Source organism: Shinella fusca, from assembly GCF_014203155.1.
Lineage (GTDB): Bacteria > Pseudomonadota > Alphaproteobacteria > Rhizobiales > Rhizobiaceae > Shinella > Shinella fusca.
Genome location: NZ_JACHIK010000003.1, coordinates 110,562 through 223,011 on the forward strand (window position 1 = coordinate 110,562; position 112,450 = coordinate 223,011).

A 112,450-nucleotide genomic window follows, 5' to 3' on the forward strand; every position below is an offset into this window, starting at 1 on the left:
CGATGTCGGGAGATCGCCGTGGGCGCGGCGCGTGATAACGTAGCTTCAACAGACACAGCATAGCCTGCCGCGGCAAGGAGAAGTCCGGAAATGTTTCTTTCGGTGTTTGACGTCTTCAAGATCGGGATCGGGCCGTCCAGCTCCCACACGATGGGGCCGATGTCGGCGGCGAACCGTTTCCTCGATCTCATCCTCTCCGACGACTGGCCGCGCCCCTCCGGCGCCCATGTCGCCGCGGTCCGCATGAGCCTGCACGGCTCGCTCGCCTATACCGGCATCGGCCATGGCTCGGACCGTGCCGTCATCCTCGGCCTGATGGGCGAGCGGCCCGATTCGGTCGACCCGGACCGGATGGACGCCATCGTCGCCGAAGTCGAGCGCACGGGGCGCATCACGCCGCCCGGCCATCCGGGCTATGCCTTCCAGCCGAAGACCGACCTTATCTTCGACAAGAAGAACCCGCTGCCGGGCCATGCCAACGGCATGACCTTCTCCGCCTACGACCGCGACGACCGGCTGCTCCTGAAGCGCATCTACTATTCCGTCGGCGGCGGCTTCGTCGTCACCGATACGGAACTGGAGCAGATGCGCACCAGCAAGGCGCGCGCCAGCGACAAGAAGGTGCCGTTCCCCTTCGCCTCGGCAAAGCAGATGCTGGAGATGGCCGAGCGCTCGGGCATGACGATCGCGCAGATGAAGCGCGCGAACGAGGAAGCCACCATGTCGCGCGACGAGCTGAATGCCGGCCTCGACCGCATCTGGGAGGCGATGAAGACCTGTATCGACCGGGGCCTTCGCAACGAGGGCATCATGCCGGGCGGCCTGAAGGTGCGCCGCCGCGCCCGCTCGATCCACGACAAGCTGCAGGAGGAGTGGCGCTCCAACAAGGCGAACCCGCTGCTCGCCAACGACTGGCTCTCCGTCTATGCGATGGCCGTCAACGAGGAGAACGCCGCCGGCGGGCGCGTCGTCACCTCGCCGACCAATGGGGCGGCGGGCGTCGTGCCCGCCACGATCCGCTACTACCAGCATTTCCATGAGGATGCCGACCAGGACGGCATCCGCGACTATCTGCTGACGGCCGCGGCCGTTGGCGGCATCATCAAGCACAATGCCTCGATCTCGGGCGCCGAGGTTGGCTGTCAGGGGGAGGTGGGCTCCGCCTCGGCCATGGCCGCCGCCGGCCTTGCCGCCGTCATGGGCGGCACGCCGGAACAGGTGGAGAATGCCGCCGAGATCGCGCTGGAACACCATCTCGGCATGACCTGCGACCCCATTGCCGGCCTCGTGCAGGTGCCCTGCATCGAGCGCAACGCGCTCGGCGCGGTGAAGGCCGTGACGGCCGCTTCGCTCGCCATCAAGGGCGACGGCAAGCATTTCGTGCCGCTCGACGCGTGCATCGAGACGATGCGCCAGACGGGCGTCGACATGAACGAGAAGTACAAGGAAACCTCGACAGGCGGCCTTGCCGTCAACGTGGTGGAGTGCTGAGGCTTTATCTCTTCCTTGTGGAGTGCGACACGGCGGCCTCTTGACCCGGCCGCCGGCAAGGCGTTGAAAGGGGCATGGCCCTTCATCTCATCAAACTCTGTGTCGGCGCGGACTCGATCGAGGACCTGCGCGAATGGGTATCCGAACGCTCGCTGATCGCGATGGCGGCGGGCATGGAGCCGCATTCCAGCCACATCACGCGGATGATCCCGAAACGGGACCGGGAGCTGCTCGACGGCGGCTCGCTCTACTGGGTGATCAAGGGGCAGGTGCAGGCCCGCCAGCAGCTTCTCGACATCAAGACCTTCACCGATGCGAACGGCATTTCCCGCTGCGAGCTGGTGCTCGGGCCGGAGGTCGTCGAGACGGAATTCCAGCCGCGCCGCGCCTTCCAGGGCTGGCGCTACCTGACGGAAGACGATGCGCCGCGCGACCTGAAGAACATGGGCGAGGGCGCCGCGGACCTGCCGCTGGAGCTTCGGCGGGAACTCGCCGAGCTCGGTCTTCTCTAAAAGTCTGAAAATCAGCGCAGGCGCAGGCGAACCGGATAACGGTGCTCGCTGATGCCGACATGGAGATGGATCCCGGCGGCCGGCTGGCCCGAGCGCCAGGCTCTTGCGCCGTGGGCGAGCAGCATGCCGACGAGATCCTTCGTCCGGTTGCGGGAACGGCCGAGCCCGATATCGGCGATGCGCATCGCCGCCTCGTGCAGCGGATGAAGCGTGCCCTTCAGCGACTTGCGCTTGGCGTCGCGCGCCGCGGGCTCAACATCGAACAGGTTCTCGTTCATCGCCATGATCTGCCTCGTACGCTATACCCAATCGAGGATGGCAGAGCCGCAAGCGGCCTCCGCCGGCCTTCCCCCGCGGCCTCCGGTACGCAATACCTTCCGGCGGCCGTTGCGGGTGCAAGGCGGAAATCAGGGACCGCGCCGGAGCGCGATCCGGTACTGTTACTGCTGGCTGGCCCAGCAGGCGAAGCCCTTGCGCTTCAGCGCCTTGCAGGCGGCGGCTGCGCGGTCCTGGTCGCCGAAGCCGCCGAAGCGGGCGCGGTAGAGCTGGCCGTTGTCGCTGGCGACGGCCACGGTGAACGGGGTTGCGCGGGAGAGCGCCTTGCCGCCCTGGTCCTGTGCCTTGGCGAGAAGCTTCTGCGCCTGGTCGCGGTCCGGCGTCGCGCCGATCTGGATCACCCAGCCGGAAGGGGTGGGGTCGGCCTTGACGGCCGAGGTGGTCAGTTCGTCCACGTCGGCATCGCCTTCGCCGGTGACTTCCTCCTGCGGCACGGCGGCTTCGCGCTGCAGCTTCAGCGTGGCGGCGAGTGCGCGCTTGCCGACGATCTCCGCCTTGCTTTCCGTCGCAGCGTAAGCAGTCTCGATGCGGGCTTCGTTGTAGCGGTAGGTCGGGATCGGGCCGCTTTCCGGCAGGTCGATGCTGGCGACGGCGGCTGCGCTGTCGGCGCTCAGCGTCGGGGCGTCCCTGGTCTCGGCGATCAGATCACCGCTGCCGCGGCGCGAGGCCTTCGGCATATAGGCGGCAAGGAGCTTGCGCATCTGCTGGTCGCGTGCCGCGCCCGAGCGGCCGCCCATGACGACGCCGACCACGCTGCGGCCATCGGCGACGGCGGAGCTGACGAGATTGTAGCCGGAAGCGCGGGTGTAGCCGGTCTTGATGCCGTCCACGCCCCGCACCGAGCCGAGCAGGCGGTTGTGCCCGCGGATGACCTGCTTGCCGAGGCGGAAGCTGGTCACGGAGAAATAGTGGTAATACTGCGGGAAGTGCTGGCGCAGCGCGATGCCGAGGCGGGCCTGGTCACGCGCGGTCGTCACCTGCGCGGTGTTCGGCAGGCCGTTGGCGTTGCGGTAGACGGTGCGCGTCATGCCGAGCGCGCGGGCCTTCTGCGTCATGATGCGCGTGAAGCGTTCTTCCGAGCCGCCGAGCAGTTCGCCGAGGGCCGTCGCGGCGTCGTTCGCCGAGCGGGTGATGAGGCCGAGGATCGCCTGTTCCACGGTGATCGACTTGCCTGCGCCGACGCCGAGCTTGGTCGGCGGTTCGCTGGCGGCGTTCTTGGAGAAGGGCACGCGCGAATCGAGGCGGATCTTGCCGGCTTCCAGCGCTTCGAAGGTGAGGTAGAGCGTCATCATCTTCGTCAGCGACGCCGGATAGCGCAACGCGTCCGCGTCCTCGCTGTAGAGCACCTTGCCCGTTTTGGCATCGACGACGATGCCGGCATATTGCGCTGCTGCCGCCGGCGCGGCGAAGGCAAGGGTGGCGACCATTCCGATCATTGCAAGGCTTTTCGCCGCATTGGCGACTGCCCGGCAGGAGCGGGGGAGGAAGTCGAGGAATACGGAACGGGGCACTACGCTACTCTTCATTCTCGGATTGCACATGTTGTCCGGGCGGGATTTCCCGGGGCGACCGTTGGCAGCACAGTAGCGGCACAGCGTTACCAATCGGTTTATGATGAATCATTGGTTTCTGAGATCGGTGGTGTTTTACGGCTTGAGGGCGGTGGAGACGGAGCGGCCGTTTTCGACAAAGGATCGGCCGAGATAGTCGCGCACGCGCGCCTCCATGGCGCGCCACTGCGGCAAAAGTCTGCTCGAAAAGCGATAAAGCACAGAAAGATCGCGGCCGATGTGGATATCGCGCTGGCAATCCGCGCTGGTCGATTGCGATTCGTTTTCCGGCATCATGCAGCGCACGGCATAGTCCGAGCCGTCCGGCAGGATGCCCGTGAAGAAGACCTCGTCGCCGTAGCCGGAATTCTCCTTGAGCCGCTGCAGGGTGAGGCCGGCGGGGCCGGGCTCCGGCCGGTCGTCGAAGAGGTGGCTGTAGATCGGCTCCAGCCTTCCGGACATGTCCCGCGACATGGTGCTTTGCGAAAGGTTGAGGAAAATCAAGCCTTCCGGACGTGTGGCATCGTTGAAGCGGGTGCGTTCCCCGTTGCTGTAGCCGTTCATCTCCGGCCAGGTGAGGTAGAGGTCCACATGCTCGGCGCGGCTGGTCAGGCGCTGCTCCTCGAAGCGGATCGTGTTGGCCGGCAGGCGGATCTGGTCCTGGCCGATGACGATGTCGACGGGTTCGGTGCTTTCCGTGTGGCCGGCAAGGGCGATGCGCTCGCCCAGCATGCGCCCGCCGGCGCTGATCGCCACTGTGAGGCCGGCGAGCATCGCGACGCCGATCGTCAGCCGCGTCAGGAAACGGTTGGAGATCAGCGGGGCATGTTCTTCGTTGCCGGTGGTTACCGCAGCCATCTTCCCCTCGCGGATGCTCGTTCGCCGTTGCGGAACGATTGGGCGAAGCGTCTGCGAACAGGGTTAATTTTTGGTTGAGATGGCATTGCGGCGGATGGCTGAAAAAGGAAGCGGCCGGTTCCGGGACAATAGAACCGGCCGCAGGGCCATGGTCGGGGACGGGGATTGGGGGACTGACCGGGCCCTTTCTTTCGCCCGGCATTGCTGCCGGGCAGTCTCTTCATGCGGCGCCGCAGACTACCGGACGCTACCGACGGCGTCGGCACGACCGTCTTGCAGCTTCACCCACTTGCCGGCATTCGCCGAGGACTGGCGCTTGAGGAAGCGGTATTCCGTCTCCGACCAGAGCAGGACCTTGTTGCGCATGTTGTCGAGCACGAAGTCGCCGCGGTCGGTGCGAACCGTCAGCACGGCATGGCCTTCGCCGTTCGGCTGGAGCACGACGGTGATGAGGAGGTTGGCGGGCGAGATGCCGGCCTGGATCAGCTTCTTGCGCTTGAGGAGCACATAGTCCTCGCAGTCGCCGGCAAGATCCGGATACGCCCATTCCTCCTCGACGCCGTAGATCTCCATGTCGGTCATCGGCTGGATGTCGGTGTTGACCGTGTAGTTGACGTTGAGGATGGTCTTCCAGTTTTCCTGCGTCAGCACGAGCGGGCCGGCATCCTTGCCGTTCGGGCCGCACTCGTCGCTGTAGCGCTTGCAGAATTCGTAATGGCCGATCGGCTGGTTGGTCGCGCCCGCCAGCGGAATGTTCGCCGGAAGGGCCATCGCTGCCTGTGCTGCGGCCAGAGAGAAGAGGAATGCAAACGTCCCTGTCTTGATGGCTTTTGTCATTGTGTCGTCCCCGTTTGATGAGGTCACAATGACAGCTATGTTTTGAGCTTGCGCGAAAAGCCGAAGTATAACTTAGTTCAAATCAAGATCGCATAAGTATAAAACAAGAATAAATTTCGAAATACATTTTATCTGTATTTGAGGCGCTTTTGATTAAATTTTGAACGGTTTTCGCGTCGGCGCGAACGCTGGCGAAATCGGCAAGCGTTTGATTTGGAAGCGATAATTGCGGATTTTCAGGAGCGGTGCTTCAGTCTGTGGCCGCAAAACGGCCGCTTCCCCGGATTCTCTGATAGGGCTGCGAGCGGGAGAATTCCGCTTCCGGGTCGCCGATTCTCTCCGTCCCGGCGCGGACGGCCGATTTCGACGAAAAAAAATTTTCGGGATTCTTGCCGGGGCGATGTGCCGGGCTGAAACAGCAGAAGGGGCCGATGGCCCCTTCCGGACAGTGCCGACGATGAGCTGTGCCGATTCGCTACAGGAACGCGGTCAGGGCTTCCTTCGACTGGACGGAGGAGAACTCGATGGCGACGCCCTCCTGGAAGTGGCGCACCACGCGGCCCTTCATGTGGCCGAGCTGGACCGGCGTGCCGAGCGCCGGGCGCACGTCGATGTCGACCGCCGCGCCCGAGAGCGAGAGGTCGATGATGCGGCAGGGATAGCGCCGGCCGTCGTCGAGCGTCAGGTCGGTGCTGGTGTTGCGCGGCGTCAGGCGGTTGTGCCGGCGGTCTTCCGGCAGGCCGAGCTCGTGCTTGTTGGCGATCCAGGTGAGCTGGGCGGCCAGCTTTTCCCGCTTGCGGTCCGTCGCGTTGAGCAGGATGGCGAAGCCCGTGTCGTTGACGATGGCGACCGTGCCCTCGATGCGGCCGAGATGGTCGACATAGGCGATGATCCGCTCGCCGATGCGCGGGCGGGCGGCGCACTGGAAGGCGGCATCGCCCGGCGACATGTCGAGGACCGTGCAATCGTATTCGTCGTGGCTTGCCACCATCAGGCGACCGGGCAGATTCACCGAGACGCGCTGGAAGCTGCGCTGCTCGGGCTGCGGCTTCTTGGCGGCAGGCGATGATTGCTGGAATGAATACATGAGCGCGGGGGCCTGATGATCCTATCTATTTCCAACTCTTAACCTTTCGAGGTTAACAGAAGGTTTGCCGGACGGATGGAATGCCATCTGGCGTTGGCGAAAAGACAACTTTCAGGCGTTTCGGGTTGTATCGTCAGCGCTCGCGCGGCTCGCCGGCGTTCCTCCCGCCTTCGAATATCCGCAGATGCATGACCCGGCTGAAGGCCTGGCCGAGGGTGGACGGACGCACGGCCATGACGGAAACCGGCATGGGTACGGCCGGCCGGCTGCCGGCAAGGGTGCGCATGCGCGCCGGATCGATGACCGATACGGACCCGAGCGTCGCATAGCGGAAGGCCGAGAGCGGCTGGCGCTGGCCGGGCAGGGGCGCGAATGCCCCGATGATGCGATCCGCCGTCCTGCCCTTGGAGGCGAGCGGCAGCAGGACGATCTCCGCGTCCGTCGTCTCCAGCGCGCCGTCGACGAGCTGGACGGTCATGAGCGCCGGCGTCGCATGGGCCATCACGTTCTCCGTGATGCGCGCGACGCGGCTGCGCAGGTCCGGCGAGAACAGCGCGTCGAAATCCGTCTCCTTCAGCTCGCGGCCGAACTGCGCGCAGAAGCGCGTGCCGGCCAGCCGGAAGCGCGGATTGCGCAGGCGGCTCTGCTCGAGGATGAAGACGTCCGGCAGGATGGCGGCGATGTCGGCGGGCTCGATGGCGGCGCGCAGCGGCGCGGGCCGCTCGCCGCGCTGGCGTGTCCAGTAATCGTAAAGAGCCGTCGCGGCCTTCGTCTGCATGCGTATCATCCGATCGATTCCGTGCCGTTCCGGCACATGAGAGAGGCCGGATCGGGCATTTTCCGATGGCGATGCGAGTTTCATGCCAGCGTGATGTTAAGGTTAATGTTTGGTTTACGTTGCGTCGGGCGCCCATCCCGTGGAACATCCGGCCATCCCTCCACGAGGGAATGGTTTACTGCACATCAGATTATTGTCCCGGGGATTGGGGGCGCCGGCCGTTCAGCGAAAGCTGCACGGCCTTTCTTTTCTCTGTATAAGCGCGATTCTGTTTCGAGAGCGGATGGATTGTCATGAGTAACGACGGGGTCGAAATCGAGGGCGGGGCGGCGGAGACGCGCAAGCGGGAGCCGGCCTTCAACCTGCCGCAGGGCCTCGTGCTGGCGCTCGCGCTTCTGACGCTGGTCCATCTCGTGCGCACCTATCTGCTTTCGCCGGAGGCCGACAGCTTCGTGCTCCTGCACTTCGCCTTCGTGCCGGGCTGCTATGCGGTCGCCTGCCCGGAGCAGGGCATGGGCTGGCTGTGGAGCCCCGTCACCTATTCGCTGCTGCACGGCAGCTGGGAGCACCTGATCTTCAATGCCTTCTGGATGGTCGCCTTCGGCGCGCCGGTGGTGCGGCGCATCGGCCCGGGCCGCTTCTTCCTCTTCTGGTGCCTTTCGTCCGCGGCGGCCGTCGCCTTCCATACCGCGCTGCACTGGGGCGAGATGATCCTCGTCGTCGGCGCCTCCGGCGTCGTTTCCGGCCTCATGGGGGCGGCGGCGCGCTTCGTCTTCTCGCCGAGCGGGCGCATCAGCCGGCAGTTCGCCCATCTCAACCGGCGCCTGACGATCCCCGAGGCGCTTTCCAACCGCTCGGTCCTAGTCTTCTCCGGCATCTGGTTCCTCACCAACTTCCTGATCGGCTTCGGCCAGATCTTCGGGCCGGTCGCCGGCGGCGCCGTCGCCTGGGAGGCGCATATCGGCGGCTTCCTCTTCGGCTTCCTCTTTTTCCCGGTTTTCGACGTCGTCGTCGCCGAGACCCGGCGGGATTAACGATAGTCCATTAGCGGTCTTGCAATCGCCTTTTTCGTGGCGCACCATGCATGCGTTCCGGTTCGCACATGCCACCGGAACGGCGCGGCATCCGCAAGGAGGAAGGGATGCCGCCCACGTACTGGCAGGGCATTCCTGCACGGGTTGCCCCGCCTCTCTGCGTCATGATGCACACGGGAGGTACGCATGTATGTAAAGGCAATACTGGACGAAAAAGGCCGCAATGTCGTAACCGGCGGTCCGCAGCTCACCGTCAGGCAGGCTGCCGTCTATCTGCATGAAAACCACATCGGCGCCATCGTCATCGTCGACCGCAACGACCGCATCGCGGGCATTGCGACCGAGCGCGACATCGTGGCCGCCGTTGCCCGCAACGGGGCCGAGTGCCTCGACAAGCCCATTTCCTCCATCATGTGGGGCAATGTCTATCGTTGCGGCGAGAACCAGAGCGTCAACGACCTCATGGAAATGATGAGCAAGCTGCGCGCCCGCCATATCCCTGTGGAAAAGGAAGGGCGGCTCGTCGGCATCGTCTCGATCGGCGACGTGGTGAAATCCCACATCCGCGCGATCCAGCACGAGGCCGAGGCGATCAAGGCCTATATCTCAAGCTGATCCCGGCGCCTTATACGGTTTCGGGCGGAACGATCCCATCGCTCCGCCCGCCGTCTCTTTCATGATACCCGCCTGCGGCGCGCCTCAGCGCATCAGCACGACTTCCTGCATGCGCTTGATCTCGAAGATCCGGGCCTTGGTTTCCAGGTATCCGCGCTCGATGGATTCGCCGGCGCGGTGGAATTCCGACAGGCCGATATCCGACAGTTTGGGATGCAGCGCGAGGTCCGGCGGATCGCCGGCGAGGCGCGCGCGCGAAATGCGGTCCTGGATGATGTTGAAGGACTGCACCATCACGCCCGTCAGGCCGAGCCGGGCGGCGCTGTCTTCCTGGCGCGGCTCCTCGATCTTCTGCTGGCTGGCGCTGTGCTTGATCACCGCCGAGCGGCCGTAGAGGTCGTAATTGAGGTTGACGGCGACGACCAGCGGTTCCTCGTAGGCGCGGCAGACGGAGACCGGTACCGGATTGACCAGTGCGCCGTCGACCAGCGTGCGGTTGTTGCACTTGATCGGCTCGAAGATGCCGGGCAGCGCATAGGAGGCGCGCAGCGCCGTGATGAGGGAGCCGCCGTTGATCCACACCTCATGGCCGCTGTTGACTTCCGTCGCCACGGCGACGAAGGGGCGGTCGAGGTCCTCGATCGAGAGGTTTTCGAGATGCTCCTGCATGCGCTTGGTCAGCCGCATGCCGCCGAAGAGGCCGGAGCCGCGAATGGTGAAATCGAGCAGGCTGGCGATGCGGCGCATGGTGAGCGAGCGGGCGAAGGCCTCCAGCTCGTCGAGCTTGCCGGCGAGATAACAGCCGCCGACGAGCGCGCCGATGGAGGTGCCGGCGATCATGCCCACCTCGATGCCTTCCTCCTCCAGCGCCCTCAAGACACCGATATGGGCCCAGCCGCGGGCGGCGCCGCCGCCGAGCGCGAGTGCGATCTTGGATTTGCGCGGCAGGGCCGGCTGGGGAATATGGGACATGTCGTTCATGGAAGGTCCGCCCGGATCCGATGCATCCGCCGTTACGAGGCTACGATTGAAACTCCAGTTCAGCATTGCGGACCTCCGTTCCCAAGAGGAATTCGCGGCGATGAAAACAGTTCCGGTTTCCCGGTGCTCACGGCAACACGATAGATGACAGGATAGTCGCAGTCTGTGACGCGAGGAACTTCGGGCGCGAAACGGCGCTCGAAACGGGTTCCCGGTGCATCCGGTCCAGGCTGAAGGAGAAGGAGTGGCCGCAGGATCGTCTTCCCCGGAGGGGTGGCTTTGGAAACCGGCCGTGACGCACGCGAGCGATGGTGTTCCATGTCCTGATCCACATGGCGGGGATAAAGGCCGCCATAGGAGCGATTAGGCGTCCGCACCCGTTGCCAAAGGATGAATCCGTGCCGGAACGGAGCGGAAAACGCCTGGATGCTTAATTTTTCCTGTACACCGCCGCCGGATCGAACTGCGGCGCGCCGCCGGTGATCGCAAGCGTCGCACCGTCCGGCCCGTTCGAAACGGTGCGGTAGAAGCAGGAGCGCCGGCCGGTGTGGCAGGTGGCGTCGTGGCCGGCGACGGAGACCTTCAGCCAGACGGCATCCTGGTCGCAGTCCGTGCGCATCTCCACGACGGTCTGGAGGTTGCCGGAGGTCTCGCCCTTCTTCCACAGCGCCTTGCGCGAGCGGCTCCAGTAGTGGGCAATGCCCGTCTCGACGGTGAGCGCCAGCGCCTCGGCGTTCATGTGCGCGACCATCAGCAGTTCGCCGTCCTTCGCGTCCGTCACCACCGCCGTCACGAGGCCGTGCTCGTCGAAACGGGGCGTGAAGGCCGAACCCGTTTCGAGCTCGGCCTTGTCCGCGGAGGGGGCTTTGAAGGTGATCGTCATGGCTCTCGGCTTCCTTGGCGAAGCCGGTCCTCGCCTAGCTCCGGATCATCGTCATGAACCGGACCTGTTCGGCCGGCTCGGTCTTGAACGTACCCGTAAATGTGGTGGTGAGGGTTGTCGAGCCCTGTTTCTGGATGCCGCGCATCGCCATGCACATATGCTCGGCCTCGATCATCACGGCGACGCCGCGCGGGTTCAGCGTCTCGTCGATCGCCTTGGCGATCTGCGCCGTCATGGTCTCCTGCGTCTGCAGGCGGCGGCCGTAGATCTCGACGACACGGGCGATCTTGGAAAGACCCAGGACACGGCCGTTCGGAAGATAGGCGACATGCGCCTTGCCGATGATCGGCACCATATGGTGCTCGCAATGCGAGAAGAACGGGATGTCCTTCACCAGCACCATGTCGTCATAGCCGGCGACCTCCTCGAAGGTGCGGCCAAGCACGTCCTCGGCGGCAAGGTCATAGCCGGAGAAGAGCTCGCGATAAGCTTTTGCGACGCGGGCCGGCGTATCGAGCAGGCCTTCGCGTTCCGGGTCGTCGCCGGCCCAGCGGAGCAGGACGCGCACGGCGTCCTCGGCTTCCTTCTGCGTGGGGCGGCCCGACTGTTCGTCGATACGCGGAAAATTGGTGACGATGGCGTCCATGGACCCATTGACCTTTCTGCAGGTTACCTGACGTGTTTATCGGACTCGCCACTGGCCATTCGCCTAACCCTGCAGGCTTGGGTTCCGTTGGCGGGCTCCGGGGCTTTCGGGTCTTCGCTCAGCAGTGCGTCGACCGTCCGGCACGGTTTCCCAAACAACAGGTGATGGCCCCGCATCTTGCAAAACCCTCACCCCAATACGAGTTATCATATAGTATCGATGACGGAGTGCGAAAGAGGCCGAGGGCGACACGCCGTGCTTTTTTCCCGACCGCGCCGGAATAATCTCCCCGAATCCTTGAAGATTCGGCTAAAAAGGCGGAAAACGTGGCCATGATGGACGATATCTACAACAGCCGTATCCTGGAGTTCGCCGGCAACATTCCGCGCATCGGCACGCTCCCCGACGCAGACGCAGAAGCGGGCGCCCATTCCAAGCTCTGCGGCTCTCGCGTGAAGGTCTATCTCAAGCTCGACGGCGACCGTGTCAGCGATTTCGCCCATGAGGTGAAGGCCTGCGCGCTCGGCCAGGCGTCCTCCTCCATCATGGCACGCCATGTCGTCGGCGCGACGGTGGACGAAATCCGCAAGGCGCGCGAGGACATGCTTGCCATGCTGAAGGCGGACGGCGAAGGCCCTTCCGGCCGGTTCGAGGACATGCGTTTCCTGAAGCCCGTGAAAGACTACAAGGCCCGCCACGCCTCCACCATGCTGACCTTCGACGCCGTGGTGGATGCCATCGGCCAGATCGAGGCGAAGCGGCTGGAAACGGCCGGGTGAGGGTGATGAACTCCGCATTGTCGGAAGGCTTCTTGCACAAGGAAATGTCGCTGTTGCGGTCGCACCCCCCTCTGGCCTGCCGGCCATCTCCCCCTCAAGGGGGGAGATTGGATGGAGCACTGTTTCGTCTCTCTTCAACGCTGCAATTTGGGCAAAGGTCTGGCGTCTTGCCGATCTCCCCCCTTGAGGGGGAGATGGCCGGCAGGCCAGAGGGGGGTAACACGGGCGCAGTTCTCGCGAGGCGCGCCGATGTGTAACGCTCCCGACTGCAACCATCCTCCCGAACGCCTCCGCTACCGCGGCCGCAACTGGAATGGCCCGTTTCGCAAGACGCCGGGGCGGCTGTTCGGCATGGGCTTCATCCGCCTCTACCAGCTCACGCTGTCAGGCTTCATCGGCAATTCCTGCCGTCACCTGCCGACCTGCTCGGAATACGGTTACGAGGCCGTTGCGCGCCATGGCCTCTGGCGCGGCGGGTTCATGGCGCTGTTCCGCTTCGCCCGCTGCGGGCCGGGCGGCACGCATGGTTTCGATCCCGTGCCGGAGGCGCTGGAGCCCCGCCTTGCCTGGTGGGCGCCGTGGCGGCTGTGGCGTGTTTCGAAGGCGGAGCGCGGCTGTTGACGACGAAGAAATTCCGCATCGGCACGCTCCGCAATACCGTCAACGGCCTTGCCGCAATACCTGGATGATGGGGGATCGAAATGGCCGTTCTGCAGACCATGCGACTGACGCTCACCCCGTGCCGCCCCGGCGACTTGGCCGATTTCATCGCCCTCGAGCGCGATCCCGAGGTCATGCTCTTTCTCAACGGCGGGCGCGCCGTCGACAGGGAGGAGGCCGATCCGGATGCGACGTACCTCATGCCGCGGGGAACGGAGCCCTATGTCTGGACGGCGCGGCGGACGGACGGCAATGCGTTCGTCGGCTGGTTCTGCCTGTGGCCGGAAAAGGAAGGAGAAGCCGAGCTTGGCTATCGCCTGCGCCGGATGGACTGGGGGCAGGGGCTCGCTTCGGAAGGCGCTTCGGCCCTCATCGACTGGGGGTTCGGCAACGAAGGTTATGACCGGATCGTGGCCTGCACCATGGCGGTGAACCGCGCCTCGCGCCGCGTGATGGAAAAGGTCGGCATGACCCATATCCGCACGGACCATATCGAGTGGTCCGATCCCATTCCGGGCGCGGAGGAGGGCGAAGTATGGTACGCGGTGACGCGTTCTGAGTGGCGCGGTGGCTAGCCGCCTCTTCCAATCCCCCGGTTTTCCCCGTATACCGCGCGACGCAACGCGCCGGAATCCCCGGCTTTTCCCTCGCATACCACCCGCATTCGTTGGCGGGACTGGATAGGAGATTTTTGAATGTCTGCACCTGTTTCCCTGACTTTTCCCGACGGCTCCGTCCGTGAATATCCCGCGGGCTCGACGGGCCGTGACGTCGCCGAGGCGATTTCCAAGTCGCTTGCCAAGAAGGCGGTCGCGATTGCGCTCGACGGCGAGCTGCGCGATCTCTCCGACCCCGTTTCCAACGGGCGGATCGAGATCGTCACCCGCGAGGACGACCGCGCGCTGGAGCTCATCCGCCACGATGCGGCCCATGTGATGGCCGAGGCCGTGCAGGAACTGTGGCCGGGAACGCAGGTGACCATCGGCCCGGTCATCGACAACGGCTTCTACTACGACTTCGCCAAGAACGAGCCCTTCACGCCGGACGATCTGCCCAAGATCGAAAAGCGCATGAAGGAGATCATCCAGCGCAACAAGCCCTTCACCAAGGAAGTCTGGCCGCGCGCCAAGGCGAAGGACGTCTTCGCCGCCAAGGGCGAGAACTACAAGGTCGAGCTGGTCGATGCGATCCCCGAGGGGCAGGACCTCAAGATCTACTATCAGGGCGACTGGTTCGACCTCTGCCGCGGGCCGCACATGGCCTCGACCGGCCAGATCGGCACGGCCTTCAAGCTGATGAAGGTCGCGGGCGCTTACTGGCGCGGCGATTCGAACAATCCGATGCTGACGCGCATCTACGGCACCGCCTGGCGCACGCAGGAGGAGCTCGACACCTATCTCAACATCCTCGCCGAGGCCGAAAAGCGTGATCATCGCCGGCTCGGGCGCGAAATGGATCTCTTCCATTTCCAGGAGGAAGGGCCGGGCGTCGTCTTCTGGCACGGCAAGGGCTGGCGCATGTTCCAGACACTTGTCGCCTACATGCGCCGCCGCCTTGCCGGCACCTATGAGGAGGTGAACGCCCCGCAGGTGCTCGACAAGTCGCTGTGGGAGACCTCCGGCCACTGGACCTGGTATCGCGACAACATGTTCAAGGTGACCGTCGCGGGTGACGAGACTGACGACGAGCGCGTCTTCGCGCTGAAGCCGATGAACTGCCCGGGCCATGTGCAGATCTTCAAGCACGGCTTGAAGTCTTACCGGGAACTGCCTGTCCGCCTTGCGGAATTCGGCAACGTTCATCGCTACGAGCCGTCCGGCGCGCTGCACGGGCTGATGCGCGTGCGCGGCTTCACGCAAGACGACGCGCATGTCTTCTGCACCGACGAGCAGATGGCGGCGGAATGCCTGCGCATCAACGACCTCATCCTCTCGGTCTACAAGGACTTCGGCTTCGACGAGGTCACGATCAAGCTCTCGACCCGGCCGGAAAAGCGCGTCGGCTCGGATGATCTCTGGGACCGTGCGGAAAGCGTGATGAAGGGCGTTCTGGAGACGATCCAGCAGCAGTCGAACAACATCAAGACCGGCATCCTGCCGGGCGAGGGCGCGTTCTACGGGCCGAAGTTCGAGTATACGCTGAAGGACGCCATCGGCCGCGAATGGCAGTGCGGCACCACGCAGGTCGACTTTAACCTGCCGGAACGCTTCGGCGCCTTCTACATCGACCAGGCGTCGGAAAAGCGTCAGCCGGTGATGATCCACCGCGCCATCTGCGGCTCGATGGAACGCTTCCTCGGCATCCTCATCGAGAACTTCGCCGGCCACATGCCGCTGTGGATCGCGCCGCTGCAGGTGGTGGTCGCGACGATCACCTCGGAAGCGGACGACTATGCCCGCGAGGTGGCTGAGAAGCTGCGCGATGCGGGCCTCACCGTCGAGACCGATCTTCGCAACGAGAAGATCAACTACAAGGTCCGCGAGCATTCGGTGACCAAGGTCCCCGTCATCATCGTCTGCGGCAAGCGCGAGGCGGAAGAACGCTCCGTCAACGTCCGCCGCCTCGGTTCGCAGAACCAGACGGCCATGCCGCTCTCCGAGGCCATCGAGGCGCTCTCCCTTGAAGCCATGCCGCCGGACCTGAAGCGCAAGCTCGGCAAGGCGTAAGCCGCCGGCCTGTCGGAAAACTGCAATGATCCCGTGCTATCCGGCACGGGATCGGCCGTTTCTGGCGCCCGCCTCTCCGTCGTCATCCTCGGGCCTGACCCGAGGATCCACCTGCGCCCGCGGCATGGATTCTCGGCTCAAGGCCGAGAATGACGGATACGGGGATGGCGCGACTTACAGCACCGATGCGGCAGTTATGGGGACCACCGTGCGGTTCAGCGAACTTACCTACGCCAACGAGAACGATCCGCGCCTCAAACGATGGTTCATCCGCTCCATGGAGGGGCTTTCCGGGCGGGACCATTATGCCCGGCTCTACGAGACCTGGCGCACCTCGGTGGTGGGGCGAAGCGCGCGCGTCTTTGGCGACATGCTCGATCTCATCGACGTGCGGCTGCGTGTCGAAGGCGCCTGGCCGCCGGCGGGCCTGCCGGAGGGGCCGGTCGTCATCGTCGCCAACCATCCCTTCGGCATCGGCGACGGGATCGCGGTGCTGGCGCTTGCCGAGCAACTCGGGCGGCCGTTCAGGGTGATGATCCACAACGACCTCCTCAAGGTGCCGGAGATGCGGCCCTATGCGCTGCCGGTCTCCTTCGAGGAGACGAAGGAGGCGCTGGCGCTCAACATGAAGACCCGCGCCGAGGCGGTGCGGCTCCTGAAGGAGGGCACGACGGTCGTCGTCTTCCCGGCGGGCGGCGTCGCGACGGCAAGGAAGGTTTTCGGCCGGGCGCAGGACCTGCCGTGGAAGATGTTCCCGGCAAAGCTCATCCGGGCGGCGCAGGCGAGCGTCATCCCGGTCTATTTCGAGGGGCAGAACGGGCGGCTCTTCCACCTTGCCAGCAAGGTCTCGCTGACGCTGCGGCTGTCGCTGCTGATCCGCGAATTCCGCCGCCTCTCCGGCACGACCATCGCCGCACGCATCGGTGACGTGCTTTCATGGCCGGAGCTTGAGGCGGGCGACCGCAAGACGCTGACGGCGCGGCTTTATGATGCGGTGTTCGCCATGGCGCCGGTGCGAAAGCCGTTCCTGCGCCGGGCAGGCTAGTCCACCACGTCCTCGGCGGCGGCCTTCTGCTCGTTGGCCTTCTCGTCGAGCAGCACTTCGACATCGGTGTTGACGCCGGCCTGCACGGAGAAATCGCGCTGGTAGATCTTGTTCTTGTTGCGGGCGACGGCGATGTAGCTGCCTTCGGCAAGGACGAGCGTGGGGAAGGCGCCGACGCTTTCGCTGACCGTATCGCCCGAGGCGGTGAGGATCGACCAGGCCGTATCGGCGATCGCCTCGCCGCCCGGCTCGGAGACGAGCTTGAGCGTGAGCTTGGCCGCGCGGTGCTGGATCGTCGCGCGCGTCAGCTTGCCGGCTTCCACCTGGATATCGGCGCGGATCACCGCGTTCACCGTGCCGTAGTCGGAAACGACATGGTAGGTGCCGGCGTTGAGGCGCACGACGGAATTCGGCTTCACGTCGTCGACGACGAGGTTGCGTTCGCCGTCCTCGCGCACTTCCGCGGCGTAGATGGCAAAGCTCAGCTCCTTCGGGGGGATGCGCACGTCGGCGCCGGACACGGCGTTCAGCATGATGCCGCCGGCATCGAGCACCATGACCTGCTTGTCGACGCCGCCGGATTCGGGAACCACCAGCTTCTTCGTCGCGCCGGCGCGCCCGAACGCGACGTTGACGAAATATTCCCCCGGCACGAGCTGGAAGGCGGCCGAGCCGCCCTCGGAGGTCGCCAGCAGCGGCAGCTTGCCGTCGGCGGCCGGGATGGGCGAGAAGACGCGCCAGGTCAGGCCATGCTGCATCGGCTGGCCGTCCTTGGTCAGGAGCGCCTCGCAGGTGATGTCCTTGAGGTTCTTGGCCGTCGCCTCGCCGGTGACGATGGGGTTGAACGAGGTGAGCTTGCCGCCCTTCAGCGGCGTCTGGATCTGCGAGAAGCTCTCCAGCGGATCCTGCGCGCGCGCCGGCGCGAACGCTAGGGCGAGGCTCGCCACGGCGAAGCTCACGGCAACGGCGGATCGAATCGGCATGCGCATGGGAACGGTTGACTTCCTGACGGTATGGGGCCACTTGAAGACCCGGCTAATGACATTTTCAAGGCCGCGTTCGCGGGCCAAGATATTGGAACTCCCTCCCGATGAAAACCGAAATCAAGCTGATCGATTATCTTTCGACCCGCCGGTCGATCCCCGCCTTCCAGATGAGCGGGCCGGGCCCGTCGAAGGGCGAGGTCGAGGATATCCTGAAACTCGCCTCGCGCGTGCCGGACCACGGCAAGCTCGCCCCCTGGCGCTTCATCGTCTATCGCGGCGCCGAGCGCCAGCGCATCAGCGAGGCGCTTGCAAAGATCGCCGTGGCCGACAAGCCGGACCTTTCGGAAGAGATGGTGAAGGTGGAGAACACCCGGCTCACCCGCGCGCCGGTGGTGATCGCCGTCGTCAGCCGCGCGGCGCCGCATGTGAAAATCCCCGAATGGGAGCAGCTGATGTCGGCAGGCGCCGTCTGCCTCAACCTCGTCATGGCGGCCAATGCCCACGGCTATGCCTCCAACTGGCTGACGGAATGGTACGCCTACGACAAGCGCGCCTATCCCATCCTCGGCGTGAACGAGGGTGAGCGGATCGCCGGTTTCGTCCATATCGGCACGCCGACCGTGCCGCCGACGGAGCGGCCCCGGCCCGAACTCTCGGAGATCGTCGCATGGGTGGGCGATGACGCCTGACGCCCTGTTCTACGGGACGGCGGAGAACGCCCACGGCCTCCGGCACGATCCCTTCAAGGCGATCGTCGCGCCGCGGCCGATCGGCTGGATCGGCACGAAGGCGGCGGACGGGCGGCTGAACCTTTCGCCCTATTCCTTCTTCAACGCCGTCAGCGACACGCCGAAGCTGGTGATGTTCTCCTCCTCGGGGCACAAGGACAGCGTGACGAACATCGAGGAGACCGGCGTCTTCACCTGCTCGCTGGCAAGCCGCGACCTTGCGGAGAAGATGAATGCGAGTTCGATCGCCGTGCCGCGCGGGGTGGACGAGTTCGCCATCGCGGCGCTGACGCCCGTGCCCGGCTGCCTCGTCGATGCGCCCTATGTGGGCGAGGCCCATGCCGCGCTCGAATGCCGGATGACGCAGATCCTGCGGCCGCTCGGCCTCGACGGGCGCGAATCGGACAACTGGGTGGTGTTCGGCGAGGTCGTCGGCATCCATATCGGTACGGAAATCCTCAACGACGGCATGATCGACATGGCCGCCGCCCGCCCGCTGGGCCGCATGGGCTACATGGATTATTGCGACGGCGGCAGCGACGTCTTCGCCATGATGCGGCCGAAGGCCGGGTGAGGAGCCATCGTCCGGCCGATGGACGGTTAACGGACATGGTGAACCAATCTTAAACACTTTGCCGCTAGCCTCGCTCCCATAGTCGTCGTGCAGGCGTTTGGGGCTTCCGTTGATCGTTCATGCATTTCTTCGTTGGGTGGAAACCGCCAGGGCAGCGGACAGGGCCAAGGCGGCGAGCGTGCTGGCGCGGGCCTATGCGCGCTCCCGGATCGCGCCCGACGACCGCCGCGCCGCCGAAATGGCGATGATCTTCCTGCTCGACGATCCCACCCCCAAGGTGCGGCTTGCCCTTGCCGAGGCGCTCGCCGACTGCGAGGATGCGCCGCGCGCCGTCATCCTGCCGCTTGCCGAGGACCAGCCGGAAATCGCCGCCCACATCATCCTGCGCTCGCAGCTCCTGACGGACGGCGACCTCGTCGACCTTGCGGCCAAGGGCAGCGATGTGACGCGCATGCTGATCGCCCACCGCGCCACCGTCTCGCGGCCCGTCTCGGCGGCGCTTGTTGAAGTAGGCGACGTGCCGGACGTGCTGGCGCTCCTCGAAAACGAAGGCGCGGCCTTCTCGCGCCGCAGCTTGTCGCGCATTGCCGACCGTCTCGGCCACGATGCGGAAATCCGCGCGCTGCTCCTCGACCGGGAAGACCTGCCGAGCGATGCGCGCCAGGCACTGGTCGAGAAGATCGGCACGGCGCTTGCCGGCTTCGGGCTCATCCAGGCCGCCGTCGGCACAGGCCGCGTCGAGCGCATCACGCGGGAAGCCTGCGACGTTGCCACGATCGGCATGGCGGGCGATGTCACGGCGGCGGAAATGCCGGCGCTCGTCGAGCACCTGCGCCTTGCCGGGCGGCTGACGCCGGTCTTCCTGCTGCATGCGCTCTGCACCGGCCGGGTGGAATTCTTCGCCGCGGCAATCACCGATCTTTCCGGCCAGGCGGAGCGGCGCGTGCGCTCCATCCTCTCGCATGGCCGCGAGGCGGCCGTGCGCGCGCTCTACGAGACCGCCGGCCTCGGCCGCGATATCAGCGCGCTCTTCGCCGAGGCGACGATGCTCTGGCGCAGCGAAGCGAAGGAGGAGGGCGGTATGCTCTCCGTTTCCGAACGCCTCCTGTCACGCGCCCGCGCGGCGGGCAATGCCTCCTGCCAGTCGATGCTGGAACTCGTCGAACGCCTCGTCATCGCCGAGCAGCGCCAGACGGCGCGCAGCTATGCGCTGATCGCCACGCGGGAGGCGGCGTGAGGGAACGTGAACCGTCTGCGGGTGTCGCGTGGATCCTCGGGTCTAGCCCGAGGATGACGGCGGAAGGAAAGGATGACGGACTGACGCAACGGCACTATATGCCGCGCCGTTCAATATACGGGCAATTTCTCCTCCCCTCCGTCATCCTCGGGCTAGACCCGAGGATCCACGCGGCGAGTGCGGATTTTCCCGGTCAATCGGCGAAGCGCTTCACCACCCAGCTATAACCGTCCTCGGCGTAGCGCACCGGCGTGGTGACGGCTTTCTTGAGGGCGGCGGCGTCGGGGATGGCGCGCTTGACGAAGCCGAGCGTGCGGGCGGCGAGGCTCTGCCGGGCTTCGGCGGTTTCCTGCGGAACGGGCACTTCGGCCTCCGCGGCCTTCGTCTCGGGAGCGGGATCGGCCTCTTCCGCCGTCATGCGGTTGCCGGCCGTCTCGCAGACCGCGACGATCACCGGGTAGTTCTTGTCCTGGTTCTTGTTGATCCAGGTCTCTGCCTGCGCGTCGCAGAGCGCCACGGTCTGCCAGTTCCGGTCGACCGTCTCGATATAGTGGCACTGGGTCGCGCTGTCGTCGCAGCCCATGATCGTCATGACGATGAGCGCAGCTTTCATGGCCGTCCTTTCCGCCTTCGTTGGAGCCGGTTACAGGCCGGCATTGCCGCGAAAATAAGGCGCGGAAACCTCAGATGTCGAGGTTCTCGGCGAAGACCGCGCGGTCCTGGATGAAGCGGAAGCGGGCTTCCGGCTTGGTGCCCATCAGGTCGTCGACCGCCGTGCGCGTGCCCTCGAAGTCGATGTCGTCGATCTCCACCTTGAGGAGCGTGCGCTTGGCGGGGTCCATCGTCGTTTCCTTGAGCTGTGCCGGCAGCATCTCGCCGAGGCCCTTGAAGCGGCCGATCTCCACCTTGCCGCGGCCGTTGAACTCGGTGCGCATCAACTCCTCGCGGTGCAGGTCGTCGCGCGCATAGAGCGTCTTGCCGCCCTGGCTGATGCGGTAGAGCGGCGGCACGGCGAGGTAGAGATGCCCGCCGCGTATGAGGTCCGGCATCTCCTGGTAGAAGAAGGTGATGAGCAGCGAGGCGATATGCGCGCCGTCGACGTCGGCGTCGGTCATGACGATGACGCGCTCGTAGCGAAGGTCCTCCTCGCGGTATTTCGAGCGCGTGCCGCAGCCGAGCGCCTGCACCAGATCGGAAATCTGCTGGTTGGCGCCGAGCTTTTCACGACCGGCGCTGGCGACGTTGAGGATCTTTCCGCGCAACGGGAGAATGGCCTGATTGGCGCGGTTGCGCGCCTGCTTGGCCGATCCGCCGGCCGAATCGCCCTCGACGATGAAGAGCTCGGCGCCCTCGGCGGAATTCTGCGAGCAATCGGCGAGCTTGCCGGGCAAGCGGAGCTTGCGCACGGCGGTTTTGCGGGAAACTTCCTTTTCCTTGCGGCGGCGCAGGCGCTCCTCGGCGCGCTCGATCACCCAGTCGAGCAGCTTGGCCGCTTCCGCCGGATTGTCGGCGAGATAATGGTCGAACGGGTCGCGCAACGCGTTCTCGACGATGCGCTGGGCCTCGACGGTCGCGAGCTTGTCCTTGGTCTGGCCGACGAATTCCGGCTCGCGGATGAAGACGGAGAGCATGCCGACCGCCGAGATCATCACGTCGTCGGTGGTGATCGCCGCCGCGCGCTTGTTCTGCGTCAGCTCGGCATAGTTCTTTAGGCCCTTGGTGAGGGCGATCCTGAGGCCCGCCTCATGCGTGCCGCCGTCGGCTGTCGGGATGGTGTTGCAATAGGAATGGATCAGCGAATCGCCGCCGTACCAGGTGACGGCCCATTCCAGCGAGCCGTGACCGCCGGATTTCTCGCTCTTGCCGGCGAAGATCTCGCGGGTGACGGTGTATTCCTTGCCGAGCGTCGCCTGCAGATAGTCCTTGAGGCCGCCGGGGAAATGGAAGACCGCCTTTTCCGGCGTATCGGAGCCTTCCGGCAGGAGGGAGGGATCGCAGCTCCAGCGGATTTCCACGCCGCCGAAGAGATAGGCCTTCGAGCGGGCCATGCGGAAGACGCGGCCGGGATCGAAACGGGCATGGGCACCGAAGATCTCCGGGTCCGGATGGAAGCGCACTTTCGTGCCGCGGCGATTGTGCACGTCGCCGAGCTCTTCCAGCGGGGCGACCGGCTTGCCGCGCGAAAAGCGCTGGCGGTAGAGCTTGCGGTTGCGTGCGACCTCGACCTCGAGATGGTCGGAGAGGGCGTTGACGACCGAGACGCCGACGCCGTGCAGGCCGCCGGAAGTCTCGTAGGCCTTGCCGTCGAACTTGCCGCCGGCGTGAAGGACCGTGAGGATGACTTCGAGCGTGGACTTGCCCGGCATCTGCGGATGGTTCTCCACCGGGATGCCGCGGCCGTTGTCGGTGACGGTGAGGAAGCCTTCGGCGTCGAGGTTTACCTCGATGAAGTTCGCATGGCCCGCGACGGCCTCGTCCATCGAGTTGTCGATGACTTCGGCGAAGAGATGGTGCAGCGCCTTCTCGTCCGTGCCGCCGATATACATGCCGGGGCGCATGCGCACCGGCTCCAGCCCTTCCAGAACGCGGATCGCCGAGGCGTCGTAGCCGCCGGAGCCTTCCCCGGATGCCGCGGGGGGCGCCGCGCGGGCAGGGACCGGCGCTTCGTCCGGCGCCGGGCGTTCGGCCGCGGGCTGGGAGGGGAGGGTGGCGAAGAGGTCGTTGCTGTCGTCTTGCATGGGCCGTTCAGAGTTTGTTCCGTTTGCCACTTCGTTCCTGCCGGCATGGCGGATCGGGGAGCGGCATGAGGGAGGTCGTCAGCGAATCACCGGCGATCCTGCCAGATTCCGCGGATTTTCGCGATGCCGGCATGGCCGGCCGTCGAGCGAGGATTGCTTTGCGCACGGGCGAATGGCAAGTATCGCCAGCCCAAGGGAGCGCCTGTTCATGCCTCAGTCCACAGTTCATTGCCTTTACCGGCTGGTTTTCGCCGTGTTCCTCGCCGCTTTCTCCGTCCATGACGCCGCGGCGCTGACGCTGAAACCCTGGAAGGACGACCTGTTCGGCTACGGCACCGTGGTGGAGACGGCGGACGACGGGACGCTGCGCGTCGTCGATTACCAGGAGATGCGCGACATCAACGGGCGCGACCAGATCCCGGAGCGGCGCGTGAAATCCGCCTATGTCTCGACCGCCGTGAAGAAGGCGCAGAAGAACCTGACGCTCGACACGCCGGCCGGTCCCCTCGACGTCGCCATGACTGGCAAAAGCGAGGGTGCGACCTTCACGGTGATCTTCATCCACGGGCGCGGCGGCGACCGGCGGCTCGGCAACAACGACTGGAATTTCGGCGGCAATTTCAACCGCATCAAGAACCTCGCGGTGCAGAACGGCGGCGTCTACTATGCGCCGAGCGTGCCGTCTTTCGACGAGAAGGGGGCTGCCCGCATTTCGGGCCTCGTCCTGCGCGCCAAGGCGCTCTCGCCGGACGCGCCGGTCATCCTCGCCTGCGCCTCGATGGGTAGCTTCATCTGCGCGCGGGTCGTGCGCGACCCGATTGCGGTAAAGAGCCTTTCCGGCATGGTGCTGATGGGCGGGGCGGCGGACGGCGACTATGCGAAGACGCCGGCCTTCAAGGCGAAGCTGCCGGTCTTCTTCACCCATGGCGACAGCGATCCCGTCTATGCCGCCAACGACCAGATCGCCGTCTTCCGCAAGCTGCGCAAGGCGGGCATCCCGACGCGCTTCGTGCTGTTCCAGACCGGCGGCCACGGCACGCCCGTGCGCATGACCGACTGGCGCGAGACGCTCAACTGGCTCTTCGCCCAGAAGGGCTGATCAGGCCGAGCGCAGCAGGACCTTGGTGGAGCCGAGCGCGACGGCGATCCGCCGGTAGTGGCTCGCGCGCCTGTCCGAGTTCTCCGTCGCACGCAGAAGCTGGGTCTCGGCTTCCGCGATGACCTTTACCGCTTCGGCCATCGCCCGCTTCAGGTTCTGGCGCTTGACGGCGCCGTAGGTATGCGCCGTCTTCAGCCGCGAGTTGACGCGCGAGCGCTGGCGCTTGGCCGTGCGGTCGGCATTGTTCGCCTGGATGCGGGCAAGGTTGCCGGAGGCACGCCCGAGAATCTCCCGCACCCGGCCATAGGCAGGGCCCGAGGGGATGCGAACGGTGATGTCGTGCAGGCGCTGGCTCAGACAGTCGATGCGATAGACGGGATCGTAGCCCGCGCATTCGGCGCGCATCGCCTGGATGTTCTTGACGATCGAGTTGGTCACGTAGTCGCTCGGGCCGGAAACGTTCGGGTCGAGGCTGCGGGTGCCGTGCGGCGTGCTGCCGCCGGTCGTCGTTCCGCCGCCGCCGGTAGTGCCGCCGCCTGTTGTGCCCCCACCACCCGCCGGACCGCCCGCGGCCTGACTGTAGGCGTCCCGGGCGCCGCCGAGCGCAAGGGTTGCGGCGAGAAGCGCGACGCCCAGCGACCGCGCGACTGTGGATATGGGCATCATCCTCTCCCTTCGTTCCGTCACTCCGCCCGGCCGAAGGCAAGGCGCATGCTGCGCTGCGTGCCGGCGCCGATATCCCCGTCGATGGCGCCGGCGTAGAAATCGTTGCGGCGCAATTCGGCCTGGAGCGCGCGGCGGGTCTCCGGCTTGAACATGGCCGGGCGGCTCGTCAGTTGCTCCAGCACGTCGTCGACGCCGGAGCGCAGCGCCTGGTAGAGGTAGGCCGCGGCGTCTTCGGGCGTCTTGCCCGGCACGAGGCCGTCGTCGATGAGGGCGGCGACGTTGAACATCGCCTGCGGATGGCGCAGGTCCGCCGCCCGCACGAAAAGCTCGACCGCCTTCTTCGGGTCGCGCGGCAGGCCCTCGGTGCCCTGGTAGTAGAGGAAGCCGAGATCGTTGATGGCGTCGGCAAAACCGAGATCGGCGGCCTGCTGGTAGAGCTTCAGCGCTTCGGCCGTGTCCTGCGCGGTGCCGATGCCCTTCTCGTAGAGCTTGCCGAGCTCGAACATCGCCTCGGCATCGCCCGCATCCGCGGCCTTGCGGAAGAGGTCGAAGGCCTTTTCCGGCCGGTATTTCCGCGAATCGGGCGTCAGCGCCATGTAGCCGAGGCCGAGCATGGCGCGCGTATCGCCTTCGCCCGCAAGCGCCGCGAGCTGGACTTCCTGATCGGGCTTCAAGGCCTGCCATTGCGAGGCCTTGTCGGCGTTCCCGGCCATGGCGGCGTCCCCGCCGGCGAGGAAATAGGGCGCGCCCGAGAGCGAGCCGTAGAAATGCGGCTGCTGGCGGTTGGCCGTTAGCGCCATGACACGGTCGCGGACCTGACGGAAGACGAGGCCGATCTCGACATTCGGGCGGGGCAGGTCCTCGAGGATCGCCGTGGCGAAGGGGCTGTGCTCGCCGTCGCCGTCGAGCGCCACCTTGCCGCTCTCGGCGGCATAGACGACGAGCATGCCCTGGGACGCATCCGGCGCGGCAAGCCCGCCGCCGGCTGCCGCCGCGCCATCGGCGGCGGCAGCGCTCACGAGGGTGGGGAAGGGGTTGTTGCGGCAGGAATCGAGGATGACGATGCGCAGCTTGCGGGCATGCTCCACGCTGGCGAAGACCGTGGAAAGGCTGATCGCCTGCTGCGGGATCCTCGACGGGTCCTTGACGTCGATATCCACCGGCACGAGGTAGTTTTCGCCGGCCGCCTCCACGCCGTGGCCGGCATAGTAGACGAGGGCGATGTCGGCGGTCTCGGTCCGGCGCGAGAAGGCGGCGACCGTCTCCTGCATCTGCGCGAGCGGAATATCGATGGCGAGGTCGACGGCAAAGCCGAGCCTTTGCAGCATGTCGCCGACGGCGCGGGCATCGGACGCCGTGTTCTTGAGGGGCGGGATGGACGTATAGGCGGACATGCCGATGACCAGCGCCATGCGCTTTGCCGCAGCGGCGGGCGCCGCCGGCGTATCGCCGGATACGGTCGTCTCGACCCGGGTCTTGATGCCCATCAGGCCGCGCGTCTCCTGCGCCGCCGTGCTGCCGGCGGTCAGCAATGTCGTCAAAATCAGGACGATGCCCAGTCGTGAGGCAAGCATGAGCCCGTTCCAGCCGTCCCCCGGCGCCTTTTGCGTCGATCCTAATACGGGCGAGCGCTCCCGCCTATTCGGATTTACCGGATCGAAGACCGCTTTTCTTGAGCGTTCCGATTTGCTACGCCGCATGCGACCGATGCTTCAGGACCTGGGAGGCCCCATGACACCCGACGTTACCCCGCTCGTCGCCGGAAACTGGAAGATGAACGGCACGCGCACCTCGCTCGGCGAGATCAAGGCGATGGCCGAGGGCGTGAAGGGGCCGCTGTCGCAGAAGGTGGAGACGCTGATCTGCCCGCCGGCGACGCTCCTCTATGTCGCGACCGCGCTCTGCGACGACAGCCCGCTGCAGATCGGCGCGCAGGACTGCCACGAAAAGGCCTCCGGCGCCCATACCGGCGATATCTCCGCCGAGATGATCGCCGACTGCTTCGGCACCCATGTCATCGTCGGCCATTCCGAGCGCCGCACGGACCATGAGGAAAGCGACGCGCTGGTGCGCGCCAAGGCGGAGATCGCCCACCAGAACGACCTTGTCGCCATCGTCTGCATCGGCGAGACGGGCGACGAGCGCAAGGCCGGCAAGACGCTCGACGTCCTGAAGAGCCAGCTTGCCGCGTCCGTGCCGGACGGCGCGACGGCGCAAAACACCGTCATCGCCTACGAGCCCGTCTGGGCGATCGGCACGGGGCTGACGCCGACGGCGGCGGACGTGGAGGAGGCGCATGCCTTCATGCGCGCCGAGCTTGCCGCACGCTTTGCCGGGGAGGGCGCGAAGATGCGCATCCTCTACGGCGGTTCGGTCAAGCCCGGCAATGCGAAGGAACTGATGGGCGTTGCGAATGTCGACGGCGCGCTGATCGGCGGCGCGAGCTTGAAATCCGACGACTTCCTTGCCATCTACCGCGCATACGAAGCGCTGACGGCCTGAGCCCGCGCTCCTGCCGCGATTGCCTTTGGCAAAAGGCGGGTAAGGGCTTGGAATGGCGCACGGCTTGGTATATTGAGCCGCAAACATAGAATTTGGGCCGTCTGGCCGGGACCTTTGAAAACATGCAGACCATCTTGCTCGTCATCTATCTCATGGTCGTAGTCGCGCTGATCGGCGTCGTGCTGATCCAGCGGTCCGAAGGCGGCGGCCTCGGCATCGGCGGCGGTTCCGGCTTCATGTCGGCCCGCGGCACGGCCAATGCCCTGACGCGCACGACGGCGATCCTCGCCACGCTGTTCTTCGTCCTGGCGCTCGGCATGGGCATCCTCGCCCGCTACCAGACGAGCCCGATCGACATTCTCGACCGCATTCCGGGCACGACCGGCACGGGCGGCGTTCTCGACGCCATCGGCGGCGGCGACCAGAACAAGGGCACTCAGGAAAATCAGGGCACCCAGAACAGCACGACCAGCCAGACGCCTGCCACGACCGGCACCGAGGCCGTTCCGACCGAGGGCAGTGCCGGCACGGGCAGCGCGACCACGACGACGGAAAGCGGCGCGGGCGCCGCGACGGGCACGGGCGGCAACGCCGGCGTGCCGAGCGGCCAGTAAGCCGCAAAACCCGAACAAACCGGCCGGTTGGCGCAAACCAACCGGCCTTCTTCTGTGTAAAACGCCGATTGCGACTTCCGAAATCACGCCCAAGGTGATTTTTCGGTGGCGGAATCGATTTTGAAAAGGTATCCGGTGACTCCCATGGCGCGATATGTATTCATCACTGGCGGCGTGGTTTCTTCCCTCGGAAAAGGCATCGCGGCCGCTGCACTCGGAGCGCTTCTTCAGGCCCGCGGCTATCGCGTGCGCCTCCGGAAGCTGGACCCCTATCTCAATGTCGACCCGGGCACGATGAGCCCGACGCAGCACGGCGAGGTGTTCGTCACCGACGACGGCGCGGAAACCGACCTCGACCTCGGCCACTACGAGCGCTTCACCGGCCGCTCCGCCACCAAGACCGACAACATCACCACTGGCCGCATCTACAAGAACATCATCGACAAGGAACGGCGCGGCGACTATCTCGGCGCGACGGTGCAGGTCATCCCGCACGTCACCAACGAGATCAAGAACTTCGTTACCGAGGGCAATGACGACTACGACTTCGTCATCTGCGAGATCGGCGGCACGGTGGGCGATATCGAGGCCATGCCCTTCATGGAGGCGATCCGCCAGCTCGGCAACGACCTGCCGCGCGGCACGGCCGTCTATGTCCACCTGACGCTGATGCCCTATATCCCGGCGGCCGGCGAGCTCAAGACCAAGCCGACGCAGCATTCCGTCAAGGAGCTGCAGGCCCTCGGCATCCATCCCGACATCCTGCTCGTGCGCGCCGACCGGGAAATCCCGGAGGCCGAGCGCAAGAAGCTCTCGCTCTTCTGCAACGTTCGTCCCTCCGCCGTCATCCAGGCGCTCGACGTCTCGTCGATCTACGATGTGCCACTCGCCTATCACAAGGAAGGCCTCGACGACGAGGTTCTGGCCGCCTTCGGCATCGAGCCGGCGCCCAAGCCCCGCCTTGAAGCCTGGCAGGACGTTTCCGAGCGCATCAAGACGCCGGAAGGCGAGGTGACGATCGCCATCGTCGGCAAGTACACCGGCCTCAAGGACGCCTACAAGTCGCTGATCGAGGCGCTTTACCACGGCGGCATCGCCAACCACGTCAAGGTCAAGCTCGAATGGATCGAGTCGGAGGTCTTCGAGAAGGAAGACCCGGCACCGTATCTGGAGAAGGTGCACGGCATCCTCGTGCCGGGCGGCTTCGGCGAGCGCGGCTCGGAAGGCAAGATCAACGCGGCGCGCTTCGCCCGCGAGCGCAAGGTGCCGTATTTCGGCATCTGCTTCGGCATGCAGATGGCCGTCGTGGAAGCGGCGCGCAACCTCGCCGGCATCGACAAGGCCTCCTCGACGGAGTTCGGCAAGACCGCCGAGCCGGTCGTCGGCCTCATGACCGAATGGGTCAAGGGCAACGAACTGGAGAAGCGCTCCGCCTCGGGCGATCTCGGCGGCACGATGCGCCTCGGCGCCTATCGCGCGGCGCTGAAGGGCGGCACGAAGATCGCCGACATCTACGGCTCGACCGACATTTCCGAGCGCCACCGCCACCGCTACGAGGTGAATGTCGACTACAAGGACAGGCTGGAGAGCTGCGGCCTCGTCTTCTCCGGCATGTCGCCGGACGGTATTCTGCCCGAGACGGTGGAATATGCCGATCACCCGTGGTTCATCGGCGTGCAGTACCACCCGGAACTCAAGAGCCGCCCGCTCGACCCGCACCCGCTCTTCGCGAGCTTCGTGGAAGCGGCGCTGGAACAGAGCCGGCTCGTCTGAGGCGTGGCCTCGGGATCGTGAAGGGAAGGGCGGCCATCGGCCGCCTTTTTTCTTTCAGGCGGAGAGATAGTCGAGGAGTTCGGTCATGGCCGTTGCGGCGGCCGGGCCGTCGCCATTGCGAATGGCGCGAATGACCTTCACATGCCGCTCGACCGAGCCGTCCATGTGCCGGTTGTCGGCGCGGGTGAACCAGAGGCGGCGCGAATGGGTCTGGAGCGGCGCCAACGCCGCCGTCAGGAAGCGGTTGGGGCAGGCCTCCTCCATGATCTCGTCGAAATCCTTGTCGGCGGCAAGAAACCCCTCGACATCGGAGCGGATGGAGCAGGCGGTCATCGTCTGCGCGCAGGCGACGAGCCGCTCGCGGTGACTGTCCTGCGCGTGGCGCGCGACGAGGTCGGCCGCCATCGGCTCCAACTGGCGGCGCGTCGCCATCACCTCGGCATGGTCCTGCGGGCGGATGGCCGTGACCTGCAGGCCGGCGCGCGGGCGCACGGCCATGAGGCCCTGCCATTCGAGCTTCTGGATCGCCTCGCGCACCGGCGTGCGGCCGAGGCCCGCCAGATCGATGAGCTGGCGCTCGGTGACGAGCGCGCCCGGCTTCAGCTTCAGCGTGACGATCAGCCCTTCGAGGGCGAGATAGGCGAGGTGGGCCTGCGAGCCCGCGGTTTCCATCATTCCGTCGTCCCGATTGATATATCACATGGTGGCATGTCGCAAATCGGATGGCAAGCTGCGTGATATATCAGAGGCGGCTTGTGGCGCGGCGCCTTGCTGTAAACCAGCCTGCCCGATCGCCCCCCGCAACGGTTTCCGCCCGGCGGAACGCCGGCAGGAAGGCAAAACCGGCGCTCCTCTTATGTGCTTCGTTCCGTTGTCATATTAGGGATTCGCCGGACTTTTCGGGCCCGTTCCCGAATGCACCCGAATAAAGCCGCCGGCCCGCCCGTCGATAGGAGGATTGCGGTTGACGAATGTCATGGGCCTTGCCAGCATGCCCGCATTCCGGACCGTTGGTTGCACTTGTGGGGGGCATACGTTGACTGCGGGTTCCATTGTCGCGACCGTCCTGATCGCCCTTGCCGGCCTGCTGGCCGTGCCGGCCGTCAGTCACACCAATGCCGGCACCACCTTTTCCCTGATGGCCTCGTCCATGGCTTTCGTCGCCATGGGCATCGCGCAGTTCATGGCGACGCGCCCGCCCTTCATCGAAAAGCTCTTCGGCGGGCTCGACCGCATCTACCAGTTCCACCGCAAGATCGGCATCGCGGTGCTCTGTCTTATCCTCGTGCACTACTTCGTGACGCCGGATTTCCAGGGCCTGTCGCTCACCAGCGGCTCTAACAGGCTCGCCAAGACGGCCGGCGAATGGGCCTTCTACGGCTTCGTCTTCCTGCTCATCCTCTCCATCGTGAAGGTCATCCCGAAGACGCGCTTCCAGATCCCCTATCAGTACTGGCGCGTCACGCACCGCTTCATCGGCCTTCTCTTCGTTCTCGTCGCCTTCCACCAGATGTTCATCAAGCGGCCCTATGACAGCACGGCGCTGCTGGCGACCTATCTCAACCTCTTCGCGCTCCTCGGCGTCGCCAGCTACGCCTACACGCAGCTTCTGCCCTGGCTGCGCACGCGAAAATACGAGGTGGCGGACGTGGTGCGACACGACGGCGCGACGATCATCACGGCCAAGCCCACCGGCCGCAAGCTGAAAGCGCTGCCCGGCCAGTTCGGTTTCTTCCGCGTCAACAAGTCCGGCCTTCGCGAGCCGCATCCCTTCACCATCGCCGGCATCGAGGACGACGGCACCGTGCGCTTCGCCATCAAGCCGCTCGGCGACTACACGAAGGCGCTGCGCGAGGGCGTGGCGGTCGGCGATCCGCTGACGCTCGAAGGCGGCTACGGCCATTTCAACCACAGGCGCGGCGGCAACAAGCAGATCTGGCTTGCCGGCGGCATCGGCGTCACGCCGTTCCTCGCCATGGCGAGCCGGCTCAAGGGCGACGAGGGGCAGGATATCCATATGGTCTATTGCGTGCGCGACGGCGCCGAGGCGATCGGCCTCGACACGTTCCGCAAGCAGGCCGAAAAGCTCGGGAATTTCAGCTTCGTGTTGCACAATTCGGCGACGGACGGCCGCTTCGATGCGAGCAAGCTCGTCTCCGGTACGGCGATGAACCCGGCCGAGGCCGACCTCTGGTTCTGCGGGCCCCCGCCGCTGCGGCTCGCCATCGAGAAGGGATTGAAGGACCTCGGCAAGGCGCCGCGCCGCGTCGAGTTCGAGCGTTTCGAATTTCGGTAGGCAGGTCCGGCGACGCTTTCGGGCCTGCATGAGGACAATCAGGATTTTCGCGCCGGTGCGCCGGCCTCTTGGAGCGAGGAACAAGCCATGCGCATGTTCAAGACAGCATTTCTCCGCCCCGGCGCCCGCCTTGCCGCGCTGGTGGGCCTTGCCGTGGCGGCGACCTGTCCCGCCGGCGCCTTCGCCCTCGACCAGTTCGCGCCCGATGCCTTCGGCACCTACCAGCCGAACGCGGAGAACGGCAAGGTGATGTTCAACGCCGCCGGCTGCGGCGCCTGTCACGGCTCGGGCGACAATACCGAGCTGCTTTCGGGCGGCATGGAGATGGAGACGGCGATCGGGAAATTCTTCGCGCCGAACATTTCCGCCCATCCGAACGGCATCGGCGGCTGGTCGAACGCGGATTTCCTCAACGCCGTGATGGTCGGCCTCGACCGGGAGGGCGACAACCTCTACCCCGTCATGCCCTATACGTCCTACGGCGGCATGAAGCCGGAGGACGTGCTGGACATCAAGGCCTATATCGAGACGCTGCCGCAGTCCGATACCGCCTCGAAGGAACACGAGATCGCCTTCCCCTTCAGCCGCCAGACGACGATCACGCTCTGGAAGCGCAGCCATTTCACCGTGCAGGCCTACCAGCCGCGCGAGGAGACGCAGATGGAGCGGGGCCGCTACCTCGTGGAGAATGTCGGCGCCTGCGGCGATTGCCACACGCCGCGCACCACGACCTACGGCCTCGACCAGACGCGCGCCTATGAGGGCGAGAAGGGGCTGACCGGCGCCGTCGCGCCGGATATCACCAAGGCGCGCATGGGCGGGCTCGCCTCGCACGAGGTCTTCACCAAGGGGCTGATCGAGGACGGCAAGAAACTCTCCGGCTCGCCGCTCTCCGACCCGGTCATGCGCCGCATCGCGCACGGCCTTGCCGCACTGTCCGACGAGGACCGGCAGGCCATGTACGCCTTCCTTGCCGACCGCGAGGTGAAGGTGACGCCGGTGGAAACGAGCGCGACGCCCGTCTGCAGCGAGGCGACGGCGGAAACGGCGCTCGGTGCGGGCGGCGGCAGCGCGGAGGCCGCCTCGGCGGCCGATGCCTTCATCGGCAAGTATTGCCGCAACTGCCACGGCCCGGGCGAGAGCTCGCAGGGCTCCTTCCCCTCGGGCGATCTCGCTTCGATCGCCGCCAACCCGGCCTTCGTGACGCCGGGCGACGCCTCCAAGTCGCTGCTCTATACGAGCGTCACCAACGGCCGCATGCCGCTCGGCAAGCGGCCGAGCGATGCGGAAGTGCAGGGCCTTGCCGCCTGGATCAACTCGCTGAACCAGTCGGCCATCCCGACGGCCGTCTCCGCGACGAAGACCGAGCGCGCGCGCCCCATGCTGCAATATCTCGATTTCGTCGAGCTGGCGCTGCGCGACATCTCGAAGGTGGACGAGCACGACCAGCCGTTCATGCGTTATTTCAGCTATCGCGACCAGTATAACGGCATGATGAGCTGCGAGACGCACGAGACCTTCCTGAAGCGCATGAAGGTGCTCGCCGGCGGCTTCAAGAAGCTGCTCAACTCGCTCTCCTACGGGCCGGAACTGGTGATCCCCGAAGAGGTGGAAGGATCCGACGGCCTCCTCGTGCGCGTCGATATCCGCGACCTCGAATGGAGCCAGGACGACTACGACTTCCTGATCAACGAATATTTCTACGGGGTCGACCCGGACAGCGATGCCTCGCTGCATGCGCTCGCCAAGGCGACGCAGACCCAGCTTCCGATCATGCGCATCGACTGGTTCATGAGCAACGGCGCGCGGCCGAAGGTCTATAACCGCCTCATGAAGCTGCCGACCAACATCATCGGGCTGGAGCAGCGCTTCGGCGTCAATGTCGCGCAGAACATCGAGCGCCGCCGCATCGTGCGCGCCGCCTTCGCCGACGGCTCGTCGGGCGTCTCCGACCACAACCGCATGATCGAGCGCCACGACATGCCCTTCGGCGGCTACTACTGGAAGTCCTACGACTTCGGCGGCGATGTCGGCCGCCAGGTGCTGAAGCGCTTCCCCGCAGGCCCCGACGGCGTCCGCCTGAAGGCCGGGCTGCTGCCCTTCGAGCACGACGGCGGCGAAATGATCTTCTCGCTGCCGAACGGCCTGCAGGGCTACTACCTTTCGACCAACAAGGGCGACCAGCTCGAGGTCGGCCCGACGACGATCGTCTCCTTCCGCAAGCGGCCGATCGGCAAGGGCGTCGAGATCATCAATGCGCGCTCCTGCTTCGACTGCCATTTCGACGGCATCCTGTCGAAGCGCGACCAGTTGCGCGAGCATATCGAGACCTCCACGCTGTTTTCCAAGGACCAGCAGGACGAGCTGCTCGCCATCTACGTACCGCAGGAGGAGCTGAACGAGGTCTACAAGCGCGACACCGACCGCTTCGTCGCCGCGCTCGACCGCCTCGGCATCACCGAGCCGACCTCCGGCGGCGGCAAGACCAGCCTGAAGGCGCCGGGCGGGGCGGAGATCTTCACCTACTTCGCCGACAAGTACGAGGACGAATTGAACTTCGAGCAGCTTGCCGCCGAGTTCGACATGACGCCGGAAGAGTTCGCCTCCGATATCCGCCGCCTTACCGACGTCAATGCGCTGCGCATCGGGCTTGACTGGGTGGCGACGCTGGAGGCGGGCGCGACGATCCCGCGCGTCGAGGTGGAGGAGCAATATGCCTTCATGCTGGAGCCGCTGCGCCAGCTTCGGCCGCTGCATCGCGGCGCCAACCCCGATGCGGTGGCGCACGATGCCGGCTACAGCCAGCCGGCGGCTGATACCGCCAACTACCAGCAGCCGGCCGACGACAACGGCTACCAGCAGCAGCAGACCGGCCAGGCCGCCGGCGGCGACCAGTATGCCGCGCCGGCCGAGACCGCCTATGCCGTTCCCGCCTACAAGCAGGACGACAAGGCGCAGGCCGACAAGGTGAAGCTCGCGCTCCAGGTGCCTTCGACCTCCGCGAAGGTGGGCGATTACCTGAGCTTCGAGCTCAGCACGAACCATGCCTGCGAGCTTCAGGTGGTCTATGTCGAGGATACCGGCAATGTCGAGATCATTCCGGACGTGATGATCGGCAACACGACGCTGAATCCCGGCGAGAAGCGCCTCATCCCGCAGCCGGGCTCGGGCAACCTCACCTTCGATTCGCCCTCCGCCGGCGAGACGATGATCGCCTTCTGCCGCATCGGCGGGCTCGGCGACCAGAAGCTGACGGCGGAAAAGGCCAGGCAACTGGTGGCGAGCTCCAGGCAGCCGCCGACCCGGGGCCTTGCCGTCAACCTTGCCAGGCAGGCCGAGCAGGACAACGGCGCAAGCGGCTTGCAGATGGTGACGTTCGAGATCAGATAGGAAAAGGGCAGGGGCCGGAACGCCCCTGCCGTTCGTTTCGGAAGGACAGGGGGCACGACCGACAATGCTGATGCGATCTCTAGCGGCGACACTCTTCGTACTGGCCGGAGCCGCGCCCGCGGCCGCCGCCTGCGAGGCCTTCACCGGCGTCATAGAAGCGTTCAACGCCGGTGACGAGCAGAAGGCGCGCGCCGTCGCCGAGACGGCCGGCACGGCCAATTGCAGCGCCAACGAGCGCACGCTGGTCGGCCGCGTCGCCGCGCTCGCCGCTTTCAACCGCATCTCCACCGCCGTCGGCAACGGCGGCAGGCTCGCCGATCACCGGCAGGAGCTGGAAGGCCTGCAGAAGCAGTATGGCGGGCCCTGGCAGGTGTTCGACGCGCTCGGCGACCTCGCCCGCGAGCGCAAGGACTACGAGCAGGCCGCGCGTCTCTACCAGCTCGCGCTCGAGGACGGCTCGAACGAGACGCTGACGCCGGACTGGATGGCGCCCGACGAGCAATACATCCTGCGCCTCGACAGGCTGGCGAGCGAGATGCGCCTTGCCGCGCCCCGGCCGGTGCAGCTTTCCATGCGCGGCGGCTGCAAGGTCTCCTTCCGCGGCGTGACGATCAAGAAGAAGTCGACGCCGGTGCGCTACGTCTTCGGCACGGCGGATTTCACGCCCGAGGGCGAAGAGGCGGCGAAGGATCTCGCCGGATGCCTCAAGGCCGTCAAGCCGGCCACGATCAAGCTCATCGGCCATACCGATCCGGTCGGCTCGGCGGAGGCGAACTACAAGCTCTCGCTCGCCCGCGCCGAAACGCTGAAGGCCTATCTCTACCAGGCCGGCTTTGCCGGCACGATCACCACCGAGGGCAAGGGCGAGGACGAGCCCTTCAAGCCGGACGACGCCACGGCCTATGACACGGAGACGCTACACCAGCTCGACCGGCGCGTGGAAGTGGACGTCGACGGATGAAGACGCTGCCCCGGCTTCTCGCTGCCTGCATTGCCGCCGCGCTTCCCATGCCCGCGCTCGCGGCGCAGACCTATGCCCTCGTCGTCGGCGTCGACCATTATCCCAACGACGTCAGCCTCGACGGCGCGGTGCAGGATGCCGAGGACGTCTACCGCTCGATGAACGAAGCGGGCTTCAAGGCGATCAAGTTCACCAACGAAGAGGCTCGCAAGGACGATATCCGCAAGGCCTGGACGGACATGGTGACTGAAGCCGCACCCGGCGACACGATCATCTTCACCTATGCCGGGCACGGCGCGCAGATGCCCGAGCTCATCCCCGGCGACGAGGCGGACGGGCTGGACGAATTCCTCCAGCTTCCCGGCTTCGACCGCAACCGCTACGAGGAGACCTCGAAGGAGATCATCGTCGACAACGAGATGAACGCCTGGTTCGCCGAAGCCGAGGGCAAGGGCGTGCATGTGCTCTTCGTCTCCGACAGTTGTTTTTCCGGCGGCATGAGCCGGTCGATCAAGGGCAAGACGCGCCTTGCCCCGGCCGTGAAGGTCAAGCTCGCACCGCCCTCGCAGGAGGCGATTTCCGGCGCGAACCTCAAGGAGGCGGATTTCAAGCAGGTGACGGTGCTTGCCGCCTCGCTGGAGAGCCAGCCGACGCCGGAGGTCATCATCGACGGCCAGCCGCGCGGCGCGCTGAGCTGGAGCTTCGCCCGCGCGGTGGAAGGCAGCGCGGACCGCAACGGCGACGGCCTCATCACGCGCATCGAGCTGGAGGATTACGTCTTCTCGAACGTGAAGAACCGTTCGGAAGCGCTCCAGGTGCCGAATTTCACGCCGCAGGTGGCGCGCTCGGAAAGCGAGGTCGTCGTCACGCTGACCCGGGGCATCCCGGTCAAGGCCGAGGAGGGGGCCGCCGCGAATACCGATGCCGGGCGGACGGTGAAGACGGCGAAGGAGCTCGGCTGGACCGGCACCATCGCTCTTCAGATCGACGGAACGGCCGAGCGGCCGCAGCATGCCGACGGCGCCGGCACGCCCTTTCGCTGGGATGTGGCGAGCGGCGTCTTCTATACGCCGAACGGCGACGTCGCCGCCGAGAATGTCGGGCCGGACCGCATCCAGGCCGTGGTGGACAAGTTCGTGCTCCTCGATTTCCTGAAGGCCATGGCGAGCCAGAACCCGGGCTCCGTCTCGCTGACACCCGCAAAGGACATCTATGCCGCCGGCGACCGCCTGCGCTTCGACGCGCCGCCCGGCCGCTATCCGAACATGCTGGTCTTCAACCTCGCCAATACCGGCGAGGTGCAGTTCCTCGACATGCAGGCCGCCGGCACGAACAGTTCCGAGTTCAAGCTGACAGATGTCGAGGTCGTCAAACCCTTCGGCGCCGATCATCTCATCACCATCTCGACCGCCGAGCCGGTCGATGCCATCGGCTCGGTGCTCGCCGACCGGAACGTCACGGCCGAAACCCTCCTGCAGGCGCTTGCGACCCGGCTCGACGGCAAGGAGGCCAGCGTCGCCATCCAACCCCTCTATACGCGGGAAACGCTCTGATGATCCGGTATGCCGCCGCCCTTGTCGTCTGCCTGCTCCTCGCCCCCGCTGCCTTTGCTGCCGACCGGGCGCTGGTCATCGGCATCGGCAGCTATGCCAACCTGCCGGAGAAGATGTTCCTCGAAGGGCCGAAGAACGACGTGCCGCTGATCGAAAAGCTCTTGAAGGAAAAGCTCGGCTATCCGGCCGATTCGATCCGCGTGCTGCGCGACCGGGATGCCAGCCGCGCGGCGATCCTCGCCAGCATCGACGAATGGCTCGTCAACGGCACCGAGCCGGGCGACCGCGTCTATTTCTACTTCTCCGGCCACGGCCTGCAGGTGAAGGACCAGAACGGCGACGAGGAGGACGGGCTGGACGAGGCGCTGTCGACCTACGACATCGCGCCCGGCGACAGCGACTGGACGAACGTCATCCTCGACGACGAGATCGACGCCATGCTCGCAAGGCTCAAGGACCGTGCGGTCTCCATCGTCATCGATGCCTGCCATTCCGGCACCATCTCGCGCTCGCTGTCGAGCAATGTGGGCGAGGCGATGGAGAGCGCGCGCTTCCTGCCGCGCCCCCACGCCAAGCCGGCGGGTGTGGTGAAGATGCGCGGCCTGCGCGTCGACGTCGCCGTGGTGGACAAGCCGGAGGTCGTCAAGGAGAACGGCGTGGAGGCCTGGAGCGCGGCGTCCTCCTACCAGGTCGCCTGGGACGATACCCGCCTGCCGCCGGAAGAGCGGCACGGCGTCTTCACGCTCTCCTATGTCAACGGCCACGAGATTTCCGCCGCCGACAGCAACGGCAACGGCATCGTCTCGAATGCCGAGCTCCTGGAATATGTGAAGAAGCAGTCGCAGACCTATTGCGCCGCGCAGAGCGAGTGCCAGGGCCTCGACCCGCAGCTCGAGGTCAACTATGCGCTGCTCGGCGCAAGCGCCGTGGTCCCGGCCGTTGCGAGCGGCGGGCAGGTCCAGCAGTATCAGGAGCAGCAGACGCCCGATTACGGCAAGGTCGAGGAGGTGAAGGTCGAGAACACGCCGCAGACCGCCTATGTCGCGGCCAACCCGGTGGACGCCGTCAGCGACATCCTCGGCAAGCCGCCGGCCGGCGACGTCACGCTCGCTCTGTCCTCCGATTCCCTGAAGACGGGCGATGCCTTCCGCATCACGGTGACGAGCAGCATCGGCGGCCAGCTCATCCTCTACGACGTCGACAAGGACGGCAAGGCGACGCAGATCTTCCCGAACGAGGCGGCGCAGAAGATCACGCCGCTCACGGCCGGCGTTCCGCTCACCATCCCCGACGATTATTACGGCTTCGATTTCGAGGCCGACGGGCCGAGCGAGAACGTGCTCGTCGCCATCGTCGTTGCCGACGACGTCGACCTCACCAAGGTCGCCCCCAGCGACTATGGCCTCACCAAGGACCTCGACGCCCGCACCACCATCGCCGACATCGCCGGCGCCCTGAAGCAGACCTGGACGCGCGACGTGGAGAACCGCAGCATCAACTGGTCGCTGGGGCTGCTGAAATACCAGGTCTACTGAGCAAACCGCCGGCTGTGCCAAACCGAAGGAGAAATAGCGCCGGCAAGCGGCAGCGAAAGCTGTTTTTCGACGCATTTTCCGGGTTGACCCGGCAGAACCTCCTGCATATGTTCCGCGCACTTCCGCGAGGCGCCACGCCCCGCTCGGGAGCGCGTAGCTCAGCCGGTAGAGCAACTGACTTTTAATCAGTAGGTCCAGGGTTCGAATCCCTGCGCGCTCACCACTTTCCTCCCCGCATGACATATCGCCGCGTTCTCCAAAAGGTGATTGGCAGGGCCGGGGTGGGGCTTGTATCAGAGGGCGCGAGCATGGTCGGGTCCTCCTGCCGCGTTTCGCCCTCGATCCTCGCGGAGCCGCCTTTGTCTATTGCCGATATTTCCCTGCTGAGCGCGCTTTTCGCCGGGGCGCTGTCGTTTCTTTCGCCCTGCGTGCTGCCGCTGGTGCCGCCTTATCTCTGCTACATGGCCGGCATTTCCGTCGAGCAGTTCCGGGGCGGGGAGGCGGTGGCGATGCGGCGCGATACGCGCGGGGCGGTGCTGCTGGCGGCGTTCTTCTTCACGCTCGGCTTTGCCACGGTCTTCGTCGCGCTCGGCGCGGGCGCCTCGACCATCGGCATGGCGCTGCGCCGGCACCTCGATCTTCTCGCCCAGGTCGGCGGCGTCATCATCATCCTGATGGGCCTGCATTTCCTCGGGCTTCTGCGCATCGGGCTCTTTGCCCGCGAGGCGCGGTTCCAGGGCGGCGGCAAGCCGGCGACGGCCTCCGGCGCCTACCTGATGGGCCTTGCCTTCGCCTTCGGCTGGACGCCCTGCATCGGGCCGGTGCTCGGCGCGATCCTCGGCGTTGCTGCGGCGCGCGAGACGGTCGGCGACGGGGCCATGCTGCTTGCCGTCTATTCGCTCGGCCTTGCCGTGCCATTCTGGATCGCCGCAGGCTTTTCCGGCGCCTTCATGCGCTTCCTCGCGCGCTTCCGCCGCCATCTCGGCAAGGTGGAGAAGGTGATGGGCGTGCTGCTCATCCTGACCGGCCTTGCCTTCATCTTCGGCTATATCAGCACTGTTGCCATCTGGTTCCAGCAAACGTTTCCCATTCTCTCGCAAATCGGCTAGTGCCGGAGTCCTCGTTCGCGATCTCAGAGTGGCATTCGGCCCATGGCAGACATTATCGGACTGGTCCTGCCGTTCTTCGGCATGATTTTCCTCGGCTACGTGGTGGCGAAGATCACCCGCCAGCCGGTGGAGGCCCTCGGCTGGCTCAACACATTCATCATCTACATCGCGCTGCCGGCGCTGTTCTTCAAGCTGGTCGCCAAGACGCCCATCGAGCAGCTGACGCGCGTCGATTTCATCCTGGCCGATATCGGCGCGACCTACTCCGTCTTCGCCCTCATCTTCGCGGCCGGCCTCTGGCTGCGGCGGGCGAGCATCGGCGAGGCGACCATGCAGGGGCTGGCGGCCGCCTACGGCAATATCGGCTATATGGGGCCGGGCCTTGCGCTGCTCGCCTTCGGGGAGCCGGCGGCCGTGCCGGTCGCGCTCGTCTTCTGCTTCGAGAACATGCTGCATTTCACTGTCGCGCCCGCATTGATGGCACTTGGCGGCGGGGAGAAGCAGCCGCCGCTGTGCATCGCCGCCGGCGTGCTCTGGAAGATCGTCACGCATCCCTTCATTGTCGCGACGGCCGCCGGTTTCGCCGCGGCCTTCGCCGGCTTCGAGCCGCCCTTGGCGCTGCAGCGGCTGATCGACTACCTCGCGCAGGCAGCCGCGCCGTGCGCACTCTTCGCCATGGGCGTCACGCTGGCGCTGCGGCCCATGAAGCGCGTGCCGGTCGAGATCGGCTATATCGTGCCGGCGAAGCTGCTGCTCCTGCCGGCCGTCATGTATCTCGTGCTCGGCCTTGCGGGGAATTTCGATCCGGTCTGGGTGTTCACGGCCATGCTGCTCGCCGCCCTGCCGACGGCGACGAACGTCTTCGTCATCGGCCAGCAATACGGCGTCTGGCAGGAGCGCGCATCGGCGACCATCCTCATCACGACGGTGCTCTCCGTCGCGACGGTGACGATCCTGCTCTATCTCATCAAGTCAGGCGCGCTTGCGGGCGATCCGTTCCCGTAGGCCCTCGCGAAAGGCTTTCAGCGCGCCGAGCGGCTCGATGCCCTCGCGCATGACGACGGTGCGCAGCGGCCCGAGCGCCGACAGAAGGTGAAGGCCCGCCGAGCGCAGGAACTGCACGGGCAGGAAATCGGAGAGCAGCGAGCGGTTGAGAAGGTCGACGCTGAGGGTGCGCGAGCGGATATCGGCCTGCCGCCTGCGGTCGAAACGCTCGCCGAGCGTCTCGTTCTGCGCGTGGTCCTTGACGAGGTCGCGCAGCGTCATGATATCGCGCAGGCTGAGATTGAGGCCCTGCGCGCCGATGGGCGGAAAGGCGTGCGCCGCCTCGCCGATGAGCACGAAGCGCCCCTTGCCGAAGCGGTCCGCCGTCATGCCGGAGAGCGGGAAGCTCTGTGCGCCGCCTTCGACGGATACCTTGCCGAGCATGGACTGCATGCGCCCTTCCACCGCGCGGGCGAGGTCTTCGGCGGGAAGGTCGCGAAGGCGTGCGGCTTCCTTCGGCGGCAGCACCCAGACGAGGCTGGAGCGCCGGCCGCCGGGCAGGGGAACCTGTGTGAAGGGGCCGCTCTCCGTGTGGAATTCGGTCGAGACATTGCCGTGGGGGCGCTCGTGCGAGAAGTTGAGGACGAGGGCGGATTGCGGATAGGACCAGATGCGCACGCCAATCCCGGCGCTCTCGCGGATGCGGGATTTGCGCCCGTCCGCACCGACGACGATGCCCGCCGTCACGCGCTCGCCGTCGTCGAGGGTCAGTTCCACGCCGGCTTCGAAGGCGGTCGCGGCCGTCACGCCGCCTTCCAGCCGGACGATCCCCTCGCTGGCGGCGATGCGGGCGTCGAGCACGGCGAGGAGGGGCGCGTTCGGGATGTTGTAGCCGAAGGCGGCAAGGCCGACCTCGCCGGCGCGGAAGGCGACCGGCGGCGCACGCAGCAGCCGCGTGGTGCCGTCGACGATCTGCATCGTCTCGAGCCCGGCGGCGTGGGGCGCGATCGTTTCCCAGAGGCCGAGCGTCTTCAGGAAGGCGATGGACTGGTCCATGAGGGCGGTCGTCCGCCCGTCGGCCGCGCGCGCCGGCGGGGCGATCAGCGCGACGCTGCGGCCCGACTCGGCGAGCGCGAGCGCGGCAAGGCTTCCGGCAAGGCCGGCACCGACGACGGCGATATCGAACTGTCTCATCTCGGACCTCCGGAGCAGAGCGCGTTACCCACAGCTTTGCGATGCTTCTATCGGCCAAAACTAGGCCCGCAAAGAGGCAATTTCCATGGGATGAATCCGCGCAGGGCCTGAGGCCGGCGGGGGACGGGCGGATTTTCACTGGCGATGGCAGGCAATCAATGCATATTACCGGCAGAGACCGCACAAGAGGGCGCCCGGATGGACCGTGGCCAGCAAAAGCCCCAAGGGATGGACAGCAAGAGGCAATGAAGTTCTTCAATTACAGACGCGTACCCTACGCGGAAATCCGTGCCTTTTCCGTGCATATCCTGACGGCCTCAGGGTCGTTCCTCGCCTTCCTCGGGGTCGTGGCCGCTGCCGAGCACCGCTTCGTCGACATGTTCTGGTGGCTCGGCCTCGCGCTCCTCGTCGACGGCATCGACGGGCCGATCGCGCGCAAGGTCCGGGTCAAGGAAGTGCTGCCGAACTGGTCGGGCGATACGCTCGACAACATCATCGACTACGTCACCTATGTGCTCCTGCCGGCCTTTGCGCTCTACCAGAAGGGCATGATCGGCGAACCGTGGTCCTTCGTGGCCGCCGGCGCCATCGTGGTGTCGAGCGCCATCTACTATGCCGACATGGGCATGAAGACGGAGGAGAACTTCTTCTCCGGCTTCCCCGTGGTGTGGAATATGGTGGTCTTCACGCTCTTCGTCATCGACGCCAGCGAACTGACGGCCTCCGTCGTCGTCTTCGTCTCGGTCCTTCTCACCTTCATGCCGATCAATTTCCTGCATCCGGTGCGGGTGGAAAGGCTGAGGCCGCTCAATCTTGCGGTCTTCCTGCTCTGGTCGGTGCTGAGCGGCTGTGCGCTGCTCTGGCATTTCGAGGGCACGCCGGACTGGGTGGTCTGGGGCGTGGTGGCGACGGGCCTCTATCTCTATGTCATCGGCGCCGTGCTGCAGGCCTTGCCCAATCTCGGCCGGCGCTAGGAAAAACGGGAGCATGCCATGACCAAGGCCATCGTCGTCCGCAGCCTCGGCGGCGCGGAAGTCCTCAAGCTCGAAGACGTGCCGCTCGGCCCGCCGGGCCCGGGCGAGGTGCAGATCCGGCAGGCCGCCGTCGGGCTTAACTTCATCGACGTCTACTTCCGCACCGGCCTCTACAAGACGGAACTGCCGTTCGTTCCGGGCAAGGAAGGCGCGGGCACGGTCACGGCGCTCGGCGAGGGCGTCAAGGATTTCGCCGTCGGCGACCGCGTCGCCTATGCCTCGGCGGACGGCGCCTATGCGGCCGAGCGCAACATCGCCGTCAAGCATCTCGTCAAGGTGCCGGAGGGCATTTCGCTGGAAACGGCGGCGGCCATGATGCTGAAGGGCATGACGGCGCAATACCTGCTGCTCCAGACCTACAAGGTCGGGCCGGGCAGCGTGATCCTCTTCCACGCCGCTGCCGGCGGCGTCGGCCTCATCGCCGGCCAGTGGGCCAAGGCGCTCGGCGCGACGGTGATCGGCACGGCCGGCTCGAAGGCGAAGATCGACCTCGCGCTGGCGAACGGCTACGACCATGTCATCGACTACGGCAAGGAGGATTTCGCCGCGCGGGTGCGCGAATTGACGGACGGGGCGGGCGTCGACGTCGTCTACGATTCGGTCGGCAAGGACACGTTCCCCAAATCCCTCGACTGCCTGAAGCCGCGCGGGCTCTTCGTCAGTTTCGGCAACGCCTCCGGTCCCGTCGAGGCCTTCAACCTCGGCCTCCTCTCGCAGAAGGGTTCGCTCTACGCCACGCGGCCGACGCTCTTTGCCTATATCGCCACGCGCGCGGCCCTCGATGCATGTGCAAACTCGCTCTTTGATGTTGTGCAAAGCAACAAAGTGCGTATCAATATTCATCAGACTTATCCGCTGGCCGATGCGGGACGCGCACACACGGATCTGGAAGCAAGAAGAACGAGCGGAACGACATTGCTCATTCCCTGACAACGACCCGAAGGGGCGCGCGGGAACGGGATCGCAGGAAAGAGGGGACAGAGTGTCAGACGTGGGAGCGTCCGGGGGCAGTCCATTGTTGGCTGTCCGCAGCCTGACAAAACTATTCGGTTCGTTTGCCGCCTGCAACGGCATCGACCTCGACATCCAGCCCGGTGAAACCCATGCCCTGCTCGGCGAGAACGGCGCCGGCAAGTCCACTCTGGTAAAGATGCTGTTCGGCGTTCTCGCGCCGACGAGCGGCGAGATCCTCTGGAAGGGTGAGCCGGTGCGCATCGCGAGCCCCGGCGCCGCCCGCCGGCTCGGTATCGGCATGGTCTTCCAGCATTTCTCGCTGTTCGAGGCGCTGACGGTGGCGGAGAACATCGCGCTGTCCCTGCCGCCCGGCATTTCACTTTCCAGGGTGGCGGACGAGGCGGCGACGCTGTCGCGCGCCTACGGCCTGCCGCTCGATCCGAAGGCGCATGTGGCGGACCTTTCCGTCGGCGAGCGCCAGCGCATCGAGATCGTGCGCGCGCTGCTCCAGAACCCCGAGCTCATCATCCTCGACGAGCCGACCTCGGTGCTGACGCCGCAGGAGGCCGACCGCCTGTTCGAGACGCTGGCCAAGCTGAAGGCGGAAGGGCGCTCCGTCCTCTATATCAGCCACCGGCTGGAAGAGGTGCAGCGCATCTGCGACCGCGCGACCGTGCTGCGTCACGGCAAGGTGACGGGCGCCTGCGACCCGCGCCGGGAAACGCCGGCCTCGCTCGCCCGCATGATGGTCGGCAGCGACGTCGCCGCCGTCAGCGCCGCAGGCACGACGGTCAAGGGCGACGTGCTGCTGGAGGCGAACCATTTGAACGCTGCGGCGCGCACGCCGTTCGCCGTGTCGCTCAAGGATATCTGCCTGAAGGTGCGGGCCGGCGAGGTGCTGGCGATTGCCGGCGTTGCCGGCAACGGGCAGGGCGAGCTTTTCGACGCACTTTCCGGCGAGTTTCCCGTCAGCGATGCGAGGGCGGTCTCCATCCGCGGCAAGGCGGCCGGCAATCTCGGCATCACGGCGCGCCGCCTGATGGGCGCGGGCTTCGTGCCGGAGGAGCGCCACGGCCATGCCGCCGTGCCGGCGCTGCCGCTTTCCGACAATCTGGTCCTTGCGCGCAACCAGTCCGACCGCAAGACCTTCCTTGCCGGCGGCATTCTCGGCATCATTCGCAATGCGGTGGTGCGCATCGCGTCGCGCCGTATTTCCGAGACGATGGACGTGCGCAAGAGCGGCGAGGACCCGGCGGCCGGCTCGCTTTCGGGCGGCAATCTGCAGAAATACATCGTCGGGCGCGAGCTCGACCGCCAACCGGCCGTGCTCATCGTCAACCAGCCGACCTGGGGCGTGGACGCGGGCGCGGCAAGCCGCATCCGCCAGGCGCTGGTGGACTTGGCCAAGGCGGGGTCGGCGGTGCTGGTCATCAGCCAGGACCTCGACGAGATCTTCGAGGTCGCCACCGAGATCGCCGTCATCAGCGACGGGCGGCTGTCCAACGCCTATCCGGCGCAGGACATGACGCGCGAGAAGATCGGCCTCCTGATGGGCGGCATGCACGGCAGCGAGACGAGCCCGGAGGCCGCCCATGCGCATTGAACTGGAAAAGCGGGCCAATCCCTCCACGCTCTTCTCCATCCTCTCGCCGTTCCTCGCGCTGGTTCTGACGGTGATCGCCGGCGGCATCATGTTCGCGCTGATCGGCAAGGACCCGGTCTCGGCGCTCTACAGCTTCTTCGTCGAACCCTTGCTCGACGTCTGGTCGCTGCACGAGATCGCCATCAAGGCCGCACCGCTCATCCTCATCGGCGCCGGCCTTTCGATCTGCTACCGCTCGAACAACTGGAACGTCGGCGCCGAGGGCCAGTTCATCGCCGGGGCGATCGCCGGTTCCATCGTGCCGGTCGTCTTCCACGACTGGCATTCGCCGCTCGTCCTGCCGCTGATGCTGATCTTCGGCATGATCGGCGGGGCGCTCTACGCCGCCGTGCCCGCCTTCCTCAAGGCGCACATGAACACCAACGAGATCCTGACGAGCCTGATGCTGGTCTATATCGCCCAGCTCTTCCTCGACTGGCTGGTGCGCGGCCCCTGGCGCAGCCCCGACGCCTACAACTTCCCCGTCACGCGGGATTTCGCGCCGGAAGCGATCCTGCCGGAGCTCGTCTCCTCGGGCCGGGCCAATCTCGGCTTCCTGCTTGCCATCGTCGCCGCCGTCGCGCTGTGGATCATGATGCGCTACACGCTGAAGGGCTTCGAGATCACCGTGCTCGGCCAGTCCGAGCGGGCAGGGCGCTTTGCCGGCTTTTCCTCCAAGCGCATGATCTGGTTCTCGCTCCTGTTGTCAGGCGCGCTCGCCGGCCTTGCCGGCATTTCCGAGGTCAGCGGCGTCATCGGCAAGCTGCAGCCGATCATCTCGCCCGGCTACGGCTTCACCGCGATCATCGTCGCCTTCCTCGGCCGCCTCAGCCCGCTCGGCGTCATCGCCGCAGGCCTCTTCCTCGCGCTCACCTATGTGGGCGGGGAGGCCGTGCAGCTCACGCTCAGCGTCTCCGATAAGGTCACGCGCGTCTTCCAGGGGCTGCTGCTCTTCTTCGTGCTCTCCTGCGACACGCTCATCCAGTACAAGATCCGGCTGGTCTTCTCGCGCCTTACCCGGTCCAGCGAAGGGGGCGCGCAATAATGGGCATGCTCGAAGCGATCCTGCTCACCGTCATCACCGCGGCGACGCCGCTCGTGCTCGCCTCCATCGGCGAGCTCGTGACGGAGCGCACCGGCGTCCTCAACCTCGGCGTCGAGGGCATGATGGTGATGGGCGCGGCGCTCGCCTTCTCCGCCACGCAGCTGACCGGCTCGCCCTATCTCGGTATCCTCGCCGGCATTGCCGGCGGCGCGCTGTTCTCGCTGCTCTTCGGCTTCCTGACGCTGACGCTCGTCGCCAACCAGGTGGCGACCGGCCTTGCGCTGACGATCCTCGGCCTCGGCGTCTCCGGCCAGATCGGCGAGCCCTATGCCGGCATGTCCGGCGCGAAACTCCAGCCGATCGAGATCCCGGTCCTTGCCGAAATCCCCTTCATCGGCCCGCTGCTCTTCCGGCAGGACATCATCTTCTACCTGTCCATCGCCATCGTCGCCGGCGTCAACTGGTTCCTGTTCCGCACGCGCGCGGGCCTGAAGGTGCGCGCTATCGGCGACAACCATGCCTCCGCCCATGCGCTCGGCATCCACGTCATCCGCACGCGCTACCTCGCCGTGATGTTCGGCGGCGCCTGCGCGGGCCTTGCCGGCGCGCAGCTCTCGCTGGTCTATACGCCGCAATGGGTGGAGAACATGTCGGCCGGGCGCGGCTGGATCGCGCTCGCGCTCGTCGTCTTCGCCTCGTGGCGGCCGTGGCGGGTGCTGCTCGGCGGCTATCTCTTCGGCGCGGTGTCGATCAGCCAGTTGCACGCCCAGGCGTTCGGCATCGGCATTCCGTCCCAGTTCCTGTCGGCTCTTCCCTATGCCGCCACCGTTGTCGTACTAATCCTGATATCGCACAACCGGCGCACGACGCTGATCAACACGCCTGCCTCGCTCGGCAAGCCGTTCGTGCCGGATCGGTGACGAGAACAAGAAGACGGGAAACAACCACTCCAACCTCAGAGGATAAAATGAAGAAAATCATTCTCGCTCTCGCAACGTCGGCCGCCGTGCTCGGCTTCTCCGTTGCCGCCAGCGCCCAGGACAAGACGAAGATCTGCTTCATCTATGTCGGCTCGAAGACGGACGGCGGCTATTCCGAAGGCCACGACCGCGGCCGCCAGGATCTCGAAAAGGCGCTCGGCGACAAGATCGAGACCGCCTATCTCGAAAACGTCCCGGAAGGCCCGGATGCCGAACGCGCCGTCGAGCGCATGGCACGCTCGGGCTGCGCGCTCGTCTTCACCACGTCCTTCGGCTTCATGGACGCGACGATCAAGGTCGCGCAGAAGTTCCCGGACGTGAAGTTCGAGCACGCGACCGGCTTCAAGAGCGCCGAGAACGTCGCCACCTACAACGCGCGCTTCTATGAAGGCCGCTACATCCAGGGCGTGATCGCCGCCAAGATGTCCAAGACCGGCGTCGCCGGCTACATCGCCTCCTTCCCGATCCCGGAAGTGGTGATGGGCATCAACGCCTTCATGCTCGGCGCGCAGTCGGTCAACCCGGACTTCAAGCTCAAGATCGTCTGGGCCAACACCTGGGCCGACCCGGGCAAGGAAGCCGACGCCGCCAAGGCGCTCGCCGACCAGGGCGTCGACATCCTGACGCAGCACACCGACTCGACCGCACCGATGCAGGTCGCCGCCGAGCGTGGCATCCACGCCTTCGGCCAGGCCTCCGACATGATCGCCGCCGGCCCGAAGACGCAGCTGACGTCCATCGTCGACACCTGGGGCGCCTATTACATCAAGCGCACGCAGGCGGTTCTCGACGGCACCTGGAAGACCGGCCAGATTTGGGACGGCCTCAAGGACGGCATCCTCACGATGGCGCCCTACACCAACATGCCCGACGATGTGAAGAAGCTGGCCGAAGAGACCGAGGCGAAGATCCGCTCCGGCGAACTGCATCCCTTCACCGGCCCGGTGAAGAAGCAGGACGGCTCGGAATGGCTGGCCGACGGCCAGGTCTCCGACGACGGCACGCTGCTCGGTATGAACTTCTACGTCGCCGGCATCGACGACAAGCTGCCGCAGTAAGCCGCCGCTTTCCAAAACATGACGAAGGCGCCCCTTTCGGGGCGCCTTTTTCGTTCGCGACGCGTGACCGGCGCGAACGGGCTTTGCGGAATCGGGCGGGCGCTCTATACCTGCCGGATGGTTGCGGAACGATGGGAGCGTCCGGGGCCGGGGAGGACGATTTTTGCGTAAGGGTTTGCTTGAAACGGTCATCAGCGGGATGAACACGCGCACCAGCCATGCGCAGGTGGTCAACGAGCTGGGCCGCGCCATCATCGCGGGCGACTATCCCGTCGGGACGACCCTGCCTGGAGACGTGGAGCTTGCCGCCCGCTTCAAGGTGTCGCGCACCGTGCTGCGCGAGGCGATGAAGACATTGGCCGCCAAGGGCCTCGTCGTGCCGCGGGCGCGCATCGGCACGCGCGTGACGCCGAACACGCAATGGAACCTCTTCGACAGCGACATCCTCACCTGGTATTTCGCCGTCGGCGTCAACGAGGAGTTCCTGCTGCATCTTTCCGAGGTCCGCCTCGGCTTCGAGCCGCATGCGGCCGCGCTTGCCGCACGCCACGCGAGCGAGGCGGATATCAGCCAGATGATGCGGCTCGCCGTCGCCATGGGCGATCCGGATCACTCGGCAGAATCGCTTGCCGTCGCCGACCTCAAATTCCATCTCTCCGTGCTGGAGGCCTCGCGCAATCCCTTCCTGCGCACGCTCGGCAGCCTGATCGAGGCGGCGCTCGTGGGCGCCTTCAAGCTGAGTTCGCCCGCTGCCGACCGCGGCAAGATCAGCGATGTCGCGGCAAGCCATATCCGCATCGTCGAGGAGATCGACAGGCGCGACGAGGACGGCGCCCGCCGCGCCATGGAGAACGTCATCCGGGTCGGCCGCGAGCGCGTCGTCCAGTCGTTGCGGGAAGGCAAGTGATCCGGGGTGGAATCAGCCGTCGTTGCTGGCGTTGAGGTCTTCCGGGCGCGTGCCGTCGTCCGTCGCGTGCGGCGCGATCTGTGCCGCGCCCATCGCCTGGTAGAGGTTGAACAGCGCCTCGCTCGCCCGGGCGGCAAGGCGGAACCATTCGCCGTTGCCGGCAATGGCGGGGTGGTGGAGAAGCTGTTCGTCGACGAGATCGAGCACGATGGAAGCCGTGTGCACGGCCTCGTGGAAGCCGAAGGAACCGGCGGCGTACTGCGCCAGCAGTTCGGGCGGCGTCATCTGGCGTTCCTCGGCCAGAAGGTCCAGTTGCGTCAGCCGTTCGTCTTCCAGTTCGATATCGGTGTTTTCCAGCATGGGGCTCTCCATTGTCCCCGTCATAGATAATCGATTCGGGTGACGCGGTTGACGATAACAAGCGAACGATCCGGCTGGATGCGATAGGTTTCGTCGACCTGCCGCCCGCGGGAATCGTAGAACGTGTGGCCGAAGGTGCTGCCGATGGGCGCCTTCGTCAGCTTCGTGCGCGGCTGGCCGCCATAGGTGATGCTGCCGGGAATGGGCTGGAACGACCCACCGGTGCCTGTCGCGGTCGTGCAGGCCGTAAGGGACAGGGCGGCGATTGCGGCAAGAACGATCCTGGTCATGACGGGCTCCTCTCCAGCCGATCCTAGCAGATTGTGCGCCATAGGAAACGGGCGGCTGACAAGCCGCCCGTTCCGATGCATCAGCCCTGCGGCGTCAATGTTACCGAGGTGCCGGTGGCTGCGATGTTGAGGCCGATCTGGCCGCTGACGCTTATCGTCTGCAACTGGATCGAGCCCGACGTGCCGCCGACGAGGATATTGGTGCCGACGCCGACGCCGACCGTCGCTTCCGCCGTCGCCCCCTGGTAGAGGCCGCCGAGCGAGCCCTGATGGTAGCCGGCGGTCGGCGCGAACACGGCCCAGACGATGCGGCCCTGCGTCGTGAAGCCGAGGTCCACGCCCATCTTGCGGATCACGCCCGAATAGGTGTCGCGCTCGCCGTTCGTCGCGCTGAAGACGCAGTCGACGGATTTCGCCGAGCCGAGCACATAGCCGACGCCGCCGCCGACATCGCAGGTCAGCAGTCCGATCTTCACGCCATCGCGCGCGCCGCGGTCGACATAGACCGGCGCATCCTCGCGGATCACCATGTCGGCCGCGCCAGCGGTCACCGTGAAAGCCTGCGCGAGGGCGAGGGCGAGAACGGTTCCAAGCTTCTTGTTCATCTGTGCACTCCTTCTAGCTGGCACGATAATGGCGAATCCGGCGATTTGGTTCCGGGCCGCCGGTCATCTCATGACCAGGATCGTGGCGGAGTAGGGGCATCGGGCCGACCGCCGACAGGAGAGACGGTTCGCCCGTGGGGCGTTGCCGCTCAATGCTGGTTGATGGTCGGCAGGTGGGAGATGACTTCGTCCAGGCTGCGCTCGTCGAGGGGTGCGATATGCTCGTTCCAGAACGCTTCGGCCGCCGGGGTCTCATGCTCCCATTTGCGCGTGCTGAGCTGGTTATCGTCGATCTTGGCGAGCCGACCGCCGCCGAGGCGGAGATATTGCGCGGCGAGTCTTGCAGCATGTGTCTGCTCCATGGCGGCCTCCCGTGGTTGACGGGACGGGAACCGGCATGGCGGCCCGATTGTTCCGGGCGGGAAATCCGGGCAATAAAAAAGGCCGGGGCGAAAACGCACCGACCTTCCTCATCATCGCCCTTTTCACCCGTGCCAGTACATCCGTGGTCAAAGGCATCGGGCGATGCGGCCATTGCGAGCGGCAGAAAGGTTCCAGCGCTCATCAGCAAGGCCGATGAGGGGTATATAGGAGGCCATTGTGTTCGAAACAAGGCCCTTGCCGAAGAGATTGGCGAAACCCTGCGTTGACGGCGCGAGCAAAGCTGGTAAAAGCCGCATTGCCCGAAGGATGGATCGACGGCCCGCGCCGGCCGACATCCCGTCTCCAGGAAGAGTGGCCGAGCGGTTTAAGGCACCGGTCTTGAAAACCGGCGTAGGCGAGAGTCTACCGTGGGTTCGAATCCCACCTCTTCCGCCATATCCCGGTCGATTGCGGGCATGGCCGGCAGGCCACGATGAAGCCTAGTTGACCGAGGCGAAGTTGCCGTCCCTGTCGAACCAGCAATTGAAGAAGGATGTCCGGCCGTTTCCGTCCGGATAGTTGCCCTGCACGACATAACCCTTGCCGCTTCGGAACGCCATGTTCGTGGTGATGCGGTTCGGGCGCACGCCGAACCGGGCGGAGGCCTCGCCCCGGCAGAAGGCGGGCATCATGCCGAGGGCAACACCGCTGGAGCGTCGCCGCGGCTGGGGCTCATCGTAGCCGTCGTCGGAGCCGTTATCCTGCATTTCCGCGGCGCGGCCGCCCTTCACCCGGCAGACCCCGTTGGCGCCGCCCGGTCCCGTATAGGAGATATCGGGGCTGCCATCCGGATTGACGCTGATGGAGATCGTCAGCTTGCCGATGCGCGCCTCGTAATAGTTGCGGTTGAAGGTCTTCAGCCGGGCCTGCCTGCCGTTGACGAAGACGGGGCCGCCGGCGTCGGCATGAACGTCCACCCTGCCGGGGCAGGAGGCGTTGAAGAACGGAACCTTCGCCTCCGCACCGCAGACCCAGACGGACGTCACCATGGCGGCCGCCAGTGCGCAGCGCTTGATCATTTCAACATCTCCTTGATCGGATTCATCGGGTTCGGATATTCAAGCGACAGGCTGCATCGGTGGCAACTATTCAGTTTCGACCACTCGCCCGATATCGGTGCATAGTCAAGTTCGTCGGATCATTCGGGAAGGAGTTTCTTCTTGGACTTTATGAAACTGTTGAAGTCGCTCGAAGAGCTCCTGTACGAGCTTGTTTCCTGGTTGATCTTCTATCCCATAACGATGTGGCGCTCCATATCCCGCCCGCTGGAAATGATGCGGTATGCGGACATGGAATTGTCCGACAGGCTGGAAGACCAGTATGACGACACGCTAAGCCCTCCGCTTTTCCTCCTCATCACGCTGCTGATCGCGCAGGGCATCTCGACCATGTTCCCCTCGATCTACGATCCATCGAAAACGCCCGTTGCGCTGACCTCGACGCCTAACCTGCTGATCGGGCGCGGTGTCGTCTTCAGCGTCTTTCCTCTCATGATGGCCGTCTCGCTGTTGCGTCACCGTGCGATTAAGCTGACACGAAATTCGTTGCGGCCGCCCTTCTTCAGTCAGTGCTACGTGGCCGCGCCATTTGCCCTGATGGTGGGCTTGGCGTTCGACCTCATGCTCATTCCCGGTCGGGGCGAGGTGCTGGCCGGCCTCGCGGTGCTGCTCTTCGCAATTGTCTGGTATGCGGCGATAGAGGTTCGATGGTTTCGCATTGACCTTCAGGTGACGGCAGCAAGAGCGATGCTGCTGTTTGCCAAAGCATTCCTCGCTGCGCTTCTGGTCGTGCTGCTGGTCGCCATTGCGGTCGGGTGGGAATTGGCGCATTGGTCGGTGTAGCCACGGCGTGCCGTCGTTGTTAATCGGGGTCTCGCGTGGCCGGTCACGCCGGAGATGCAGCAAGCCGGGGAGGTTCTGACGCATGGGCAAGAGCGAAGCAACGGGAACGTTCGAGGTAAGGCTGACGCCCGCCGAGAGCGGGGACGGCCCCATCGGTACCCTGTCGATAGACAAGACCTTTCAAGGCGACCTGCAGGGCACCAGTGTCGGGCAGATGCTCGCGTTCCGCACGCCTGTCGAAGGCTCGGCCGGATATGTCGCGATGGAACGGGTGACGGGCACGCTGGCCGGCCGGCACGGGTCCTTCACGCTCCAGCATAATGGCCTGATGGACCGGGGCGCGCCATCGCTTGCGGTGGTCGTCGTGCCCGATTCCGGCACGGACGGCCTGTCGGGCCTGACCGGGACGATGGAGATCATCGTTTCGCCCGGGCGGCACGATTATTGCTTCCATTACGGGCTTCCTGCCTAGCTGCCGGCACTACAATATTTCCCGACTTGTTGCTGACGCATTGTGCTCCTACGATCGCGCCTGCACCCGGAAGCAATATCGCCGGCTGGATGCGAACCAGGGGAGGCCGTAATGGACGTGCTTAAAGACCCCACGCATATCGGCATGTTCGAGCCGCAGGATCTCGATATCCTGCAAGGCGTATTCGCACGATTGTCATCGACCCATACCTTCGGCCTGAACGAGGCCGATGCCCGCTCGCTGGCGCGGTCGATCATCACGCTCTATCGTCACGGGGTGCGCGACCCCGACCAGCTCTTCGGTGCCATGCAGGCGCCGACATCGTAGCATCGCGATCCGACGAAAACGCCCGGCGCGCCGTGCAGCGCCCCGGGCGCATTAACCTTGCGGAAACCATAAACCAACGATCCTGACGTCAGGCTTTCCATTCATTCGCAATTTTGCCACGTTATTGGCATGATTAACGTACTGTTATTTACTGAGTGGCATTGACGGCCGGCTTGCAGGGGCAAGGCAGTTGGCTGGCACCGTCGGGGACAATAGCGGCGTGGGATACAAGAACTTCGACAAGAATGCGGCCCGGTTCGGCACAGGCCTCCGGTTGTTGGTCATTCCACTGGTCTGCGCGGGCCTTGCGGCCTGCGCGACGACGGGCCATGCTCCCAAGAAGAAAGCCCGCAGCAAGGAGTTCTTCTCCGAATCCGAATATGGCGTGAAGGCGAGCCCGCGCGTCGTCGAGGACGGCCAGGCCGTGCCGAAGGGCGGCGGGCGCTACCAGGTGGGCAAGGCCTATCAGGTGCGCGGCAAGTGGTATCAGCCGAAGGAAGAGCCCGGCTACAACAAGACCGGCCTTGCCTCGTGGTACGGTTCCGCCTTCCACGGGCGGCGCACGGCGAACGGCGAGGTCTACGACCTCTACCATCTTTCCGCCGCGCATCCGACCTTCCCGCTGCCGAGCTATGCGCGCGTCACCAACCTTGAAAACGGCACTTCGGTCATCGTGCGCGTCAACGACCGCGGCCCGTTCCACGAGAACCGGCTGATCGACGTTTCCTCCAAGACCGCCGACCTCCTCGACATGAAGCGCACCGGCACGGCCAAGGTGCGCGTGCAGTATGTCGGCAAGGCGCCGCTCGAAGGCAACGACATGCCTTACCTGATGGCCTCCTACATTCCGAAGGGCTCGCGTATCCCCGCGGTCGATCCGGGCGGGCAGATCGCGACCGGCGTCATGGTCGCCTCCGCCGATCACAGCGTCATGCCGGCGCAGGAGGAGAACGTGCTGCGGGTGCCCGAGGAAAGCGCCATGACCGCGCTTGCCAAGACCGCTCCGGCAAGCGAAGCCTTCCAGGCGATCGACGAGCAGTTCGTGCTGCTACCGGAGATCGGCCCGCTACCGCTGGAACGGCCGAATTTCATCCCGCAGCTTCCTTCCGAAAGCTACGCGGCCGCCTATGCGGACGAGCGCGTGCGCGATGCCGCCGGCGCCTTCGACGCCATCCTGACCATCGACGGCACGCTGACGCCGCTTTCCGAACTTGCCGCGAACGCGGGCTGACGGCCCGCGCCCCGCAAAGCCGTTTGCGCAACGCCCGCCGCTGTGGGAGTGTGGCGCAGCCGGAGTCGCCATGCATCGTCACCTCTTCGCCTTCCTTGTCGCTTTCCTCTCCCTCCTGACCCTCGCGCACGCCCAGTCGGCAAGCTCCCAGCCGGCGGGCTTCGACGTGAAGGCGAAGCAGGTCTACATGATCGAAGCGGAGACGGGCACGGTGCTCTTCGCCCGCGCCGAGGACGAGGTGGTGCCCGCCGCCTCGCTCGCCAAGCTGATGACCGTGGCGACGGTCTTCAAGGCGCTCAAGGACGGCACGATCACGCTCGACACGTCATATCCCGTCAGCGAGCATGCCTGGCGCACCGGCGGCGCGCCCTCGCGCACCGCTACCATGTTCGCCGCGCTGAAATCCAGCCCGCGCGTCGAGGACCTGATCCGCGGCGTCACGGTGCAATATGCCAACGATGCCTGCATCGTCCTCGCAGAAGGCATTGCCGGCTCGGAGACCGCCTTCGCGGCCCGCATGACGGAAGAGGCGAGGGCGCTCGGGCTGGAGAAATCCACCTTCGTCAACGCCACCGGCCTGCCCGATCCCGGCAATGTCGTGACGATGCGCGAGATGGTGGAGCTCGCCCGCCATGTCGAGACGGCCTATCCGGACCGGATGGGCTATTATCTCGAACCGGAATTCGAGTGGAACAGGATCAGGCAGCGCAACCGTAATCCGCTGCTGGCGCTGAACCTCGGCGTAGTAGGCTTCGTCACCGGCTTTTCGGAGGAGGGCGGCTATTCCATCGTCGCGGCGGTGGAGCGCGACGGCAAGCACCTGCTCCTCGCCATGGGCGGCATGGAGAGCGACAAGGTGCGCATCGAGGAGACGCGGCGCATCATCGAATGGGCGCTCTCCTCTTTCGAGCGGCGCACGCTCTTCAAGGAGGGCGAGACCATCGCCGATGCGAGCGTCTATGGGGGCGACGCCTCCCGTGTGCCGCTGGTGGCCGGCGACAAGGTCGATGTCTTCCTGCCGAAGGACAACGCGCCGCGCCTCACCGCCCGCGTCGTCTATATCTGGCCGGTACGTGCGCCGGTAAAGCCCGACCAGACGATCGGCACGCTGAGGATATCGAACGACAAGCAGGTCCTGCGGGAGGTGCCGGTGAAGACGGCCGGGACCGTCGGCGTCGGCACATTGCGCTCGCGCGCCCTCGATGCGCTGATCGAGCTGTTCTTCTTCTGGATTTGAAAGGGATGAGCCGGCCGAAAAGCGTTTCGCCGGCCGGAAACATGGGTTAGTAGTGGTCCGACTCGTCCCGGCCCCGCCGGGTATCGCCGCCGCGGCGGCCACGGAAACGGAAGCAGGATTTGTCGGCCGCACCCGGTTTGTTTGTCACGTTCGAAGGCGGCGAGGGCGCCGGGAAGTCGACGCAGATCCGGCTTCTGGCAGCGGCGCTGCGCGAACGCGGCCTGACCGTGCTGATGACGCGCGAGCCCGGCGGCTCGAAGGGCGCCGAAGCCGTGCGCCATGTGCTGCTCTCGGGCGCGGCGGAGGCTTACGGCATCCGCATGGAAGCGATCCTCTTTGCCGCCGCGCGCAGCGACCATGTCGAGCAGGTGATCCGCCCCGCGCTTTCCAAAGGCACCGTAGTGCTCTGCGACCGCTTCATGGATTCCTCCCGCGTCTATCAGGGCATCACCGGCAATCTGGAGCAGTCCTTCATCGAGGCGCTGGAGCGCGTGGCGGTCAACGGCGTCGTGCCGGATTGCACGATCATCTTCGACCTGCCGGCCGCCGTCGGGCTCGAGCGCGCCCGCAAGCGTAGCGCAGGTCCTGACGAGCAGCCGGACCGTTTCGAGAAGGAAGAGCTGCAGACACACGAGAAGCGCCGCGAAGCCTTCCTCGACATTGCCGAGCGCGAGCCGCTGCGCTGCCGCGTCGTCGATGCGACGAAGGCGCAGGAGGCCATCGCCGCCGAGGTGCTCGCGATTATCGAGCCGCTGCTGCCGATCAAGGCGCATGGCCGTTCGGATGCGGAGCATATCTCGTGAGCGAGGAGCGTCCTGGCATCCTCGACGGCGCGGTCCATCCCGCCGAGCAGACAAAGCTCTTCGGCCATGGCGCGGCCGAGGATTTCCTGGCGCGCTCCTACCGCTCCGGCAAGGGCCATCACGCCATCCTCATCGAAGGGCCGGAGGGCATCGGCAAGGCGACGCTCGCCTTCCGCTTCGCCAATCATGTGCTGCACCATCCCGAGCCGGCGGAGGCTCCCGGGACGATCGCCGATCCATCGCCGGCTTCGCCCATCACCCGCCAGCTTGCCTCCGGCGCCTCGCACAGCCTTCTGCACCTGACGCGGCCCTTCGACGAGAAGACCGGCAAGGCGAAATCGGCGATCACCGTGGACGAGGTGCGCAAGGCCGGAAAGTTCCTCTCGCAGACTTCCGGTACGGGCAACTGGCGCATCGTCATCATCGACCCGGCGGACGACCTCAACCGCAACGCCGCCAACGCCATCCTAAAGATTCTCGAGGAGCCGCCGAAGCGCTCGCTCTTCCTCGTCCTGACCCATGCGCCGGGAAAACTGCTGCCGACCATCCGCTCGCGCTGCCTGCCGCTGCCGCTCTCGCCGCTGTCGGAGACGGACCTTGCCGCCGCGCTGGAGAGCCTCGGCGCCGCACCGTCCGGCGCACGGGCAGGGGAGGTGCTTTCGGCCGCCCGCGGCAGCGTCTCCGAGGCGCTGAAGCTGGTGAATTACGGCGGCTTCGATATCGTGGAGGCCTTCCGCGCCATCGTCTCCGGGCCGGCCGAGCCGCCGCGCCGCGACGTGCACAAGCTCGCCGACGTGCTTTCGGCGCGCGACAGCGACACGGTCTTCTCCTTCTTCTGCCAGCACGCCGGCGACTTCATGACGGACGCGGCCCGTGCCGCCGCCCTTGCAGGCGACATCGCCCGCGCCGACCGCCTGGCGCACCTCTCCTTTCAGCTCGGCGAGCGCATCGCCATCGCCCAGGGCTACAACCTCGACCGCAAGCAGACGATCATCAGCGTCCTCGACGATATCCGCGCTACGCTTTAGTCAACTTGCTGTTTCCCTTGCCGTCCGCATGGTCTAATACCTTGCGGCATTGCACAACCGAAGACAGAACGCACCCCGATGACCGACACGTCCCGCTTCTACATCACGACCGCCATTTCCTATCCGAACGGCAAGCCGCATATCGGCCATGCCTACGAACTGATCGCAACGGATGCCATGGCGCGCTACCAGCGGCTCGACGGGCGCGACGTGTTCTTCCTGACCGGCACGGACGAGCACGGCCAGAAGATGCAGCAGACCGCGAAGAAGGAAGGCATTTCCCCGCGCGAACTCGCGGACAGGAATTCGGCCGAATTCAAGCAGATGGCCGTTCTTCTTAATGCATCGAACGATGATTTCATCCGCACGACCGAGGAGCGCCACTACGAGGCCTGCGCCGAGATCTGGCGCCGCATGGCCGCCAATGGCGACATCTACAAGGACAGCTATGCCGGCTGGTATTCGGTGCGCGACGAGGCCTATTACCAGGAAGGCGAGACGGAAAAGCGCGACGACGGCGTGCGCTACGGCCCGCAGGGCACGCCCGTCGAATGGGTGGAGGAGGAAAGCTACTTCTTCCGCCTTTCCGCCTACCAGGAAAAGCTGCTGAAGCACTACGAGGAGAACCCGGACTTCATCGGTCCGGCCGAGCGTCGCAACGAGGTGATCTCCTTCGTCAAGTCGGGCCTCAAGGACCTTTCGGTCTCGCGCACGACTTTCGACTGGGGCATTCCGGTTCCCGGCGATCCGGCGCATGTCATGTATGTCTGGGTCGACGCGCTCACCAACTACATCACCGCGACCGGCTATCTCACCGATCCCGAAGGCCCGCGCGCAAAATACTGGCCGGCGAACATCCATATCATCGGCAAGGACATCATCCGCTTCCACGCCGTCTACTGGCCAGCCTTCCTGATGTCGGCGGGCCTTCCGCTGCCGGAACGCGTCTTCGCCCACGGCTTCCTGCTCAACAAGGGCGAGAAGATGTCGAAGTCGCTCGGCAACGTGGTCGACCCGGTCAACCTCGTCAATCATTTCGGCCTCGACCCGATCCGCTACTTCTTCCTGCGCGAGGTCTCCTTCGGCCAGGACGGCAGCTACAGCGAGGAGGGGATCGCCACGCGCATCAACTCCGACCTTGCCAACGGCATCGGCAACCTTGCCAGCCGCTCGCTGTCGATGATCGTCAAGAACTGTGACGGCAAGGTGCCGGACTGCGGCGAGCTGACGGATGCCGACCGCGCCATGCTCGCCTCCGTCGACGCGCTGCACGCCATCACCCGCGAGGAGATGGGCCGGCAGCAGATCCACAAGGCGCTGGCGGCGATCATCGCCGTCGTCTCGGAGGCCGACCGCTATTTCGCCGGCGAGGCGCCCTGGGCGCTGAAGAAGACCGATCCCGTCCGCATGGGCACCGTGCTCTATGTGACGGCGGAAGTCGTGCGCCAGATCGCGATCCTCCTCCAGCCCTTCATGCCGAAATCCGGCCGCAAGCTGCTCGATCTCGTCGCCGCGCCCGTCGAAAAGCGCGACTTCTCGGCGCTGGGCGAGGCGGGCCGCCTCGTCAGCGGCACGCCGCTGGAAGCGCCGACGCCGGTCTTCCCGCGCTACGTCGCCCCCGAAGCGTGATGCCATGCTGATCGACACCCATTGCCATCTGGATTTTCCCGATTTCGCGGCGGAGCGCGACGATATCGTCGCACGCGCGCATGCGGCCGGGGTGAAGCAGATGATCACCATCTCGACGCGGGTGCGCAAGTTCCCCGAGATCCTGGCCATCGCGGAAAAATACCCGACCGTCTTCTGTTCGGTCGGCACGCATCCGCACAATGCCGACGAGGAGCTGGATATCCCGGTCTCCGAGCTCATCGAGCTGGCGCGGCATCCGCGCGTCGTCGCCATCGGCGAGGCGGGCCTCGATTATTTCTACGACAACGCCCCGCGCGAAGCGCAGGCCATCGGCCTTCGCAACCATATCGCCGCGGCGCGGGAAACCGGCCTGCCGCTCGTCATCCACAGCCGCTCGGCGGACGAGGACATGGCGGCGATCCTGACCGAGGAGACGGGGAAGGGGGCCTTTCCCTTCCTGCTGCATTGTTTCTCCTCCGGCCCGGAGCTTGCCCGGGTCGGTGTCGAACTCGGCGGCTATGTCTCCTTCTCCGGCATCCTGACCTTCCCGAAATCGGAAGAGCTGCGCGAGATCGCAAGAACCGTGCCGCTGGAACGCATGCTGGTGGAAACGGACGCGCCCTATCTCGCCCCCAAGCCGTTCCGCGGCAAGCGCAACGAGCCGGCCTATGTGGCGCATACGGCGGCGGTTCTGGCCGAGACGGTCGGCGTCAGCGCGGAAGAGATCGCCCGCATCACCACCGAGAACGCCTTCCGCATCTTCTCCAAGATGCCGCGGGTGTAGCCGTGGCCTATACGCGGCGCTTCACCATTCTCGGCTGCGGCTCCTCGCCCGGCGTGCCGCGCATCACCGGCGACTGGGGCGCCTGCGATCCCGCCAACCCGAAGAACCGCCGCACCCGCGCCGCCTTCCTCGTCGAGCAGTTCGGCCCGGACGGCACGACGACGGTGGTGATCGACACGGGCCCCGATTTCCGCACGCAGATGATTGCCGCCGGCGTCGCCGGTATCGATTCGGTGCTCTATACCCACGCCCATGCCGACCACATCCACGGTATCGACGATATCCGTGGCTTCGTGCTGCAGAACCACAAGCAGGTGCCGATCTGGGCGGATGCCTTCACGATGGAGCGCATCCGCGAGGGCTTCGGCTATTGCCTGAAGACGCCGCCGGGCAGCATGTATCCGCCGATCGTCACGGAGAACCTGATCGAGCCGATGGACCGGCCGGTGACGGTCGAAGGGGCAGGGGGCACCATCACCTTCCAGCCCCTCCTCCAGGTGCACGGCTCGATCCATTCGCTGGGCTTCCGCATCGGCGACGTCGCCTATTGCAGCGACATCAGCGATTTTCCGGACGAGACCCTGCCGCGCCTTGCCGGCCTCGACATGCTGGTGATCGACGCGCTGCAATACCGCTACCATTCGAGCCACCTGTCGCTCTCCCAGGCGCTGGAATGGATCGAGCGGCTGAAGCCGGCGCGGGCGATCCTCACGCACATGCATGTGCCGCTCGACTACGAGACCGTGCAAAAGGAAACGCCGGCCCATGTGGAACCGGCGTATGATGGCCTCAGCTTCGAGGTCGCGCTTGGCGACGATCAGGCGAAATAAGGCTTGAGGTTCCTGCGGATCCGGTCGAGGACCGTATCGCCGGAAAGGTCGGGCACGAAGGTCTTTCCGGTAATCTGTTCAAAGGCCTGGATGTAAACTTTCGAGGTCTGCTCGATGAGGTCGCGCGGAATTTCCGGGATCGCGTCCTTGTAGGGGTCGCAGCGCTCGGTGACCCAGGCGCGCACGAAATCCTTGTCGAAGCTTGCCGGGCGGCCGCCCTTGGCGAAGCTTTCGGCATAGCTGTCGGCGATCCAGTAGCGGCTCGAATCCGGCGTATGGATCTCGTCGGCCAGCACGATGCGGCCGTCCTTGTCCGTGCCGAATTCGTATTTGGTGTCGACGAGGATGAGCCCGCGTTCGGCGGCACGCGCCTGTCCGCGGGCAAAAAGCGCCAGCGCATAGCGCGACACGGTTTCCCATTGCTCGGCCGTCAGCAGGCCCTGGGCAAGGATCTCGTCGCCGGAGAGCGGTTCGTCATGGCCGCCGTCGAAGGCCTTGCTGGTGGGCGTGATGATCGGCTCGGGCAGCTTCTCGTTGTCCTTCATTCCGTCCGGCAGGGTTATGCCGTACATCTGGCGCTCGCCCTTGCGGTACTTCGTCAGGATCGAGGTGCTGGTGGTGCCGGCGAGATAGCCGCGCACGACGATCTCGACCGGTAGGATATCGAGCCGCGTGCCGATGACGACATTCGGGTCCGGATAGGAAAGAACGTGGTTCGGGCAGATGTCCGCCGTTTCCTCGAACCAGTAGCGCGCCGTCTGCGTCAGCACCTGGCCCTTGAAGGGAATGGCGGTCAGGATGACGTCGAAGGCGCTCAGCCGGTCCGTCGCGATGATGATGCGGCTGCCGTCCGGAAGATCGTAGTTCTCGCGGACCTTGCCGTTGTAGCGGTTCGGCAGTTCCGGGATGAAGGCGTCGGAGAGAATGCGCAGATCGCTCATCGGTGCGGACTTTCGCTGTTGGTTCCGTCTGCCGTTCCGCTTAGAACCGCAGGCGGCCAACGGTCAAGGCGCAAACCGGATTTCCAGCACCTTTGGGGCTCTAGGTTCAGGACTCTTTAAATCAAAGCCAGAAGATGACTGTTGCGGCGATACATATGCTTGAGAAGAAGGTATGCGCGCATCGGTCGTATCGGGTTGCGATACGGCGCCAGTCCTTGAGCTTGGCGAAGAGGTTCTCCACCTTGTGGCGCTGGCGATAGAGCACCTTGTCGTAGGAGTATGGTATCTTGCGGCTTCGGCTGGAGGGAATGCAAGGTTCGATACCTCTTGCTTGTAGGGCGTCTCGGAACGGCGTGCTGTCATAGCCCCGGTCGGCAATGAGCGTCTTGGCTGGCGGCAAGGCATCCAGCACAAGGCGCGCGCCCCTATGGTCACTCATCTGCCCCTCGCTGAGCAGCATGATGATCGGGCGGCCTTCACCGTCGCAGACAGTGTGCAGTTTTGAGTTCAGTCCGCCTTTGGTTCGCCCGATACGGCGGGGAACATCCCCTTTTTGAGCAGGCTTGCGGCTGTCCGGTGTGCTTTGAGGTGTGTGGCGTCGATCATGATGCGCTCGGGCCTTGGACCTTCACCGGACAACGCCACAAAGATGCGGTTAAACACACCCAAACGGCTCCAACGGATGAAGCGGTTATAGAGCGTCTTGTGCGGCCCGTAGTCCTTTGGCGCATCTTTCCATTGCAAGCCATGCTTGATGACGTAGACGATGCCGCTGACCACCCGCCGGTCATCGACGCGTGGAACACCATGCGCCAGGGGGAAATACGGCGAGATCCGAGCCATCTGGTCTTCACTCAGTAGAAACAAATCACTCATCACGGCCTCCTATCGGATACCGTGAATCACACATCATGCCAAATTAATAGGTCCTGAGCCTAGGCCAGACAGATTTGTTCCATAATCTATCTTATGTGATCTCTGTATGCGCCGCCGGCCAAGCCTCCCTCCCGCCGTATTCCGCTCGTACAACAGGCACGGTGTCGACGTATTCGATCTTTCCGTGTTAGCGTCCCGCCGACGTTCATCCAACCTTCCTGCCAAGAAACCCATGCCGACAGTTCCCGTGCTTGAAACCGACCGCCTCGTCCTGCGCGGCTTTCGTTCCGACGACCTCGACGCCATCACCGAAATGTGGGCCATGCCCGAGATCGTGCGCTATATCGGCGGCGTGCCGATGACGCGCGAACAGTCGTGGACGCGCCTCTTGCGGCAGATCGGCATGTGGAGCGTCATGGGCTTCGGCTTCTGGGTGATCACGGAGAAAGCGACCGGCCGCGTCATCGGCGAAGCCGGCTTCCATGAAATGCGCCGTGCACTCACACCCAGCCTCGAAGGCACGCTGGAGACCGGCTGGGGCCTGCTTCCCGAATTCCAGGGCAAGGGCTATGCCACCGAAGCGTTGAACGCCATGTGGGCGTGGATCGGCGCGAACCGCCCCGACATGCCCATCACCTGCATCATCGACCCGCGCAACGCCGCGTCCATCGGGCTTGCCGAGCGGCACGGGTTCCGGGAATTCGCCCGCTCGCCCTATCAGGGTTCGGAGGTCGTCCTGCTTCGCAGGAATGCGTCGTGACCATCACCGTATGGTTTAAATATAAGCGGTAGTTCTCTGTTTTATAAGGATATTACAAGAAAAAGAATTCCGAGGGAATCCTGTGCTATCATGACACCTTCGAAAAGGAGGTGCGCCATGAGATTGCCTGCCGCCGTTTCCCTTTTTCTGCTTGTCCTCCCGGTTGCCACATGGGCAGAAGAGCCGGTCGATACCGCCCAGGGCGTCATCCAGGGCCAGATCGCCGCCTTCCTGCATGACGATGCCAAGGCGGCCTATTCCTTCGCCTCGCCCGCCATCCGCGGCAAATTCCCGACGGAGGGCGCCTTCTTCGACATGGTGAGGAAGGGCTATGCGCCGGTCTATCGGCCGGGCAACTTTGCCTTCGGCCGGTCGCGGGTCATCGGCGACACGGTGGTGCAGGAGGTGCTGATCTCCGGGCCGGACGGCAAGGACTGGACGGCGCTCTACCAGCTCGTGAAGCTGCCGGACGGCAGCTACAAGATCAACGGCGTGCACATCGTGCGCGCCGCGCCGGGGCCGGAGATTTGATCTTGAGTTTCAGAGAGGGGCGAGATCGCCCCTCGCCCAGTTTTCCTGCGTTTCCGCCATGAAATCGGCGAAGCGCCCCTCCTCGATCGCCTTGCGGATACCGGCCATCAGGTCCTGATAGTAGGCAAGGTTGTTCCAGGTCAGCAGCATGCCGCCGAGCGACTCGTTGGCGCGGATGAGGTGGTGCAGGTAGGCGCGCGAATAGTCGCGCGCGGCCGGGCAGTTCGATTCCTCGTCCAGCGGGCGCATGTCCTCGGCATGGCGGGCGTTGCGCAGGTTGATGCGGCCGCGCCGCGTGAAGGCAAGGCCGTGGCGGCCGGAGCGGGTCGGCATCACGCAGTCGAACATGTCGATGCCGCGGGCGACGGATTTGAGGATATCGTCCGGCGTGCCGACGCCCATCAGGTAGCGCGGCTTCCCGGTCGGCAGGTGCGGAAGGGTCGTGGAAATCATGTCGAGCATGACCTCCTGCGGCTCGCCCACGGCAAGGCCGCCGATGGCATAGCCCTTGAGGTCGAGGCCGGCGAGCGCGGCGGCGGAACGCTCGCGCAGGTGCGGAATGTCGCCGCCCTGCACGATGCCGAACATTGCCTTGCCGGGCTGGTCGCCGAAGGCCGCCTTGCAGCGCTCGGCCCAGCGCAGCGACATTTCCATGGCGCGCTCGATTTCCTTCGGGGACGCCGGCAGCGCCACGCATTCGTCGAGCTGCATCTGGATGTCGCTGTCAAGCAGGCCCTGGATCTCGATGGAGCGCTCCGGCGACATGTGGTGCAGCGCGCCGTCGACATGGCTCTTGAAGGTCACTCCCTTTTCATCGAGCTTGCGAAGGCCCGAGAGCGACATGACTTGAAAGCCGCCGGAATCGGTGAGGATCGGCCAGGGCCAGCGGATGAGCTCGTGCAGGCCGCCGAGGCGCGCGACGCGCTCCGGGCCGGGGCGCAGCATCAGGTGATAGGTGTTGCCGAGGATGATGTCGGCGCCGAGTTCGCGCACCTGGTCGAGATACATCGCCTTGACGGTGCCCACCGTGCCGACAGGCATGAAAGCGGGCGTGCGGATGGTGCCGCGCGGCATGGAGACCTCGCCGCGGCGGGCCTTGCCGTCGGTGGCGAGGAGCTTGAACTGGAAGGTGTCGGTCATCGGTCGTTCCGGAAAAGCAGGCTGGAGTCGCCGTAGGAATAGAAGCGGTAGCCGGTCGAGACCGCATGGGCATAGGCGCCGCGCATCGTTTCGAGGCCGGAAAAGGCCGAGACGAGCATGAAGAGCGTCGATTTCGGCAGGTGGAAATTGGTCATCAGGATATCGGCGGTGCGGAAGCGGTAGCCAGGCGTGATGAAGATGCCCGTCGCGCCCGACCATGGCCGGATCGTGCCGTCCGCGTCGGCGGCGCTTTCGAGGAGGCGCAGCGACGTCGTGCCGACGGAGACGATGCGCCCGCCCCTCGCTCGTACGGCGTTGAGCGCGGCGGCCGTCGCTTCGGAGACGTAGCCGATCTCCTCGTGCATGACATGGTCGGTCGTATCGTCCGCCTTGACCGGCAGGAAGGTGCCGGCGCCGACATGCAGCGTCACGAAATGCCGTTCGACGCCGAGCGCATCGAGCTTTTCGAAGAGCGCTTCGGTGAAGTGGAGGCCTGCCGTGGGCGCGGCGACGGCGCCCTCCTCGCGGGCATAGATCGTCTGGTAGTCGCGCCGGTCCGCCTCGTCTTCGGCACGCTTGGAGGCGATGTAGGGCGGTAGCGGGATATGGCCGACGGTGGCGACGGCGCGGTCGAGCTCCGGGCCGGAGGCATCGAAGCGGAGGGTGACTTCGCCGCCCTCGCCCTTCTCCTCGACGGTCGCGGACAGGTCTTCGCCGAAAGCGATGCGATCACCGCGCTTGATGCGTTTTCCGGGCCTGGCGAAGGCCTTCCAGCGGTCGCCGGCAATGCGCATGTGGAGTGTCGCGGAGACCTTCTGGCCGCCCGCGCTTTCGCGGTGACGGATGCCTTCGAGCTGGGCGGGAATGACGCGCGTATCGTTGAAGACCAGTGCATCGCCGGGCCGAAGCAGCGAGGGCAGGTCGCCGACGGTGCGGTCCTCGTAGGGCGTCGCCGCATCGGGGCGCACGACGAGCAGCTTCGCGGCCTCGCGCGGCGTCACGGGGCGCAGCGCGATGCTTTCTTCCGGCAGGTCGAAATCGAAGAGGTCGACACGCATGGCGGCCTCAGAGGAAGCGGATCATCAGCGCGCCGGCAACGAGCATCACCGCGCCGCCGATGCGGCCGACCGTCACCTCGCGCACGGCCATGCCGAGGAAGCCGATGCGGTCGAGCAGGATGCCGGCGAGAAGCTGGCCGGAAACGGCAAACGCCATGAGGGCGGCAGCGCCGATGCGCGGCGTGAGATAGATGGCGGTGGTGACGTAGAAGGCGCCGAGCGCCCCGCCGACCACATAGAGCCATGCGGCCGGCGCGCGCCAGTCCGGCGCCCTGCCCTCGAAGGCCGAGGTGGCCAGGACGACGAGCCCGAGCAGCACGGCGCCCGACAGGAACGACATGCAGGCGGCCGCCACGGGCATGCCGAGCCCGCGTCCGAGCATGGTGTTGATGGGAGCCTGGGTTGCGATGCACGCGCCGGCCGCAATGCCGAGCAGCGCCCAGAGGAATGCAGCCATGGTGCCGGTCCTTGAAAAGCGCACAAAGAAAAACCGCGCCCGCCGTGGCGAGCGCGGTCGAAAACGAACGTTTGTCTATCAGGCCGCCACGTCTGCGGCAACCTTCATCGAGACGATCGAGTCGGGATCGCGCACCGGCTCGCCGCGCTTGATCTTGTCGATATTCTCCATGCCCTCGATGACCTGGCCCCAGACGGAATACTGCTTGTTGAGCCAGGGCGAATCCGTGAAGCAGATGAAGAACTGCGAGTTGGCCGAGTTCGGCATCTGGCTGCGCGCCATGGAGCAGGTGCCGCGCACATGGCTCATGTTGGAGAATTCGGCCTTGAGGTCCGGCTTGTCGGAGCCGCCCATGCCGGCACGGGCCGGGTTGAACTCGGCGCCGCCCTGCTTGCCGAACTTCACGTCGCCCGTCTGGGCCATGAAGTCCTCGATGACGCGGTGGAAGACGACGCCGTCATAGGCGCCTTCGCGTGCCAGTTCCTTGATGCGCGCCACATGCCCCGGGGCGAGGTCCGGAAGAAGCTGGATGACCACCTTCCCCTTCGTGGTCTCCATGATGATCGTGTTTTCCGGATCCTTGATCTCGGCCATGGTCTTTCTCCTTCTAAAGCCTGCCCGCAAAGGTGTGGTCCAACTTTGCGATTGCAACAGGCGGCAAACCAAAAAACGGGATTACTTGCCGACGGTGACCTTGATCATGCGGTCGGGGTCGGTCACGGCGCCGTTGTTCGCGTCGTCGCCGCGCTTGATCTTGTCGACGTTCTCCATGCCGGAGACGACCTTGCCGACGACCGTGTACTGGCCGTTCAGGAAGTCGCCGGGGGCGAACATGATGAAGAACTGCGAGTTGGCGGAATTGGGGTCCTGGGCGCGCGCCATGCCGACCGTGCCGCGCTCGAAGGGCACGTCGGAGAACTCGGCCGGAAGGTCCGGCAGGCTGGAGCCGCCCGTGCCGGCCGCCTGCGGCTGGTAGCCGTCTTCCATGTCGCCGTACTGCACGTCGCCGGTCTGCGCCATGAAGCCTTCGATCACGCGGTGGAAGGCGACGTTGTCGTATTCGCCGGCGGCGGCGAGCTGCTTGATGCGCTCGGCGTGCTTGGGCGCCTTGTCGTTCAGCTCGATGACGACCGAGCCGTCCTTGAGCTGGATGGTGATGAAGTCGGCGGCTTTGGCGACGACGGCGCTCGTGGCGGTCGCCAGGAACAGGGTTCCTGCAAAGGCGAGGCGGAGGATGTTCATGATAGCTCCCTAAAGGGGTTCAGGATGATGGGCTCAGCCCTTCTGCCGGGCCTGGAGCGCCTTGAAGACGGGCGCCGGAACGAAGGCACTGACATCGCCGCCCATGGCCGCGATCTGGCGGACCAATGTGGCGGTAATGGGCCGCGAGGCAACGCCTGCGGGCAGGAAGATGGTCTGCACGTCGGGCGCCATCTGGCGGTTCATGCCGGCCATCTGCATTTCGTAGTCGAGGTCCGTGCCGTCGCGCAGGCCGCGGATGAGGAGATGCGCCTTGTGCGCCCGCGCGGCATCGACGACGAGGTTGGAGAAGGAAACGACGCTCACATCCCCTGCCCGCTCCGGCAACGCCTCGGCGATCGACTGGCGGATGAGCCCGGCGCGCTCCTCGAAGGAGAAGATCGGCGTCTTGCCGGGATGGATGCCGATGGCGACGATGACCTTCGGCGCGACGTTCAGCGCCTGCACGAGCACGTCGATATGGCCGTTGGTGATCGGGTCGAAGGAGCCAGGATAGAAGGCGACTGTCATCGGCGAGGTTCCGTTTGCCGCCTTGTGTCACGGACCGTCCCTTTCCGCAAGGGTGCGCCCTGCCGCACCCGGAACTGTCCCCCGCGAAGAACATGAACTGCGCATGAATGGACCGTTCAAGACCATTTCAGGTGCCCCATGTCTAGATGGCAGCATCAGGGCCGGGAACAAACATCGATATCGTGCGTTCTACCGGCCGAACACAGTGAAACAAGTATTGCGTTTCCTTAGGCTGGAAGGAACACGAAAATGGCACTCGCTCTTCTCTGCATGACCATGTTCATCGCACTCACCGCCGCAACCATCCATGCGTTGCGCGAAGAAGACCGCCCGGCAGCGACGAAGCTCGCCGGCCGCGGCAAGTGGCTGCGCTGAGGACGCACCATGGCCGCGCTCACCATCTTCTCCATGCTCTTCATCAGCGCCGTCTTCACGGTGGATTTCGCCCGCACGATCATCGAGATCAAGCGTGAGCGCGAAGCCCTGAAGGCGATCAGGCTGAAAACGAAAGCAGGCGGCTTCGGCGTCTAGAACGCCCCTTGCCGCCGTCAACGCGGGTGGCCTTCCCTCCGGGCCGCCCGCGACAAATGAAAAGCCGGACGGTCGTTCCCTGCCCGTCCGGCTTTTTCATGTCTGTGAGAAGCGAGGCTTATGCCTCGCTGCCCCGTGCTTCATCTCCGGCCTCGACGTCACCTTCGGCAACGCCCTCACCATCCGTATCCGCATCGTCGTCGCCTTCCGGCTCGCTGATGCGCTCGACGGAGACCACCTTCTCGTCCTTGGCGGTGGAGAAGATCGTCACGCCTTTGGTGGCGCGGCTGGCGATGCGGATGCCGTCGACCGGCACGCGGATGAGCTGGCCGCCGTCGGAGACGAGCATGAGCTGATCCTTCTCCTCGACCGGGAAGGCGGCGACCAGTTCGCCGATCTCGCCCGTCTTGGAGGTGTCGGTGGCGCGGATGCCCTTGCCGCCACGGCCCGAGGTGCGGAAGTCGTAGGAGGACGACCGTTTGCCGTAACCCTTCTGCGAAACCGTCAGCACGAACTGTTCGCGCGCCTTCAGCTCCTGATAGCGCTCTTCGGAAAGATCGCCGACTTCGCCGACCTCCTCGCCAACCAGTGCGATCTCCTCCTCGTCGACGCCGCTGGCGCGGCGCTCGGCGGCGGAGCGTTTCAGATAGGCGGCGCGTTCCCACGGCTCGGCATCGGCATGATGGACGATCGTCATCGAGATGATGCGGTCGCCGGCGCCCAGCGAGATGCCGCGCACGCCGACCGAGTTGCGGCCGGCGAAGACGCGCACGTCATCGACCGGGAAGCGGATGCACTGGCCGAGCGCCGTGGTCAGCAGCACGTCGTCGCGCTCCGTGCAGGTCTCGACGTTGAGGATTTCGTCGCCATCCTCCTCGAGCTTCATCGCGATCTTGCCGTTGCGGTTGACCTGGACGAAGTCGGAAAGCTTGTTGCGGCGCACCGTGCCGCGGGTCGTCGAGAACATGACGTCGAGGTTTTCCCACGTCGTCTCGTCTTCGGGCAGCGGCATGATGGTCGTGATGCGCTCGCCGGGCTCCAGCGGCAGCATGTTGATGAGCGCCTTGCCCTTCGACTGCGGCGTGCCGATCGGCAGGCGCCAGACCTTCTCTTTGTAGACGATGCCGCGCGAGGAGAAGAAGAGGACGGGCGTGTGCGTGTTGGCGACGAAGAGGCGGGTCGCGAAATCCTCATCCTTCATGGCCATGCCGGAGCGGCCCTTGCCGCCGCGGCGCTGCGCGCGGTAGGTGGCGAGCGGCACGCGCTTGACATAGCCGGCATGCGAGACGGTGACGACCATGTCCTCGCGGGCGATGAGGTCCTCGTCGTCCATGTCCGGGCCGCCCTCGGCGATCTCGGTGCGGCGCGGCGTGCCGAATTCGTCGCGGATGGCGCCGAGCTCGTCCTTGACGATGGTCATGATGCGCAGGCGCGAGGAGAGGATGTCGAGGTAGTCCTTGATCTCCTCACCGATCTTGTTCAGCTCCTCGTCGATCTCGTCGCGGCCGAGGGCCGTCAGGCGGGCGAGGCGCAGTTCGAGGATGGCGCGGGCCTGCTCTTCGGAAAGATTGTAGGTTAGGTCCTCGTTGATGCGGTGGCGCGGGTCGTCGATGAGGCGGATCAGCGCCTCGACGTCCCTGGCCGGCCAGCGGCGCTCCATCAACTGCTCGCGCGCCGTCTGCGGATCGGGCGCGCGGCGGATGAGGTTGATCACCTCGTCGATATTGGCGACGGCGATGGCAAGGCCCACCAGGACGTGGGCGCGGTCGCGCGCCTTGCGCAGCAGGTACTTGGTGCGGCGGCTGACGACCTCCTCGCGGAAGGCGACGAAGGCGCGCAGCATGTCGAGCAGCGTCATCTGCTCCGGCTTGCCGCCGTTGAGCGCCACCATGTTGCAGCCGAACGAGGTCTGCAGCGGCGTGTAGCGGTAGAGCTGGTTCAAAATGACGTCGGCGTTCGCGTCGCGCTTCAGCTCGATGACGACGCGGTAGCCGTCGCGGTCGGATTCGTCGCGAAGGTCGGAGATGCCCTCGATGCGCTTGTCGCGCACGAGCTCGGCCATCTTCTCGATCATCGTCGCCTTGTTCACCTGGTAGGGGATCTCGGTGACGATGATCTGTTCGCGGTCGCCGCGCATCGGCTCGATGGTGGCGCGCCCGCGCATGACGACCGAGCCGCGGCCGGTCTCGTAGGCCTGGCGGATGCCGGCGCGGCCGAGGATCAGCGCGCCGGTCGGGAAATCCGGGCCGGGGATGATCTGCATCAGGTCGAGAAGTTCGATCGCCGGATTGTCGATGAGGGCGATACAGCCGTCGATGACTTCGGAAAGGTTGTGCGGCGGGATGTTCGTCGCCATGCCGACGGCGATGCCGCCCGCGCCGTTGACGAGAAGGTTCGGGAATTTCGCGGGGATGACGACCGGCTCGGAGAGCGTGCCGTCATAGTTGTCGCGGAAATTGACCGTTTCCTTGTCGAGGTCGTCGAGCAGCGAATGGGCGGCCTTTTCCAGGCGGCATTCCGTGTAGCGCTGGGCTGCCGGCGGGTCGCCGTCGACGGAGCCGAAATTGCCCTGACCGTCGATGAGCGGCAGGCGGAGCGACCAGTCCTGCGCCATGCGCGCGAGCGCGTCGTAGATGGCGGCGTCGCCGTGCGGATGGTATTTACCCATCACGTCACCCGTGACGCGGGCCGATTTCACGTATTTCTTGTTCCAGTCGACGCCCATCTCGTTCATCGAATAGAGGATGCGCCGGTGCACGGGCTTGAGGCCGTCGCGCACGTCGGGCAGCGCGCGGGACACGATCACGCTCATGGCGTAATCGAGATAGGACCGCTGCATCTCCTCGATGATGGAAATCGGCTCAATGCCGGGAGGGGTCTTGCCGCCGGGTGTCGTTTGTTCTGTCAATTTCGGTCACGATCGTTGTTCAGAATCAGATGCAAATTTATAGCCTACCGCCGCCCCGAGCGCCAATTTCGGCAAGGGGTTTGAGCGGGTTTTCCAAGTAAAATCCGCCAATTTGCGCATTTTCATGGCCGTATCGGCGTGGCGGTCCGGGCGCCCTTCCCTTGGGCGCCGCCCTCGCCTAACAATGGCCGGACAAGGCCGACGGAACGGCCGCTCAACGGCGAGGGGAACGCCCGACATGCTCACCATCGATCCCGTGGTCAATGCGCTCACGACCCTGCTCGTGACGCTCGATCCGCCCGGCCTCGCGCCGATCTTCCTGGGGCTGACCGTCGGCATGACGCGCCCGCAGCGAAAGCAGGTGGCCCTGCGCGGCTCGCTGATCGCCTTCTGCATCCTCGCGGTCTTCGCGTTGACGGGCTCGGGCGTGCTCTCGCTGCTCGGCATCTCCATCGGCGCCTTCCGCATCGCCGGCGGCCTCCTCCTCTTCTGGATCGCCTTCGAGATGATCTTCGAGCGGCGCAACGAGCGCAAGGAAAAGACCAGCGAGGTGGCGATCACCCGCGACCACATCCACAACATCGCCGTCTTCCCGCTCGCACTGCCGCTGATCGCCGGTCCCGGCGCCATCTCCGCGACGATCCTGCTGTCGGGGGCCTTTCCCTCCGCGCTGGAGCGCAGCGCCCTCATCGGCGTGCTGGCGCTCTGCATCGGCATCCTTTTCATGTCGCTGGTGATCGCCGAGCGCATCGACCGCTTCCTCGGCAATACCGGCCGGGCGATCCTCACGCGCCTCCTCGGCGTCATCCTCGCCGCGCTCGCGGTGCAGTTCGTGGTGGACGGCGTGAAATCGGTCTTCCTCGCCTGAGAACGACCCGCCGCGCTTACCGCGCGGCAAAGGTCTTCTCGAAAAGGCTCGGAATATCGTGCTGCGAGAAGAGCTTGACGCCGGTTACCGCCGCCAGCGCGGTTGCGCTCGGCGTGAAGCTGGCATTGGTGAGGACGCCGACGGCGTCGACCCCGTAATAGACCTTGCCGGCATGGGCCTCCTGCACGGCCTTGTTGCCGACGGGGCCTCCGTAGAGCTTGCATTGCAGGCCGACGCGCTTGCCCTTCTTCTCGGCGATCACGTCCAGTCCCTGGTCACCGGAGCCGCGCGTCACCTCCGCCTTCCAGCCGTACCGCTTGAGGGCATCGGCCACCCAGTGCTCGAATTCATGCCCGTCAAGCGGGACCGAGCCGGCATCGAAGCCGGCGGCGACCTGCTCGCGCCTGCGGGTGTTCAACTGCTCGAAAACCAGCGCCTTCGCATCCTCGAAGGAAAACAGCGCCCCGTCCAGCGCGATGCTGGCGAAGAACTCGGCGAGCGCCTTGCCCGTCATGTCCTGCACGACCGTACCGTAATCGTTCGTGCGAACGGCGCGCGCCAGGTTCCGCTCGAGCGCGCCGCGATGCTGGTCCACCGCATCGATCAGCCTCTGCCGCTCGATGAGACGGCGCCGAAGGAGGTTTTCCTGATAATCCTGCTCCTCGGCCAGGGCCGTGAGCCGCATCGCCGCCTCTTGCGCCTTCGCCTTCCTGCGCCGGCGCCACAGCCAGGCCGCGGAGAGGAACGGGCTCAGGACGACGATGACCATGCCAAGAATGCCCAAGGCCGTCAGCCCGGGCGGCTTGCCCGCCAGCGTACCGACGCTACCGATCATGCCCCCGAGGAGACAAATCGCCAGCGTGAGCAGGACGAAGCGCAATACCCCCTTCAGCAGCGACAAAACGGCGCCCTCCTCTTCCCGAGGGGCGCCGTGAACCGTCAGTCAGATCTACGCCCCTGAAAATCCCCGGGGGCGAGGATAATCCGCTCAGAACGGGATGTCATCATCCATATCGCGCGAAAGTTGCGAACCGCCCGAACGGCTTGCGCTGCCGCTGCCGCTGCCGGAAGCCGGTCGCGAACCGTAGTCGTCGTAGTTCTGACCGCCGCCAAAATTGCTGCTGCCGCCGAAATCGCCGCCCCGGCCCGCACCGCCGCCTTCGCCGCGACCGTCGAGCATGGTCAGCGTCGAGTTGAAGCCCTGCAGCACGACTTCCGTCGAGTAACGGTCGTTGCCGGTCTGGTCCTGCCACTTGCGGGTCTGCAGCGCGCCCTCGATATAGAGCTTGGCGCCCTTCTTGACGTACTGCTCGACGACCTTGCACAGGCCCTCGTTGAAGACGACGACATTGTGCCATTCGGTCTTCTCGCGGCGCTCGCCGCTGTTGCGATCGCGCCAGGTCTCGGAGGTGGCGATGCGCAGGTTGGCGATCGGCCGACCGTCCTGCGTGCGCCGGATTTCCGGGTCCGCACCGACGTTCCCGATCAAGATCACCTTGTTGACGCTTCCAGCCATACCCGTACTTCCCGTTGTCGCGCCGGACGAAGGGCGCCCGACATCATTTCACTACACGAATGTGGCATCTTATAAGCTGCCGTCGCCGGGCGCCGCCCCGCGCAAGTGGTAATCCACAGATCAATTGCGAAATTTCGTTCTTTTTTTGTTCTAATAATTCCCTACACTCTTGTCAACCGAATCGGAAACGGGCACGGAATCTTCTGACGGCGCATGGACAGGCCTCCATCAATCCCTACATAGGGGCCGATCCCAATTATGCGCAACGACCTTCGACGCTGGACACAATGAGCGAACTCAAGACAATTTCCATTCGCGGCGCGCGCGAGCACAATCTCAAGGGCATCGACCTCGACCTGCCCCGCAACAAGCTGATCGTCATGACCGGGCTTTCGGGCTCCGGAAAATCGTCGCTCGCCTTCGACACGATCTATGCCGAGGGCCAGCGCCGCTATGTCGAGAGCCTCTCGGCCTATGCGCGCCAGTTCCTGGAGATGATGCAGAAGCCGGACGTCGACCAGATCGACGGCCTGTCGCCGGCCATCTCCATCGAGCAGAAGACGACCTCGAAGAACCCGCGCTCGACCGTCGGCACGGTCACCGAGATCTACGACTACATGCGCCTTCTCTTCGCGCGCGTCGGCGTTCCCTATTCGCCGGCGACGGGCCTGCCGATCGAGAGCCAGACGGTCAGCCAGATGGTCGACCGTGTGCTCGATTTCGGCGAAGGCACGCGCCTCTACATTCTTGCGCCCGTCGTGCGCGGCCGCAAGGGCGAGTACAGGAAGGAACTCGCCGAACTGATGAAGAAGGGCTTCCAGCGCGTCAAGGTCGACGGCCAGTTCTACGAGATCGCCGACGTACCGGCGCTCGACAAGAAGTACAAGCACGACATCGACGTGGTGGTCGACCGCGTCGTCGTGCGTGCCGACCTCGCCTCGCGCCTTGCCGACAGCATCGAGACCTGCCTCAAGCTCGCCGACGGCCTTGCGGTTGCGGAATTCGCCGACAAGCCGCTGCCGGTCGAGGAGACGGCGGCCGGCGGCTCGGCCAACAAGTCGCTGAACGAAACGCACGAGCGCGTGATGTTCTCGGAAAAGTTCGCCTGCCCCGTTTCCGGCTTCACCATCCCGGAGATCGAGCCGCGGCTCTTCTCGTTCAACAACCCCTTCGGCGCCTGCCCGACCTGCGACGGCCTCGGCAGCCAGCAGAAGATCGACCCGGACCTGATCGTGCCGGAAAGCGAGCGGACGCTGCGCGACGGGGCCATCGCCCCGTGGGCGAAGTCGTCCTCGCCCTACTACAACCAGACGCTGGAAGCGCTTGGCGCCGCCTACGGCTTCAAGCTCTCCAACCGCTGGTCGGAACTGTCGCAGGAGGCGCAGGACGCCATCCTCCACGGCACGAAGGAGAAGGTGGAGTTCAACTACAAGGACGGCGCGCGCTCCTACAAGACGGTGAAGACCTTCGAGGGCATCGTGCCGAACCTCGAGCGCCGCTGGAAGGAGACGGACAGCGCCTGGTCGCGCGAGGAGATCGAGCGCTACATGTCGGCCGCCCCCTGCCCGGCCTGCAACGGCTTCCGCCTCAAGCCCGAGGCGCTGGCGGTCAAGATCAACAGGCTGCATATCGGCGAAGTCACCAATATGTCGATCCGCGTGGCGCGCGACTGGTTCGACGTGCTGCCGGAGAAGCTGAACGCCAAGCAGAACGAGATCGCCGTCCGCATCCTCAAGGAGATCCGCGAGCGCCTGCGCTTCCTCAACGATGTGGGCCTCGAATATCTCTCGCTCTCGCGCAATTCCGGCACGCTGTCGGGCGGCGAGAGCCAGCGCATCCGCCTCGCCTCGCAGATCGGTTCCGGCCTGACGGGCGTGCTCTACGTGCTGGACGAGCCCTCCATCGGCCTCCACCAGCGCGACAATGCGCGCCTCCTCGACACGCTCCGGCACCTGCGCGACATCGGCAACACGGTGATCGTCGTCGAGCATGACGAGGACGCCATCCTGACGGCGGACTATGTGGTCGACATCGGCCCGGCCGCCGGCATCCACGGCGGAGAGGTCATCGCGCAGGGCGCGCCGCAGGAGATCATCGCCAATCCGAAGTCGCTGACGGGCAAGTACCTCTCCGGCGAGCTTGCGGTCGCCGTTCCGGCGGAACGCCGCAAGCCGAAGAAGAAAAAGGAAATCAAGGTCGTCGGCGCGAAGGCCAACAACCTGAAGAACGTCACCGCATCGATCCCGCTCGGCGTCTTCACGGCGGTGACGGGCGTTTCGGGCGGCGGCAAGTCGACCTTCCTCATCGAGACGCTCTACAAGTCCGCCGCCCGCCGCGTCATGGGCGCGCGCGAGATCCCGGCCGAGCACGAGCGCATCGACGGCTTCGAATATATCGACAAGGTCATCGACATCGACCAGTCGCCGATCGGCCGCACGCCGCGCTCCAACCCGGCGACCTATACCGGCGCCTTCACGCCGATCCGCGACTGGTTCGCGGGGCTTCCCGAAGCGAAGGCCCGCGGCTACCAGCCCGGCCGCTTCTCCTTCAACGTCAAGGGCGGGCGCTGCGAGGCCTGCCAGGGCGACGGCGTCATCAAGATCGAGATGCACTTCCTGCCGGACGTCTATGTCACCTGCGACGTCTGCCACGGCAAGCGCTATAACCGCGAGACACTGGACGTCACCTTCAAGGGCAAGTCCATCGCCGACGTGCTCGACATGACGGTGGAGGAAGGCGTCGAGTTCTTCGCCGCCGTTCCTGCCGTGCGCGACAAGCTCACGACGCTGAACCAGGTGGGCCTCGGCTATATCAAGGTCGGCCAGCAGGCGAACACGCTGTCGGGCGGCGAGGCGCAGCGCGTCAAGCTCGCCAAGGAGCTGTCGAAGCGCTCGACCGGCCGCACGCTCTATATCCTCGACGAGCCGACGACGGGCCTCCACTTCCATGACGTGGCGAAGCTCCTCGAAGTGCTGCACGAGTTGGTCAACCAGGGCAATTCGGTGGTCGTCATCGAGCACAATCTGGAGGTCATCAAGACCGCCGACTGGATCATCGACTTCGGGCCCGAAGGCGGCGACGGCGGCGGCGAGGTGATCGCGGAAGGCACGCCCGAGGACGTGGTGAAGGTCGAGCGCTCCTATACCGGCCAGTTCCTGAAGGAGCTCCTGGAGCGCCGGCCGATGAAGCGGGTGGCGGCGGAATGACCATTCATAAGGGAGGACGATGATGAGTGCATCCGGCGCAATCCGTACCGGCATCGGCGGCTGGACCTTCGAGCCCTGGGAAGGCACGTTCTATCCCGAAAAGCTGCCGAAGAAGCGGCAGCTCGAGTTCGCCAGCCGCGAGCTGACGGCCATCGAGGTCAACGGCACCTATTACGGTTCGCAGAAGCCGGAGACCTTCGCCAAATGGGCCTCCGAAGTGCCGGACGGCTTCATCTTCTCGCTGAAGGCGAGCCGCTTCACGACGAACCGCAAGGTGCTGGCCGAAGGTGGCGAGTCCGTCCAGAAATTCCTGACGCAGGGGCTGACCGAGCTCGGCGATCATCTCGGCCCCATCCTCTGGCAGTTCCCGCCGACGAAGAAATTCGAGCCGGAGGATTTCGAGGGATTCCTGAAGCTGCTGCCGGAAAAGCTCGACGGGCTTTTGCTGAAACACGCGCTGGAAGTGCGCAACGAGACCTTCATGACGCCGGAATTCGCGGCACTTGCCCGCAAGTACAAGGCGGCCGTCGTCTACGCGCAGCACGAGGACTATCCGGAGATCGCCGACGTGACGGCGGGTTTCGTCTATGCCCGCCTGCAGAAGGGCTCGGACGACATCAAGACCTGCTATCCGGAAAAGGCCCTCTCCGAATGGGCCGGCCGTTTCAAGGAATGGGCCGGCGGGGGCGAGCCCTCCGACCTGCCGAAGATCGATCCCGAGACGAAGCCGGCGAAGAAGGCCCGCGACGTCTTCGCCTTCTTCATCACCTCCGGCAAGGTGAACGCGCCCAACGGCGCGCGCGAATTGCAGAAGCGCACCCAGCCGCGATAGCCGGGAAGCCGGCCACGGCGAACCGTTATCCGGTTCGGTCGAAACCACGCAGCGCGCCGACAAGGTCTTCCGCCGTCATCCCCTCGCCGGCCGCCCTGCCCGCTTCGCCATGGCGCCAGACGGCGCTTGCCGCGGCTTCGAAGGCCGGCATGCCCTGTGCGAGATGCGCACCGGCGATGCCGGCAAGCACATCGCCGGAGCCTGCCGTCGCCAGCCATGGCGGCGCGTTCGCGTTGACGAGGGCGCGGCCGTCCGGTGCGGCGATCACCGTGTCGGCGCCCTTGAGGATCACGGCCGCATGGCTGCGTGCCGCCGCCTTCTGTGCCCGTTCGATCTTGGAAAGGCCGGCATCCTCCGCAAGATCGGGGAAAAGCCGGGCGAATTCCCCGTCATGCGGCGTCAGCACCAGCCGCGGCTCTCCGCCGGCAAAGAGGCGGAAAAGCGCGTCCGGTTCGTCGCGGAAGGCGCTGATGCCGTCCGCGTCGAGGACGAGGCGGCGGCCACGGCCGGCAATCTCGCGCACATAGGTCCTCGCCTTCCCGAAATCCCCGAAGCCGGGGCCGAGGACGAAGGTCTTCAGCCGCTCGTCGTCGAGCAATACGGCGAGATCGTCCGGCCCGCCGACCGGTTTCAGCATGACGGCGGTGAGATGGGCGGCATTGGCGGCAAGCGCTTCAGGCGGCGAAAGGACGGTGACGAGGCCGGCGCCGGCACGCAGCCCCGCGCTGGCCGAAAGCCGCGCCGCGCCCGTCGCCGTTGCGGGGCCGGAGAAGACAGCAAGGTGCCCGCGCACATATTTGTGCGTTGCGCCGGTTTCCACCGGCAGCGCGATGCGCCAGACGGCCGGCGTGTTGACCCGCATATGGCCGGCATGGCCGGCGAGGATGCGGGCGGGAATGCCGATGTCGAAGACCTCCACCTCGCCGCAGAGCGTGCGGCCCGGCAGCAGCAGGTGGCCGGGCTTGCGGCACATGAAGGTGACGGTCGCCGCCGCCGCGAAGGCATCGCCCCGCACCGCTCCCGTGCGCCCGTCGATGCCGGAGGGCAGGTCCACCGCCAGAACGGGCAGCACGCTGTCCCGCACCGCCTCGATGATCCGGACCGCCTCCTCCGGCAGGTCGCGCGAAAGGCCCGCGCCGAACAGGGCATCGATGACGACATCGCCCGGGCGGGGACCATAGGCCGCAAGCGGCGCGACCGTGCCGTCGAACGCCTTGAAGGCCGTCGCGGCATCGCCCTTCAGAGAGCCGGGATCGCCGAGCGCATGGACTGCGACCGCGGCCCCGGCCTCCTGCAGCGCGCGGGCGGCGACATAGCCGTCGCCGCCATTGTTGCCGGGCCCGCACAGCACGGCAAAGCGAAGTGCGCCGGGAAAGCGGCGGAGCGCGGCGGCGGCGACCGCCTGCCCCGCCCGCTCCATCAGGCCGTAGCCCGACAATCCCGAGGCCGCCGCCGCGCGGTCGATGCGGCCCATCTCCTCGGGCGTGATGATCAGCGTGTCCAGGTCCTTGTGCATGGCCCAGCATGACCGTATCGGCTCCCGGAACACAAGCCCGCCGTTATTCGCCTGTTTTTTATGCACTTGCATATCCTCTATGCTCAAATATGCGGCTCTGCGGCAGGGGAAAGCAACGAGGCTGCGCATGCCGGCGCCGCAGGAGACATTTTTTAGGCAAATACCGCTGGCCCTTTTGCGCGGAAAGCCGCATCATCGCCGGCGTGAGAGACGGACAGGACTGGCCGGGAAACGGAATTTCCGCGATCTGGCACGCATCCTGCTTCGACTTGGCATGCTACGTGCATTGAACTGTGCAGCGGGCGTAAACCTCGCGCAAACGGGAGAAGCGGAGAGACATCTTCTCATGAAAAAGATCGAAGCGATCATCAAGCCTTTCAAACTCGATGAGGTGAAGGAGGCTCTTCAGGAAGTCGGCCTGCAGGGCATCACCGTCACCGAAGCGAAGGGTTTCGGCCGCCAGAAGGGCCATACGGAACTTTACCGCGGTGCCGAATACGTCGTCGACTTCCTGCCCAAGGTGAAGGTCGAGGTCGTGCTGGCGGACGAGAACGCGGAGGCCGTCATCGAGGCGATCCGCAATGCCGCCCAGACCGGCCGTATCGGCGACGGCAAGATCTTTGTCTCCAACGTCGAAGAAGTCATCCGCATCCGCACCGGCGAAACCGGCGTCGACGCCATCTGATCCCGCCTGGCCACCGGCCACGGCGTCCATCTCGTCATCTCACACAGGAACATACCATGACGACTGCCAACGATATCCTCAAGCAAATCAAGGAAAACGACGTAAAGTTCGTCGATCTGCGCTTCACCGACCCGAAGGGCAAGATGCATCACCTGACGATGGACGTCGGCTGCGTCGACGAAGACATGTTCGCCGACGGCGTCATGTTCGACGGCTCCTCGATCGGCGGCTGGAAGGCCATCAACGAATCCGACATGGTGCTGATGCCCGACCCGGCGACCGTTCACATGGACCCGTTCTTCGCCCAGTCCACCATGGTCGTCATGTGCGACATCCTCGACCCGGTCTCCGGCGAAGCCTATAACCGCGACCCGCGCGGCACGGCCAAGAAGGCCGAAGCCTACCTCAAGGCCTCGGGCATCGGCGACACCGTCTATGCCGGCCCGGAACCGGAATTCTTCGTCTTCGACGACGTCAAGTACAAGGCAGACCCGTACAACACCGGCTTCAAGCTGGATTCCTCGGAGCTTCCCTCCAACGACGACACCGACTACGAGACCGGCAACCTCGGCCATCGCCCGCGCGTCAAGGGCGGCTATTTCCCGGTTCCCCCGGTCGATTCGTGCCAGGACATGCGCTCGGAAATGCTGACGGTCCTCACCGAGATGGGCGTCACGGTCGAAAAGCAGCACCATGAAGTGGCCGCCGCCCAGCACGAGCTCGGCGTCAAGTTCGACACGCTGGTGCGCAGCGCCGACAAGGTGCAGATCTACAAGTACGTCGTGCATCAGGTCGCCAACGCCTACGGCAAGACGGCCACCTTCATGCCGAAGCCGATCTTCGGCGACAACGGCTCGGGCATGCACGTCCACCTGTCGATCTGGAAGGATTCCAAGCCCCAGTTCGCCGGCGACGAATATGCCGGCCTTTCGGAAAGCTGCCTCTACTTCATCGGCGGCATCATCAAGCATGCCAAGGCGATCAACGCCTTCACCAACCCGACGACGAACTCCTACAAGCGTCTCGTCCCGGGCTATGAAGCGCCGGTCCTGCTCGCCTATTCGGCCCGCAACCGCTCGGCGTCGTGCCGCATTCCGTTCGGCACGGGTCCGAAGTCCAAGCGCGTCGAGATCCGCTTCCCCGACCCGCTCGGCAACCCCTATCTCGGCTTCGCCTCCATGCTGATGGCCGGCCTCGACGGCATCAAGAACAAGATCCATCCCGGCAAGGCCATGGACAAGGACCTCTACGACCTGCCGCCGAAGGAACTGAAGAAGATCCCGACCGTCTGCGGCTCGCTGCGCGAAGCCCTCGAAAGCCTCGACAAGGACCGCAAGTTCCTGACGGCCGGCGGCGTGTTCGACGACGACCAGATCGACAGCTACATCGAGCTGAAGATGGCCGAGGTCATGCGCTTCGAAATGACCCCGCACCCGGTCGAATTCGACATGTACTACTCCGCCTGATCGGCGCAGCAGATTGCTGATACGGAAAACCCGGCCATCGGCCGGGTTTTTTGTTGTCGGGATGTCGGTCGCGCGGTGGGTGGCGTGCGGATCCTCGGGTCAAGCCCGAGGATGACGACAGGAGGGAAGTATGAGGCAAAAGCAGCGTTGCCGCGTGCCGCCCCACCCAACGGACAGGCGACCTTTCCTCCTCTCCGTCATCCTCGGGCTTGACCCGAGGATCCACGCGCCACCCTCCACCCGCTACTGCTGCAGCCGCTGCTTGAGCAGGTTGAGGTATTCCTCGTTCGAATCGTCCGCGCCGCCGCCGGCCTTTTCGGCGGGCGGCTTGCAGGCGGGCTTGTAGTCGAGGGCCATGCCGGCCTTTACGCAGACGCCGACCTGCCAGCCGGGCGGCAGCGCCGTGAGGTCCACCGTCTTCCATTTCGGATGGCCGGTCGCCTTCAGCTTGTCGAGGCCGGTGAGGATGAGGCTGGAGAAATCCGCGACCGCCTTGCAGCTCTCGCGGTGATAGGCATTGCGCTTGATGTCGTAGTCGTAGGTCATCATCACGGCCTTGACCGCGATGAGGTCGACCGGCTGGTCCTGGAAGGAATAGGTGCCGGCCTCGATGCGCGAGGGCGTGTAGGTTGCGAGCAGCGGCGCCTCGGTGATCGGCACCAGATGGAATTTCGCCTTGTCGATGGCATTGCCGGTGAAAAGCGCGGCCGGCGCGCCGGCGACGTAGAAGAAGGCGTCGATCTCGCCGGAAAGCAGCTTCGGCAGCGCCTCGTCCGGGTTGATGTCGATCCGCTCGCCGGCCTTCACCTGCAGGATATCCATGATCAGGGTGGCGGTGAGGAAGGTGCCGCTGTCCTTCTTGCCGACGGCGATCTTCCGGCCGGCAAGGTCCTTCATGCTGGCAATGTCCTTGCGCGCGAGGACATGGATCTCCTCGTTGTAGAGCGGGAACATGATGCGCACGCCCTTCACGGCCTTCTGCACTTCCGGGTCGTTCGCCTCGAAGGTCTTGAGATATTCCAGCACGTCGCTCTGTACGATGCCGAACTGCGTGTTGCGGCGGTTGCGCACGCCGACGAAGTTTTCCAGCGAACCGGCGCTTTCGACGACGTTGAGCGTCAGGCCGCAATCGGCGCCGAGCGCGGCGATATCGCGGCCGATCTGGATATAGGTGCCCTGCGGGCCGCCCGTCATGATATTGCGCTCGAAGCCTTCGGCCGAGGCGCCGCCCACCGAAAGCGCAAGGCCGAGCGCGGCCGCCAGAACAGATCGCTTCATCGTTGTCTCCTTCCAAATCCGGCGCCGGCGCCGCTGTAGAACGGACCCCTAGCAGTCGCTGTCGAGGTCCCGCATCAGGTTGCGCAGCGCCAGCACGGGCACGCGTTTGAAGACGCCGCCGAGCGCATTGGTCACGCATTCGCCGGAAACCAGCGTCCGCTCAAGCCGGTCGCGCTGCGTGTCGTTCAGCCGGTCGAGCCCGGGCGTATCCTGCATCGCGCGGGCGACAAGCGCCGCATCGCGCGGATTGCGGCCCTCGGACGGCTTTGCCGTGTCGCGCACCGGCTTTTCGGCGCCGTCGACCGGCCGGCTCGGCTGCGCCGCGCGGCTGGCCGCCTCCAGCGCGGCGACCCGCGTTGTCAGCACGCCGTTTTGCGCCTTGAGCGCGGCGATTTCCTTGTCCTTGCGGGCGATTTCGGCGCGAAGGGCCGGCAGGTCGCCGGTCCTCACCTTCTCCGCCGCGGCCTGCGCCTCGGAGAGCTGGCGCCGCAAGGTATCGGCTTCCGCTTCCAGCCGCTCGGTCTCCGCCGTCTGGGCGGCATTCTCGTCGCTGCGGGCGGCATCCAGCGCCTTTTCCAGCCGGGCGATCTGGTCCGCGCCGAGGGAAAGCCGGCGTTCGCGGTCGCGCACCGCCTCCTCCGCCCGCGCCTTCAGCGCCTCGGCATCGGCGATGCGCTGGCGGGCAAGCTCCAGTTCGTTCTTCAGGCCCGGAATGGTTTCCTGCGTCAGGCGGGCATATTCGGCCTCGGAAACCGCCGCCTGGGGGGCGGACGCCGCGCTGTCGAGCGCCTCGACCCGCTGTTTGAGCGCCGCGTTCTCCTTGAGGAGCGCATCGGCCTTCCGCCCGCTTTCGTCGATCTCCTGAACCCGGGCGTCGAGCTCCTTCGCAAGATCGGCGATGCGCCGGTCGCGCTGCTCGATCTCGTCCGAGGGCGCGCTGTCGCCGGTGAAACGGAATGCGGCATAGCCGGCCGCCCCGCCGAGCGCCAGGCAAACGAGGGACGCGAACAGGATGCCGCCCGCGCCGCCCCGGCCTGCCGCCGGCCCGCTGCCGTTTCTGCCCCATTGGTTGTTCATGCCATCCGATCCGCCCGAGACGTTTCTTTCGAGATACGCCGAAAACGACGGAGGGTGCAAGCGCCGCTCCCTCGCAGAATGAACGGGCGATAGGCCGGAACTATTGATGTTTCACGGCAATTACCCAAATATAAGAGGAAAGGTAGGTACGCCCATGAAGATGCGTCATGCAAAATTTGCCATCGGCGACGTGGTCCGCCACCGGATGTTCCCCTTCCGTGGCGTGGTCTTCGACGTCGACCCCGAATTCGCCAACACCGAAGAGTGGTGGAATGCCATTCCGGCAGAAATCCGTCCCTCCAAGGACCAGCCCTTCTACCACCTCTTTGCGGAGAACGAGGAGGCGGAATATGTCGCCTATGTCTCCGAACAGAACCTCGTTGCGGACGAGAGCGGCCAGCCCATCCGCCATCCGCAGGTCCGCGCCCTGATGAACGCCGACCACGGGCACTATCGCTGGAAGGAAGAAAGCGGCATCTTCCACTAACTGCCGCCCCTCCTCGCAGCCAATAAAAAACCCGGCCAGAGGCCGGGTTTTTCGTATCCGTTCGGCGAGGCGCCGGCTTACTGGCTCTTGGCGGCCTTCTGGGCGTCTTCGAGCTTCTTGCGGGCTTCCTCGGCCTTCTTCTGCATTTCTTCCTGCAGCAGGCGCTGGCGCTCTTCGAGCTGCGACTGTTCGATCGGCTCGCCGTCGAAGACGCCGGTGAAGCCTTCGAGCGAGATCTTGATCGGGTTCGGCGCGCGCTGGAAGTTGACCGAGGTCAGGACGAGCTCGCCGCCCTTCTTCAGGCTGCCGATCATCTGGTCGGTCAGCGGGACCTCGGCGACGCACTTGTCGGGCATGCAGATGGCGTAGTCGAGCTTCTGGGCCTTGCCGCCGTCGATCTGCATCTGGACGCCGACGGGGATCAGGCGGGCGCTCGGAACCGAGACCTGCATGATCTTGCGGTTGGTCTTGCCGGAGACGGTGATGAGGCCGACGGCGGTGATGAGCTGGCCGCTGCTTGCGGCAAGCAGGTTCTGCACGATGCAGACGTCATTGTCTTCCTGCTTGGTGCAGACCTTGAACCAGCCCTTCGGCGGAGCGGCCTGCTGCTGTGCGAGCGATGCGGACGGAGCGGCCGCCATGGCAACGGAAGCAGTAAAGGCGGAAAGCACGGTCCGCTTGATGAGTTTGGATGTGAAGATCATACGAGTTCGGTCTCCTGAAAATCCGGTGCCGGAGCGACGGTGCCCCTCCTTGGCCCCTCTCGGGCGTCGGTCTGCCGTGCGCTCTCCTGTCGGCGAAATGAGGCATTTGCATGACCCGCTTCGGGGTACACCTGTTACAATGCGCCGCGGCGGATATCCAGCCTTTCCTTGCGAAAATCCTGCGTGCCTTCTATTTCCCGCCCCTGCCACGCTGCCGTCCGCTTTGCGGCGGCTATAATGCACGAGAATCAGCCGGACCCACGAGGAGACCCCGTTGCGCCCCATCCTGATGGCCTTTGCCGCCTGCCTCTTCGGCGCAAGCGCGATGCCGGGCCTTGCCGCGCCCGTGCACGCCATCGCCATGCACGGCGAGCCGGCCCTGCCGCCGGACTACAAGCATTTCGGCTACGTCAATCCGGACGTGAAGAAGGGCGGGCACATCGCCTACGGCGTCGTCGGCACGTTCGACAACCTCAACCCCTTCATCCTCAAGAGCATGCGCACCACGGCGCGCGGCATGTGGGACCCCGAATTCGGCAACCTCGTCTACGAATCGCTGATGCAGCGCTCGCGCGACGAGGCCTTCACCATGTACGGCCTCGTCGCCGAGACGGTGGAATGGGACGACGACCGCACCTTCATCCAGTTCAACCTCAACCCGAAGGCCCGCTGGGCGGACGGCGTGCCGATCACCCCGGAAGACGTCATCTTCTCCTTCGAACTTCTGCGCGACAAGGGCCGAACGCCGTTCAACCGGCGGCTCGAAGGCGTCGAAAAGGTGGAAAAGGTCGGCGAGCGCAGCGTGCGGTTCACCTTCAACGACAAGGCGGACCGCGAGACGCCGCTTCTGATCGCCGGCTATTCGCCCATCCTGCCGAAACACGCCATCGATGTGGAGAATTTCGACCGCACGTCCCTTGCCCTGCCGCTCGGCTCCGGTCCCTACAAGGTCAAGGAGGTCAAGCCCGGCGAGAAGATCGTCTTCGCGCGCGATCCGAACTACTGGGGCAAGGACCTTCCCTCCAAGGTCGGCTTCGACAATTACGACGAGATTTCCGTCGAATATTTCCTGCAGGACAATTCGCTCTTCGAGGCCTTCAAAAAGGGCGAGATCGACCTCTACCAGGAGGGCAACCCGACGAAATGGGCGCGCGGCTACGATTTTCCCGCGGCGCTTTCCGGCGACGTCGTGAAGGACGCCATCACGCCGCACACGCCCTCCGGCATGCTCGGCTTCGTGTTCAACACGCGCCGTCCCCTCTTCCAGAACCGCGACCTGCGCAAGGCGCTGACGCTCGTCTTCGATTTCGAATGGGTGAACCGCAGCCTCTTCGAGAACGCCTACAAGCGCACGGAGAGCTACTGGCAGAACTCCGAGCTCAGCTCGATGGGCGTTCCGGCGGACGCGCGCGAGCGCGAGATCGCGGGCGCCGCCATCTCCCGCATCGAGCCGGATATCCTCGCCGGCACGTATCTCCTGCCGAAGACGGACGGTTCGGGCCGCGACCGCAAGGTGCTGCGCGAAGCGCTCGACCTCTTCCACAAGGCCGGCTACGCCATCAGCGACGGGCGTATGACGGACAAGGCGGGCGCGCCGCTTTCCTTCGAGATCATGACGCAGAACGCCGACCAGGAGAAGCTGGCGCTCGCCTACCAGCGCTTCCTTGCCGCCCTCGGCGTGCGCGCCACGATCCGCACGGTGGACGATTCGCAGTACCAGAGCCGCAGCCAGACCTTCGACTACGACGTGATCGTCAAAGCCTACCCCGCCTCGCTCTCGCCCGGCATCGACCAGGTCAGCTACTGGGGCTCGATCTCCCGCGACCGGCCGGGCAGCTCCAACTTCGCGGGCGTCGCCGATCCCGACGTCGACCGCATCATCGAGGCCATGCTGACGGCGCGCACGTCGGAGGATTTCCGCTCGGCCGTGCGCCTGCACGACAGGATGCTGCTTTCCAACTATTATGTCGTGCCGCTCTATCATCTCGGCGAGCAATGGGTCGCGCATTCCAGGCACATCGCCCGGCCGGACACGGTTCCGCTCTACGGATTCCAGTTCCCGACCTGGTGGGACGCGCGGGCACAGTAGGGCGCGGGGCGGGTTACCTCGAGGTAACCTGTTGAAAGCGGCGGCAGGCCGGCCTATCTCGACGGCCTGTCCGGAATATCCCGGAAATGCGAAAGGAAACCCGGATGGAAGCCATTACGATCGATGTCGTCTCGGACGTCGTCTGCCCCTGGTGCTATCTCGGCACCCGCCGGCTGGAGAAGGCAATCGGCAACGTAAAGGACGAGCTTGCCGTCTCGGTGACGTTCCGCCCCTACCAGCTCAACCCCGACATGCCGCCGGACGGCGTGGACCACAAGAAGCACCTTGCCGAAAAGCTCGGCGGGACGGCTGCCGTCGACAGCGCGCATGAGCGGCTTGCAAGCCTCGGCCGCGAGGACGGCATCGATTTCGACTTTCCCGCCGTGAAGATCTCGCCCAACACGCTCGACGCCCACCGCCTGCTGCGCTGGGCGATGATCGAGGGGCCGCACATCCAGGAGCGCGTGGCGCTTGCGCTCTTCAAGGCCTATTTCGAGGAAGGCCGCAATGTCGGCGACCGCGCGGTGCTGCTCGATATCGCGGAGGCGTGCGGCATGGACCGTTCCGTGGTGACGGCCCTCTTTTCCGCCGGCGCGGACGTCGATTCCGTCAAGGAGGAGATCGGCATGGCCCGCGACATGGGCGTCACCGGCGTCCCCTGCTTCATCGTCGACAACAAGTATGCCGTAATGGGCGCACAGTCCGTCGACGTCCTCACCAACGCCTTCCGCGAAATCGCCGCGATGAAGGCGCAGGAGCGTATCGGGAAGAACTGAGACCGCATAGCCGCGCCTCCGGCTACCCTATTTCTCAACCAACCCACCTACTTCCGTCATCCTCGGGCCTGACCCGAGGATCCAGACGGCACCCGCGGCGTGGATGGTCGGGTCAGGCCCGACCATGACGATGGAGGTGGCTGTCGGGAGGTGCCGATAGCGTCGCTGACAGTGGCTCGATAAAAGTGAGAGCCTCAGGCCCCCTGCTTCGCCAGCCCCGCAAGCTGCGTCATCACCTGCGCGGCGCCCGTCAGGCGCCTTTCCGGCGTCGGGTAGTCGCGCGACAGGAACAGGCTCTGGTCGGGCCTGATCTTCGCCAGCGTGCCCTGCTTGGCGATGTAGCCCACCAGTGCCGCCGGGTTGGGGAATTCCTTGTGGCGGAACTGCACGACGACGCCCTTCGGCCCCGCGTCGAGCTTTTCCACATTCGCCACGCGGCAGAGCGACTTGATGTAGACGATCTTGAGGAGATGCTGCACCTCGACCGGCAGCGGGCCGAAGCGGTCGATCAGCTCTGCGCCGAAGGCGTCGATATCGCCAAGCTCGGTGATCTCGCCCAGGCGGCGGTAGAGGCCGAGGCGCAGGTGCAGGTCCGGCACATAGTCGTCCGGGATCATCACCGGCGTGCCGACGGAGATCTGCGGCGACCAGCCGCTGTCGGCCACCTCTTCGTCCCCCTTGATCTCGGCGACGGCCTCTTCGAGCATCTGCTGGTAAAGCTCGAAGCCGACCTCCTTGATATGGCCGGACTGCTCCTCGCCGAGGAGGTTGCCTGCGCCGCGGATGTCGAGGTCGTGGCTGGCGAGCTGGAAGCCGGCGCCGAGCGTATCGAGCGACTGCAGCACCTTGAGGCGGCGTTCGGCCGTGCCGGTCAGCGTGCGGTTGACCGGCAGCGTCAGCAGCGCGAAGGCGCGGACCTTCGACCGGCCGACGCGGCCGCGGAGCTGGTAGAGCTGGGCGAGGCCGAACATGTCGGCGCGGTGGATGATCATCGTGTTCGCCGTCGGCACGTCGAGGCCGGATTCGACGATGGTGGTCGAGAGCAGCACGTCGTAGCGGCCTTCGTAGAAGGCGTTCATGATGTCTTCCAGTTCCGTCGCCGGCATCTGGCCATGGGCGACAGCCACCTTCAGCTCCGGCACGTCCTGGCGCAGGAAATCGTGGATTTCCGCAAGGTCGCTGAGACGGGGGCAGACATAGAAGCTCTGGCCGCCGCGATAATGCTCGCGCATCAGCGTCTCGCGGATGACGAGCGGATCGAAGGGCGAGATGAAGGTGCGCACCGCCATGCGGTCGACCGGCGGCGTGGTGATGAGCGAGAGTTCGCGCACGCCCGTCATGGCGAGCTGCAGGGTGCGCGGGATTGGCGTCGCCGAGAGCGTGAGGACGTGGACGTCGCTTTTCAGCTCCTTCAGCCGCTCCTTGTGCTTCACGCCGAAATGCTGCTCCTCGTCGATGATGAGGAGGCCGAGATTGGCGAACTTGATCGACGAGCCGAGCAGCGCATGGGTGCCGACGACAATATCCGTCTTGCCCTCGGAAAGCTCCTTCTTGGTCAGCATCAGTTCCTTCGAGCCGACAAGGCGGGAGGCCTGCTGCACGCGGATCGGCAGGCCGCGGAAGCGGTCGGAAAAGGTCTTGAAATGCTGACGCGCGAGGAGCGTGGTCGGCACGACGACGGCGACCTGCACGCCGTTCATCGCGGCGATGAAAGCGGCGCGCAGCGCCACCTCCGTCTTGCCGAAACCGACATCGCCGCAGACCAGCCGGTCCATCGGCCGGCCGGCGCCGAGGTCCTCGCGCACCGCGTCGATGGCGTTCGCCTGGTCGTCCGTCTCGTCATAGGGGAAACGGGCGGCGAACTCGTCGTAGACGCCCTCGGGCGAAGCGAGCACCGGCGCATGGCGCACGAGGCGCGCGGCGGCGATCTGGATGAGGCCGCCGGCCATGTCGAGCAGGCGCTTCTTGAGCTTGGCCTTGCGCGCCTGCCAGGCGACGCCGCCCAGCTTGTCGAGGATCGCATCCGTCCCCTCGCCGCCGTAGCGCGAGAGAAGGTCGATGTTCTCGACCGGCAGGAAGAGTTTCGCGTCGTCCGCGTAGAGGAGTTCGAGGCAGGCATGCGGCGCGCCGGCCGCCTCGATGGTGCGCAGGCCCACGAAGCGGCCGATGCCGTGCTCGGCATGGACGACGATGGAGCCCTCGTCGAGGCCCGCGACCTCGGTGATGAAGTCCGCGCCGCGCTTGCGCCGCTTGGCGCGGCGCACCATGCGGTCGCCGAGGATGTCCTGCTCGCCGATGACGACGATATCGCCCGCCTCGAAGCCGCTTTCGAGGCTGAGGACCGCCGAACCCGCCTCGCCCGGCTTCAGCTTGCGCAGGTCGGCGAATTTCTCGACCGGCACGACATTGCCGAGCCCGTGTTCGGCGAGCACCTGCAGCAGGCGGTCGAGCGAGCCTTCCGACCAGCCGGTGACGAGCACCTTGGCGCCGGAGGCTCGCTTGTCGGCGATGTGTTTCACCGCCTGGTCGAAGACGTTGACGCGCCCGCCATCGGCATCCTCGCTGCCGGCCGGCCGCGCCCAGCGCATGCCGGACCGCGCCTCGATGGTCTCGACATGGCGCGCCTCGCCTTCATGCTCGTTGAAGGGCGAGAGGCGGATGGCGTCGAGGGTATCGAGCTCGCGCGCGAAACGCTCGGCGTCGAGATAGAGCCGGCCGGGCGGCACGGGCTTGTAGGGCGTCGCCTGCGCGATTTGCCCCTTGCCGGGCGTGGCGGAGGCAAGGCGCGCATCGTAATAGTCGCGCACGAGGCGCGAGCGCTCGACGGCCGCCTCACGCACCGTATGGTCCGTGACGATACGGAAGCCTTCGAGATAGTCGAAGGTCGTTTCCAGTTCGTCGTAGAAAAGCGGCAGCCAGTGCTCCAAGCCGGCATAGCGCCGGCCTTCGGAGACGGCCTGATAGAGCGCATCGTCGCGCGTCGCCGCGCCGAAGGAGGAGAGGTATTGCGTGCGGAAATGCGAGATCGTTTCCGGCGTCAGCGTCACCTCGCTCATCGGGTTGAGGTCGAGGGAGCGGGCCTGCCCCGTCGTGCGCTGGCTCGCCGGGTCGAAGGAACGGATGCTCTCCAGCGTGTCGCCGAAGAAATCGAGGCGCAGCGGCTCGAGGCTGCCGGGCACGAAGACGTCGAGGATGCCGCCGCGCACGGCATATTCGCCGACCTCGCGCACCGTCGCCACGCGCTCGAAGCCGTTGCGCTCCAGCCGTGCGGCGATGTCGTCCATGCGGATCTGGTTGCCGGGCTTCGCCGAGAAGGCAAGGCTCTCGATGACCGAGCGCGGCGCCGTCTTCTGCAGCATGGCGTTGACGGTGACGAGCACGATGGCCGCATGCGGCTTCTTCCGATGGGCGATCAGCGCGGAGAGCGCCGAGAGCCGGCGCGCGGAAACCTCGGCGCTCGGCGAGACGCGGTCATAGGGCAGGCAGTCCCAGCCGGGCAGCGTCAGGACCGGGATATCGGGCGCGACGAAGCCGAGCATCTGTTCCAGATCGGAGATGCGCTGGCCGTCGGACAGCACATAGGCGAGCGGGCCGCCCTTGCGGGCGAGCTCGGCGAGGATCAGCGGCTCGACGCCGGAGGGCACGGCGCCGATAGTCATCGGCCGGCCGGCGCCGGCAATGCGTTCGGGAGAAAATCCGGGGATCATGCGCGGTCGTCTTCAAAGAGCGGCGAGAAATCGGGCTTGTAGGCGGCGATGCGCGGGAAGAGGCCGCGCCGGAATTCCTCCGGCACCGGCTTCTCGCCGGTCACCCATTTGACGAGGTCGTTGTCTTCCTCGGCCATGATGCGCTCCAGCTCGTCGAGCTCGGCTTCGGAAAGCGTGGCGATCTCGGCATCGGCGAAGGCGCCGAGCACCAGGTCCATCTCGCGGATGCCGCGGTGCCAGCAGCGGAAGAGGATGCGCTTGCGGCGCGGGTCGATCTCGGCGCTCGAGCGTGTCGTTCCCGTCATGATCGTCCCACCTTCCTGCGGCTTTGCCTGCTTTCGCGCTTCTATAGACCGGCAAAAGCCGCTTGTCAGCCTTGCCAAAGGCATGATCTCCGGCGATTTTGCCCGCCATGAGACCTGCCCTGCTCGATCCGCTCTTCGCCCCCCTCTCCTCGCTTCCCGGCATCGGCCCGAAGCTCGGGGAATTGTTCGCGCGTCTGCTCGGCGAGGAGAGCATCGAGGATTGCCGCGTTATCGATCTCGTCTTCCATTTCCCGCATTCGATCGTCGACCGGCGCAACCAGCCGGGCATCGCCAACGCGCCGCCGGGCGTCATCGTCACCATCACCGGCCGCGTCGACCGCCACCAGCCGCCGCCGCCCGGCAAGTCGAACCAGCCCTACCGCGTCTTCCTGCACGACGAGACCGGAGAGCTGGCGCTGACCTTCTTCCGCGTCAAGGGCAACTGGCTGGAAAAGGCCCTGCCCGTGGACGAGACGGTGGTGGTGAGCGGCAAGGTCGACTGGTTCAACGGCCGTCCCTCCATGGTGCATCCCGACTACATGGTCCGGCTCGGCGAGGCCGACAGCCTGCCGCTGGTCGAGCCCGTGCACGGGCTCACGGCGGGGCTTACATCCCGTGTGCTGCGCAAGGTCGTCGAAGCCGCGGTCGCCCGCGTGCCGCAGCTGCCGGAATGGATCGACGAGGCGCTGGTGCAGCGGCAGGGTTTCCCCTCGGCCTTCGACGCCTTCCACCGCATGCACGACCCGCGCGACGAGACGGACCTCGATCCGCAGGCACCCGCCCGGCGGCGCCTCGCCTATGACGAATTCCTCGCCGGCCAGATCTCGCTCGCCTTGGTGCGCCAGCGCCTGCGCAAGGTGGCAGGCAGGCCGGTGACCGCGACGGGAGCCTTGAGCCGCCCCGTCATCGACGCCCTGCCCTTCTCGCTGACGGGAAGCCAGCAGACGGCCATCGCCGAAGTGCTGAAGGACATGGCGGGCGAACAGCGCATGCTGCGGCTCCTGCAGGGCGACGTCGGCGCGGGCAAGACGGCGGTGGCGCTGATGGCGATGCTGGCTGCCGTCGAAAGCGGCGGGCAGGCCGTGCTGATGGCGCCGACGGAAATCCTCGCGCGCCAGCATTTTTCGACGCTCTCGCGCATGGCCTCCCCCGCCGGCCTCACCATCGACGTGCTGACCGGCCGCACCAAGGGCCGCGAGCGCGATGCCATCCTGGAGCGCATCGCCTCCGGCGAGACGCAGATCGTCATCGGCACCCATGCGCTCTTCCAGGACAATGTCGCCTACAGGGACCTCGTCCTCGCCGTGGTGGACGAGCAGCACCGCTTCGGCGTCCACCAGCGCCTGCGCCTCACGGCCAAGGGCATTTCCCCGCACATGCTGGTGATGACGGCGACACCCATTCCCCGCACGCTGGTGCTCGCCGCCTTCGGCGACATGGACGTCTCCAAGCTCACGGAAAAGCCGGCCGGCCGCAAGCCGATCCAGACCGTCGTCGTGCCGCAGGAGCGGACCGGCGAGATCGTCGAGCGTCTGCGCACGGCGCTTGCCGAAGGCAAGAAGGCCTACTGGATCTGCCCGCTGGTGGAGGAATCGGAGGAAAGCGACCTGATGTCCGTCGAGGAGCGGCACGCGACGCTCAAAAGCGTCTTCGGCGACGCCGCAGGCCTCGTGCACGGCCGGATGAGCGGGCCGGAGAAGGACGCGGCCATGGTCGCCTTCAAGAACGGCGAGACACGGCTTCTTGTCGCCACGACGGTCGTGGAGGTCGGCGTCGACGTGCCGGACGCCTCGATCATGGTCATCGAGCATGCCGAACGCTTCGGCCTCGCCCAGCTCCACCAGTTGCGCGGCCGCGTGGGACGCGGCGAGGAGGCGTCGAGCTGCATCCTCCTCTACAAGGGCCCGCTTTCGGAGAACGGCCGGGCGCGCCTTTCCATCCTGCGTGAGACGGAGGACGGTTTCCGCATCGCCGAGGAGGACCTGAAGCTGCGCGGCGAAGGCGAGCTCCTCGGCACCCGCCAGTCCGGCACGCCGGGCTTCCTCGTGGCAAGCCTCGAAGCCCATGGCGACCTCCTGGAGATCGCCCGCAAGGACGCCGCCTATCTCCTGGAGCGCGATTCGGACCTGACAAGCCCGCGCGGCGAGGCGATCCGCACCCTGCTCTATCTCTACCGGCGGGACGAGGCGATCCGGTTCCTGCGCGCCGGATGACCACGAAATCGTGATTTCGCCGTCAAACCGCGTGAGCGCATACTTCCCCCGCATCAGCGAAGAAGGAGAAATGCCATGAAGACAGTTCTCGTAGTCGCAGCAATGCTTGCCCTCTCCGCCTCCTCCGCCCTTGCGGACTGCGCATGGCACAGCGCGAAGGCCAAGGTCGACAAGACGATCACCACGGCCAGCATCACCACCACCGAAAAGCAATCCCGCCTGCCGGCGGATGCCGACAAGGTTCTTCTGGACGAGCAGAAGGACGTGACTACGGTGACAGAATAGGGTTTTCGGGCCGTCCCATGCGGTGGGGCGGCTCAGACAATCCATCCTCCCCTCTGCCGTCATCCTCGGGCTTGACCCGAGGATCCACCAACACGGCACGCGCGGAGTTTGGGGCATGGATCCTCGGGTCAAGCCCGAGGATGACGGCAGAGGGCGGGGAGAGCGAACCCGACGCTGCCTTGCCCGCGTCCTCAATCCTTCTTCCGCGCTTTCGCCTTCACCTTGCGCTCTCCGCCCGCAACAAGCGGAACCGCCTCTTCCGGCGGCGTGACGAGGCCGACGGAAATGATGAGCTTGGCGGCGTCCTCCGGGCTCATGTCGAGCGGCACGAGCTTTTCGCGCGGCACGTAGACGAGGAAGCCGGCGGTCGGGAACGGCGTCGGCGGCAGGAAGCAGGCGACCATGTCCTTGCCCATCGACGTGAACTTCGTCGCGATCTCGCCGCGCGCATCCGTTGCCACGAAGACGATCGACCAGAGGCCAGCGCTCGGATATTCGATCATCGCCGCCTTGTTGAAGGAGGTCCCCTTGTCCTTCAGCACCGTCTCGAAGATCTGCTTGAGGCTCTTGTGCACCGTGCGCACCAGCGGCGTGCGGTTGAAAAGCGAATCGCCGAACTCAACGATGGTGCGGCCGATGAGGTTCTTGCCGAGGAAGCCGATGAGCGTGATGAAGACCAGCGCGATCAGCAGGCCGAAGCCCGGAATGGCGAACTGGAAATAGTTCTCCGGGTTGTAATGCGCCGGGATATAGGGCTTCACCCAGCTATCGGCCCAGTGGATGAAGGTCCACGTCAGCCATATGGTGATGGCGATCGGCGCGCAAATGACGAGGCCGGTCAGGAAATTGTTGCGCAGCCGCATGGCGAGCGACTGTCTCGGGACGGAATCGGTCATCGGCTATCCAGCGTGGGGCGAGCGTGGGAGGCCGCTCAGCCGTAGAAACCCGGATGATAGGAAACCGTTCCGCCGCCGTAAACCGGAGAAAACGCCACACGCTGGAAATACTCCGGCGGCACGCCCTCCAGCACGAGCTTCGGATCTGCCTCGAAGCCGAAGCGGGCATAGTAGGCGGGATCGCCGAGCAATACGCAGCCCGCTGCGCCGAGCGCCTTCAGCCGCTCCAGCCCCTCGCGCACGAGCCGGGTGCCAATGCCTTCGCCCTGCCTTGCGGGATCGACGGAGATCGGGCCGAGGCCGTACCAGCCGGCGCTGCCGTCCGAGATCGTGACAGGCGAGAAGGCGACATGGCCGACGACGACGCCGTCCGCCTCCGCCACCAGCGAGAGCGTCAATGCTCCCGCCGCGCGCAGGCGGTCGACGATCAGGTGCTCCGTGCCGTCGGCATGCGGCGCGGTGCGGAAGGCCGTCTCCGTCAGGGCGCGGATGGCGTCGATGTCCGCGTCGCGTTCCGGCCGGACGATCATTCGACCGTCACGGACTTGGCGAGGTTGCGCGGCTGGTCGACATCCGTGCCCATGAAGACGGCGGTGTGGTAGGCGAGAAGCTGGATCGGCAGCGAGTAGATCATCGGCGCGATGATCTCGTCGACATTCGGCAGCACGATGGTCGCCATGGTCGGCAGCTTGGAGGCGGCCGCGCCCTTCTCGTCGGTGATGAAGACGATTCGCCCGCCGCGTGCAGCCACCTCCTGCATGTTCGAGACGGTCTTCTCGAAGAAGCGGTCGTGCGGGGCGATGACGATGACCGGCATGTTCTCGTCGATCAGCGCGATGGGGCCGTGCTTCAATTCGCCGGCAGCATAGCCCTCGGCGTGGATGTAGGAGATTTCCTTGAGCTTCAGCGCGCCTTCCATGGCGAGCGGATAGCTGGTGCCGCGGCCGAGGTAGAGCACGTCCTTGCACTTGGAGAGGTCGCGCGAAAGCTGCTCGATGGCCGGCTGGATCGTGTTGAGAACGCTCGCCATGATGCGCGGCATTTCGGCAAGGTGGCGCACCAGCGCCTTTTCCTCGGCTTCGCCCAGCGTGCCGCGCGCCCTGCCCGCGCCGATGGCGAGCGCGGCGAGCACCGTGAGCTGGCAGGTGAAGGCCTTGGTGGAGGCGACACCGATCTCCGGGCCGGCGAGGATCGGGAAGACGGCATCCGATTCGCGGGCGATGGTCGATTCCTTCGTGTTCACCACCGCGCCGATCTTCAGGCCGCGCTCCTTGCAGTAGCGTAGCGAAGCGAGCGTGTCGGCCGTCTCGCCGGACTGCGAGATGAAGAGCGCGGCGGAAGCCGGGTTCAGCGGGATCTCGCGGTAGCGGAACTCCGAGGCGACGTCGATCTCGACCGGCAGGCGGGCATAGCGCTCGAACCAGTACTTGCCGACGAGGCCGGCGAGATAGGCCGTGCCGCAGGCCGAAATCGCAAGGCTCGGCACCTTGGCGAAATCGATGTCGGCCGCGACCGGGCGGACCGTGTGACCAAGGAAATCGACATAGTGGCTGAGCGCGTGCGAGATCGCCTCCGGCTGCTCATGGATTTCCTTTTCCATGAAATGCCGGTGGTTGCCCTTGTCGATGAGATAGGCGGCGGCCGAGGAGACCTGCTTCGGCCGCTCGACGCGGTTGCCGTCGAGGTCGAAGATATGCGCGCCGTCGCGGCCGATCACCGCCCAGTCGCCGTCGACGAGATAGCTGATCTCGTTGGTGAAGGGGGCGAGCGCGATGGCGTCGGAGCCGAGGAACATCTCGCCGCGGCCGTAGCCGATGGCGAGCGGCGGGCCGTTGCGGGCGGCCATGACGGTGGACGGGTCGTCCTCGAAGATCACCGCCAGCGCATAGGCGCCCGTCACGCGGCGCAGCATGGCGTGCATCGCCTCGCGCCGGCCGAGGCCCTCGCGGCGGAAGCGGGCGAGAAGCTGGGCGACGACCTCCGTGTCGGTCTGGGTGGTGAAGGTGGCGCCGGCGGCGGAAAGCTCGTCCTTCAGCTCGGAAAAGTTTTCGATGATGCCGTTGTGGACGACGGCGACGCCGTCGACGAAATGCGGATGGGCATTGCCTTCCGTCGGCGCGCCGTGCGTCGCCCAGCGGGTATGGGCGATGCCGATCGTACCGTCGAGCGGCTCGTCGGCAAGGCGCTTCTCCAGGTTGAACAGCTTGCCCTCGGCGCGGCGGCGCTCCAGCCTGCCGTCAACGATGGTGGCGACGCCGGCGGAATCGTAGCCCCGGTATTCAAGGCGCTTCAGGGCATCGACAAGCCGGCCCGCGACCGGCTGGTTTCCGACGATACCGACAATTCCGCACATAGACTGCTCCACTCTTTCGAGACGCTTCGATTTGCGCTCTTTCGTAGAGCTTTTTCATCGCGGCGCAACACGGGCGCGCTCACTTTCGATTGCAAGCGTTAACGTGGGCGCGCCCACCGGCCGGCCTATTCGGCGGCCTTCTTCTTCGCCGCCTTGATCGCCTGGTTGCGCTCGCGGATGAGCACGGCCCGGCCTTCCTTGTTCTCCTGCCGCGCACGGCCGAAGGCGACCGCATCGTCCGGCACGTCCGCCGTGATGACGCTGCCGGAGGCGACATAGGCGCCGTTGCCGACGGAAACGGGCGCGACCAGCGCCGTGTTGGAGCCGATGAAGGCGTTCTCGCCGATGCGCGTCACGAACTTGTTGATGCCGTCGTAATTGCAGGTGATGGTGCCGGCGCCGACATTGGCATGCGCGCCGATGAAGGCATCGCCGATATAGCTGAGGTGGTTGACCTTGGCGCCCGCGCCGATCTCCGCCTTCTTCACCTCGGTGAAATTGCCGACCTTGGCGCCTTGGCCGAGGTGTGCCCCCGGCCGCAGACGCGCATAGGGGCCGACCTCGGCATCCGCCGAAACGTGTGCACCCTCGACATGCGAGAAAGAATGGATCGTCGCGCCGCTCTCAACGGTGACGCCCGGGCCGAAGACGACGTTGGGCTCGATGGTGACGTCGCGGCCGATCTTCGTGTCGTAGGCAAGGAAGACGGTTTCCGGCGCGATCATCGACACGCCGTCGAGCATCATCTCGTGCCGGCGGCGCTGCTGCCAGAGTCGTTCGATGACGGCAAGCTCGGCGCGGGTATTGCAGCCGGTCAGCTCCTCCTCGGGCGCCTCGACGGCGATAGCCCGGCCGCCCGCCGCGCGCGCGACCTCGACGATGTCGGTGAGGTAGTATTCGCCCTTGATATTGGCATTGCCGATCTTTTCGATCAGGTCGAGCGCCTTGCGCCCGTCGATGGCCATCAGGCCGCCGTTGCAATAGGTGATGGCGCGCTCGACCTCGCTGGCGTCCTTGTGCTCGCGGATCGCCAGAAGCTCGCCCTTGTCGATGACGAGGCGGCCGTAGCCGGTCGGATCGGCCGTCCGGAAGCCGATGACGACGACGTCGGCGCCGGACGCAAGCCCCTCGCGCGCGGCGATCAGCGGCGTCTCGGTGATGAGCGGCGTGTCGCCGAAGACGACCAGCACGTCGTCATAGCCCCGGGCGATGGCCTCGCGGGCGGCGAGCACGGCATGGGCCGTGCCGAGCCGTTCGGTCTGGATATGGACGGAACTGCGCACGGCGCCGTTGCGGGCCGCGGCCTCGACCTTCTGCGCGTCGCGGCCGAGCACCAGCGCGATATCGGAAATGCCGGCCTTCGCCAGTGCCTCCACCACATGGGCGATCATCGGCTGGCCGGCGACCGGGTGCAGCACCTTGGAGCGCGAGGACTTCATCCGCGTGCTTTCTCCGGCGGCGAGGATCACGGCCAGGCAAGTGCGTTTCGTCCGGTCTGCGGTCATGGGAATCCCTCGTTCACCCGTCATGCGGCCCGTTCCTTAGCAAAAAGCGACGGCAGGACACAAAGGGATTTCGCAGCGTCAGCTCGCGCTGTTGCGCAGGCGGCTTTCGGTGAGAAGCCCGCTTTCGTCGAGGATCGGATAGGCGACCGAGACGAGATGCGCGTTGACGCGCTTGAGGTCGCGCAGCATGTCGAGATGGAGCGAACTCGTCTGGAGGCTGTCGATCCGCCCGTCGCGCAGCCGCTCCAGGTGCCGCTCGGACGATTCCTTCTCCATGCGCCGCACGTCCACCTTCACCTCGACGAGCTGGCGCGCCAGTCCCGTGTCGCGCGTCACGAAGATCGTCTGGGCGATGCGCAGGTTCTCGATGGTCAGGTTGAAGAGGTTGGCGAGCTCCTTGTAGCCGTCCTCGGAGAATTTCAGCCCGTTGACGATCTTCTTGCGCACCTGCTCCTGAAGGCCCTTCTCGATGATGTCGCCGACGTGCTCGAGGTTGATGGCGTAGTCGATGATGACGATGGAGCGGGCCGCCGGTTCGCCCGTCAGGCCCTGCCGGCCAAGGCGCGAAAGGTAGATCTTCACCTCCTGCTGGAGCACGTCGACCTGCCGCTCCAGTTCGCCGATGTCGTTCAGCGGCGCGAGATTGTTGTCGTTGAAGGCGCGCATGGTGCGGATCAGCATGGATTCGATGAGATCGCCGACGCGCAGCACCTCGCGCGTTGCGCCGGACAGCGCCACCACCGGCGTCGCGAGCGCGGCGTCATCGAGATATTTCGGCCCGCCCTCCTCCTTCTTGTCCTCTGGCACGATCCTTTCCATGAGGCTCGACAGCGGGCCGGAGAGCGGCCAGAGCACCAGCGCGACCACGAGGTTGAAGGCAAGGTGCACGTCCACCGGCAGCTTTGCCGCCGGGATCGGCAAGAGGGCGAGAAGATCGGCCACCTGCGCGGCGAAGGGCAGCACGACGAGGCACCCTGCCCCGCGCACGAGAAGATTGCCGAGCGTGACGCGGCGCGCGGAGGCCGCGGCCTTCATCGTGGCGATGACCGGCGGCACGGCCCCGCCGAGATTGGCGCCGAGCACGAGGATGACCGTCAGCGCCGGCGAGAGGATCCCCATGGCCGAAAGCGACAGGATCAGCACGACGACGGCGAGGCTCGACGAGGAGACGATGGCGAGCACCGTGGAGAAGGCGAGCGCGGCCGGCCAGGCATCGCCGAGCAGCGTGAGGAAGGCCGCAAGCGCGGGCGACTGGCGCATCGGCTCGGTGGCAAGGCTGAGGAGGTGCAGCGACAGCAGCATGAGGCCGATGCCGACGAGCGCGGAGCCGAGGCCCTGCCGGGCCGTGGAGCCCGACGATTTATAGAAGACGACGCCGACGAGGATGATGAGCGGCGAGATCGATTCGATGCCCGTCGCCACCAGCCAGGCGGTGACGGCCGTGCCGACATTGGCGCCGAGCAGCACGATCTGCGCCATGCGCGCGCGCATCAGGTTGCGCTCGACGAAGGAGGCGACCATCAGCGCGGTGGCGGTGGAGCTCTGGAGGGCGACCGTCGCGACGAAACCGGCAAGGAAGGAACGCACCGGCCCGCGCGTGCCGAGCGCCAGCCCGGAGCGCAGCTTCACCCCGAAGGCGCGCGTCATGCCGTCCTTCACCTGGGCAAGGCCGAAGAGGAGCAGCGCGACGGCGCCGAAAAGGTTGATCATGACGATCGTGGATTCCAACCCGTTTTCCTCCCGTAATGCCCGCCGCTGCCGGACTCATCAGATTGATCGCGTATCCGATCATGGATTTTCAAATTATGACAGTGGCTTTCGGCCAGAATATGCCAGTAAATTCAGAAATATTTCGTTTGCCGGCAAAAGAAATCGGCAGGATCGGGCCGGTATGCGGAAGGGGCGCACGGTCCTTGCATCGGATGCGCGCTGCACCCTTCAATTCCCGCAAACTTTCCGTTAAGAGACGGTTTCCGGCCGCATGGCCGCCGTCATGAGGAATTTTAGACGATGCTCGAAGCCCTGAGAAGCGCCGCCCAGACCTGGGTGGCAAAAGCCCTGCTGATCATTCTGGTCGGTTCATTCGCTGTCTGGGGCGTTTCGAGTTCCCTCGTCACCGGCACGTCGAATGCCGTCGTCACGGTCGGCGACGTCAAGGTCTCGCCGACGGACTTCCGCCTCGCCTACGAGCGGCAGGTCGCGGCCATGTCGCAGCGCTTCGGCATGCGCCTCAACGCCGAGCAGGCCCGCGCCTTCGGTGTCGAGAACCAGGTCTTCGCCGAGCTGGTCGCGGGCGCCGCGCTCGACCAGCTTTCGCGCGACATGAACCTCGGCCTTTCCGAAGGCCGCCTCGCCCAGCTTATCGCCGACGATCCGGCCTTCCGCGGCGTCAACGGCCAGTTCGACCGCACGGCCTTCTCCGCCATCCTGCGCAATGCGGGGCTGCGCGAGGCCGACTACATCAACAACCGCAGCCAGGTGGCGATCCGCACCCAGGTCGTGGAAGCCGTGTCGGACGGCTACAAGGCGCCCGAAGTGCTGACGGCGGCGCTGCGCCAGTACCGCAACGAGGCCCGCACGATCGACTACCTGCTTCTCAGCAACGCCAATATCGATCCCGTCAAGGCGCCCGGCGACGACGTGCTCGCCCCCTGGTTCGAGAAGAACAAGGCGAAGTACCGCGCCCCGGAATACCGCAAGTTCGTCTATGTCTCGCTGGAGCCGAAGGACCTGGCGGACAAGGCCACCGTCACCGACGAGGCGCTGAAGGCCGAATACGAGAAGAACAAGGACCACTACCGCACGCCCGCCACGCGCACGATCGAGCAGCTCACCTTCGCCGACCGCGCGAGCGCGGACGCGGCGGCCGCCAAGCTCGCCTCCGGCACGACCTTCGACGCGCTCGTCGCCGAACAGGGCAAGAAGCCCTCCGACGTCATGCTCGGCGATTTCACCGAGGCGAACGTGCCGGACCAGAAGCTCGCCGCACCGGCTTTCGCCGTCGCCGAAAACGGCGGCACGACGCCAGTCATCGACGGCACCTTCGGCCCGATCATCCTGCGCGTGACGAATATCCACCCGGAGACGGTGAAGAGCTTCGACGAGGTGAAGGAAGACCTGCGCACGGAACTCGCGCTTGCGGACGCCGCCGACGGCATCCTCGCCGTGCATGACCGCATCGAGGACGCCCGCGCCGACGGCGCCAGCCTCGAGGAAGCCGCCGCGAAGAACAACCTCAAGGCCGTGACGGTCGATGCCGCCGATGCGCAGGGCAACGACGACAAGGGCGAGGAGATCGACGGCCTGCCCGAGGAGAAGACGCTTCTCGGCGAGGTCTTCAAGACCGATGTCGGCATGGAGACCCAGCCGATCGACGTCGGCCGCGAGGGCTACGCCTGGTACGAAGTGCTCGACGTGATCCCCGAGCGCGACCGCACGCTCGACGAAGTGCGCGACCGCGTCGTCGCCGACTGGACTGCCGAGCAGCAGCGCGAGGCGCTTGCCAGGAAGGCCTCCGAACTGGCCGAGCGTGTGCGCAAGGGCGAGGAGATCGCCGCCATCGCCGGCGAGCTCGGCATGGCTGTCGAGACCAAGACGGGCCTTCATCGCGGCGCGCAGGATCCGGTGCTGAGCCCCGAGGCCGTCAATGCCGCCTTCTCCGGCCCGCTCGGCGTCGTCGCCAACACGCCCGGCGTCGACGGCGAAGGCCAGATCCTCCTGAAGGTGACCGAGGTGAACGCGGATGCGGCGCCCGACGCGCTCTCCAACGACGAGCAGCAGATCGTCGCCGTCGCCCGCGCTAGCGGCGACGATATCCTCGACCAGATGGTCAGCTCGCTCCAGACGACCTACGGCGTTTCCATCAACCGGACGCTTGCCGAACAAAGCACGCGATGAAGGAGGCGGAAGCCGCATGTCCGACCTGAAATCCTATATCGCCAAGGTCGCCGCCGGAAAGGCGCTCGACCGCGAGGACGCCCGCGGCGCCTTCGAGATCATCATGTCGGGCGCCGCCACGCCCTCGCAGATCGGCGGCTTCCTGATGGCGCTGCGCGTGCGCGGCGAGACCGTGGACGAGATCTACGGCGCCGTCGGCTCGATGCGCGCGCGCATGCTGCCGGTCTCCGTGCCCGCCGATGCCATGGACATCGTCGGCACGGGCGGCGACGGCGCGGGCACCTACAACATCTCGACGCTGGCGGCGATCCTCGTTGCCGGCGCCGGCGTTCCCGTCGCCAAGCACGGCAACCGGGCGCTGAGCTCGAAGTCCGGCACGGCGGACGCCCTCTCCTGCCTCGGCGTCAAGCTCGACATCGGCCCGGCCGATATCTCGCGCTGCGTGCACGATGCCGGCCTCGGCTTCATGTTCGCGCAGCTCCACCACCCGGCGATGAAGCATGTGGGACCCTCGCGCGTCGAGCTCGGCACGCGCACGATCTTCAACCTGCTGGGCCCCCTCTCCAATCCCGGTGGCGTCAAGCGCCAGCTCCTCGGCGTCTTCTCGCCGCAATGGCTGGTGCCGATCGCCGAGGTGATGCGTGATCTCGGCTCGGAGAGCATCTGGGTCGTGCACGGCGAAGGCCTCGACGAGATCACCACGACCGGCACGACGCAGGTCGCCGCGCTGGAAGACGGCAAGATCCGCACCTTCGAGCTGACCCCCGCCGATTTCGGCCTCCCGCCGGCAACGCTCGACGATCTTCGCGGCGGCGACGGCGCGCACAATGCCGCCGCGCTCCTGTCCGTGCTCGGCGGCGCACACATGCCCTACCGCGACATCTCGCTTGCCAACGCAGCCGCCTCGCTCGTCGTCGCCGGCAAGGCGGAGACGCTGAAGGACGGCATGCGCCTTGCGACCGAGGCGCTGGAGAGCGGGCGCGCCCGCGCCGCGCTGGACCGTCTCGTCACGGTTTCCAACGAAGCCGCCGCGGAGTAGGATTGGCCATGACCGATATCCTCAAGAAGATCGAGGCCTACAAGCTGGAGGAGATCGCCGCCGCCAAGGCCCGCGTCTCTACCGCCGAGCTTCGCGCCCGCATCCGCGACCAGGAGGCCCCGCGCGGCTTCTTCGCAAGCCTCAAGGACCGCAAGGCGGAAGGCCGTTTCGGCCTCATCGCCGAAATCAAGAAGGCAAGCCCCTCCAAGGGCCTCATCCGCCCGGATTTCGATCCGCCGGCGCTGGCAAAAGCTTACGAGGCAGGGGGCGCTGCCTGCCTTTCCGTGCTCACCGACACGCCGAGCTTCCAGGGCGCGCCGGAATTCCTCACCGCCGCCCGCGCGGCCTGCGGCCTGCCGGCCCTGCGCAAGGACTTCATGTTCGACAGCTATCAGGTGCTGGAGGCGCGCGCCTGGGGCGCGGATTGCATCCTCCTCATCATGGCATCCCTTTCCGACGACACGGCGAAGGCGCTGGAAGACGCCGCCTTTTCGCTCGGCATGGATGTGCTGATCGAGGTGCATGATGAGCCCGAGATGGAGCGCGCGCTGAAGCTGAAATCCAGGCTCGTCGGCGTCAACAACCGCAACCTGCGCACCTTCGAGGTGGACCTCGCGGTCTCCGAAAAGCTTGCCGGCATGGTGCCGGACGACCGGCTGCTCGTCGGCGAGAGCGGCATCTTCACGCATGCCGATTGCGTGCGCCTCGGCAAGGTCGGCATTTCCACCTTCCTCGTCGGCGAAAGCCTGATGCGCAAGGACGACGTGACGGCGGCGACGCGCGAACTGCTGACGGGCGATGCCGGCATGCTGGCGGCGGAATGATGGCGGAAGACACCCGCACGCTCACCCATATAGGCGCCTCGGGCGAGGCGCACATGGTCGATGTCGGCGACAAGACCAAGACCGTGCGCATCGCCCTTGCCGAAGGCTTCATCCGCATGGCGCCGGCAACGCTCGACCTCATCCTCAAGGGCGACGCCAAGAAGGGCGACGTGATCGGCACGGCGCGCCTTGCCGGCATCATGGCCGCCAAGCAGACGTCGAGTCTCATCCCCCTCTGCCATCCGCTGATGCTGACCAAGGTGACGGTGGAGATCCGCGAGGACCGCGCCCTGCCCGGCCTTCGCGTCGAGGCGATGGCCAAGCTCACCGGCCGCACCGGCGTGGAGATGGAGGCGCTGACAGCCGTCAGCGTCGCATGCCTCACCATCTACGACATGGCCAAGGCCGCCGACCGCGAGATGGAGATCGGCGGCATCCGCCTTCTCGAAAAGTCCGGCGGCCGCTCGGGCGATTACAGGCGCGGGGCGAAGGCCTGATGGCGCTGCTTCCCGTCGCCGATGCGCTGGAGCGCCTGCTTTCCGCCGCAAGGCCGGTGGAGCGGACGGAGACGGTCGCGCTGCACGAGGCCGCCGGCCGCGTGCTCGCCCGCGACGTGGCAGCCCGCCTCACCCAGCCGCCCTTCGACAATTCCGCGATGGACGGCTATGCCGTCCGCCATGCGGATATCGCCGGGCTCGGCTCGGTGCTCACGGTCGCGGGCACCTCTTCCGCCGGACACGCCTTCGGGGGAACGGCCGGCCCGGGCGAGGCCGTGCGCATCTTCACCGGCGCGCCGCTGCCCGCCTTCGCCGATACCGTCCTTCTCCAGGAGGATGCCGAGGTGCTGGAGGACGGCCGCATCCGCACGACCTTCCTGACGCCGAAAGGCCGCCACATCCGCCCGCGCGGGCAGGATTTTTCCGAAGGCGAGATCGTGCTGAAGGCCGGCGACGTCCTCGATGCCGGCCGCCTGACGGTCGCCGCGGCGATGAACCATCCGGACCTGACGGTCTATGCCCGCCCCCGCGTCGCGCTGCTGGCGACCGGCGACGAGCTCGTGCGCCCCGGCACGCCGCCCGGTGAAAGCCAGATCGTCGCCTCCAACACCTACGGCGTCGCGGCCCTTGCGCGCGAGGCGGGCGCGGAGGTGATCGACCTCGGCATCGTCGCCGACGACAGGGAGGCCATCCTCGCCGCGGTGCGCGAGGCGCTTTTGCGCGACATCGACGTGCTGGTGACGCTCGGCGGCGCCTCCGTCGGCGATTTCGACCTCGTTCGGCCCGTGCTCGGCGAAGCCGGCATGGAACTCGACTTCTGGCGCATTGCCATGCGCCCCGGAAAGCCGCTGATGGTCGGCCGGCTCGGCGATATCCGCGTCGTCGGCCTGCCGGGCAATCCCGTGTCCAGCCTCGTCTGCTCGCTGCTCTTCCTGGAGCCGCTCGTGCGGCGTCTGGCGCATCTTCCCGCCCGCAGCCGCCTATGCCCCGCCGTCACCGCCGTTCCGCTCGGAGAAAACGACCACCGGCAGGATTATGTCCGTGCGCGTGTCGAGCGAACTGCCTCCGGAGAACTCTCCGTCACGCCGTTCGACAGGCAGGATTCGTCGATGATGAAGGTCTTCGCCGCGGCGGAAGGCCTGCTCGTGCGCCCGCCGGGCGCCCCTGCCGTGCCCGCCGGCAGCCCCTGCGACGTCCTGCTCCTGCGCGATCCCGAGGCCTGAACAGTCATATTATTGTTCAGGAAGCCCTTGCGGAACACATGCGGAACGGATAGTGTCTGTTCTGGATTTGTTTCACGATTCTCAACGGGGATGCCATGCTGACGCGCAAACAACAGGAACTCCTCCTGTTCATCCATGAGCGTATGAAGGAATCGGGCATTCCTCCATCCTTCGACGAGATGAAGGACGCACTGGACCTGGCGTCGAAATCCGGCATCCACCGCCTCATCACGGCGCTCGAGGAGCGCGGCTTCATCCGCCGCCTGCCCAACCGGGCGCGGGCGCTGGAGGTCATCAAGCTGCCCGAGGCCTATTCGACGAGCCTCCAGCCCCGTCGCGGCTTCTCCCCCTCCGTCATCGAGGGCAGCCGGGGCAAGCCGCAGGCACCGGCCGCTCCCGCGGCGCGCACGCCGGCCGTGCCGGAGATTTCCACATCCGTTTCGGTGCCCGTCATGGGGCGCATTGCCGCCGGCGTGCCGATCTCGGCCATCCAGAACAACACGCACGACATCACCGTGCCCGCCGAGATGATCGGCAGCGGCGACCATTATGCGCTGGAAGTGCGCGGCGATTCGATGATCGAGGCCGGCATCCTCGACGGCGACACCGTCATCATCCGCAATGGCAGCACCGCCAATCCGGGCGAGATCATCGTGGCGCTCGTCGACGACGAGGAAGCGACGTTGAAGCGCTTCCGCCGCAAGGGCGCCTCCATTGCGCTCGAAGCCGCCAACCCGGCCTACGAGACCCGCATCTTCGGCCCGGACCGCGTGAAGATCCAGGGCAAGCTCGTCGGCCTCATCCGCCGTTACAACTGATCCTCCGCCTGCTTGCTCGCCGGTGGCTCGAAGCGGCCGGTGCGCCAATCGTTAGGTGCGATGACGCGACCAGGGGCGGTCGACGCTTTCCACCGCCTGCGTGACATGGGCCTGCGCAAGGCTTGATGCTTCCGGCCCGGTCGCTGGCCCGATCTCCAGTGCGCCGGTCCGGCGCAGATGCCGCGCCGTCACCAGCCTTGCGCCGGAACGGCAGGCGTCAAGCCTCAGGGCATAGGGCACGACGACGAGGTCCGCAGCATCGCAGGCCGTGCCGAGGAAGGCCGTATCCTCCAGCGCGACGATCCGCCAGCCGCTGGGCGAGACCGCGGCGCAGAAGGCTTTCGCCTCGCAGACGAAGGCGTTGCTGCTTCTTGCTGCGGCAAGGGCGGACGCCATTGCCGGTCCTGCCTTTTCGCGGTCGGCCTTTCGGCGCGGCCTTTTGCCGGTGGCCTCGGGCTTCGAGGTGTCCTCCACGGCAAGGCCCGCGGTCCTGCGCAGGGTAGGCTTTTGCGGATCGGCGAGCCGCAGCGCCCTTCGCCATTGCGACCAGATGAAATCCGGCGGCCGCGCGCGGTTCGTCGATACGCTTTCCTTTCCCAATATGGCGACGAGCCGGCCGTCCTCCGATACGAGCACTTCGGGCGTCCGCCCATCGGTCCGGAAGGCAAGGACGAGGCCGAGAAGGACGAGCGCGGTTCCGGCATGGCGAAGCCGCGTGCGCAGGAGGCAGACGAGGCCGCCGCCGAGGGCGATCAGCAGGAAAGCGGCGAGCGGGATGCGGCCGGTGACGATCTCGCCCTTCCAGCCGGCCACCCATGCCGAGAGCGCGATCATCCATTCGATGCCCTTGCCCATGATCGCGAAGGGGATGGCATCGAGCCCGAAGGGCATCAGCAGCACGGCGGCAAGGCCGAAAGGCATGACGATGGCGCTGATGACCGGCATGGCAAGGATGTTGCCGGCAAGCCCGTAGGCCGGGATGCGGTGGAAATGGCCGACGGAATAGATGAGCGTCGAAAAACCGCCGATCAGCGAGGAGAGAAGAAGGCCGCCGAGGAAGCGGCCGGCCGCCCCGCCGAGAAGCCGGAGCCGCCCTCCCCGGCTCTCCCTGCGCACCGGCCGCTCGCGCCAGGCGGCATAGCCGGCGATGAGGCCGAGCGTCGCGGCATAGGACATCTGGAAGCCCGGATTGGTGACGGCGGACGGCGTGACGGCGAGGATGAGGATTGCCGAGAGCGCGACATTGCGCAGGCTGATGGCGGACCGGCCGAAGAGCACGGCCACCAGCATGACGCAGATCATGATCCATGAGCGCACCGCCGAGATCGCCCCGCCCGAGACGAGGATATAGAGCGTGACCATGACGAGCGCGCCGGCGGCGGCGAACTTCTTGGCGGGATAGCGCTCGGCAAAGCCGGGGATCAGCGCCATCAGCATGCGCGCGCCGACAAGGAAGGTGCCGGCCGCCAGCACCATGTTGAGCCCGGAAATGGCAAGCACATGGGCAAGGCCCGCCTGCCGCAGCGCCTCGACCGTTTGCGGGCTGATCGCCCGTTCCTCGGCCGTCACCAGCGCGGCGGCGATCGCGCCCGCATCGCCGCCGATCCGGCCGCGGATATGCTCGGTGAGGTTGTCGCGCCAGCCGGCGATCATCTGACGGAATTGCGCTTCGAGGCCGGGTTCGGAGGCGGCTGCCGCCTGCGGCGCGCGGTAGAAATAGCCGACCGCGCCGGTTCCCGCGAAATAGGCGTCGAAGGCGAAATCGTTGAGGCCGGCGAGCGCGGGCCCCGAGGGCGGGCTGAGGCGGGCCCGCCCGGCAATGCCGCTGCCGATGGGGATCGGCTCGTGGCGGCTTCGGGCAAGGACCGTCACGATGCCCGGCTGGCGCTTCAGCACCGGATCCGCCGTGCGCTCCAGCGCGACGCGGTAGCGGATCGCCCCGCGTCCGTCGGCTTCGCGCGACAGCACGCGCCCGGTGATCTGCGTGGTGACCGGCGCGTCGAGGAGAACGGTGTCGAGCCGGGCGCTTTCGGCCGCGGCAAGCAGCATGCCCACCGGCACGAGGAACGCCGCCCCCGCCGCAAGCGCCGCCCAGTCCTCCCGATGGCGCAGGCGCAGCGCCGGCCAGAGCGCGGCGCAGGCGAAAAGGAGGATCGTCGGGAGCGAGGGATCGGAAGCCGCCGAAAACCAGAGGCCCGCGCCGATGCCGAGGAAGACCGGGACGAAGAGGAAGAAGTGCCCGTGCGCCCTTTCCCGTGCAAAGGCGTCCGCCACCGCCTCGCGCCCTGCAAGGCGAAGCGAAAGGCGAAGCAAGGCCCGCCGCAGGAAAGCCGGCACGGTTCGCGCGGGCGCCTGCACAGGCAGCGGGGCGGCGTCGGCCGGCAGGTCCCGCCAGGCGAGCGCCTCGGGCATGTCCCGCCGGTCTGCGATTTTCCCTTCGGCCATGATCCCGGCCCCACCGTTTACCCCGCCACTGTGCAACCGAAAGGCGGGAACTTCAATCCCGGGTTGGCGCGCCAGATACTAAGCCAGACAGAAAGGATGCCACCTCCGCAATATGGTGGGCACGCGCAAAGGTTGCTTGCAACTTCGCCGAAAGGGTAGATATTGCGTTGCCGGAAAACCCGTTTCCGCATTGCACAATTTGCCTTTCGTCTTGCTTGGCAGGGCATGGCAAATGGGCTAGCAGATTCAACGTGTGCATGACTGCGGCACGATATCGTGCCACCATTCGAAACAACGGAGAAACGTGATGACAGAAACAAAAGCGGACGTATCGATCGGTGGCAAGACAGTCGAACTGCCGACGCGCTCCGGCACGATCGGTCCCGATGTGATCGACATCGGCACGCTCTACAAGAACACCGGCGCCTTCACCTACGACCCGGGCTTCACGTCCACCGCCTCGTGCGAATCGAAGATCACCTATATCGACGGCGACGAGGGCGTGCTCCTTCACCGCGGCTACCCGATCGAGCAGCTTGCCGAGCACGGCGACTTCCTCGAAGTCTGCTACCTTCTGTTGTACGGCGAACTGCCGACCAAGACGCAGAAGGACGACTTCGACTATCGCGTGACGCACCACACCATGGTGCACGAGCAGATGTCGAAGTTCTTCACCGGCTTCCGCCGCGACGCCCACCCGATGGCCGTCATGTGCGGCGTCGTCGGCGCGCTTTCGGCCTTCTACCACGACTCCACCGACATCACCGACCCGCACCAGCGCATGGTCGCCTCGC

Annotated in this window: 105 protein-coding genes and 2 tRNA genes (1 of these 107 running past the window's edge); 63 read left to right on the forward strand and 44 right to left on the reverse strand. The window is 65.8% G+C overall.

The window, feature by feature from the left end; genetic code table 11:
* Positions 1–90 precede the first annotated feature (90 nt).
* Positions 91–1,491, forward strand: a complete 1,401-nt coding sequence (locus HNQ66_RS05055; protein ID WP_184141532.1) for an L-serine ammonia-lyase — start codon at positions 91–93, stop codon at positions 1,489–1,491.
* A 74-nt stretch (positions 1,492–1,565) separates the two neighbouring features.
* On the forward strand, positions 1,566–2,003 hold the full coding sequence (locus HNQ66_RS05060) for a DUF1489 family protein (protein WP_184141534.1): 438 nt from the start codon (positions 1,566–1,568) through the stop codon (positions 2,001–2,003).
* Positions 2,004–2,014: 11 nt separating this feature from the next.
* Here the strand turns inward: HNQ66_RS05060 and HNQ66_RS05065 are convergent, their stop codons facing one another.
* The 6 genes from HNQ66_RS05065 to HNQ66_RS05090 all read right to left on the reverse strand — a co-directional run bounded on the left by HNQ66_RS05065 (position 2,015) and on the right by HNQ66_RS05090 (position 7,449).
* Positions 2,015–2,287 (reverse strand): hypothetical protein, encoded by a 273-nt coding sequence (locus HNQ66_RS05065; RefSeq protein ID WP_184141536.1) that lies wholly within the window; start codon positions 2,285–2,287, stop codon positions 2,015–2,017.
* A gap of 156 nt (positions 2,288–2,443) precedes the next feature.
* Positions 2,444–3,880 carry a D-alanyl-D-alanine carboxypeptidase gene (locus HNQ66_RS05070; protein WP_246434217.1) on the reverse strand — a complete coding sequence of 479 codons (1,437 nt, stop codon included), beginning with the start codon at positions 3,878–3,880 and terminating at the stop codon, positions 2,444–2,446.
* A gap of 105 nt (positions 3,881–3,985) precedes the next feature.
* A complete protein-coding gene (locus HNQ66_RS05075) occupies positions 3,986–4,747 on the reverse strand; it encodes a type 1 glutamine amidotransferase family protein (RefSeq protein ID WP_184141540.1) in 762 nt (253 codons plus the stop codon).
* A gap of 237 nt (positions 4,748–4,984) precedes the next feature.
* A complete protein-coding gene (locus HNQ66_RS05080) occupies positions 4,985–5,584 on the reverse strand; it encodes a transglutaminase-like cysteine peptidase (protein ID WP_184141542.1) in 600 nt (199 codons plus the stop codon).
* 475 nt (positions 5,585–6,059) lie between these two features.
* Positions 6,060–6,671, reverse strand: a complete 612-nt coding sequence (locus tag HNQ66_RS05085) for a PilZ domain-containing protein (protein WP_184141544.1) — start codon at positions 6,669–6,671, stop codon at positions 6,060–6,062.
* Positions 6,672–6,804: 133 nt separating this feature from the next.
* On the reverse strand, positions 6,805–7,449 hold the full coding sequence (locus HNQ66_RS05090) for a PAS domain-containing protein (protein WP_184141546.1): 645 nt from the start codon (positions 7,447–7,449) through the stop codon (positions 6,805–6,807).
* Between the two features lie 293 nt (positions 7,450–7,742).
* Here HNQ66_RS05090 and HNQ66_RS05095 point away from each other — a divergent pair, with 293 nt between their 5' ends.
* Together HNQ66_RS05095 and HNQ66_RS05100 are read left to right on the forward strand one after the other, a co-directional pair.
* Complete coding sequence (locus HNQ66_RS05095; RefSeq protein WP_184141548.1) at positions 7,743–8,483, forward strand: rhomboid family intramembrane serine protease; 741 nt, start codon at positions 7,743–7,745, stop codon at positions 8,481–8,483.
* Between the two features lie 186 nt (positions 8,484–8,669).
* Positions 8,670–9,098 (forward strand): CBS domain-containing protein, encoded by a 429-nt coding sequence (locus HNQ66_RS05100; RefSeq protein ID WP_184141550.1) that lies wholly within the window; start codon positions 8,670–8,672, stop codon positions 9,096–9,098.
* An 84-nt stretch (positions 9,099–9,182) separates the two neighbouring features.
* Here the strand turns inward: HNQ66_RS05100 and HNQ66_RS05105 are convergent, their stop codons facing one another.
* The 3 genes from HNQ66_RS05105 to folE form a co-directional block, all read right to left on the reverse strand.
* A complete protein-coding gene (locus HNQ66_RS05105; RefSeq protein WP_184141552.1) occupies positions 9,183–10,145 on the reverse strand; it encodes a patatin-like phospholipase family protein in 963 nt (320 codons plus the stop codon).
* Positions 10,146–10,509: 364 nt separating this feature from the next.
* Positions 10,510–10,962: a phosphoribosyl-AMP cyclohydrolase gene (gene hisI / locus HNQ66_RS05110; protein ID WP_184141554.1), complete on the reverse strand. Its 453-nt coding sequence runs from the start codon at positions 10,960–10,962 to the stop codon at positions 10,510–10,512.
* A 34-nt stretch (positions 10,963–10,996) separates the two neighbouring features.
* Positions 10,997–11,608: a GTP cyclohydrolase I FolE gene (folE, locus tag HNQ66_RS05115; protein ID WP_184141556.1), complete on the reverse strand. Its 612-nt coding sequence runs from the start codon at positions 11,606–11,608 to the stop codon at positions 10,997–10,999.
* A 332-nt stretch (positions 11,609–11,940) separates the two neighbouring features.
* Here folE and HNQ66_RS05120 point away from each other — a divergent pair, with 332 nt between their 5' ends.
* The 5 genes from HNQ66_RS05120 to HNQ66_RS05140 all read left to right on the forward strand — a co-directional run bounded on the left by HNQ66_RS05120 (position 11,941) and on the right by HNQ66_RS05140 (position 16,758).
* Positions 11,941–12,387 carry an iron-sulfur cluster assembly scaffold protein gene (locus tag HNQ66_RS05120; protein WP_184141557.1) on the forward strand — a complete coding sequence of 149 codons (447 nt, stop codon included), beginning with the start codon at positions 11,941–11,943 and terminating at the stop codon, positions 12,385–12,387.
* Between the two features lie 249 nt (positions 12,388–12,636).
* Positions 12,637–13,008: a membrane protein insertion efficiency factor YidD gene (gene yidD, locus HNQ66_RS05125; protein WP_184141559.1), complete on the forward strand. Its 372-nt coding sequence runs from the start codon at positions 12,637–12,639 to the stop codon at positions 13,006–13,008.
* Positions 13,009–13,088: 80 nt separating this feature from the next.
* Entirely contained in the window at positions 13,089–13,622 is a 534-nt protein-coding gene (locus tag HNQ66_RS05130; RefSeq protein ID WP_184141561.1) for a GNAT family N-acetyltransferase, read from the forward strand.
* 120 nt (positions 13,623–13,742) lie between these two features.
* Positions 13,743–15,713 carry a threonine--tRNA ligase gene (gene thrS / locus HNQ66_RS05135; RefSeq protein ID WP_184141563.1) on the forward strand — a complete coding sequence of 657 codons (1,971 nt, stop codon included), beginning with the start codon at positions 13,743–13,745 and terminating at the stop codon, positions 15,711–15,713.
* Between the two features lie 208 nt (positions 15,714–15,921).
* On the forward strand, positions 15,922–16,758 hold the full coding sequence (locus HNQ66_RS05140) for a 1-acyl-sn-glycerol-3-phosphate acyltransferase (RefSeq protein WP_184141565.1): 837 nt from the start codon (positions 15,922–15,924) through the stop codon (positions 16,756–16,758).
* Here HNQ66_RS05140 and HNQ66_RS05145 read toward each other — a convergent pair.
* Positions 16,755–17,747 carry a hypothetical protein gene (locus tag HNQ66_RS05145; protein WP_184141567.1) on the reverse strand — a complete coding sequence of 331 codons (993 nt, stop codon included), beginning with the start codon at positions 17,745–17,747 and terminating at the stop codon, positions 16,755–16,757. The genes HNQ66_RS05140 and HNQ66_RS05145 overlap by 4 nt on opposite strands.
* A 101-nt stretch (positions 17,748–17,848) precedes the next feature.
* Between HNQ66_RS05145 and HNQ66_RS05150 the strand changes: the two genes are divergently transcribed.
* The 3 genes from HNQ66_RS05150 (at position 17,849) to HNQ66_RS05160 (ending at position 20,283) form a co-directional block, all read left to right on the forward strand.
* Entirely contained in the window at positions 17,849–18,433 is a 585-nt protein-coding gene (locus tag HNQ66_RS05150) for a nitroreductase family protein (protein ID WP_184141569.1), read from the forward strand.
* Between the two features lie 4 nt (positions 18,434–18,437).
* Positions 18,438–19,046 carry a flavin reductase family protein gene (locus tag HNQ66_RS05155; RefSeq protein ID WP_184142225.1) on the forward strand — a complete coding sequence of 203 codons (609 nt, stop codon included), beginning with the start codon at positions 18,438–18,440 and terminating at the stop codon, positions 19,044–19,046.
* Positions 19,047–19,155: 109 nt separating this feature from the next.
* On the forward strand, positions 19,156–20,283 hold the full coding sequence (locus HNQ66_RS05160) for a DUF2336 domain-containing protein (RefSeq protein WP_184141571.1): 1,128 nt from the start codon (positions 19,156–19,158) through the stop codon (positions 20,281–20,283).
* A 193-nt stretch (positions 20,284–20,476) separates the two neighbouring features.
* Here HNQ66_RS05160 and HNQ66_RS05165 read toward each other — a convergent pair whose 3' ends face one another.
* Positions 20,477–20,896, reverse strand: a complete 420-nt coding sequence (locus HNQ66_RS05165) for a hypothetical protein (RefSeq protein ID WP_184141573.1) — start codon at positions 20,894–20,896, stop codon at positions 20,477–20,479.
* A gap of 70 nt (positions 20,897–20,966) precedes the next feature.
* The gene (gene parE / locus HNQ66_RS05170; protein WP_184141575.1) at positions 20,967–23,021 is read right to left on the reverse strand and encodes a DNA topoisomerase IV subunit B; all 2,055 of its coding nucleotides are present in this window, start codon (positions 23,019–23,021) and stop codon (positions 20,967–20,969) included.
* 208 nt (positions 23,022–23,229) lie between these two features.
* Between parE and HNQ66_RS05175 the strand changes: the two genes are divergently transcribed.
* Positions 23,230–24,120 carry an alpha/beta hydrolase gene (locus tag HNQ66_RS05175; protein ID WP_184141577.1) on the forward strand — a complete coding sequence of 297 codons (891 nt, stop codon included), beginning with the start codon at positions 23,230–23,232 and terminating at the stop codon, positions 24,118–24,120.
* On the opposite strand, the gene HNQ66_RS05180 is transcribed toward HNQ66_RS05175, so the two are convergent.
* A complete protein-coding gene (locus HNQ66_RS05180) occupies positions 24,121–24,783 on the reverse strand; it encodes a hypothetical protein (RefSeq protein WP_184141578.1) in 663 nt (220 codons plus the stop codon). It abuts the gene before it with no gap.
* A 20-nt stretch (positions 24,784–24,803) separates the two neighbouring features.
* Entirely contained in the window at positions 24,804–26,360 is a 1,557-nt protein-coding gene (locus HNQ66_RS05185; RefSeq protein ID WP_210308685.1) for a caspase family protein, read from the reverse strand.
* A 157-nt stretch (positions 26,361–26,517) separates the two neighbouring features.
* On the opposite strand from HNQ66_RS05185, the gene tpiA reads away from it, so the two are divergent.
* From tpiA to pyrG, 3 genes are all read left to right on the forward strand, one after another.
* Entirely contained in the window at positions 26,518–27,288 is a 771-nt protein-coding gene (gene tpiA, locus HNQ66_RS05190) for a triose-phosphate isomerase (RefSeq protein WP_184141579.1), read from the forward strand.
* 122 nt (positions 27,289–27,410) lie between these two features.
* A complete protein-coding gene (secG, locus tag HNQ66_RS05195) occupies positions 27,411–27,902 on the forward strand; it encodes a preprotein translocase subunit SecG (RefSeq protein ID WP_184141580.1) in 492 nt (163 codons plus the stop codon).
* A 144-nt stretch (positions 27,903–28,046) separates the two neighbouring features.
* Entirely contained in the window at positions 28,047–29,675 is a 1,629-nt protein-coding gene (gene pyrG / locus HNQ66_RS05200) for a CTP synthase (RefSeq protein ID WP_184141582.1), read from the forward strand.
* Positions 29,676–29,729: 54 nt separating this feature from the next.
* Here the strand turns inward: pyrG and HNQ66_RS05205 are convergent, their stop codons facing one another.
* Entirely contained in the window at positions 29,730–30,347 is a 618-nt protein-coding gene (locus HNQ66_RS05205; RefSeq protein ID WP_184142229.1) for a GntR family transcriptional regulator, read from the reverse strand.
* A gap of 364 nt (positions 30,348–30,711) precedes the next feature.
* Between HNQ66_RS05205 and HNQ66_RS05210 the strand changes: the two genes are divergently transcribed.
* The 8 genes from HNQ66_RS05210 (at position 30,712) to HNQ66_RS05245 (ending at position 41,524) form a co-directional block, all read left to right on the forward strand.
* Positions 30,712–31,971: a ferredoxin reductase family protein gene (locus HNQ66_RS05210; protein WP_184141585.1), complete on the forward strand. Its 1,260-nt coding sequence runs from the start codon at positions 30,712–30,714 to the stop codon at positions 31,969–31,971.
* A gap of 93 nt (positions 31,972–32,064) precedes the next feature.
* Complete coding sequence (locus tag HNQ66_RS05215; RefSeq protein WP_184141587.1) at positions 32,065–35,361, forward strand: c-type cytochrome; 3,297 nt, start codon at positions 32,065–32,067, stop codon at positions 35,359–35,361.
* 70 nt (positions 35,362–35,431) lie between these two features.
* Entirely contained in the window at positions 35,432–36,322 is an 891-nt protein-coding gene (locus HNQ66_RS05220; RefSeq protein ID WP_184141589.1) for an OmpA family protein, read from the forward strand.
* Positions 36,319–37,875 (forward strand): caspase family protein, encoded by a 1,557-nt coding sequence (locus HNQ66_RS05225; RefSeq protein WP_184141591.1) that lies wholly within the window; start codon positions 36,319–36,321, stop codon positions 37,873–37,875. Before HNQ66_RS05220 ends, HNQ66_RS05225 begins: the two co-directional genes overlap by 4 nt.
* Positions 37,875–39,410: a caspase family protein gene (locus HNQ66_RS05230; protein ID WP_184141593.1), complete on the forward strand. Its 1,536-nt coding sequence runs from the start codon at positions 37,875–37,877 to the stop codon at positions 39,408–39,410. The genes HNQ66_RS05225 and HNQ66_RS05230 overlap by 1 nt, the downstream gene beginning before the upstream one ends.
* Positions 39,411–39,557: 147 nt before the next feature.
* Positions 39,558–39,633 (forward strand) — tRNA-Lys (locus tag HNQ66_RS05235).
* 136 nt (positions 39,634–39,769) lie between these two features.
* On the forward strand, positions 39,770–40,519 hold the full coding sequence (locus tag HNQ66_RS05240) for a cytochrome c biogenesis CcdA family protein (protein WP_184141595.1): 750 nt from the start codon (positions 39,770–39,772) through the stop codon (positions 40,517–40,519).
* Positions 40,520–40,561: 42 nt separating this feature from the next.
* Complete coding sequence (locus HNQ66_RS05245) at positions 40,562–41,524, forward strand: AEC family transporter (protein ID WP_184141597.1); 963 nt, start codon at positions 40,562–40,564, stop codon at positions 41,522–41,524.
* On the opposite strand, the gene HNQ66_RS05250 is transcribed toward HNQ66_RS05245, so the two are convergent.
* Positions 41,492–42,697: a UbiH/UbiF family hydroxylase gene (locus HNQ66_RS05250; RefSeq protein ID WP_184141599.1), complete on the reverse strand. Its 1,206-nt coding sequence runs from the start codon at positions 42,695–42,697 to the stop codon at positions 41,492–41,494. The genes HNQ66_RS05245 and HNQ66_RS05250 overlap by 33 nt on opposite strands.
* A gap of 245 nt (positions 42,698–42,942) precedes the next feature.
* Between HNQ66_RS05250 and pcsA the strand changes: the two genes are divergently transcribed.
* The 7 genes from pcsA to HNQ66_RS05285 all read left to right on the forward strand — a co-directional run bounded on the left by pcsA (position 42,943) and on the right by HNQ66_RS05285 (position 50,317).
* Positions 42,943–43,671 (forward strand): phosphatidylcholine synthase, encoded by a 729-nt coding sequence (gene pcsA, locus HNQ66_RS05255; RefSeq protein WP_184141601.1) that lies wholly within the window; start codon positions 42,943–42,945, stop codon positions 43,669–43,671.
* An 18-nt stretch (positions 43,672–43,689) separates the two neighbouring features.
* On the forward strand, positions 43,690–44,661 hold the full coding sequence (locus HNQ66_RS05260) for a quinone oxidoreductase family protein (RefSeq protein WP_184141603.1): 972 nt from the start codon (positions 43,690–43,692) through the stop codon (positions 44,659–44,661).
* A 52-nt stretch (positions 44,662–44,713) separates the two neighbouring features.
* Positions 44,714–46,288: an ABC transporter ATP-binding protein gene (locus HNQ66_RS05265; protein WP_343059439.1), complete on the forward strand. Its 1,575-nt coding sequence runs from the start codon at positions 44,714–44,716 to the stop codon at positions 46,286–46,288.
* Positions 46,278–47,372 (forward strand): ABC transporter permease, encoded by a 1,095-nt coding sequence (locus tag HNQ66_RS05270; RefSeq protein WP_184141607.1) that lies wholly within the window; start codon positions 46,278–46,280, stop codon positions 47,370–47,372. Before HNQ66_RS05265 ends, HNQ66_RS05270 begins: the two co-directional genes overlap by 11 nt.
* Positions 47,372–48,292 (forward strand): ABC transporter permease, encoded by a 921-nt coding sequence (locus HNQ66_RS05275; protein ID WP_184141609.1) that lies wholly within the window; start codon positions 47,372–47,374, stop codon positions 48,290–48,292. The genes HNQ66_RS05270 and HNQ66_RS05275 overlap by 1 nt, the downstream gene beginning before the upstream one ends.
* A 47-nt stretch (positions 48,293–48,339) precedes the next feature.
* On the forward strand, positions 48,340–49,410 hold the full coding sequence (locus HNQ66_RS05280) for a BMP family ABC transporter substrate-binding protein (RefSeq protein WP_184141611.1): 1,071 nt from the start codon (positions 48,340–48,342) through the stop codon (positions 49,408–49,410).
* Positions 49,411–49,609: 199 nt separating this feature from the next.
* Positions 49,610–50,317 (forward strand): FadR/GntR family transcriptional regulator, encoded by a 708-nt coding sequence (locus HNQ66_RS05285; protein ID WP_184141613.1) that lies wholly within the window; start codon positions 49,610–49,612, stop codon positions 50,315–50,317.
* Between the two features lie 12 nt (positions 50,318–50,329).
* Here HNQ66_RS05285 and HNQ66_RS05290 read toward each other — a convergent pair whose 3' ends face one another.
* From HNQ66_RS05290 to HNQ66_RS05305, 4 genes are all read right to left on the reverse strand, one after another.
* Entirely contained in the window at positions 50,330–50,677 is a 348-nt protein-coding gene (locus tag HNQ66_RS05290; RefSeq protein ID WP_184141615.1) for a hypothetical protein, read from the reverse strand.
* 20 nt (positions 50,678–50,697) lie between these two features.
* On the reverse strand, positions 50,698–50,967 hold the full coding sequence (locus tag HNQ66_RS05295) for a hypothetical protein (RefSeq protein WP_184141617.1): 270 nt from the start codon (positions 50,965–50,967) through the stop codon (positions 50,698–50,700).
* An 80-nt stretch (positions 50,968–51,047) separates the two neighbouring features.
* Positions 51,048–51,572, reverse strand: a complete 525-nt coding sequence (locus HNQ66_RS05300) for a DUF992 domain-containing protein (protein ID WP_184141619.1) — start codon at positions 51,570–51,572, stop codon at positions 51,048–51,050.
* Positions 51,573–51,721: 149 nt separating this feature from the next.
* Positions 51,722–51,934 carry a hypothetical protein gene (locus tag HNQ66_RS05305; RefSeq protein ID WP_184141620.1) on the reverse strand — a complete coding sequence of 71 codons (213 nt, stop codon included), beginning with the start codon at positions 51,932–51,934 and terminating at the stop codon, positions 51,722–51,724.
* Between the two features lie 367 nt (positions 51,935–52,301).
* Here HNQ66_RS05305 and HNQ66_RS05310 point away from each other — a divergent pair.
* A tRNA-Ser gene (locus tag HNQ66_RS05310) sits at positions 52,302–52,391 on the forward strand.
* A gap of 44 nt (positions 52,392–52,435) precedes the next feature.
* Here HNQ66_RS05310 and HNQ66_RS23415 read toward each other — a convergent pair.
* Entirely contained in the window at positions 52,436–53,014 is a 579-nt protein-coding gene (locus HNQ66_RS23415; RefSeq protein WP_210308686.1) for a hypothetical protein, read from the reverse strand.
* Between the two features lie 150 nt (positions 53,015–53,164).
* Between HNQ66_RS23415 and HNQ66_RS05320 the strand changes: the two genes are divergently transcribed.
* The 10 genes from HNQ66_RS05320 to HNQ66_RS05365 all read left to right on the forward strand — a co-directional run bounded on the left by HNQ66_RS05320 (position 53,165) and on the right by HNQ66_RS05365 (position 62,177).
* The gene (locus tag HNQ66_RS05320) at positions 53,165–53,836 is read left to right on the forward strand and encodes a permease (protein WP_184142231.1); all 672 of its coding nucleotides are present in this window, start codon (positions 53,165–53,167) and stop codon (positions 53,834–53,836) included.
* A gap of 82 nt (positions 53,837–53,918) precedes the next feature.
* Entirely contained in the window at positions 53,919–54,308 is a 390-nt protein-coding gene (locus HNQ66_RS05325; RefSeq protein WP_184141622.1) for a DUF3224 domain-containing protein, read from the forward strand.
* A 111-nt stretch (positions 54,309–54,419) separates the two neighbouring features.
* On the forward strand, positions 54,420–54,635 hold the full coding sequence (locus HNQ66_RS05330; protein ID WP_184141624.1) for a hypothetical protein: 216 nt from the start codon (positions 54,420–54,422) through the stop codon (positions 54,633–54,635).
* A gap of 220 nt (positions 54,636–54,855) precedes the next feature.
* Complete coding sequence (locus HNQ66_RS05335) at positions 54,856–55,866, forward strand: septal ring lytic transglycosylase RlpA family protein (protein ID WP_343059440.1); 1,011 nt, start codon at positions 54,856–54,858, stop codon at positions 55,864–55,866.
* A 70-nt stretch (positions 55,867–55,936) separates the two neighbouring features.
* Positions 55,937–57,103, forward strand: a complete 1,167-nt coding sequence (locus HNQ66_RS05340; RefSeq protein WP_184141626.1) for a D-alanyl-D-alanine carboxypeptidase family protein — start codon at positions 55,937–55,939, stop codon at positions 57,101–57,103.
* Positions 57,104–57,222: 119 nt separating this feature from the next.
* Complete coding sequence (gene tmk, locus HNQ66_RS05345) at positions 57,223–57,906, forward strand: dTMP kinase (RefSeq protein ID WP_184141628.1); 684 nt, start codon at positions 57,223–57,225, stop codon at positions 57,904–57,906.
* A complete protein-coding gene (locus HNQ66_RS05350) occupies positions 57,903–58,934 on the forward strand; it encodes a DNA polymerase III subunit delta' (RefSeq protein WP_184141630.1) in 1,032 nt (343 codons plus the stop codon). The genes tmk and HNQ66_RS05350 overlap by 4 nt, the downstream gene beginning before the upstream one ends.
* A gap of 78 nt (positions 58,935–59,012) precedes the next feature.
* The gene (gene metG / locus HNQ66_RS05355) at positions 59,013–60,563 is read left to right on the forward strand and encodes a methionine--tRNA ligase (RefSeq protein ID WP_184141632.1); all 1,551 of its coding nucleotides are present in this window, start codon (positions 59,013–59,015) and stop codon (positions 60,561–60,563) included.
* Positions 60,564–60,567: 4 nt separating this feature from the next.
* A complete protein-coding gene (locus HNQ66_RS05360) occupies positions 60,568–61,347 on the forward strand; it encodes a TatD family hydrolase (protein WP_184141634.1) in 780 nt (259 codons plus the stop codon).
* Positions 61,348–61,349: 2 nt separating this feature from the next.
* On the forward strand, positions 61,350–62,177 hold the full coding sequence (locus tag HNQ66_RS05365) for an MBL fold metallo-hydrolase (protein WP_184141636.1): 828 nt from the start codon (positions 61,350–61,352) through the stop codon (positions 62,175–62,177).
* Here HNQ66_RS05365 and HNQ66_RS05370 read toward each other — a convergent pair.
* Positions 62,165–63,109 carry a phosphoribosylaminoimidazolesuccinocarboxamide synthase gene (locus HNQ66_RS05370; protein ID WP_184142235.1) on the reverse strand — a complete coding sequence of 315 codons (945 nt, stop codon included), beginning with the start codon at positions 63,107–63,109 and terminating at the stop codon, positions 62,165–62,167. The two genes, HNQ66_RS05365 and HNQ66_RS05370, sit on opposite strands and share 13 nt — an antisense overlap.
* Before the next feature lie 130 nt (positions 63,110–63,239).
* Positions 63,240–63,994, reverse strand: a protein-coding gene (locus tag HNQ66_RS05375; protein ID WP_184141638.1) for an IS5 family transposase whose coding sequence is annotated in 2 segments (ribosomal slippage) — positions 63,240–63,661 and positions 63,661–63,994 — 756 coding nt in all. Because the reading frame shifts where the segments join, the coding sequence is not laid out codon by codon here.
* A 232-nt stretch (positions 63,995–64,226) separates the two neighbouring features.
* Here HNQ66_RS05375 and HNQ66_RS05380 point away from each other — a divergent pair.
* Both HNQ66_RS05380 and HNQ66_RS05385 read left to right on the forward strand, forming a co-directional pair.
* Positions 64,227–64,754, forward strand: coding sequence for a GNAT family N-acetyltransferase (locus tag HNQ66_RS05380; RefSeq protein WP_184141640.1), 528 nt, complete (start codon positions 64,227–64,229; stop codon positions 64,752–64,754).
* 117 nt (positions 64,755–64,871) lie between these two features.
* Positions 64,872–65,285 carry a DUF4864 domain-containing protein gene (locus HNQ66_RS05385; protein WP_184141642.1) on the forward strand — a complete coding sequence of 138 codons (414 nt, stop codon included), beginning with the start codon at positions 64,872–64,874 and terminating at the stop codon, positions 65,283–65,285.
* Between the two features lie 9 nt (positions 65,286–65,294).
* Here HNQ66_RS05385 and tgt read toward each other — a convergent pair whose 3' ends face one another.
* The 6 genes from tgt to coaD all read right to left on the reverse strand — a co-directional run bounded on the left by tgt (position 65,295) and on the right by coaD (position 69,710).
* On the reverse strand, positions 65,295–66,425 hold the full coding sequence (tgt, locus tag HNQ66_RS05390; protein WP_184141644.1) for a tRNA guanosine(34) transglycosylase Tgt: 1,131 nt from the start codon (positions 66,423–66,425) through the stop codon (positions 65,295–65,297).
* Positions 66,422–67,483: a tRNA preQ1(34) S-adenosylmethionine ribosyltransferase-isomerase QueA gene (gene queA / locus HNQ66_RS05395; RefSeq protein ID WP_184141646.1), complete on the reverse strand. Its 1,062-nt coding sequence runs from the start codon at positions 67,481–67,483 to the stop codon at positions 66,422–66,424. The genes tgt and queA overlap by 4 nt, the downstream gene beginning before the upstream one ends.
* Positions 67,484–67,490: 7 nt before the next feature.
* On the reverse strand, positions 67,491–67,940 hold the full coding sequence (locus HNQ66_RS05400; protein WP_184141648.1) for a DMT family transporter: 450 nt from the start codon (positions 67,938–67,940) through the stop codon (positions 67,491–67,493).
* Positions 67,941–68,018: 78 nt separating this feature from the next.
* Positions 68,019–68,534, reverse strand: a complete 516-nt coding sequence (locus HNQ66_RS05405; protein WP_184141650.1) for a peptidylprolyl isomerase — start codon at positions 68,532–68,534, stop codon at positions 68,019–68,021.
* A gap of 81 nt (positions 68,535–68,615) precedes the next feature.
* The gene (locus HNQ66_RS05410) at positions 68,616–69,182 is read right to left on the reverse strand and encodes a peptidylprolyl isomerase (RefSeq protein ID WP_184141652.1); all 567 of its coding nucleotides are present in this window, start codon (positions 69,180–69,182) and stop codon (positions 68,616–68,618) included.
* Positions 69,183–69,215: 33 nt separating this feature from the next.
* Entirely contained in the window at positions 69,216–69,710 is a 495-nt protein-coding gene (gene coaD, locus HNQ66_RS05415; RefSeq protein ID WP_184141654.1) for a pantetheine-phosphate adenylyltransferase, read from the reverse strand.
* 249 nt (positions 69,711–69,959) lie between these two features.
* On the opposite strand from coaD, the gene HNQ66_RS23690 reads away from it, so the two are divergent.
* The gene (locus HNQ66_RS23690; RefSeq protein ID WP_281396974.1) at positions 69,960–70,085 is read left to right on the forward strand and encodes a hypothetical protein; all 126 of its coding nucleotides are present in this window, start codon (positions 69,960–69,962) and stop codon (positions 70,083–70,085) included.
* Between the two features lie 9 nt (positions 70,086–70,094).
* The gene (locus HNQ66_RS05420; protein ID WP_184141656.1) at positions 70,095–70,241 is read left to right on the forward strand and encodes a hypothetical protein; all 147 of its coding nucleotides are present in this window, start codon (positions 70,095–70,097) and stop codon (positions 70,239–70,241) included.
* Positions 70,242–70,359: 118 nt separating this feature from the next.
* Here the strand turns inward: HNQ66_RS05420 and gyrA are convergent, their stop codons facing one another.
* On the reverse strand, positions 70,360–73,149 hold the full coding sequence (gyrA, locus tag HNQ66_RS05425) for a DNA gyrase subunit A (RefSeq protein WP_184141658.1): 2,790 nt from the start codon (positions 73,147–73,149) through the stop codon (positions 70,360–70,362).
* Between the two features lie 238 nt (positions 73,150–73,387).
* Here gyrA and HNQ66_RS05430 point away from each other — a divergent pair, with 238 nt between their 5' ends.
* Positions 73,388–74,017: a MarC family protein gene (locus HNQ66_RS05430; protein WP_184141660.1), complete on the forward strand. Its 630-nt coding sequence runs from the start codon at positions 73,388–73,390 to the stop codon at positions 74,015–74,017.
* A gap of 16 nt (positions 74,018–74,033) precedes the next feature.
* Here the strand turns inward: HNQ66_RS05430 and HNQ66_RS05435 are convergent, their stop codons facing one another.
* Both HNQ66_RS05435 and HNQ66_RS05440 read right to left on the reverse strand, forming a co-directional pair.
* Entirely contained in the window at positions 74,034–74,918 is an 885-nt protein-coding gene (locus HNQ66_RS05435; RefSeq protein ID WP_184141662.1) for a restriction endonuclease, read from the reverse strand.
* An 87-nt stretch (positions 74,919–75,005) separates the two neighbouring features.
* A complete protein-coding gene (locus HNQ66_RS05440) occupies positions 75,006–75,533 on the reverse strand; it encodes a single-stranded DNA-binding protein (protein ID WP_184141664.1) in 528 nt (175 codons plus the stop codon).
* Between the two features lie 287 nt (positions 75,534–75,820).
* Between HNQ66_RS05440 and uvrA the strand changes: the two genes are divergently transcribed.
* Together uvrA and HNQ66_RS05450 are read left to right on the forward strand one after the other, a co-directional pair.
* The gene (gene uvrA / locus HNQ66_RS05445; protein ID WP_184141666.1) at positions 75,821–78,739 is read left to right on the forward strand and encodes an excinuclease ABC subunit UvrA; all 2,919 of its coding nucleotides are present in this window, start codon (positions 75,821–75,823) and stop codon (positions 78,737–78,739) included.
* A gap of 22 nt (positions 78,740–78,761) precedes the next feature.
* A complete protein-coding gene (locus tag HNQ66_RS05450; protein ID WP_184142237.1) occupies positions 78,762–79,571 on the forward strand; it encodes a DUF72 domain-containing protein in 810 nt (269 codons plus the stop codon).
* Positions 79,572–79,596: 25 nt separating this feature from the next.
* Here the strand turns inward: HNQ66_RS05450 and HNQ66_RS05455 are convergent, their stop codons facing one another.
* Complete coding sequence (locus tag HNQ66_RS05455) at positions 79,597–81,087, reverse strand: NAD(P)H-hydrate dehydratase (protein WP_184141668.1); 1,491 nt, start codon at positions 81,085–81,087, stop codon at positions 79,597–79,599.
* Between the two features lie 346 nt (positions 81,088–81,433).
* Here HNQ66_RS05455 and HNQ66_RS05460 point away from each other — a divergent pair, with 346 nt between their 5' ends.
* On the forward strand, positions 81,434–81,772 hold the full coding sequence (locus HNQ66_RS05460) for a P-II family nitrogen regulator (RefSeq protein ID WP_003515720.1): 339 nt from the start codon (positions 81,434–81,436) through the stop codon (positions 81,770–81,772).
* 56 nt (positions 81,773–81,828) lie between these two features.
* The gene (gene glnA / locus HNQ66_RS05465; RefSeq protein WP_184141670.1) at positions 81,829–83,238 is read left to right on the forward strand and encodes a type I glutamate--ammonia ligase; all 1,410 of its coding nucleotides are present in this window, start codon (positions 81,829–81,831) and stop codon (positions 83,236–83,238) included.
* A 243-nt stretch (positions 83,239–83,481) separates the two neighbouring features.
* On the opposite strand, the gene HNQ66_RS05470 is transcribed toward glnA, so the two are convergent.
* Together HNQ66_RS05470 and HNQ66_RS05475 are read right to left on the reverse strand one after the other, a co-directional pair.
* A complete protein-coding gene (locus tag HNQ66_RS05470) occupies positions 83,482–84,516 on the reverse strand; it encodes a TAXI family TRAP transporter solute-binding subunit (protein ID WP_184141672.1) in 1,035 nt (344 codons plus the stop codon).
* A gap of 48 nt (positions 84,517–84,564) precedes the next feature.
* The gene (locus HNQ66_RS05475) at positions 84,565–85,593 is read right to left on the reverse strand and encodes a hypothetical protein (RefSeq protein ID WP_184141673.1); all 1,029 of its coding nucleotides are present in this window, start codon (positions 85,591–85,593) and stop codon (positions 84,565–84,567) included.
* A 154-nt stretch (positions 85,594–85,747) separates the two neighbouring features.
* On the opposite strand from HNQ66_RS05475, the gene hspQ reads away from it, so the two are divergent.
* Positions 85,748–86,080, forward strand: a complete 333-nt coding sequence (gene hspQ, locus HNQ66_RS05480) for a heat shock protein HspQ (RefSeq protein ID WP_184141674.1) — start codon at positions 85,748–85,750, stop codon at positions 86,078–86,080.
* 77 nt (positions 86,081–86,157) lie between these two features.
* Here hspQ and HNQ66_RS05485 read toward each other — a convergent pair whose 3' ends face one another.
* A complete protein-coding gene (locus HNQ66_RS05485; protein WP_184141675.1) occupies positions 86,158–86,784 on the reverse strand; it encodes an invasion associated locus B family protein in 627 nt (208 codons plus the stop codon).
* Positions 86,785–87,073: 289 nt separating this feature from the next.
* On the opposite strand from HNQ66_RS05485, the gene HNQ66_RS05490 reads away from it, so the two are divergent.
* Both HNQ66_RS05490 and HNQ66_RS05495 read left to right on the forward strand, forming a co-directional pair.
* Positions 87,074–88,873: an extracellular solute-binding protein gene (locus HNQ66_RS05490; RefSeq protein WP_184142239.1), complete on the forward strand. Its 1,800-nt coding sequence runs from the start codon at positions 87,074–87,076 to the stop codon at positions 88,871–88,873.
* Between the two features lie 104 nt (positions 88,874–88,977).
* Positions 88,978–89,649, forward strand: coding sequence for a DsbA family oxidoreductase (locus HNQ66_RS05495; RefSeq protein ID WP_184141676.1), 672 nt, complete (start codon positions 88,978–88,980; stop codon positions 89,647–89,649).
* Positions 89,650–89,843: 194 nt separating this feature from the next.
* Here the strand turns inward: HNQ66_RS05495 and mfd are convergent, their stop codons facing one another.
* Both mfd and HNQ66_RS05505 read right to left on the reverse strand, forming a co-directional pair.
* Positions 89,844–93,356, reverse strand: coding sequence for a transcription-repair coupling factor (gene mfd, locus HNQ66_RS05500; protein ID WP_184141678.1), 3,513 nt, complete (start codon positions 93,354–93,356; stop codon positions 89,844–89,846).
* Entirely contained in the window at positions 93,353–93,661 is a 309-nt protein-coding gene (locus HNQ66_RS05505) for an FAD assembly factor SdhE (RefSeq protein WP_184141680.1), read from the reverse strand. Before HNQ66_RS05505 ends, mfd begins: the two co-directional genes overlap by 4 nt.
* Positions 93,662–93,768: 107 nt before the next feature.
* Here HNQ66_RS05505 and recG point away from each other — a divergent pair, with 107 nt between their 5' ends.
* Entirely contained in the window at positions 93,769–95,874 is a 2,106-nt protein-coding gene (gene recG / locus HNQ66_RS05510) for an ATP-dependent DNA helicase RecG (RefSeq protein ID WP_184141682.1), read from the forward strand.
* Positions 95,875–95,949: 75 nt separating this feature from the next.
* Positions 95,950–96,159, forward strand: a complete 210-nt coding sequence (locus HNQ66_RS05515; protein WP_184141684.1) for a hypothetical protein — start codon at positions 95,950–95,952, stop codon at positions 96,157–96,159.
* Between the two features lie 191 nt (positions 96,160–96,350).
* Here HNQ66_RS05515 and HNQ66_RS05520 read toward each other — a convergent pair whose 3' ends face one another.
* The 5 genes from HNQ66_RS05520 to HNQ66_RS05540 form a co-directional block, all read right to left on the reverse strand.
* Positions 96,351–97,055 (reverse strand): DUF502 domain-containing protein, encoded by a 705-nt coding sequence (locus HNQ66_RS05520; protein ID WP_184141686.1) that lies wholly within the window; start codon positions 97,053–97,055, stop codon positions 96,351–96,353.
* A 35-nt stretch (positions 97,056–97,090) separates the two neighbouring features.
* Positions 97,091–97,585 (reverse strand): GNAT family N-acetyltransferase, encoded by a 495-nt coding sequence (locus HNQ66_RS05525; RefSeq protein WP_184141688.1) that lies wholly within the window; start codon positions 97,583–97,585, stop codon positions 97,091–97,093.
* A complete protein-coding gene (glmS, locus tag HNQ66_RS05530) occupies positions 97,582–99,408 on the reverse strand; it encodes a glutamine--fructose-6-phosphate transaminase (isomerizing) (protein ID WP_184141690.1) in 1,827 nt (608 codons plus the stop codon). The genes HNQ66_RS05525 and glmS overlap by 4 nt, the downstream gene beginning before the upstream one ends.
* A 125-nt stretch (positions 99,409–99,533) precedes the next feature.
* The gene (gene glmU, locus HNQ66_RS05535) at positions 99,534–100,913 is read right to left on the reverse strand and encodes a bifunctional UDP-N-acetylglucosamine diphosphorylase/glucosamine-1-phosphate N-acetyltransferase GlmU (protein ID WP_184141692.1); all 1,380 of its coding nucleotides are present in this window, start codon (positions 100,911–100,913) and stop codon (positions 99,534–99,536) included.
* 78 nt (positions 100,914–100,991) lie between these two features.
* Positions 100,992–102,641 carry a Na/Pi cotransporter family protein gene (locus tag HNQ66_RS05540; RefSeq protein WP_184141694.1) on the reverse strand — a complete coding sequence of 550 codons (1,650 nt, stop codon included), beginning with the start codon at positions 102,639–102,641 and terminating at the stop codon, positions 100,992–100,994.
* Positions 102,642–102,923: 282 nt separating this feature from the next.
* On the opposite strand from HNQ66_RS05540, the gene HNQ66_RS05545 reads away from it, so the two are divergent.
* The 6 genes from HNQ66_RS05545 to lexA all read left to right on the forward strand — a co-directional run bounded on the left by HNQ66_RS05545 (position 102,924) and on the right by lexA (position 109,211).
* Positions 102,924–104,810 carry a peptidylprolyl isomerase gene (locus HNQ66_RS05545; RefSeq protein WP_184141696.1) on the forward strand — a complete coding sequence of 629 codons (1,887 nt, stop codon included), beginning with the start codon at positions 102,924–102,926 and terminating at the stop codon, positions 104,808–104,810.
* Between the two features lie 16 nt (positions 104,811–104,826).
* Positions 104,827–105,849, forward strand: a complete 1,023-nt coding sequence (gene trpD, locus HNQ66_RS05550) for an anthranilate phosphoribosyltransferase (protein WP_184141698.1) — start codon at positions 104,827–104,829, stop codon at positions 105,847–105,849.
* An 8-nt stretch (positions 105,850–105,857) separates the two neighbouring features.
* A complete protein-coding gene (trpC, locus tag HNQ66_RS05555) occupies positions 105,858–106,673 on the forward strand; it encodes an indole-3-glycerol phosphate synthase TrpC (RefSeq protein WP_184141700.1) in 816 nt (271 codons plus the stop codon).
* Complete coding sequence (gene moaC / locus HNQ66_RS05560; RefSeq protein ID WP_184142241.1) at positions 106,673–107,170, forward strand: cyclic pyranopterin monophosphate synthase MoaC; 498 nt, start codon at positions 106,673–106,675, stop codon at positions 107,168–107,170. Before trpC ends, moaC begins: the two co-directional genes overlap by 1 nt.
* Positions 107,170–108,393: a molybdopterin molybdotransferase MoeA gene (locus tag HNQ66_RS05565; protein ID WP_184141702.1), complete on the forward strand. Its 1,224-nt coding sequence runs from the start codon at positions 107,170–107,172 to the stop codon at positions 108,391–108,393. The genes moaC and HNQ66_RS05565 overlap by 1 nt, the downstream gene beginning before the upstream one ends.
* Positions 108,394–108,488: 95 nt before the next feature.
* A complete protein-coding gene (gene lexA / locus HNQ66_RS05570; RefSeq protein WP_184141704.1) occupies positions 108,489–109,211 on the forward strand; it encodes a transcriptional repressor LexA in 723 nt (240 codons plus the stop codon).
* Between the two features lie 51 nt (positions 109,212–109,262).
* Here lexA and HNQ66_RS05575 read toward each other — a convergent pair whose 3' ends face one another.
* Positions 109,263–111,656: a ComEC/Rec2 family competence protein gene (locus tag HNQ66_RS05575; RefSeq protein ID WP_184141706.1), complete on the reverse strand. Its 2,394-nt coding sequence runs from the start codon at positions 111,654–111,656 to the stop codon at positions 109,263–109,265.
* 307 nt (positions 111,657–111,963) lie between these two features.
* Here HNQ66_RS05575 and gltA point away from each other — a divergent pair, with 307 nt between their 5' ends.
* Positions 111,964–112,450: the beginning of a citrate synthase gene (gltA, locus tag HNQ66_RS05580; protein WP_184141708.1), read on the forward strand. The gene runs 803 nt beyond the window's last position; only the first 487 of its 1,290 coding nucleotides appear in the window; it begins with the start codon at positions 111,964–111,966; its stop codon lies beyond the right edge, outside the window.

Bases quoted from the DNA above. Each gene is read 5' to 3' on its own strand.
- HNQ66_RS05055 (WP_184141532.1), top strand. From the start codon at position 91: ATGTTTCTTTCGGTGTTTGACGTCTTCAAGATCGGGATCGGGCCGTCC.
- HNQ66_RS05060 (WP_184141534.1), top strand. From the start codon at position 1,566: ATGGCCCTTCATCTCATCAAACTCTGTGTCGGCGCGGACTCGATCGAG.
- HNQ66_RS05065 (WP_184141536.1), bottom strand. From the start codon at position 2,287: ATGGCGATGAACGAGAACCTGTTCGATGTTGAGCCCGCGGCGCGCGAC.
- HNQ66_RS05070 (WP_246434217.1), bottom strand. From the start codon at position 3,880: ATGTGCAATCCGAGAATGAAGAGTAGCGTAGTGCCCCGTTCCGTATTC.
- HNQ66_RS05075 (WP_184141540.1), bottom strand. From the start codon at position 4,747: ATGGCTGCGGTAACCACCGGCAACGAAGAACATGCCCCGCTGATCTCC.
- HNQ66_RS05080 (WP_184141542.1), bottom strand. From the start codon at position 5,584: ATGACAAAAGCCATCAAGACAGGGACGTTTGCATTCCTCTTCTCTCTG.
- HNQ66_RS05085 (WP_184141544.1), bottom strand. From the start codon at position 6,671: ATGTATTCATTCCAGCAATCATCGCCTGCCGCCAAGAAGCCGCAGCCC.
- HNQ66_RS05090 (WP_184141546.1), bottom strand. From the start codon at position 7,449: ATGCAGACGAAGGCCGCGACGGCTCTTTACGATTACTGGACACGCCAG.
- HNQ66_RS05095 (WP_184141548.1), top strand. From the start codon at position 7,743: ATGAGTAACGACGGGGTCGAAATCGAGGGCGGGGCGGCGGAGACGCGC.
- HNQ66_RS05100 (WP_184141550.1), top strand. From the start codon at position 8,670: ATGTATGTAAAGGCAATACTGGACGAAAAAGGCCGCAATGTCGTAACC.
- HNQ66_RS05105 (WP_184141552.1), bottom strand. From the start codon at position 10,145: ATGCTGAACTGGAGTTTCAATCGTAGCCTCGTAACGGCGGATGCATCG.
- hisI (WP_184141554.1), bottom strand. From the start codon at position 10,962: ATGACGATCACCTTCAAAGCCCCCTCCGCGGACAAGGCCGAGCTCGAA.
- folE (WP_184141556.1), bottom strand. From the start codon at position 11,608: ATGGACGCCATCGTCACCAATTTTCCGCGTATCGACGAACAGTCGGGC.
- HNQ66_RS05120 (WP_184141557.1), top strand. From the start codon at position 11,941: ATGATGGACGATATCTACAACAGCCGTATCCTGGAGTTCGCCGGCAAC.
- yidD (WP_184141559.1), top strand. From the start codon at position 12,637: ATGTGTAACGCTCCCGACTGCAACCATCCTCCCGAACGCCTCCGCTAC.
- HNQ66_RS05130 (WP_184141561.1), top strand. From the start codon at position 13,089: ATGGCCGTTCTGCAGACCATGCGACTGACGCTCACCCCGTGCCGCCCC.
- thrS (WP_184141563.1), top strand. From the start codon at position 13,743: ATGTCTGCACCTGTTTCCCTGACTTTTCCCGACGGCTCCGTCCGTGAA.
- HNQ66_RS05145 (WP_184141567.1), bottom strand. From the start codon at position 17,747: ATGCGCATGCCGATTCGATCCGCCGTTGCCGTGAGCTTCGCCGTGGCG.
- HNQ66_RS05150 (WP_184141569.1), top strand. From the start codon at position 17,849: ATGAAAACCGAAATCAAGCTGATCGATTATCTTTCGACCCGCCGGTCG.
- HNQ66_RS05165 (WP_184141573.1), bottom strand. From the start codon at position 20,896: ATGAAAGCTGCGCTCATCGTCATGACGATCATGGGCTGCGACGACAGC.
- parE (WP_184141575.1), bottom strand. From the start codon at position 23,021: ATGCAAGACGACAGCAACGACCTCTTCGCCACCCTCCCCTCCCAGCCC.
- HNQ66_RS05175 (WP_184141577.1), top strand. From the start codon at position 23,230: ATGCCTCAGTCCACAGTTCATTGCCTTTACCGGCTGGTTTTCGCCGTG.
- HNQ66_RS05180 (WP_184141578.1), bottom strand. From the start codon at position 24,783: ATGCCCATATCCACAGTCGCGCGGTCGCTGGGCGTCGCGCTTCTCGCC.
- HNQ66_RS05185 (WP_210308685.1), bottom strand. From the start codon at position 26,360: ATGCTTGCCTCACGACTGGGCATCGTCCTGATTTTGACGACATTGCTG.
- tpiA (WP_184141579.1), top strand. From the start codon at position 26,518: ATGACACCCGACGTTACCCCGCTCGTCGCCGGAAACTGGAAGATGAAC.
- secG (WP_184141580.1), top strand. From the start codon at position 27,411: ATGCAGACCATCTTGCTCGTCATCTATCTCATGGTCGTAGTCGCGCTG.
- pyrG (WP_184141582.1), top strand. From the start codon at position 28,047: ATGGCGCGATATGTATTCATCACTGGCGGCGTGGTTTCTTCCCTCGGA.
- HNQ66_RS05205 (WP_184142229.1), bottom strand. From the start codon at position 30,347: ATGGAAACCGCGGGCTCGCAGGCCCACCTCGCCTATCTCGCCCTCGAA.
- HNQ66_RS05215 (WP_184141587.1), top strand. From the start codon at position 32,065: ATGTTCAAGACAGCATTTCTCCGCCCCGGCGCCCGCCTTGCCGCGCTG.
- HNQ66_RS05220 (WP_184141589.1), top strand. From the start codon at position 35,432: ATGCGATCTCTAGCGGCGACACTCTTCGTACTGGCCGGAGCCGCGCCC.
- HNQ66_RS05225 (WP_184141591.1), top strand. From the start codon at position 36,319: ATGAAGACGCTGCCCCGGCTTCTCGCTGCCTGCATTGCCGCCGCGCTT.
- HNQ66_RS05230 (WP_184141593.1), top strand. From the start codon at position 37,875: ATGATCCGGTATGCCGCCGCCCTTGTCGTCTGCCTGCTCCTCGCCCCC.
- HNQ66_RS05245 (WP_184141597.1), top strand. From the start codon at position 40,562: ATGGCAGACATTATCGGACTGGTCCTGCCGTTCTTCGGCATGATTTTC.
- HNQ66_RS05250 (WP_184141599.1), bottom strand. From the start codon at position 42,697: ATGAGACAGTTCGATATCGCCGTCGTCGGTGCCGGCCTTGCCGGAAGC.
- pcsA (WP_184141601.1), top strand. From the start codon at position 42,943: ATGAAGTTCTTCAATTACAGACGCGTACCCTACGCGGAAATCCGTGCC.
- HNQ66_RS05260 (WP_184141603.1), top strand. From the start codon at position 43,690: ATGACCAAGGCCATCGTCGTCCGCAGCCTCGGCGGCGCGGAAGTCCTC.
- HNQ66_RS05270 (WP_184141607.1), top strand. From the start codon at position 46,278: ATGCGCATTGAACTGGAAAAGCGGGCCAATCCCTCCACGCTCTTCTCC.
- HNQ66_RS05275 (WP_184141609.1), top strand. From the start codon at position 47,372: ATGGGCATGCTCGAAGCGATCCTGCTCACCGTCATCACCGCGGCGACG.
- HNQ66_RS05280 (WP_184141611.1), top strand. From the start codon at position 48,340: ATGAAGAAAATCATTCTCGCTCTCGCAACGTCGGCCGCCGTGCTCGGC.
- HNQ66_RS05285 (WP_184141613.1), top strand. From the start codon at position 49,610: ATGAACACGCGCACCAGCCATGCGCAGGTGGTCAACGAGCTGGGCCGC.
- HNQ66_RS05290 (WP_184141615.1), bottom strand. From the start codon at position 50,677: ATGCTGGAAAACACCGATATCGAACTGGAAGACGAACGGCTGACGCAA.
- HNQ66_RS05295 (WP_184141617.1), bottom strand. From the start codon at position 50,967: ATGACCAGGATCGTTCTTGCCGCAATCGCCGCCCTGTCCCTTACGGCC.
- HNQ66_RS05300 (WP_184141619.1), bottom strand. From the start codon at position 51,572: ATGAACAAGAAGCTTGGAACCGTTCTCGCCCTCGCCCTCGCGCAGGCT.
- HNQ66_RS05305 (WP_184141620.1), bottom strand. From the start codon at position 51,934: ATGGAGCAGACACATGCTGCAAGACTCGCCGCGCAATATCTCCGCCTC.
- HNQ66_RS23415 (WP_210308686.1), bottom strand. From the start codon at position 53,014: ATGATCAAGCGCTGCGCACTGGCGGCCGCCATGGTGACGTCCGTCTGG.
- HNQ66_RS05320 (WP_184142231.1), top strand. From the start codon at position 53,165: ATGAAACTGTTGAAGTCGCTCGAAGAGCTCCTGTACGAGCTTGTTTCC.
- HNQ66_RS05325 (WP_184141622.1), top strand. From the start codon at position 53,919: ATGGGCAAGAGCGAAGCAACGGGAACGTTCGAGGTAAGGCTGACGCCC.
- HNQ66_RS05330 (WP_184141624.1), top strand. From the start codon at position 54,420: ATGGACGTGCTTAAAGACCCCACGCATATCGGCATGTTCGAGCCGCAG.
- HNQ66_RS05340 (WP_184141626.1), top strand. From the start codon at position 55,937: ATGCATCGTCACCTCTTCGCCTTCCTTGTCGCTTTCCTCTCCCTCCTG.
- metG (WP_184141632.1), top strand. From the start codon at position 59,013: ATGACCGACACGTCCCGCTTCTACATCACGACCGCCATTTCCTATCCG.
- HNQ66_RS05360 (WP_184141634.1), top strand. From the start codon at position 60,568: ATGCTGATCGACACCCATTGCCATCTGGATTTTCCCGATTTCGCGGCG.
- HNQ66_RS05380 (WP_184141640.1), top strand. From the start codon at position 64,227: ATGCCGACAGTTCCCGTGCTTGAAACCGACCGCCTCGTCCTGCGCGGC.
- HNQ66_RS05385 (WP_184141642.1), top strand. From the start codon at position 64,872: ATGAGATTGCCTGCCGCCGTTTCCCTTTTTCTGCTTGTCCTCCCGGTT.
- tgt (WP_184141644.1), bottom strand. From the start codon at position 66,425: ATGACCGACACCTTCCAGTTCAAGCTCCTCGCCACCGACGGCAAGGCC.
- queA (WP_184141646.1), bottom strand. From the start codon at position 67,483: ATGCGTGTCGACCTCTTCGATTTCGACCTGCCGGAAGAAAGCATCGCG.
- HNQ66_RS05400 (WP_184141648.1), bottom strand. From the start codon at position 67,940: ATGGCTGCATTCCTCTGGGCGCTGCTCGGCATTGCGGCCGGCGCGTGC.
- HNQ66_RS05405 (WP_184141650.1), bottom strand. From the start codon at position 68,534: ATGGCCGAGATCAAGGATCCGGAAAACACGATCATCATGGAGACCACG.
- HNQ66_RS05410 (WP_184141652.1), bottom strand. From the start codon at position 69,182: ATGAACATCCTCCGCCTCGCCTTTGCAGGAACCCTGTTCCTGGCGACC.
- coaD (WP_184141654.1), bottom strand. From the start codon at position 69,710: ATGACAGTCGCCTTCTATCCTGGCTCCTTCGACCCGATCACCAACGGC.
- HNQ66_RS23690 (WP_281396974.1), top strand. From the start codon at position 69,960: ATGGCACTCGCTCTTCTCTGCATGACCATGTTCATCGCACTCACCGCC.
- HNQ66_RS05420 (WP_184141656.1), top strand. From the start codon at position 70,095: ATGGCCGCGCTCACCATCTTCTCCATGCTCTTCATCAGCGCCGTCTTC.
- HNQ66_RS05430 (WP_184141660.1), top strand. From the start codon at position 73,388: ATGCTCACCATCGATCCCGTGGTCAATGCGCTCACGACCCTGCTCGTG.
- HNQ66_RS05440 (WP_184141664.1), bottom strand. From the start codon at position 75,533: ATGGCTGGAAGCGTCAACAAGGTGATCTTGATCGGGAACGTCGGTGCG.
- uvrA (WP_184141666.1), top strand. From the start codon at position 75,821: ATGAGCGAACTCAAGACAATTTCCATTCGCGGCGCGCGCGAGCACAAT.
- HNQ66_RS05450 (WP_184142237.1), top strand. From the start codon at position 78,762: ATGAGTGCATCCGGCGCAATCCGTACCGGCATCGGCGGCTGGACCTTC.
- HNQ66_RS05455 (WP_184141668.1), bottom strand. From the start codon at position 81,087: ATGCACAAGGACCTGGACACGCTGATCATCACGCCCGAGGAGATGGGC.
- HNQ66_RS05460 (WP_003515720.1), top strand. From the start codon at position 81,434: ATGAAAAAGATCGAAGCGATCATCAAGCCTTTCAAACTCGATGAGGTG.
- glnA (WP_184141670.1), top strand. From the start codon at position 81,829: ATGACGACTGCCAACGATATCCTCAAGCAAATCAAGGAAAACGACGTA.
- HNQ66_RS05470 (WP_184141672.1), bottom strand. From the start codon at position 84,516: ATGAAGCGATCTGTTCTGGCGGCCGCGCTCGGCCTTGCGCTTTCGGTG.
- HNQ66_RS05475 (WP_184141673.1), bottom strand. From the start codon at position 85,593: ATGAACAACCAATGGGGCAGAAACGGCAGCGGGCCGGCGGCAGGCCGG.
- hspQ (WP_184141674.1), top strand. From the start codon at position 85,748: ATGAAGATGCGTCATGCAAAATTTGCCATCGGCGACGTGGTCCGCCAC.
- HNQ66_RS05485 (WP_184141675.1), bottom strand. From the start codon at position 86,784: ATGATCTTCACATCCAAACTCATCAAGCGGACCGTGCTTTCCGCCTTT.
- HNQ66_RS05490 (WP_184142239.1), top strand. From the start codon at position 87,074: ATGGCCTTTGCCGCCTGCCTCTTCGGCGCAAGCGCGATGCCGGGCCTT.
- HNQ66_RS05495 (WP_184141676.1), top strand. From the start codon at position 88,978: ATGGAAGCCATTACGATCGATGTCGTCTCGGACGTCGTCTGCCCCTGG.
- mfd (WP_184141678.1), bottom strand. From the start codon at position 93,356: ATGATCCCCGGATTTTCTCCCGAACGCATTGCCGGCGCCGGCCGGCCG.
- HNQ66_RS05505 (WP_184141680.1), bottom strand. From the start codon at position 93,661: ATGACGGGAACGACACGCTCGAGCGCCGAGATCGACCCGCGCCGCAAG.
- recG (WP_184141682.1), top strand. From the start codon at position 93,769: ATGAGACCTGCCCTGCTCGATCCGCTCTTCGCCCCCCTCTCCTCGCTT.
- HNQ66_RS05515 (WP_184141684.1), top strand. From the start codon at position 95,950: ATGAAGACAGTTCTCGTAGTCGCAGCAATGCTTGCCCTCTCCGCCTCC.
- HNQ66_RS05520 (WP_184141686.1), bottom strand. From the start codon at position 97,055: ATGACCGATTCCGTCCCGAGACAGTCGCTCGCCATGCGGCTGCGCAAC.
- HNQ66_RS05525 (WP_184141688.1), bottom strand. From the start codon at position 97,585: ATGATCGTCCGGCCGGAACGCGACGCGGACATCGACGCCATCCGCGCC.
- glmS (WP_184141690.1), bottom strand. From the start codon at position 99,408: ATGTGCGGAATTGTCGGTATCGTCGGAAACCAGCCGGTCGCGGGCCGG.
- glmU (WP_184141692.1), bottom strand. From the start codon at position 100,913: ATGACCGCAGACCGGACGAAACGCACTTGCCTGGCCGTGATCCTCGCC.
- HNQ66_RS05545 (WP_184141696.1), top strand. From the start codon at position 102,924: ATGCTCGAAGCCCTGAGAAGCGCCGCCCAGACCTGGGTGGCAAAAGCC.
- trpD (WP_184141698.1), top strand. From the start codon at position 104,827: ATGTCCGACCTGAAATCCTATATCGCCAAGGTCGCCGCCGGAAAGGCG.
- trpC (WP_184141700.1), top strand. From the start codon at position 105,858: ATGACCGATATCCTCAAGAAGATCGAGGCCTACAAGCTGGAGGAGATC.
- moaC (WP_184142241.1), top strand. From the start codon at position 106,673: ATGGCGGAAGACACCCGCACGCTCACCCATATAGGCGCCTCGGGCGAG.
- HNQ66_RS05565 (WP_184141702.1), top strand. From the start codon at position 107,170: ATGGCGCTGCTTCCCGTCGCCGATGCGCTGGAGCGCCTGCTTTCCGCC.
- lexA (WP_184141704.1), top strand. From the start codon at position 108,489: ATGCTGACGCGCAAACAACAGGAACTCCTCCTGTTCATCCATGAGCGT.
- HNQ66_RS05575 (WP_184141706.1), bottom strand. From the start codon at position 111,656: ATGGCCGAAGGGAAAATCGCAGACCGGCGGGACATGCCCGAGGCGCTC.